Raw genomic sequence first — 115,343 nt, forward strand, 5'->3', positions numbered from 1 at the left:
GCGCATGAGCAAAAATAGTCGAAAGAAGTCTGGAAGGGTAATCAGCGTAGTCGAGCAGGGTCGGGAAAATCGGATTAACTCCTTAAAACGACTTTCCAGATCGTGCTCGACTACGCTGATTACCCTTCCAGACTTTAGTTACGTTGATATTTGGCCGGGATGGTAAACGGAAAACCGGGGTCTTTATCGATCAATTCGACCTTGTTATGTTTAATCCGAATCAGGGTCTGGTAAAACTGCCCATCGGTCTCTGATTTATAATCGAGCGTGACCAGACTGGAATAAGGAAAGAGGAAGTTATTGAGCGCGTTGAAATCTTCGTAGTCGAGGCGAAGCGCGTTCTTCGTTGGTTGTTCGGTCACCATCAACCGTTTAAGCTTCCGGTCGTTTTCGCCGATGTAGTTTTCGACCAGGACTTTGCCGGCACTCTGCCGAAGCAATAGATAATCGCGTTCGTTTTTGATCTTTTGAACGGGTCGTTTTGGCAATGGGAGATTTCCGACGATCAGCGCCTGAAGCAGGTCGAAATTCATGTCAAAGTTGAACTGGCGGCTCAGGGTTGGAAAGTCGTAGATGGCGTATCGACGTTCCAATTTATCCATGATCGCTACTGAATCACGGGTGATCAGGGCTCGAACCGCCTCAATGCCCACTTTAGATATGCTGATCCAGATGGCACTGTCTTTACGGACGCGCAGATTCAGGTTGGCGTTGCTGATGTCCTGTGTTTTGCTTTTGAACGATAGCTTTGACTTGGCTGTGAGGTACTTGAAGTCAATCTCCGATACGTTTGCGCGGGCTTCTTCTATGCCTGGCCGGGTAAAGGCCGTACTGCTCACTGGTGGCGAAGCACTGCTGGTTATGGGGGGCGTTGGTGTTGGTGCACTGGTGGAAGTGGCTGCCTGCGGCTGGCTCATGGCCACCGTATCGGCTTTAATTGAGTCAGCGCGTGGGGTATTTTTAAGACGCTGGCGATGGCAACCGGCCTGGGTATACAGCACGCTTGCCAGAAAGGCATACAACAAAACTCTATTCATATAATTTTCCGCCCGCAATTTTCTGGTCGATCCGATCGCTGGCTCCCCCTTTCTGCTTGGCTAATTTCCATTGTTCAATGGCTTTGGCTTTGTCGCCTGACTGGAATAACGCGTCGCCATAATGTTCCAGAACTGTACCACTTACGTTGGCAGGGTCAGACTGAATGGCCTTTTCTAAGAACTTCTTTGCACCGACGTAATCTTTCATCACATACAACACCCAGGCGTGAGTATCCAGGTACGTTGCATTGGTTGGATGAAGTTCAGCCAGTTTTGTCGACATACTTTTTGCTTTAGGCAGGTTCTCTTTGCGCAAAGACAGAAAATAGCTGTAGTTGTTCAACACCCGGTCATTTGTCGGGTCTAGCTTGAGTGCGGCCTCATACGCCTCGTCGGAATGCGCATAGTCGCGAAGGCCATTGTAGGCGTCGCCTAGCTGACCGTTTATTTCAGGCTGGATCTTTTCGTTTGACGCCAGCAGTTTACGGCTCTCTTCAAGCGCGTCAATAGCCTCCTGATAACGACGTTTGTAGAGGTTAGCCGATCCGTTGGAGTACCAGAGCAGCCCCTGGTTGGGGAATACCTCCAGCGCTTTTTCAGTATGCGTCAAAATGCTGTCGACCTGTGCTAGTTCACCGTCGAGCTGTACAATAGCACCCCATACTTCATATACCGATGGGTCGAGACGGGCGGCACGGACATACGCATCGCGGGCTTCGGCTTTCTGCCCCTGTTGCATCAACAGGTCGGCCATCATCACCTGGGCTTTGGCATCGTTGGGGTTTTGGCGGGTCAATTCCTGCGCCATTTTCAGGGCATCCTGTTTGGCGGTAGGGCTGTCACCGGCAGCACCTACGTAGCTCGACAGAATCCGGGCTTTCAAACCAGCTTCCAGGTTCGGATTGGCGAATACCTTCTGTATGGCCTGATTCGACTTGTCGAGATTACCCTGCCGACGGTAGATGTCGGCCAGCATCATATTGGCCTGTGGGCTGTCGGGGTTGAGTTTAAGCGCACGTTCGAGCCAGTTGATTGCCTGCGGCACGCGGTCGTTGGCCATCAACAGTTCGGCCCCTTCAACCAGGAAATCGGGGTCGGCGGGTTCGGAGGCAATGAGCTTCTCTGCCTCTTCAATGGCTTTGTCGACTTTATTTTGCTTTAAATAAATGCGCTGCTTCTGGCGGGTGATTTCTTCGTTCAGGCCCATTACTTTTTCTACGCGGTCGTAGGTAGCCAGGGCTTTATCCGGCTTATCGTCGAAGAGATAAATAGCGGCCAGTTCAACACCGTATTCAATCGTTTCGGAGCCTTTCGCGATCAAGCTCTCGTACAGTTCTTCGGCTTCGGGGTAGCGCTTCTGCTTGACATATAGTTCGGCTACCTGCAAGAGGTAGTAGGCGTTCGATTTGTCGAGCTGGTAGGCTTTCTGTGCGTGGGGAAGTGCTTCAGTGGGTTTTCCGGCCTTGATCATTGCCGAAGCCAGCGCATACTGTGTAGCGGCGTTGGCCGGATTCTTAGCCACCATTTTCTCGAGCGCATCGATCGCCTTCGTTGGTTCATCGACGAGTAGAAACCGATACGCATCGGTAAACTCGGTTTCTTCGGCAACGGCCTTGTCTGACTTTACGGCCGGTTGAGCAATAGCCCCATTGTCGATGGCTGTCACCGAAACCGGTGGAGAAGTCGTATTGGGTTTGCGTTGGGCCAGCGTAGCAACGGGCAGGCAGAGAGCCAAACCGACCAGCAGGTGGGGCCACAGGTTCCGAACTCCAGGAAAAGCTGGAGTAAACGGGCTACAGGATGTGAAAATCAATGGCATAACGAGTAAATACACTATCAACGCCCCGGTCCAGTCTGGTATTGCTGAAATATAGCTTAGGTAAGCTAAACAAATGTACACCCAAACCAGCAAACTACGTTTTCTCTACTTGCTTCTATGAGCAAACGCCGTACCAGCACGACAAGTAACTGGCGGATGGGCCGGGCCTTTCACATAGAGCCAGTTGGCTCCACTGTCTTCGCCACATTCAATGTCTGTTCCGCGCTTTCTTTTACTGGGTCTGTTTTTGCTGCCCCTGCTGGCTGCAGGTCAGCCGTTTACAGACTCCAACCTGCCCATTATTCTGATCGATACACGCGGGTCTGCGATTGTCGACGACCCAAAGATTGTGGCCGACATGCGTATCATCGACAATGGTGCAGGAAAGCGTAATGTGCTGACAGACAAGGCTTCGTTCAGTAGTGTGATTGGTATCGAACTGCGGGGAGCTACCTCGCAGCAATTCTTTCCGAAAAAGCCGTATGGCATTGAACTCCGCGACTCGACCGGCCTGAATTCGGTGACTAAATCGGTGCTTGGCATGCCGTCGGAGAGCGACTGGATTCTGAACGCGACCTACAACGATAAAACCCTGGTGCGCGAAACGTTGACGTACGACTTCTACCGAAAGATGAGTAAGTACTATGCCTCCCGATTTCGATACTGTGAATTGGTGCTAAACGGCGAGTATCGGGGCATTTATATTCTGATGGAACGCCTGAAACGGGACAAAAACCGGGTAAATATCAGCAGCATCAAAAAAACAGACATCACCGGCGATGCCTTGACGGGGGGCTATATTCTAAAAATCGATAAGACAGAAGGCTCTGCTTCACGTACCTGGACATCGCCCTACACCGCTGGCTTGGCCCGTGTGCCGGTGAAGATTCAGATTGACCGCCCGAAACCCGACGATCTGGCCGAGGAACAGGTTCAGTATATCAAACAGTATGTAACCGACTTTGAAAACGCTCTGAATGATCCTGATTTTATTGATCCAGATAAAGGATTTCGGAAGTTTATCGACGAAGATTCGTTCATCGACTATCTGCTTCTCACGGAGGTTTGCAAGAATGTAGACGGCTACCGGCTGAGTGCCTATTTCTACAAAGACCGCGATTCGAAAAGCCCTAAGCTAGTCATGGGACCTATCTGGGATTATAACCTCACCTACGGAAACGCTGACTATTGCGACGGAAACAGCTACAGAGGCTGGGCCTTCGATTTCAATACCGTATGCCCGAAGGATATGTATCAGATACCATTCTGGTGGAATCGGCTATTGCAGGACCTGACGTTTGGCAGGAAGGTAAAGGAGAAATATAAGTTGTTGCGCCAGAGCGTATTGACACCGCAGCGGTTGAGCACTTTTGTCGATTCAACGACAGCACTGGTAACGGAGGCACGTACCCGAAACTTCGTGAAATGGCCCGTAATCGGTGTCTATGTGTGGCCTAATGGGTATGTCGGGCCAACGTATCAAAAAGAGGTTGATTACCTGAAAGACTGGATCACCCAGCGCCTGAGCTGGATGGACGTCGCCATTGAATCATTTGGTGTAGCTCCACTGGCAACAGAACCCAACGCGTTGCGCCTTGGCCCTAATCCGTCGGTCGGTGATATTGTAATCACACTACCCGTACCCGTTTCCACCGACGTAGTGCTAACTTTAACCGATATGCAGGGCCGCCTGTTGCATCAGGTTCAGTGGCAGACTCAGCCCGCAGGTACGTTTGAGCGCACCCTCTCGGCCGATCAATTCACCCGTGGGCCAGGTATGTACCTGCTGACGATAACCACGCAGAATGGACCTGTATCAAAGGTGATTGTGCGTTACTGATGGCTACTCTCAGCCATCGGCGTAGGCCAGGCGTAGTTCGCGTTGGGTCACCTGGTTGTGCAATGTCTTCACGGCTTCGGTAAGGCTGAGCGGCCGTTCGGTGCCGAACGTGCTGTAGATCAGCGCTAATTTGTCCGCCGGTACGACGATTTCTACGGGGATTTTGCCTTCGCGGATGCAAACTGCCAGGTGGTTTTCAACAGTTTGTGGCGATATGCCTCGTGCCGTAGCAATGTCGGAGATGGATTTGCCACCCAGAAACAGCACGAGCGTTGCCTCATGCGCTGCTGCGCCGGGTACGTTACCGGGCTGACTTTGAGGTGTGCCCGGCCGGTTGGCGGTACTGTAGCTGGCACTGCCGTAGTCGGGGTTATTGCGAATGATGGTGAGCAACTCATCGCCGATGCGCTTGGCTTTGGCTTTACCGAGGCCCTTGATTTTTGCCAGTTGCTCAATGGTTTCGGGACGTACCCGGGCAATCTCGGTCAGCGTTTGCTGGGCCATGATCTGGTAGGCCGTGGCATTGTGTTCCGACGCCATATTGTTGCGCCACTTCATCAGCTCGAAATACAGGGCGCTGGGCTTCGAATCATCGCGATTGCCCCGGCCAGTCGTGCTTCTGGCGCGGAGGCCAGCCGTTGGCGTGCCGACCTGTTTGCGGGCAGGCACAAAGTCGAGTTCGGCGCGGTTGCGGGCTTCGCCGCAGCGCAGGGCATCGAACCCATCGCGGCATTTGGCGAAGGTGGCCAGGTTAACGACCAGGGCTTTCTCGGTTTCGTCGAGGTATTCAAGCAGGGCGGTACGTACCTGTTTATTGTCTGAGTCGGTGGGCAGTTCGCGGAGCTTTGGTAATAGTTCGTTGGTGAGCAGGTCGTGGAAATAGACGCTGGCGTTTCGGATACGTACCTGAAGCGCCTCGTTGGCTTCGGGCATAGGCTCCTGGGCGAAATACTCGGGCAGTTGCTTCTGAAAGCGATGCGCCATCAGTCGGGCTTTGTCGGTCAGCAGCGCAGCCAGTTCGGTGAGTTCGGGCACCAGGGTCATGGGCAGGCTCCGGGCCGAATCACTCACCACTTTCCGGGTACGTCCCAGCCAGTAAGCCGCCTGTTCAAACGAGAACAGATCGTAGAGCCGCTGCTCCTGATTCACCCGTTTGGCGCTCTGGAAGTGTTGCTCCGTGGGGGTACGTTCCTGCACGTCGGCGTGGAAGCGTTCTAGGTTATGTTCGGTCTTGATGCTGCTGGCCGGGATTGGGGTTTGCAGCACCAGCCCCTCCAGCGTTTTGCACCGGCTGAGGGCCACGTATACCTGCCCGTGTGCAAAGGCCTTTCCCGCGTCGATGATGGCCCGCTCGAAGGTCAGGCCCTGACTTTTATGCACGGTGATGGCCCAGGCCAGCCGGAGCGGAAATTGCATGAACGACCCGATGATCTCACTTTTGATAGCCTTTGTGGTGGGGTCGAGCGTGTAGCGGATATTCTGCCATTCAACCGGACTAGTAGCGATGGTCATGTATTCGCCGGGGCATTTTACTTCGATGTAATCGTCGCCAAACGCGATGATCCGGCCAATCTTTCCATTATAAAACAGCTTGTCGCGCGAGACGTCGTTTTTGATGAACATCACCTGCGCCCCCACTTTCAGGTCAAGCTTGAACTCGGTGGGGTACATATGTTCGGGAAAATCGTCGAGGACCGTGGCGGTGTAGAAGCGCAGGGGCGTGGGCAGTTCGGCCAGTTTGCGGCTGTTGATCTGCTGGGCGGTGTTGTTATGGGTCGAAAGGGTGATGTAACCTGCTTCATCGTCGGGCGAAAAGTCAGGTACGTATCGCTGGTTCAGGTCGGCGAGACCTTCAGCCGTGATCGTCTTTTCCCGAATGCCATTCAGCAGGTCGATAAAACGCTGGTCTGACTGGCGATAGATGTGGGTGAGTTCGATGGAAACGTACTCCGTTTGCTGGAGAGCCTGACTGCTGAAAAAATAGCCCGTCTGGTAATGGGGCTGCAACAGCGCCCAGTCTTCGTCGCGAATAACGGGCGGCAACTGTTGCATATCACCGATGAGCAGCAACTGTACGCCACCAAACGGCCGGTCGCCGCCCCGGTAACGCCGCAACACGGCATCGATACCGTCGAGCACGTCGGCCCTGACCATACTTATTTCGTCGATGACAAGCAGATCAAGCGTGCGGAGCAGCTTGATTTTTTCGCTGTTGAATTTTCGGTTCAGTTGGTCCTGATCACCGGGGATGATTGGGCCAAACGGTAGCTGAAACAGCGAGTGGATGGTGACGCCCCCCGCGTTGATTGCCGCCACGCCCGTAGGAGCTACGACAACCAGTCGCTTGGCTGTCAGTTGCTTCACCTGATGCAGGAACGTGGTCTTTCCTGTGCCTGCCTTCCCGGTCAGAAACACGTTCTGGTTGGTGTGGAGCACGTAGTTATGGGCCAGCTCAAGGCGTTCGTTGGGAATGGGGGATAGAGTGGCCAAGTGGTTACGGGAAAAAGCGGGTTTGTACCAGGTCAACAGATCAACTCAGCTAAAGACGCAGATCATGGGCTTAGTACGACAAAGTTAACGGTTAAGCACTCTTCCAGATTCAGGAATATGATTTCAACGGATAGCCGATTTGGTCGGTCTGCTATTCGTAAGCTATTGATAGTGAACTGATTATTTCGATGGAAAAAGCCCGATCTGCGCCCTGCCTGACTATATTTTCCTTTTCCGACTTCTGGAAATCCGGTCCCGGACGTGGAATGTAATTTAGCTAAAAAGAGCTTATACACGCTGTATGAGCCCTTTTTATGCGCTGGTATGGTACTGGCATACCAGCCCGATTTTATGCGTTTTTATTCTGCGGGCAGCCGTCGGGCGCAGGCGTTTGTCTGGTTGGTCCGGTTGCTGTTTCGCCTGAGGCTGGGCAATTGGGTAGCTCAGGGGCGCATTACGTTCTATACCACCGAGATGGGCTATAGCTTGATGCGACGTACCCAGCTTGTTCGTTGGGCTTTGTTCACCGGTACGGCGGGGCCAACCCGTAAAATGACACTTTGGTACAACACAAAAGCCGATAAAAGCTTCTTCCTGAAAATCGACCTGGCTCCGCCAGTCGCCGCCAACTTGCGTCAGGAGACGCTGGCCTTATCCTACTCACAGTCAGGTATTCCGTCGTTCGCTCCTGTACGTGTTCACGCCTGATAATGAACTGGTTGACGTTACAGATTCGCTGTTCGCAGTTCAGTTAGTACCGTCGTAATGACGGCATCGAGTTTAGCTATCAGTTGTTCAAGCTGTTCGAGGGGCAGAGAATTGCCCGCTTCTTTTTCAAGCAGTCTGATGTCATCTTTCAGCGATGCGATACACAGATTGTCGATCGATGGTTTAAAGCGGTGAGCTGTCTTTCTAATTTTGTCGAAGTCCCTGGTGGTGTAGGCATCTTTTATTTCCTGCACCGATGCGGGGCCATAATCCATAAAGAGGCTAACCATTTTAGAAACGAAGGCCTCGTCGCCTTTTGCAATGCCACGTAGCGCAGACAGGTCAAACAAAGGCAAGGCCTGTTCTTCTTCATCAGGAAGAAAAGGCTTTGCTCTGGCCAACCATTTTGCCACAACCGCCAGCAGTTGTGTTTCCTCAAACGGTTTCGACAGATAGTCGCTCATGCCCGTTGCCAAGAGCTTTTCGCAGTCACCTTTCAGGGCGAAAGCGGTAAGGGCAATCACCGGCAGTTCCTCACTAATGCTGGTACGTATGGCCCTGGTTGCTTCTACACCATCCATTACTGGCATCTGCACATCCATGAGCACCAGATCGAATGGCTGTTGCTGCAACTGTTCCAGGGCTTCCAATCCGTTATGAGCTTCCTCAATGATAGCCCCGTAGTTCAACAGAATGGTTGACGCGACCAGCCGGTTCATTTCATTGTCGTCGGTAACCAGGATGCGTTTTCTTGCAATCAGACTAGTATCTACCTGATCGGGTGCTTTCACGGGTAGGTTATCCTGGGTTCCTTTGTAGAAAGGGATAGTAAATGAAACAGACGTACCCAGCCCTTTCTTGCTGTCGACATGCATGGTGCCGCCCATCAGTTCAACCAGGTTTTTGCAGATACTGAGGCCAAGCCCAGTGCCGCCGAAACGGCGGGTAATAGAGGCATCTTCCTGCCTGAATTTCTGGAGGATCGTCCTGGAAAACGAATCGTGCATGCCAACACCTGAGTCACTTACAGTTGCTTTGATGAGTTGGGTTGTTTCGTCTTCATCAAGCACATGGCACTTAATATCAACGGTCCCTTTCTCAGTGAATTTTATGGCATTGGAAATAAGGTTAAGCAGGATCTGATTGAGCCGGTATGGATCGCCGATAAGAACGGGTGATAAATGGCTGTCGCAAAACGAATTGGTAAAGGCCAAACCTTTTTCTTCGGCTTTGTGCATCATCACCTGCATGGCTCTGCCAATAACCAGTTTAGGCTCGAAGCCGATTGTCTCCAGTGTGAGTTTCCCAGCTTCGATTTTCGACAGATCAAGAATATCATTGATGATGACCAATAAATTATCCGTTGCCGATTGGATGGTACTCAAGTAAAATTGCTGATCTGAATTGAGTTGTGTTTTAGATAACTGATTAGCCATGCCCATGATCGCGTTCATCGGCGTGCGTATTTCGTGGCTCATATTTGCCAGGAATAACTCTTTAGCTTTGGTCGATTCTTCTGCTACTTCTTTAGCGTAGGTTAGCTCCAGCTCCAGTTGTTTCTGACGAGTAATGTCAATATGGGTACCTATAATTTTAAGCGGTTTTTCTTGCTCATCTTTTTCTGTAACAACGCCTCTGTCGAGTACCCAATGCACTGTTTCATCATTATGAACCATACGGTATTGGTAATGATGATTGCTGATAAGGCCCGCTTTATACTGCTTATCACTCAACTCGAGAATCTTTTTATCATCAGGGTGCACGCGGCTCCACCACAACTGAGCTACATTCGTCGCCTCGGTAAGCTGGTAACCCAACATGCTACTACTTGGATTGGAAAAATAAGTTTTTCCTGTTCTGAAATCATGTTCCCAATAGTTGTCACCAACATTGGTTAATGCCATTCGTAGCCGTTCTTCATATTCTTTCAACTTGAGTTGTGCTACTTTCTCAGCCGATATATCTTCAATCATCGAGAAATAGTGTAAGACACTCCCCTGTTGACCTATTACTGGCTGGGCGCTGGTTCGCCCCCAGAACCAGGTCCCATCTTTTCTATAGTGAATGCCTTCAATATCAAAAGGTTGGCCTTGTTCAAAGGCAGTAAGCATTATTTTCACACTAGCCCTGTCAGAGAAAGTACCCCGACAAAGTTCAATGGGCGTGCGGCCAATAATTTCGTCATTACTGTATAACGTCAGTTTACCGAACCCCTCATTTGACCAGACTATTTTCCCGGTAAGGTCAACAAAAACAATTCCATTTTTATTGGCGCTAGCCACTAGTGATAGCCTTTCCAGCTCTGCCTCGTTTTTTTTGCGTTCTGAAATGTCTCTAATAAATGAGCAGAAGAATTCGTCATTACCCTGCTTAACAGACATGATGTACAATTCGATAGGAAATACTGCTCCGTCTTTTTTTACGGCGGGCAACTCCATTTGTTTCCCCAGAACAGGCCCGTGACTGGTTTCCAAATAATGCTTCATGCCCCGTTCGTGGTTAGCACGGTGAACATCCGGGATAATGACGTCTGATATCTTTTTTCCTATAACTTCGTCGGCTTTCCACCCGAATATATGTTCTGACTGTGGATTCCAGAAGGTAATTAAACCGCCTTTATCAATGGTTATAATGGCGTCTAAAGCGGCATTCATGATCAGGCGGTTTTTTAGTTCGCTCTGCTCAAGGGCATCCTGATTTTTTTTGCGTTCTGTAATGTTAGTATAACTCCATAAATGACCTTTATACTTGCCGTCTATATAGATAGGTATATAATTACGTTGATAGATATTTCCGTTTGCAAGTTCAAGTATATCACCTTTGACGAGCTTTCTTTTAGCGACTAATTCGTTGACACGATCGATGAATAAATCAGGGTATTTGAATAAGTTTTTCGTCTGGTCAATTGTATCGATGTAGGATGAGTCTTTTAGAAGTTCGGGTGTTTTATTTATATCAAATAGTTGGCAGTAAACATAATTTGTAAATACTATTTTTCGGTTTTCATCTTCCAGCAGTATGCCGCTTTGCATGTTGGCGACAAGTGATGTAAATACCTCTTCTGCATTTTTACGCTTTGTAACCTGTTGGTTTAGTAAACGGGCAATCGTCAATAAATCATCCGAATCATTTTTTACGTCGACGCCTGAGATTGTGCTTACTGCCTCTTTTAACTTCTCAATGGATAGCTTTTTTACGTCAATCTCATATTTAAGTTTATCATGTAGCTGTACATATTCTTCCTCACTAATGACAAACGCTCTCTCGGCTAAACCTCTATCTCTATCGAGTGCTTTGTACGAATCGCTGATTACTTCCAGGAACTTGGTAATGCCTGGGTTTTTAAGAAGCTCATCGGGCAAAAATTTGGTGATCTGCTTCGATAAAAGCTTATGGTAGCTCATAAAAAGAAGTGATAGTCATAGTCTGATTATGCAATTGACAACTGCCTCCGTTAAAAAAAGGAGAAATTTCACCATTAGCGTAAAAGCCTATTGTTGGCACGTCACTTCCTAATATATCATTCACAGCCTCTACCTCTTCGTCGATTCGGGGGCCATATATGAGCTTTCTACCCACACAGCTTATTAGCAAAGCCAGGTCTGGCCTGCGATTATTGACAAACTTAGTCTTTTGGGCTGCTGTGGCGGCGGCGGCAGTGAGCTTATCAAAGTTTGCCTTCATAAAGCGCACTTTAGAACCAACTGGAACGTCACCAGCAAATGTCATACATTTCCGCTCTTCATCAATCGATAAAATGGTGCGGACTATGGGTTTCTCAGCACCGGGAACGGTAACCGACAGCGGAAATAACAGGGCAGAGCCAGGCAAGTCTTCTGCATCCGTACCCAGATACTTCTTGTAAAGTGCCAGGGCATTTTCACGGTCGATTTCGTACAATACGTTACTCTCTGATTTGGTAATCTCCTTTTCCAGCCCGAACACATCCCATCCGCCTTTCGACCCGTGCGTTACCACTAGTTTTTTTCCGTAAAAGCCTATCGCTGTTATTTTGCCTTCGGCTGGTTGCTCGTTCAAACCAACCAGCGTAGATTTGAACTCGGCGGCATCGCCCGCCAGGCCACCCGTTACCGGTACCTGTTTGGCTGCTGCCGTGAAGCCTTTCACCAGTTCACTTCCATTGACCAGACAGCCATCGGATAACACCAGTAAGTAAGCTAGATCGTCGGCTACCAGGGTGTTGGCCAGTTGTTTGGCTGCTTCAAAACTATTTTTGAAATCGGTTATACTCACTGAAGCCGTTTCAATTTGGGTGCCACTAAATCGCATGGCAACCACCACCATCGTATTATCCTGTACCGTATCCTGATAAATTTCTCCGGCAGTACTAGTCATCGCTATATCTGCATTCGGAAACTTGAGCTGGACTGTCTCATAGATAGTACTGGTCTGGAGAATTTCCTTCGCTGCAAAGCAAAGAACCAGTTGCGCCTCATCATCAGTTAGCAGAAGGCCTCCCGGATGTCTCGACCAGGTGTCCTCCGAGAATTGATAGAATGAGGTAGTCATACTAAGTGGGCTGCTGGAAAAATATGGATGAAAAGATTACCTTATAAAAAATCATACCAGTCAGCATGTGTCTGATTTGCCGCAGATAATCAGCGCCTTAGCTATGGAAGCTGGGCACTGGTTTCCAGGATTCGGAATAGAAACTCCATTTTTCGGAAAAACGCCTGCCCGTTTCTTACTTGTCTTTTGAAACGTCTTTTTTGTGCATGCCTTACAGCGGTTCTTTAATCGCCAATTGTCCTGGCTTTAAGCCTGCTTGTTTTCCTGAACAACAGGCGTGATCGACGATCGGCTACCTGTTTAAGCATCACCTCGGTTGCCGGTCCAGGTACGTTGTGGGTTCGCTGCTGAAACACCAGCCTGCACATTCGCAGATTACACTATGATTAGTAGATGTCTATACTCGTTTGTTACTTTTTTCATTAATAGTTTCACTCTTGTTGAGTGTATCTGTTGTATTTTTAGCACAGGTTAGCTGGTCGTTGCCTATACCGCGATAAGGCAATTGAGCCCTGTATTCCCAACAAGTTACCGGCTGGTAAAGACGCTGGTAAATGGGTAAACTCAAAAAGCAATTAAAGCGTGGTAATCTACAGGCAGAGAAATTGAGGCCTTGTTCACCCATGTATAACTAAATCAGCCTCCTGTAATACGTACATTATTTAATATTGCTCGTTGGATGAATGATTTAAGGACCTATCGTATTTTCATTGTTGAAGATGATCCGTGGTATGGCGAAGTGCTAACGTATCAGTTATCGTTGAATCCTGATTATGAGCTTCATCGGTTTACCAGCGGAAAAGACTGCCTGACTTATCTGGGTACGTGTACACCCGACCTGATTACGATCGATTACTCGTTGCCTGATACCAACGGGTCGGATTTGTTTCGACGTATTCAGCAGCGGCTACCCGACGTACCTGTTATTGTCATCAGCGGTCAGAAAGACGTTGAAACGGCCGTTGGCTTGCTACAGGCCGGGGTATACGATTACTTCGTGAAAGATGACCGAACAAAAGATCTTCTCTGGAATGCTATTCTGAAGATTCGGGAAAACCAGTCGCTCAAGCAGGAAATTGAGCATTTACGCGAGGAACTAGGGCAGAAATACGACTTCAGCTCCATTATAAAAGGCAGCAGCCCGGCTATTCGGAAGGTGTTTTCACTGGTCGAAAAGGCGGTTCGCACCAACATCAACGTGTCTGTTACCGGCGAAACGGGTTCTGGAAAGGAACTGGTTGCCAAGGCAATTCACTATCATTCTGACCGGAAGAAAAAACCGTTTGTGGCGGTCAATATGGCGGCAATTCCGCTGGAACTAGCCGAAAGTGAGTTGTTTGGTCACGAAAAAGGATCATTTACCGGTGCTATTAGCCGAAAAATCGGGCGATTTGAAGAAGCCAACAAAGGCACACTTTTTCTGGACGAAATAGCCGAACTCGACTTGTCCTTACAAAGTAAATTACTCCGTGTGTTGCAGGAACGGGAGCTGGTCCGGGTGGGTGGTACGGAAAAAATACCCCTCGATATCCGGCTTGTGATTGCGTCGCACAAAAACCTGCTCGATGAAGTAAGGCAGGGGCGATTTCGGGAAGATCTGTACTATCGGCTTCTGGGTTTACCCATTGCGTTACCGCCCTTACGTGAACGGTCTACTGATATTATGTTGTTAGCCCGCCATTTCCTGGATGAGTTTTGCAAAGAGAACCGCCTGCCTGGCATGGCCATTTCCCCGGCGGCTACCGACAAACTGTTGCGGTATCGCTTTCCGGGCAACGTTCGGGAACTGAAATCGGTGATGCAGTTGGCCGCCGTTATGTGCGATGGAAGTGAGATCAGACAGGAAGATGTCCTGCTCGCCTCTGAGTCGGATGAGGTGTCGATCTATGGGGAAGAGAAGACCCTGCGCGATTACACGGTTCAGGTGATCAAATCGTATTTGAAAAAATATGATAACAACGTGGTGCTGGTTGCTGAGAAGCTGGACGTTGGCAAATCAACTATCTACAAGATGATTCAGAATAACGAGCTTTCGTTGTCCTGAATAGATCGTTATGCCGATGAATCGTGCCTCTGCAACGCCGTTGTCTGACGAATAAGCTCACTGGCTGAAGAAAACCAGCCACTGGAAGCGATCATTCACCAGCCTGTTCAGGCAACGTACCTGGCCAACCAGGCGCGGCCCTGTTTCCCACTCACTCAGTATACCGTAACTCATCTGGATTAGCCAAGTTGATTGGTAGAATACTCTAACAACCCAATCATCATGGCAGAAAAACAGTTTGCGATGGGCGACCTTAAAGGGATGTCGTCTATCCGGCCCTATGCGACCGGCTCCAGTACGGTCAATGTTGGCCATACCGAGCGGATCATCTCAGCAGCAGCAGGGGCATTGCTAACCACCATTGGTGCGCGACGCGGTAGCTGGCTATTGGCAACAGTGGGTGGCTATTTGGCATTTCGTGGTGCCTCCGGCTTTTGTCCGATCAGTCAGGCCGTTGGTCGGAATACGGCCGAAGATAGTACGGTAGAGCCGCTCGAAATCAGCCGCAGCATCACCATCAATAAACCCCGCAACGAGGTCTATCAGTACTGGCGGAAGCTTGAGAACCTACCCAAGTTCATGAAGCATCTGCAATCAGTAACGCAATTAGACGACCGCCGTTCACACTGGGTGGCACCAGTGCCGGGCACCGAAAAAATCGAGAGCATCGGTAATATCGAATGGGATGCCGAGATTGTGGAAGAGGTTGAAAACGAAAAACTGATCTGGCGTTCGGTGGCCGATGCCACGGTCGATAATGCCGGCGAGGTACGTTTCCAGGACGCACCGCCTAATCGGGGCACCGAAGTCCACGTGACCATTCGCTATACGCCGCCCGCCGGCCAACTGGGTACGTCGGTAGCCAAACTGCTGCAACCGGCTTTTCGCCAGATGGTGAAAGAGGATATCCGTCGGTTCAAGCGCATCATGGAAACCGGCATGATCCCATCAAACGAAGGGCCATCCGGTCGCGAGCCAGAGCGGATCAACCCGGCGTTGCGCCAACCGACAGACCAGCCCCAGACACAGTCGATCAGCCCCAAAACCGATAAAGAAAACGCGTTAAACGCAATCATCTAAAAAGTAAACTTTAAACGTTATGAAGGCACTTACTTTTCAGGGTCGTTATGATCTGCGCGCTATGCGTGTTCCCGACCCGTTCATTGTTGATGCGCAGGACGCTATCCTTCGCGTGATAGGCTCCGCTACTTGTGGCTCTGATCTGCATCTGCTCAACGGCTACATCCCTACCATGATGGCGGGCGATATTATTGGCCATGAGTTTATGGGCGAGGTTGTAGAGATTGGGCCGGGCGTGAAGAACCTGAAGCGCGGCGACCGGGTGGTGGTGGCTGCCAGTATTGGCTGCGGCGACTGTGCCTATTGCCAGAATGAGTCGTGGTCGCTCTGCGATAACTCAAACCCCAATGCCTACATGGTTGAGCCGATGTTTGGCGATTCACCAGCGGCACTCTACGGATACTCTCACTCCTTTGGCGGTTATGCGGGCGGTCATGCTGAGTATGTACGGGTTCCTTTTGCCGACAAAGGTTGTTTTGTTGTGCCCGAAGGTATTCGCAACGATCAGGCCATCGCCTGCGCCGATGCGTTTCCGACGGGATATATGGCGGCCGATATGGCCGATATAAAACCAGGCGATGTGGTGGCCGTTTGGGGGGCTGGCGGCGTTGGGCAGATGGCCATGCAAAGTGCCTGGCTTAAGGGCGCGGGTCGCGTCATCTGCATCGACCGTGAACCGGCCCGTCTGGCTTTGGCAGCAGCGCATTGCAAGGCCGAAATTCTCGATTTCTCGAAAGTGGATGTGCTTCAGGCCTTGAAAGAAATGACCGCTGGCCGGGGTGTTGACTGCTGCATCGACGCCGTCGGAACAGAAGCTGTTGACGATAGTTTCCAGTACTATATGGACAAAGCGAAGCAGTTTGTCCGAATCGAAAGTGACCGCCCGCTGGTGTTGCGGCAGATGATCATTGCGGCCAAGAAAGGAGGTAATCTGTCAATAGTTGGCGTATACGGCGGTTTTGTCGATAGCATACCGATGGGCGCGGCGATGAACAAAGGACTGACCTGGAAAATGGGACAGCTACACGCCCAAAAGTATATTCCCCGTTTGTTCGAGCATATCGAGAAGGGCGAAGTAGACCCGTCGTACATGTTCACGCATACCTTCACGCTCGAACAGGGAATGACGGCCTACGATACTTTCAACCGGCGGGCCGATGGTATCCTGAAAGCCGTCTTGTTGCCCAGCGGCACTTTCGCTTAACGCAATTGTGAATGGCCAGCGCGACATAGCCTGCATTGGCCATTCACAATGTTCCGGCTACGCCGGTAAGTATATGGTAAAGATAGACCCTTCGCCAACTTTGCTCTGCGCTTCGATGGTGCCGTGGTGTTGCTCCACCACTTTTTTCACGATAGCCAGACCGATACCTGTTCCGGGGTAGGCACTACTGCGGCTGTGGAGTCGTTGAAAAGCACCAAATATTCGGTCTTTGTAGCGGTCGTCGAACCCTATGCCGTTATCAGCTACGCGGATTGCCCAGTATGTAGTAGCCTGTTGGGAAGCCAGATGAACTGGCAGCGTCTTTCCCTGAACCCGTTCGGCACTGATGCGAATATGAGGGGGCACATTTGGGCGGGAGAACTTGAGGGCATTGCCAATGAGGTTTTGCAATAGTTGCCCAATCGTCAGTGCACGCGCCTGTATGACGGGTAAGGGGGCAACGTCGATAGTGGCGTTTTTTTCGGCCACCCGAGTCTCCAGATCATTCAGTACGTCGGCGACCAATGCATTTAAATCCAGTGGGCCAGCCGGTTCGTTTTGGTTCGTCAAACGGGAGTAAGCGAGCAGGTCACGGATCAGGGCAGCCATGCGGTCGGCCGCGTTTTGCATACGTCTGATCAAATCCTGGCCGGATTCGTCCAGATTAGGGCCATATTGCTGGGAAAGAAGATTACCGAACGACTGCACTTTTCGCAATGGCTCCTGTAAATCATGGCTGGCTACACCGGCAAACTCTTCAAGGCTCTGGTTCGAATCGCGTAGCTGCTGTTGTACCTGATGAGCCGCCGTAACGTCGCTGAATGTGACAACAACCCGTTCGGTACCCTGCCGCACAGCCGATACATCAAACCAGGCTTCAAGGCCCTTCTGATCCTGGTAATATTGTGTAGTCTGTTCTGGTGTACCAGTAGTGAGAACCCGCTGATAGAGGGCGAAAAAACCGGCGTCAACGTTTCCGGGAAAGGTGGTCAGCAGGCGGGTGCCAACAATTTCGGCAGGTGTTCGTCCGGTAATAACGGCCGTGGCGCTGTTGGCAGCTTCCATCAAAAAGTCGATGGGTTTGCCTTCAGTATCCCGAATGGCCTGCATGGCAACAATACCATTCAGCGATGACTCAAAGATGGCCGTCAACTGATCTGTTTGTCGGGCTAAATCGACCTGGGCCTGTTTTCGCTCCGAAATATCGAGCAGGGTCAGCACAAGTCCATCGTCCTGCCTGATAGCGGTAATATCGAACCAGGCGTTGAGGCCATCTTCCCTGAATTCCTGTTCTAGCTGTTGCTTCTCGCCTGTCTCGACAACTGTTATGTAGCGGTCAAAAAGTCCATTGTTCCGTTTAGCTGGAAAGAGGGCCAGCATTCGTTGACCAACCAGCCGATCGGCTGGTTGCTGCATTATCTGACACGCTTGCTGATTGGCCGAGAGTAGCTCAAAATCAATAATTTGCCCTGCGTCGTTACGAACAGATTTATAGGATAGCACCCCGGATTGTACGCCGTCCAGTACGTTCTGAAGCATAGTAGCACTTTGTTGCAACTGTTGTTCAGCCTGTTTTTGCTCTGTTATGTCATTATACGTGACCAACAGGCCATTCACTGTCTTTTGGATCGAGAGATCGATCCACCTTCGGGGAATTGGATAAAAGTGACTGGCCCTGATTGGCTGGCCGGTTTTATAAACAGACAGGTAATTTAAGAGCATACCCTGCTCCTGAGTCTGAGGAAATAAGTCGGTGACTGTTTTCCCCAGCATTTGATCACGCGTATGACCACCACTTAATTGCAGCGCCCCATCATTGATCAATGTTACTCGAAAGTCGACGACCTCGCCCTGTTCATTTGATACGGCCTCAAACGCAGTGATACCACTTAGAAATGTATTGATGACCCCGTCGAGGAGTTGATTTTGCTTAATGAGGGAGGCCTCAGCCGTTTTTCGATCGGTTATATCGCGCAGCAGCAGGAAGAAGCCATCGCCAAGCCGACGGGCCTGAATCTCCAGCCAGCATTGTGCCCGCTTGAAAAACGACTCGTAAATGAACGGCTGATTTTGTTGAATTAACGTGAAGTACTGTTGTTCGTAGATACGTCCCTCCGGGAAACGCTCAAACAAGGTTTTCTGTGTAAAATCAAGCTCAGTATAGCCCAACAGCTTTTGTGCCTGCGCGTTGTAATACACTGTTTTGTAGTCAACAGCAACACCGTTCTCATCGCGGATCGGCTGGTAGGCAACAACGCCATTGGGTGATCCATCCAGGAGGCCAAGCAATAAATCAGGTATGTCAGAAGCAGGGTAGGAAGAAATCATATAAGCGTTGAGTACATCGTTGGAAAAGCCATTGAGTACAATCTGCGAATGTACAGAAAGTCACGCTCTTACGAAATAATAGGCTTGTCAGGCAACATAGTTTTAATATAAATAGCAAAGGGGTAACCACCACTTGGTAGCCTCCCTTTGAGCGCCAGATCGTGAAAATAGTAGCAGCCAGTGGCTGCTTATCTTGTCTTCACAAAAGCGTTAGGCGTTGAACCGTATGAAGGCAAGCGGCAGGCCACCGGTGAATAACTCATTAATAGTCAGCGAATTGTATGTTTGTCCGGTTAACTGGTCCTGCCAGCCTGAATTAGACGATAACCCAATCCGGGTGTCGCGCCAGTCGATGACCGTTGGCTGATTGGCACCTGTTTCGCGGCATAAACGCACCAGGTGCAGCGGCACTACCACAACGTACCTGGTTCCCTGTTCCTGTCGGGCAAAAGCCAGGATGTGATCACGGTAGGCTCCCTCTACAGGTAGGGGCACATACTCGGCGGTTGCCCAGAAGTTGGGCTGGGTACGCCGGGTATTCAGAAGTTTATGGGTAAGCCAGAACTTGGCTTGACCACTGAGCCTGTTTTCCCAGAGCGTTTCTGGCTGGGTACGTTCGGGCAACGCCAGATCAGCCAGCATCTGTTGCCGCTGCTTATAGTCGACGGGGCGGCGATTGTCGGGATCGACCAGGCTAAGGTCATGAAGTTCGCAGCCCTGGTACACGTCTGGAACGCCGGGCGTCGTAAATTTTAGTAATGTCTGAGCCAGTGAGTTAATAACGGCAAAATCGGCGATTGAGCCCAGAAAGGTCTCGAAATCAGGCCAGAACGGGCCGCTCTTGTCTAGCAGATAGTCGATATATGAATGGGTGGCGTCCATATACGCTTTGTTTGGCGCTGTCCAACTGGTATGCCGCTTCGCTTCCTGAAGTGCCTTGGTCAGGTATTCGTGTAGACGCTTGCTAAAGTCATCATCATCCTGACCAGCAAACGGATGCGCACCAACCAGCGTCTGTAATATGAAATAAGCATCGTTGGTATCCGGCATGTTGTCGGGGCGCTGAGCGGCTGTTTCATCCAGCCAGCGCCTGGCGGTATGGGTCCAGTCGTCGCCCAGGGCAGTCAGCACATTCAGGCGGGCGCGCACGTCTTCGCCCCGTTTAGTATCATGCGTAGACGTAGCGTTCATAGCCAGTGGCCACTGGGCCTGCCTTTCCTGCATAGCCCGGTGAAACTCGGCGATATCCATGCCAAACGCCTCGGCCGAATCGCCTACTTCGTTATGACCAATGAACCGGAAATACGTATACAGCAACGTGTCTTCAACGCCTTTCGCCATCAGCGGGCCGGTAAACTGCATACACCGCTGATAAAAACGCAGGGCACGGGCGTTGTAATCGGCGTCGCCCAGCAGCGGTTTTTTCAGCCAGATCATTTCCAGCAAGTTGGCTGGCCCCCGTAGCTCTACCGCCCGGTTGCGTACACTGTCCAGAATCTGGCGTAATGCGTCGGCTTCGTCGACTTCGAGCGGAAACTGATTACCGTAAAAACGATAGACCGGACACTGTACCAATAGTTCGGCAATGGTCAGGAGCAGCATTGTCTCGTTGATGTTGACCAACTCGTTGGGCGTGGCGAGTTGCTGGTGCCGGAACAACTCCATGAGATTGGCCAATTCGCCGCCCATATCGTGATACAGAATGTATGCCTTCCGACTCAGAATCTGCTCGTGAATGGGTGTGTCGTTGCTAACCAGTACTTCGTAAAAGCGTGTAAAGGCTTCTTTCCCCGCCGGGTCGGTCAGCACGTTGTTAACGAGCGCCAGGTAATCGTAGCCGCTACTGCCCTGAATGGGCCAATTGGCAGGCATGGCTTCGCCGGGTTCCAGAATTTTCTCGACCACAACATATGTTTCCTTGCCTACCGTTTGCCGAAGTTGCTCCAGATAGCCGGTCGGGTCGAACAGACCATCGATATGATCGACACGTACCCCCTGAAAAGTACCATCGGCAACCAGTTCGTGGATAAGCCGATGGACATGATCAAATACCTCCGGCCGTTCGATAGCCAGACAGATCAGCCCATTGACGGTAAAAAACCGACGGAAGTTGATCCGTCGGCGGGTTTCATCACCATCGCAGAGGCGGTAATGTTGCTCTTCGCAAAGCGCATGAATGTCGTCGGCCGATTGGTTGAACCACGCCAGCCGCATCTCTACATAATGACGTACCGTATCGTCGTCGTCCATCAGGGCGGCCATTTCCAGGCGGGCTTCATCCCAAAGGCTGGCTGTTTCTTTGGCATTGCCTGGCTGGCGGCTGGCAAGCTTGAATTGCTCATAACCGTCGACAAGTGGATGCGTTGGTTCAGGCGCAAACAGCCCGTCTACCTGCGCGAGCCATTGCGACAGGGCCGCAGGTACGTTGGTTGTGAAGGGGTCGGCCTGCTGTTGTTCTTCCGACATAAGTACCTGCGCATAGGTGTGCGGGGCCAGCGGAAAGTGACTATCGTAGTATTGCAACACCAGCCGCTGATGCAGGTAAGCCACCCGCAATTCACCGTTCTTAATAATGTCGACCAGTTTCTGGCCCAGGAACGGTGCCATCAGCGTTCCGTCGAACAGTTCGTTGGTGCCGGGAATGTCGAAGTAGCTGGCGTATAGCGACTGGTGGCCTTTTTCAAGCACGTCGCTGATCCAGGGGTTGGCCGGGTGGAAGGCCAGGTGATTGGGAACGATATCCTGCAACCAGCCCATATTCCGTTCCCGTAACTGCTGGCTCAGGCTGCGTAACTGATCAACTGTGCCAATTTCGGAGTTGATTCGCTGCGGGTCGATGCCATCGTACCCATGCGTACTGCCGGGCGTAGCGGCTACGGTAGGGGAGGCATAAATAGTGGTAACGCCTAACTGCTGAAGGTAATCGAGTTGCTGTTCAAGGTCGGCGAACGTAAAATTTTCGTGCAACTGCACGCGATAGGTAGAAACCGGATTGTACATAACGTTGAGCGTAGATGACCTGCTTGACAGACCACTACCTAAACGGTAAGACTACCAGTAAATGTTTTCAGTTTGTTCGTCAATGAAACTAAACATTGATGTGGGATAAATTTGCCGTTGGTGAATTATCGGACCTTTTCCGACAAGATTGACAAGACAGACGGCTTCCCTTGCTAAAGTCTTATTTATCTTGTCAATCCCGTCAAAAAAATACCTTATCCTACCCATTTCCAGCTATGTTGGTGGCTAAAGGTATAAACGGATGCGCCTATATTTGACTATAAAGCGGGGTGAAGGGGGTTGCTTTGTTGGAGGCAACGCGCTGCCTGTTTATTTACATCTACTCAACCGTTTTTGGCTGCCTTATGTCATCAACCTCTCCAAAATCACAGTACGCCTTTCTTGAGGGTGGCGGTGGAATGGGCCACCTGACCCGAACACACAACTGGGCCGAAACTGCACTGGGTACCCCCGATAGATGGCCCCAAAGCCTACGCACAACGCTGGGCATTGTGCTGCATTCGGCTTTTCCCATGTTTCTGTTCTGGGGCACCGACCTGCTCTGTTTTTACAACGATGCCTATCGACCCAGCCTCGGCACTAATGGAAAGCACCCGGCTATTCTGGGTAAACCAGGTAAGGAGGCCTGGCCGGAAATATGGGACTTCATCGGCCCGCTGATTGAGCGGGTTATGGCAACGGGCGAACCTGTCTGGTTTGAAGACCAGTTGCTGCCTATCTTCCGCAACGGCCAGTTAGAAGATGTCTACTGGACGTTCAGCTACAGCCCGGCCTACGGCGACGATGGGCAAATAAACGGGGTGCTCGTTACCTGCACGGAAACCACCGAAAAAGTGCTGAACGCCAAACAGCAACAGGAAACAACAACCCTCCTCCAGGCGGTGTTCGACTCGTCGGCGGCGGGCATCAGTGTACTCAAAGCCGTTCGGAACCGTGGCGAAGGACCGAATACTGACGGACCGGAACAGGGCGACATTATCGACTTTCAGTATCAGTTAGCCAACCGTGTAACCGAGCAATTTAATAATCGCACTGATCTGGTCGGTCAACACTACGGAGCCATTCATACGGCTTATAAACAGGCGGGTCTCTTCGATGATTTTGTCCGTGCCGTCGAAACGGGCCAGCCAATCCAGCGCAAACTGCATTACAGCAGCGAGGGGTTAGACAACTGGTACGCCACCACGGCCGTTAAAAACGACGACGGTGTGGTGCTTTCTTTCCATGACATTACCGCCGAACAACTATCCCGGCAGAAGATCGAAGAAAGCGAGCAGCGATTTCAGGCGGCGATACAGGCCGTTGAGGGTATTTTGTGGACCAACAACGCCACCGGCGAAATGGAAGGTGAACAGCCGGGATGGGCCAACCTGACGGGACAAACCTACGCTGATTATCAGGGTTATGGATGGGCCAGTGCCGTGCATCCCGACGATGCCCAGCCCACGGTTGATGCCTGGAATGAGGCTGTACGGGAGCGCAAAACGTTTGTGTTTGAACACCGGGTACGGGTAAAATCGGGCAACTGGGAGTCGTTTTCCATCCGGGCCATTCCCCTTATAAACGCCGACGGCACTATCCGGGAGTGGGTTGGGGTACATACGAATGTAACCGAGCAGCGAAAAGCCGAGGCCGCCCTGCGGGCCAGTGAACAGAATCTGCGGAGCATAGTCGAGAGTGCCCCTTTCCCAATTGGCGTGTTTATGGGGCGTGCGTTGCAGATTGCGTCGGTCAACCAGGCCATTATCGATATTTGGGGTAAAGGACCCAATCTGGTTGGGAAACTGGTATCGGAGGTGCTGCCCGAATTCGAGAATCAGCAGATTATCGACCAGTTGACATCTGTGTATGACACGGGTATTCCGTATCATGCCGAAAACCAACAGGTTGTGCTGGTCAAAGACGGTAAACCCCAGCCGGGTTATTACAATTACAGTTTTACGCCCCTCTTCGATGCCACCGGGCAGGTGTATGGCGTAATGAACACCGGAGCCGATATAACGGCCCTGGCTGTAGCCAAGCGGCAGATCGAAGCCAGCGAGCAGCGGTTTCAAAACCTTATCCGCGATGCCGATGTGGGTATTGTGGTGTTGACCGGGCCAGAGATGACGGTGGAAATTGTGAACGAAGCCTACGGTCGGCTTATCGATCTCACCCCGGCAGAACTACTGGGTAAGTCGTTGTTTTCGATTATTCCTGAAGCTGAAGCGTACTACAGGCCGCTGCTGAACCAGGTACTGAACACCGGACACCCTTTGTATCTGAGCGAATCACCGTATTCGGTGCGGATAAATGGAAAGCAGATCGCCGGGTTTCTGAATGTGACCTACCAGCCTTACCGCGAAAATAATAACACCATTACGGGTGTAACAGCCCTCTGCCAGGATGTAACGGAGCAGGTGCTGGCCCGTCAGAAAATCGAAGATGCTGAAGTCGCCCTGCGCGGTGCTATCGAAATGGCGCAACTCGGCACCTGGAGTATTGATGTAGCCACCAAGGGACTTACCTATTCCGATCGCCTGATTGAGTGGTTCGGATACGACCCTGGGGCGCAGCCCTACAGCGAGGTGATCCCGATTCTGGAGGAAGGTGACCGGGAACGGGTTGAAATGGCCGTGGCCTGGGCCTTGAATCCGGCATCCGACGGTGTCTATAATGAAGTTTACACCATTATTCACCCCAAAACCGGCCAGAAACGAATTTTGCACGCGCAGGGCAAAACGGTATTCGATGCCACAGGACAAGCTGTTCGAATGAACGGCACCGCCCAGGATATCACCCTACAGCGGGAATTGCAATTGGCCCTTGAACAACAGGTGCAGGAACGTACCCAGCAATTGCAACAGTCTGTTCAGGATTTAGAGCGCTCCAACCAGAACCTCCAGCAGTTTGCCTACATTGCCAGCCACGATTTGCAGGAGCCGCTGCGCAAAATCCAGTCTTTCGGGGATATTCTTAAAAGTCAGTTTGCTAGCCAGTTAGGCGAAGGTATTGATTACCTGACGCGGATGCAGACGTCGGCCAGCCGGATGTCTACCCTGATCCGGGATTTACTGGCTTATTCTCGTATTTCCACTCATCAGGACAGTAGTGTAGTCGTTCCGCTCGCCAACGTGCTCGATTCCGTGCTGAGCGATTTAGACCTCGTTATCCAGGAAACCAGCGCGGTAGTTGACGTTGGTTCGCTGCCCAGCCTGCGGGGAGACCCATCGCAGTTGGGCCAGCTTTTCCAGAACCTGCTCAACAATGCGCTCAAATTCCGTAAACCGGGTCAACCACCTCGCATTTCAGTAAACTGCCGGGTAGTCGCTGCCCGCGAGCTTCCCCCTTCGGTGCGGCCAGGCCGGGCGGCCCCTGCCTATTACTGTATCAACGTAGCGGATAACGGGATTGGGTTTAACCAACAATACGCCGGGCGGATTTTTCAGGTTTTTCAGCGGTTGCATGGTAAAAGCGAGTATGCTGGAACGGGCATTGGTCTGGCCATTTGCGAGAAAGTAGGGACCAATCATGGCGGAGTGATTACTGCCACCAGCAAACCCGGTGAGGGGGCTACTTTCAGCGTTTACCTGCCCGTTTAAATACATGACAATGTAGTTAACCAACAACTCACCGGTAGCCCCCGCCAAAGCCGCCATTGTCGAAAAACGAACGGCGACGGCTGAGCTTCAATTCCTGAAGGATAGACGATTTGGCCCGCAGGTCGAACGAGTAGTTACCCGCGCGGCTGGCACTACCGGCGTAGGGTGTCCAGTTGAAGGCCATTTCCCAGCAATGCAGGTCGCGGTTTACGCCGATGGTTGTCAGCGATGGCGCATGGAACTGGAAATCATAGCCGGTCTGGTAGGTGAATTTCCACTTTGGCGTCAGGCTGAAATCACCGGTCAGATTCAAGGTCTGAATAATAGCGCTTTGCGTTGGCGTCAGGCGTGTGTAGCCAAAAGAGTAACTTACGTTGATTGTCCAGGGAATGTTAAAATCGACGTACAAGTCTGGATTCTGGTTGATCGCTTTCAGGGTGGCATCCGACGCGTTTGGCGACTTCTTGGGGGCGTCGGCTTTTTTAGGCGCAAAGCGTGTGCTCACAAACGCCTGTAGGCTGGTCAGCCGACCAAGTCCCTGCCCGGCAAATACCGAGTACCGGTTGACTCTTGGGTACGTTACCGACGATTCCTGCCCGATGATAGCCCCCACCCCTGGATAGTACCCCGTAAACTGATCGGCGTATGGAGTTAGGTAAGGGTTATAGTAGCTATTGTAGTATTTCCGATACGCATACGGGTCCATTGTACCCGACAGGTTGAAGTTTACGTTCTTAAAAATTTGCGTGTTAGCGCTGATGTTGATGGGTGAAAGTTTGTATTCGGGGGCCAGCAGGTTATAGCTCCCGTTGATGCTGATGTTATCGAAGAGCGGAATTTTCTTAAATTCTGACCCCGATGTATCATCCCGTGAGCGGACTTTCATCTCTAGCTGATTCACAATCCCGAACGAAATAACCGCATTTTGCCCCGGCGCGCTGCTGCCGTAGGTTCCGCCCAAACCCCGGTAGCGCGACAAGGTTCGGCGGTATTCGGGTAAGCCAGCCAACGTACCTGTATTGGGTAAGGTGGTAAAGAAGCCAAACGATGAGCCCGAAAAGTCAGGCGTGTAGCTGATCGAAACCGAAGGAGCTACCGTATGGCGAATGGCTTCCAGGCGTTTCCCCCGGAAGAAATACGTTCCATACACCCGTGTGTTCAGGCTGGCGTTGGTGGCAAACGAATACGTGGGGAAAAAGCCCCGCGCCGTGTCGATCCGCACGCCGTCTTTAACAGGATCGTATGTGTATGTCAACTGTCGGCTGTAGATGTCGCCCTGAAGCGAGAAGCCGGGCGTAAAGTTAATGTACCGGGCAATTTTGAAGTTAGGTAACGATACGGGAATACTGTACCGCATTGTTACGTTACGGTTGTCCAGAATCCGGCTCAGGTTAGCGAAGTTGAACGCAATCAGGTTTGGGTCGGCTACACTTTGACCCAGCCGTATCAATGTGGCACGGGCAATGCTATCGCGTACAATTTCATCGCGGCTTTTAAGGATAACCCCAGCAGGCGGTAGCACAGTAAAACCCAATCCGCTGGTATCGAGTTGGCTGCGTATGGTATTGCTGATTTGTGCCTGCGCATCGAACTGAAAACCGACACGGAAACTTTCGTACCATTTACCCGTACCGCCTTTTAAAGCAAACGGAGCAATCTGATTCACCGACAGGTTAAAGTCAGCCCCTACATCCGTTTTGCCGTTTTCGCGAACGCCCGTCTGCCGGTTTACCTGCCCAAACTGCTGATTCACCCGTACGTTGGCCCCCGACCGGACGTACTTGCCGAATGTACGGCTGTACTGAATCGATGACCCTGCCACGTTGGACGTAACGGCCGAGGTCTGGAATGAGTTGAACTGATTGTAACTGTTGCTCGTCACGTTGACGTTGGCCGAAAACGAACCCCGCCGACCAATGTTCTGCGGTGCATGCGACCAGCTAATGGCAAAGTCGGTCCGGGCCTGATTCAGGGTATCGATCAACTCGCCCGAGATATTCCGGTTATAGCGAAGCTGGAAATTACCCGCGTACCGGTACCGTTTGTTATACGCCCCCGACGTACCCAGCCCCCAGCTACCCCGCGAGTAAATCTGCCCGGTAAACTGCAGACCAATGTTTTCGTTTACGGCCCAGTAGTAGCCCCCATCTCGTAGGTAGAAACCTCTGCCGTTGGGTTCTTCGCCGTACTGCGGCATCAGAATGCCGGAAACACCAATATCTTTTTTCTTTGGAAAGGGGAAAAAACCGAATGGCAGGCCAAGCGGCAACGGAATCTGGTTGATAACCAGATTGAACGGCCCCGACACGACTTGCTTATTATGTACGACTTTCAGCTTGGGCGCGTTAATATGAAAGTGAGGAACGGCCAGGTTACAGGTCGTATAAATGGAGCCACGGATATACAAATTATCTTCAGCATCTTTCTTAACGATTTTTCCCCTAATGTTTCCTTCCCCTTGTTGAGTAACAATTCCCTGAACAAGTGCCTTTTTGGTCTTAAAATTGTAGCGGATCTCTTTGGTATTATACTCCTCGCTGCGATCCTTGAAGATAGGTGTTCCTACCTCTTTTTTCGACGTTGAGTCGTACCGGCCGCGGGCAAATACTTCGTTGGTAGCCTGATTTAGCTTGATATAATCGGCTTTCAGCGAAATGTCACCGTACACTACTTCCGCATTACCCCATAGCTCAACGATTTGCCCGTTCACCTGACTCGAATCTTTCGATGAATAGCGAACGGTGGTCGCAAACTGGTCTTCGGGCGTCTTGGTGGTATCTTTTGAAAGTCGTAAACGGGTTGTGTCGCTGCCAGTAATACCGGTTATTCTAGTACCTGGCGTGCGTGACGTACCCGTTGCCGACGTACCTGATGGGCTGGTGGTAACCGGCTTGGACGGGGGTACGGGCAATGGACTTAACGGATTAGTGGGGCGATCCTGCGCGTGCAGAATGCCCGAAACTGCTGTTAAGAGCCACAGTAGCAGTGTATAATACGTTACCCGTAAAATAATATACGTGATTTTCGGTTCTATCAAAAATTACATTTGCCTCTGTTAACTGTCTTAACAGTGCACACAAAGTTACCTACGAACAATCACCCGATACTGCCTTGAATCGCAATTCGCTGTTAATTTTTATTAAACCCCTTACCCACATCCAGTCTGTTATGCTTGTTAAGATTATCCTACTTTGTGCCGTGCTGGTTCCGTTGCTGGCTGGGACGATGTTGCCCAAACCAGCCTGGCAGGATACCACAGGCCAGCAGCCACGCCCGGCAGGCAAAGCCAATCAGATTCGCACCGTTGTGCTCGATGCGGGTCACGGCGGAAAAGACCCCGGCACACACGGGCGATATGCTAAAGAGAAGACCACGAACCTGAAACTGGTTCTGGCCCTTGGCGCAAAAATCAAGGAGGAAATGCCCGGTGTTCGGGTAATCTACACCCGCACTACAGATCGTTTCATTGAATTAGCCGAACGGTCGGCCATCGCTAACCGGAACCGCGCTGATCTGTTTATATCGATCCATTGCAACGCCAACCCAACCTCGAAGGCTGTGCATGGTACCGAGACGTATACGATGGGTTTACATAAAACAGAAGGAAACCTCGACGTAGCGAAGCGCGAGAACGCCGTTATCCTCAACGAGACCAACTATCAGGAAACCTATAAAGGCTTTAACCCAAACTCGCCGCTGGCCTACATTATGCTGGCAAACTACCAGCATGCTTTTTTGGGTAGCAGCATCAGTTTTGCCGAAAAGGTGGAGCGTAATTTTCGTAGAGAGGCCGAACGGAGTAGCCGGGGCGTGAAACAGGCTGGTTTTCTGGTGTTGTGGCGCACTACCATGCCAAGCGTATTAATTGAAGCCGGTTACCTCACTAATGCAGATGAAGAAGATTTTCTGGCTTCGGAAGAAGGACAGGACCGCATTGCCGACGCTATCTACAAAGCCTTTGAACAATACAAACATGACATGGAAGGGGTGAATTAAGCCTTATCCCCTGAACCCTGAACCCCCTTTTGCCGGTTATACGTCGAAACGCATGTAGACGTGCGACGATTCTATTACACTATACATGAAACTCTCACAGGAAGCGAAGGTAGGTCTGCTGGCCCTGATCACGCTCACCATGTTCTTCTTTGGATTCAACTACCTGAAAGGAAGCAACATCTTCAAAAAGAATAAGCAGTTCACCGTTGTTTACACCAATGTTGATGGACTGACCACCTCAAACCCGGTTTTGCTTAATGGTCTGACTGTTGGTCGGGTTGCCAGAATTGATCTGCTACCTGAGCGAGGGAACCAACTCCTTGTTACCCTCGATATGAACAAGGACGTCGTTGTGCGTCAGGGGTCAAAAGCGATGCTGGCAGATGGAGGCTTGCTGGGCGGAAAAGTTATTCGTCTGGAACTGAACAAAGCTGGCAACGTCATGGACGAGGGCGAGTTAGTGGCGGCTAGTGAGCAGGGTATTTCATCGCTTATAAAAGAGAAGACGTTACCCGTACTAAGCAACGTTGACTCACTTACGCGGCGATTAAATGTTGTGGTTGCTTCGTTTGATCAGACGGCGGCGGTACTGAACCAGACCTTGCGCGGAGCGGGTACGGTTACAGGTACGTTGAATGAAGCACTGAACGAAAACCGGACTGGTCTGAAGCTGGCGTTGGCCAATGTAAATCAACTGTCGCGCTCACTGGATAAGACAACTCAGGAGTTAAGCCCGATCCTGACCAAAGCCTCAACATTCACTGATTCGTTGAATGCGCTGCAACTGCGGCAAACGCTCGGCAACGCCAACAAGTCGATTGATAATTTGCAGAAGTTGCTCGGAAATATCGAGAAGGGGCAGGGGTCACTTGGCAAGCTTACCACCGACGATTCGTTGTATGTGAACGTAAGCCGCACGGCGGGAGGTCTGGAAAAGCTGCTGACTGATTTCCGTCAGAACCCGAAGAAATACATCAACGTATCGTTCTCTGTGTTTGGCAAAAAGGACAAGCCGGTGGCGGGTAAACCGGGCTCAACGACCATTACTACGGTAACGACAACGATGGTTGATACGACGCGAAAGTAAATTTAGGGTATCACTTTGATTCCTATTAAGTTTCTGCTACTTTTGCACTCCCAATCGCGACAGTTTAGTAATAGACATAGAAGCGGGTGAAGGTCCGAAAGGAAACCACATCTGATTTAGTTAGCGGCAGCGGCGTTCCTTCGGGTACGTTGTGTTGCCCTGAAGAAGTCAGGTGTTCTAACGCCTGACTTCTTTTTTTGTGCTGAAAAACAAGCGGTTGCAATCACAGTCTATTTCCCGTACTTTTGCGGTCCGTTTCGGCGGCGGCACGGCGCTCCGTGATAGTTTAATCATTCTTTCACCTGCTTTTTAACAAACAGAAAATGTCTGGATTAATTGGTAAAAAGATCGGGATGACCAGTGTGTACAATGCGGACGGGCAGGCTCTGGCATGTACAGTAATTGAAACTGGTCCCTGTGTTGTAACCCAGGTCCGCACCAAGGACAAGGATGGCTACGAAGCTGTTCAGTTGGGCTACGGCGAAAAAAGAGAAAAAAACACCAACAAACCGATGTTGGGCCACTTCAAAGCGGCTAACACGACGCCTAAGCGGAAACTGGTTGAATTCAAAGAATTCGAGCAGTCATTCAACTTAGGTGATACGCTGCTTATTGGCGACGTATTCGGTGAGGGGGATTTCGTTGACATAGTCGGTACGGCTAAAGGTCGCGGTTTCCAGGGTGTAGTAAAACGCCACGGCTTCGGCGGTGTTGGCGGACAAACACACGGACAGCACAACCGGGGTCGTCACCCAGGTTCGATTGGTGCCTGTTCATTCCCTTCACGGGTGTTTAAAGGTCTGCGCATGGCGGGCCGGATGGGTGGTAACCGGGTTACGGTTCAAAACCTGAAAGTGTTACGTGTGTTGCCTGAGCAAAATCTGCTGGTTGTCAGCGGTTCGGTTCCAGGTGCCAAGAACTCATTCGTCATAATCGAGAAGTAAGCCGTCATGGAAGTTATCGTATATAACAGCAAAGGCGAAGACACCGGCAAGAAAGCTGAATTGTCTGACGCCATCTTCGGCATCGAACCGAACACGCACGCGATCTACTTGGACGTTAAGCAGCACCTGGCCAACAAACGGCAGGGTACGCACAAAACGAAAGAGCGTGCCGAGAGTGCCCACTCAACCCGTAAGATCAAGAAGCAAAAAGGAACGGGCGGTGCTCGTGCCGGTAGCCTTAAGTCACCCGTATTTGTGGGTGGTGGTACCATCTTCGGTCCTCGTCAGCGCGATTATTCGTTCAAATTGAACAAGAAGGTAAAAGCACTGGCCCGTCGGTCTGCTCTGGCTGCCAAAGCCCAGGCCAGCAACGTATCAGTACTGGAAAGCTTTACGTTCGAAGCACCCCGCACGAAAGATTACGTAGCGTTCCTGAACGCGCTGCAACTGACTGGCAAGAAGACCCTGTTAATTCTACCCGACGTAGATGTCAACTTGGTTAAATCAAGCCGGAACATTCAGAAAACCCGTGTGACAACTGCATCGCAGGTGAACACGTACGATCTGATGAATGCTGACCAACTGCTGATCAGCACGGAGGCTCTGGAGAAACTGCAAACCATCTTAGCGAACTAAATCATGGACGTGCTGAAAAGACCGATCGTAACCGAGAAGATGGCTGTGCTGAACAAGCTAGGTCAATATGCCTTCGCGGTAGATCCAAAAGCCAATAAAATTGAGATTGCAAGAGCTGTAGAACAACTGTACGGAGTGAACGTGACAAGCGTAAACACCATGCGGAAACTTGGCAAAAAGCGCTCGAAAAACATTAACGGACGGGTTGTTACAGGTCGTACGCCCCTCGTTAAGAAAGCCATCGTGACCGTCGCTGAAGGCGAAGTGATCGACATTTACGGAGATTTATAGCCTGACCCCATAGGCTGACAAACCGAACCATTATCATGGGCGTAAGAAAACTAAGACCAATCACCCCCAGCATGCGTGGTCGCGTGGCTCCTGATTTTAAGGAGTTAACTACCAGCAAGCCCGAAAAGAGCCTGTTAGAGCCCCTGAAAAAATCAGGTGGTCGTAACGACACAGGCCGTCGGACGATGCGCTACATTGGCGGAGGCCACAAGCGTATGTACCGGATTATCGACTTCAAACGCGATAAATTTGATATGCCTGCTACCGTTCTTTCGGTAGAGTATGATCCCAACCGCTCAGCGCGCATCTCTCTGGTGCAGTACGAAGACGGCGAAAAGCGCTACATCATTTCTCCGCAGGGGATTCAGGTAGGCCAGATCATTCAGTCAGGCGAAGGTGCATCACCCGACGTGGGCAATGCATTACCTCTGTTGAAGATGCCAATTGGTACCATCGTTCACAACATCGAATTGCAGCCAGGTCGCGGCGGTTCAATGGCTCGTTCGGCAGGTACGTATGCACAGCTGGTTGCTCGTGAAGAGCGGTATGCTGTCCTGCGGTTGCCATCTGGTGAAACCCGCCGCGTGCTGAACGTATGTTTAGCTACGGTTGGTACGGTGTCGAACGCTGATCACATGAACGTAACGATGGGCAAAGCCGGTCGGGTGCGTTGGTTAGGTCGCCGTCCACGGGTACGTGGTGTTGCCATGAACCCAGTCGATCACCCGATGGGTGGTGGTGAGGGTCGTGCATCAGGTGGTCACCCCCGCTCTCGGAACGGTCAGTTTGCCAAAGGTCAGAAGACCCGTAGCAAGAAGAACCCGTCTAATAAATTGATTATCAGCCGTCGTAAAAAGTAAGCAGTAAATGGCACGTTCCCTAAAGAAAGGCCCCTACATCGACTACCGCCTCGACAAGAAGGTGGAAGCGCTGAACGATACGGGCAAAAAATCGGTGGTTAAGACCTGGTCTCGCCGGTCTATGATTTCTCCTGATTTTGTAGGTCACACCTTTGCTGTTCACAACGGCAACAAGTTCATTCCGGTCTACGTGACGGAGAACATGGTGGGTCACAAACTGGGTGAATTCTCTCCTACCCGCAATTTCCGTGGTCACACGGCGAAGAAAGACAAAGGCAAACGGTAAAATCAGTTTACAGTTTTCAGTTTGTAGCGGTCCGCCGCCCGGTTTAGTTCGCTGGTAAACAAAACTGAAGACAGTAAACGGTAAACTGAAAACTTCTCAAAAATGGAAGCAATAGCTAAGCTTAAAAACGTACCTACTTCACCTCGCAAAATGCGGTTGATCGTCGATTTGATTCGTGGTCAGCGTGTGAGCCGGGCGTTGGGTATTCTGCGGTTTCAACCGCAAGCCGCTGCCGTTACACTGCAAAAAGTCCTTCTTTCAGCAGTAGCCAACTGGCAAGTGAAATACGAAGGTGAGCGCATCGAAGATGCCGACCTGTACATCAAAACGATTTTCGTTGATGGTGGTACGATGTTGAAGCGTCTGCGCCCGGCTCCGCAAGGTCGTGGTCACCGGATTCGCAAGCGGTCAAACCACATCACGCTGGTGATCGATAGTGCGGTTCCCGCTCTACCGACGATTGAAACCGCACCCGAAACATCTGAAAACGCGTAACTCGAATGGGACAGAAAATTAATCCAGTAGGTTTCCGGCTCGGCATCGTCAAAGGATGGGATTCGAGTTGGTACGGCGGCAAGGAGTTTTCAGACAAACTTGTTGAAGACCAGAAAATCCGTAAATACATCTCGGCTCGTATTCCGAAAGGAGCGATTGCCCGGGTTGTTATCGAGCGGACACTCAAGCGTATCACCCTGACGATTCACACGGCACGTCCGGGTATCGTGATCGGTAAAGGCGGCGGTGAAGTTGATAAGATCAAAGAAGAGCTGAAAAAGATCACGGGCAAAGATGTTCAGATCAATATCTTCGAGATCAAGCGCCCTGAAATTGATGCCAAACTGATTGGTGAAGCAATTGCCCAGCAACTGGAAGCGCGGATTTCATTCCGTCGTGCCATGAAGCAGGCCATCAACTCGGCTATCCGGGTAGGTGCTCAAGGCATCAAAGTAAAAGTATCAGGCCGCTTAGGTGGTGCTGAAATTGCCCGTTCAGAGCAATATAAAGAAGGTCGTGTTCCTCTACACACCATGCGTGCTGACATCGATTATGCCCTGTCTGAAGCTCAGACGGTATATGGCAAGATTGGTATCAAAGTATGGGTCTTCAAAGGTGAGCTGTACGGTAAGCGTGATTTGTCTCCTGCTGCACTGATGTCACAGGCTTCAGCCGGTGATCGTGCGGGTGGAAGCAATGACCGCGGCGACCGTCGTGGTCGTGACCGTGGCGATGAGCGCGGCGGTGACCGTGGTGGACGTGGTCGTAATGACCGTGGCGGTAACGCTGGCGGTGGTAATGATCGCGGAGGCAATAACCGTGGCGGAGCAGCCGGCGGCAACAATCGTGGTGGTGGCGGCGCAGGTCGTCCCGGCGGTGGTGGCGGCGGCGGTCGTCGATAGACATCAGCGAAACGTGGGGGCCTCAGCGACAACGTACCTGAATTAACCCACGATTCCTTAACTCACTCTAACAGCAATGTTACAGCCAAGAAGAACCAAGTTTCGCAAAATGCACAAAGGTCGCATCAAAGGACTCGCAACTCGCGGGTTTGAGATCGCCTTCGGAACATTTGGCATCAAATCACTCGAGCCAGGTCGTATCACGGCCCGGCAAATCGAAGCAGCTCGTATCTCAGTGACACGGGCGATGAAACGGGAAGGTCAAGTCTGGATTCGTATTTTCCCTGACAAGCCTATCACGAAGAAGCCCGCCGAAGTACGGATGGGTAAAGGTAAAGGTGCCCCTGAATATTGGGTAGCCGTTGTGAAGCCAGGAACGATCATGTTCGAAACTACTGGCGTACCCCTCGCTACAGCTCAGGAAGCACTGCGGTTAGCCGCTCAGAAACTTCCAGTACGCACGAAATTCGTCGTTCGTCGGGATTATATCGAAGAAGAGGCATAAACCACAGGAAGCCATGAAAAAAGGAGAAATCAAAGCCCTGTCGGTCGACCAGCTCGTTGAGCAGATCAGTGCCGAAAAATCGCAATTGCAGAAGCTAACCTTCGCCCATGCGGTATCTCCCATCGAGAACCCCATGCGTATTCGGGAAAGCCGCAAGCTAATTGCCCGGTTATACACGGAGTTGACCCAGAAGGAAAATCAGGCATAACCCGTTAGCTACGTATCGCAATGGAATCACAACAAGAGCAAACTCAGCCTGTAGCAGCAACACCAGCCGCCGCAGCACCAGTTGAGCGGAGTGCCCGGAAAGAACGGATTGGGAAGGTGACGAGCAATAAAATGCAAAAAACCATTACCGTTGCCGTTGACCGGAAAGAGAAGCACACCAAGTATGGCAAATTTATGACCAGCACCACTAAGTTCACGGCACATGACGAGAACAATGAGTGCGGTATCGGCGACACGGTTCGGATCATGGAGACCCGCCCGTTGAGCAAGAACAAGCGTTGGCGTTTAGTTGAAATCATCGAGAAAGCGAAGTAAGCAGCCATGGTACAGCAGGAATCAAGATTAGGTGTTGCAGATAACAGTGGTGCGAAAGAAGTACTGGTTATCCGCGTACTGGGCGGTACAGGCAAGCGCTACGCTTCATTGGGTGATAAGATCGTAGTTACGGTCAAAGCCGCCATCCCGTCGAGCAATATGAAGAAAGGCACGGTTTCTAAAGCCGTTGTCGTTCGGACTAAAAAAGAGGTACGTCGTAAAGACGGTTCATATATTCGCTTCGAAGACAATGCAGCGGTGTTACTGAACAACAACGATGAGCCGCGTGGTACGCGCATCTTCGGGCCTGTTGCCCGTGAACTGCGCGAGAAGCAATTCATGAAAATCGTTTCGCTAGCCCCCGAGGTTATCTAAACTAAGGCATCAGGATGGAAAAGAAGAAAACAGTCGTTCCGCACAAGTTCCATATCAAAACCGGCGATACCGTATTGGTTATCTCTGGTAATAGCAAAGGGCAACGGGGCGTCATCAAAGAAGTGATCCGGGAAAAAGATCGGGCGAAGGTGGAAGGCGTGGCAATGATCACGAAACACATCAAGCCAACGGCTCAAAATCCTCAGGGTGAACTGCGTAAAGAAGAAGGTACGATCCACATCAGTAACCTGATGGTCGTTGATCCTGCCACAGGTGAGCCGACCCGGACGGGCCGCCGCCTGAACGAGAAAGGGAAGTTGCAGCGTTTTTCTAAGAAGACGAACAACCTGCTTTAATCGGCTAATGTGTTCCAAAACACACTAAACGGACAAAGAAATGGCAAGCACGCCACGATTGAAAGATAAGTATGTAAACGAAGTGGCTGAACAACTCAAGCAGAAGTTTGAGTACAAGTCGGCCATGCAGGTGCCACGCCTGACCAAGATTGTTATCAACAAAGGCATTGGTGCCGCTGTTGCCGATAAGAAACTGGTCGACGTAGGTGTTGACGAATTGACAACGATCACCGGTCAGAAAGCCGTACCAACGTTGTCTAAGAAGGCCGTATCTAACTTCAAACTGCGGGAGAACATGCCCATTGGTGCGAAAGTTACGTTGCGCGGCGACAAAATGTACGAGTTCCTGGATCGTCTGACTACGGTGGCGCTGCCCCGCGTTCGTGACTTCAAAGGAATCAGCGACAAAGGGTTCGATGGTCGTGGTAATTATACCTTCGGCGTAAAAGAACAGATCATCTTCCCGGAAATCAGCATCGACAAGGTGGCCCGGATTTCAGGCATGGATATCACTTTTGTGACAACGGCAGAAACCGATGCGGAAAGCATCGAATTGCTGCGGGCTTTGGGTATGCCTTTTGCCAGCAACAAAAAATAAGTAAAACCAACCATGGCTAAAGAATCACTCAAAGCAAGAGAGCGCAAGCGGCAGGGTTTAGTCGCTAAATATGCGACAAAACGGGCTGCGCTGAAAGCGGCTGGCGACTATGTTGGCTTAGACAAACTGCCACGGAATGCCTCACCGGTTCGTCTTCACAACCGTTGCAAATTGACTGGACGCCCTCGTGGCTACATGCGCAAATTTGGCATTTCGCGTGTAACCTTCCGCGAGATGGCCAGCGCCGGTAAGATTCCGGGTGTAACGAAGGCAAGCTGGTAAGGTTTTATTTCTCAAACAGTTTCCGTACTTTTGCAAGCCTTTTTTAGAAACAGGCAAGCAAGTAACTCCTTGCAGAAATGAATACAGATCCGATAGCAGATTTTTTGACCCGTGTCAGAAACGCCATCCGTGCCAAGCACCGGGTGGTAGAGATTCCTGCATCAAATATTAAAAAAGAAATCACGAAAGTGCTTTTCGAAAAAGGCTTCATCCAGAACTACAAGTTCGATGAAACTGGTCCTCAGGGCACAATCAAGATTGCCTTGAAATATAACCCGACTACAAAACAGTCAGCTATTGTTGACTTGCAGCGGGTTAGCCGTCCGGGTCTCCGCCAGTATACAGGTGCTGCTACGCTGCCCCGTATTCTGAATGGACTTGGTGTCGCCATTGTGTCGACGTCGAAAGGCGTCATGACGGACAAAGAAGCCCGGACGCTTAACATAGGCGGCGAGGTGTTGTGTTACGTTTATTAATACCAAAGAAACACTATGTCACGCGTAGGGAATAAACAAATTGAACTGCCTGCAGCTGTTACCGTCTCAGTGGATGCTGAGAATGTAGTAACAGTGAAAGGCCCTAAAGGCAGCCTGACTCAGGCTATCGACCGTGATATTTCGGTATCATTGGAAGATGGTCTTGTCAAGGTTACGCGCCCAACTGAGCAGAAACGGCATAAGGCCCTTCACGGCCTGTATCGTGCGCTGGTGAACAACATGGTTGTAGGCGTAAGCACTGGTTTCAAAATTGATCTGGAAATTATTGGTGTAGGTTACAAAGCCTCCGTTGTCAATAATATTCTTGAATTGAACCTGGGCTATTCGCACAACATCTTCCTCGCGATTCCTGCTGAGATTAAGGCAACGGCAATCACCGAGAAAGGTCAGAACCCGAAGGTTATCCTGGAAGGAACTGACAAGCAGTTGATCGGTGACGTGGCTGCCAAAATTCGCTCACTCCGTAAGGTTGAGCCATACAAAGGAAAAGGTATCCGCTTCGTTGGTGAAGTGGTTCGCCGGAAAGCTGGTAAATCAGCAAGTAAGAAGTAATAAGCGCCCATTTGGTCGGTATCAAATAAAATGGCAGCAACTAAGCAAGCAAGACGTCAACGGATCAAGTTCGGTATCCGGTCGAAAGTATCCGGTTCGCCCTCGCGTCCCCGTCTATCTGTATTTCGCTCGAACAAAGCGATTTACGCCCAAATCATTGATGATGAAGCCGGAAAGACCCTAGTGTCTGCTTCGTCAATGGAATTGAAGACCGAAGTGAGCGGTTTCACAGTCGAAACGGCGAAGAAGGTCGGTCAGCGGTTAGCCGAGAAGGCCGCCGCCCAGAATGTACAGTCGGTGGTTTTTGACCGGAACGGCTATTTGTATCACGGCAAGGTGAAAGCCCTGGCTGACGGTGCCCGTGAGGGTGGCCTCAATTTCTAAGAGAATGGTATCGAACGTAAAACCGTCAAAAGTAAACGAGGCTGACCTGAAGGAGCGCGTAGTAGCGATCAACCGGGTAGCCAAAGTAGTAAAAGGTGGTCGTCGCTTCAGTTTTGCGGCCATCGTAGTTGTTGGTGATGGCAACGGCGTAGTAGGGTATGGATTGGGTAAGGCGAACGAAGTAACAGACGCAATTACCAAAGGTGTTGAAGATGCAAAGAAAAACCTGTTCCAGGTTCCTTTGCTGAAGCGCACTGTTCCACACGAAATGGAAGGTCGTTTCGGCGGCGGTTTCGTGTTGGTTAAGCCAGCCGCTCCTGGTACAGGTGTTATCGCTGGCGGTGCCATGCGTGCCGTATTGGAAAGCGCAGGTATCCACGATGTACTGGCAAAATCAAAAGGTTCATCGAATCCGCACAACGTAGTGAAAGCTACGATTGACGCGCTGATCAAGATGCGCTTGCCTCACCAGGTTGCCTTCCAGCGTCAGGTGTCACTGAAGAAAGTATTCAACGGTTAATCGCGACGAAACATGGCACAGGTACGTATTACTCAGGTGCGCAGCACCATCAAACGCCCAAAAACTCAGAAGCTGGCTATCCAGTCACTGGGTTTAGGCAAGATCAACCGGAGCATTGTGCTGGACTACAATCCATCTATTGCTGGCGTCATCCGTAAGGTTGAGCACCTGGTTACAATTGAACATCTGGCCTAAGCCAGTTACTTTTTTAACTAAAACTGACAATGAATCTCAGTCACATTAAGCCGGCAAAAGGGTCAGTTAAGCAGCGCAAGCGAGTCGGTCGCGGTCAAGGTTCCGGAATGGGCGGAACATCGACCCGTGGCCACAAAGGTGCTCAATCACGCTCTGGCTACAGCCGTAAGTTAAGTTTTGAAGGTGGTCAGATGCCCCTTCAGCGCCGCTTACCTAAATTCGGATTTACTAACCCAACTCGGGTCGAGTATAAGCCTATTAACCTGGATACGCTGCAGGAACTAGCTACATCAGCTAACCTGACAACCATCGACTTTGCCGCTCTGCGCGAGCATGGTTTAGCTGGCAAAAGCGATCTCATCAAGGTGTTGAGCCGTGGTGAAGTAACATCAGCTTTAGACGTATCGGCCCACGGTTTCTCTTCAGCCGCTAAAGAGGCTATCGAAAAAGCAGGTGGTAAAGTAACCGTCATTGAGCGGATTGCTAAAAAAGAGTCTGCGATTTAACCATTGGTAGCCGCGAACGACTTGTATGAACCGTTTCATAGAGACTATTAAGAATATCTTTTCAATCGAGGAGTTGAGGACACGTATCCTCAACACTCTTTTGTTTATAACGGTCTTCCGGCTGGGTACGCACATTGTGCTTCCCGGTGTCGATCCGGCCCGTTTAAACCTGCGCCCTCAGGGGTTGCTCGGTCTGCTGGATACGTTCTTAGGTGGTGCTTTTAGTAAAGCATCCATCTTTGCGTTGGGTATTATGCCCTATATCTCGGCCTCAATTGCCATTCAACTGCTGACTCTGGCGTTACCTTACTTCCAGAAAATGCAGAAGGAAGGAGAGTCAGGTCGTAAGAAACTGAACCAAATCACCCGGGTCTTGACAATTTTCGTCACCGCGGTTCAGGCGATTACATACATCCGTACAACGATTCCTGCTGATGCGCTATTCATTGACCGGACGCTGTTCACCATTGCTGCCGTATTCATCCTCACGGCTGGTACTATCTTCTGCATGTGGCTGGGTGAGCGGATTACCGACAAAGGAATCGGCAACGGTATCTCGATGATCATTATGATCGGGATCGTGTCACGGCTTCCAGGTGCTATCTATGGTGAAGCCCTTTCGCGGGGTACGTCGCAGATCTTTATCTTCTTCATCGAAATGGTTGGTCTGTACTTCGTAATCATGGGTGCTGTGTTGCTTACGCAGGCAGTACGTCGTATTCCGATTCAATATGCCAAACAGGTTGTTGGAAATAAGGTCGTAGGTGGTCAACGCCAGTATCTGCCGTTGAAACTAAATGCCGCTGGTGTAATGCCAATCATCTTTGCCCAGGCACTGATGTTCATTCCCGGCTTCGCTTTTGGGCTAGGTGCTGAGAAGAGTGAGACAATGGCTTCCTTGTATAACACCTTCCAGGACTATACTTCTTGGCAGTACAACTTGTTGTTCGCCTTTCTGATTATCGTCTTTACGTTCTTCTATACAGCAATCTCGGTTAACCCGGTACAGATTTCTGACGATATGAAGCGTAGCGGCGGTTTCATTCCTGGCGTTAAACCTGGCTTGTCTACTTCGGAATATATTGGAACGGTACTCGACCATATTACCCTACCTGGCGCTGTAATGTTAGCGATTGTGGCTATCCTTCCTTCATTAGCCAGCCAGTTGGGTATGACATCTAGTTTTGCTTCTTTCTTTGGCGGAACATCCTTGCTGATCATGGTTGGCGTTGTATTGGATACGCTACAACAGATTGAGAGCTATCTGCTGATGCGTCGTTACGAAGGGTTGATGAAATCAGGTCGTGTAAAAGGCCGCACAGAAGGCGTACCCGCTTAAGACGAAGTATGATTACGTTACGCAGCGACGAAGAAATTGAGATCATCCGGGCGAACGGGCAGGTGCTTGGCAAAACACATGCTGAAGTAGCCAAGCTGATTCGCCCGGGGATTACAACCAAGGAACTTGACACTGTTGCTCAGACGTTCATTAAGGATAATGGGGGCATTCCCTCGTTTCTCGGTTTCAATAATGGCACAGCCACCCGTTTTCCAGGCGCACTGTGTATTTCCGTTAACGAAGTGGTTGTGCACGGATTTCCGACCAGCTACGAGTTGAAAGAAGGAGACATAATTTCGGTCGATTGTGGCGTTTTTCGGAATGGGTATCATGCCGATAGTGCCTATACGTACCCAGTTGGTGAAGTTGCCCTGGGCGTTCGAAAATTATTGATGCGTACAAAGGAGTCACTGTATGTTGGCACTGCGAAAGCTATTGATGGCAACCGGATAGGTGATATAGGCTACGCTATTCAGTCGTATACAGAGCATTTCGGTTATACAGTGGTGCGTGAATTGGTTGGTCACGGTGTTGGACAGTCATTGCATGAAGAACCCCAGGTACCTAACTACGGTAAACGTGGGCAGGGTGTAAAATTGAAAGAAGGCATGGTGCTGGCAATTGAGCCCATGATCAATTTTGGTAAGAAGGGCGTCATACAGGAGCGTGATGGCTGGACAATACGAACCAGTGATCGCAAGCCATCGGCGCATTTTGAGCATACCGTAGCAGTTCGTAAGGGAAAGGTTGATACACTGACAACGTTCGAGTACATCGAAGCAGTAACGGCTGGAACCAGTATGGAAATCGAGTTGAGTGCCGCAGCAGCGGCTTAACGTCTATATGGCAAAACAGAATTCGATTGAACAAGATGGCGTGATTCTCGAAGCATTATCAAATGCGATGTTTCGGGTTGAGTTAGCCAACAAGCATGAAGTGATTGCACACATCTCGGGTAAGATGCGGATGAACTACATCAAAATCTTACCTGGTGACCGTGTTAAGTTGGAGATGTCGCCTTATGATTTGAGTAAGGCGCGAATTGTGTACCGTTACAAGTAAACAGGCAAGCAACCATGAAGGTTAAAGCGTCAATTAAAAAGCGCAGCGTAGACTGCATCGTGATCCGGCGGAAAGGGAAGCTGTACGTGATCAACAAGAAGAATCCCCGTTACAAACAAAGACAAGGTTAAGCATGGCACGTATTGCAGGTGTTGACATCCCCGATAAGAAGCGCGGCGCTATTTCGCTGACGTACATCTATGGTATCGGTCGGAGCGCAGCAAAAACGATCCTGGCAAAAGCTGGTATCGACGAAAACAAAAAGGTTGCTGAGTGGAATGACGAAGAGTCTACGGCTGTTCGTAACGCTATCAGCGAAGAGTTTAAAGTTGAAGGTGCGCTGAAGTCAGAAGTGCAACTTAGCATCAAACGGTTGATGGACATCGGTTGCTACCGTGGATTGCGTCACCGGAAAGGTCTGCCAGTTCGTGGTCAGAAAACCAAGAACAACTCACGGACCCGGAAAGGAAAGCGTAAGACGGTTGCCAACAAGAAGAAAGCAACGAAATAAGTAAATGGTCATTAATTGAGATGTCATTTATGGTCAATAGCTAATCATTTATCGTTTTAAGCAATGCTTTCGACAAATGGACAACTCATGACAACAAATGATCACTTCACTAAAATGACGATTATCTAAGCAAATGGCACAAGCAAAACGTAAAGACAAAGCTAAAAAGCGGGTCGTCGTAGTTGAGTCAGTGGGTCAGGTACACATCCGGGCTACGTTCAACAACATCATCATTTCGATCACGAACATGAACGGTCAGGTTATCTCATGGGCATCTGCCGGTAAGATGGGCTTCCGTGGCTCGAAGAAAAATACCCCCTATGCAGCCCAAACAGCTGCACAGAACTGCGCACAGGTTGCCCATGAACTGGGTATGCGGAAAGCAGAAGTGTTTGTAAAAGGCCCGGGTGCCGGACGTGAGTCGGCCATTCGGACTGTACAAAACACGGGTATCGAAGTGACTACAATCCGTGATATTACCCCGCTGCCCCATAACGGTTGCCGCCCTCCAAAACGTCGGCGCGTGTAGTATTGGTTAAAGTTGATTGCAATCATTTGGCATCGTAGTAGCTATTACAGTCAGGTTATTGCCGCAGCAATGAATACGGTTGGGCGACATTCAGTTGTGTCTGATCTCTTTTTCACATTATTCATTTCTTATAATGGCACGTTATATTGGCCCAAAAGGCAAAATTGCCCGTAAGTTTGGGGAGGCTATCATTGGCCCTGTCAAAGCCTTACAAAAGAAAAATTACGCGCCCGGTATGCACGGACGTGGCCGGAAGCGGAAGACCTCAGAATACGCTGAGCAGCTTCAGGCAAAACAGAAAGTGAAGTACATCTACGGAATCCTGGAGCGTCAGTTCCGTGGGCTATTCCACCGTGCTGCCGTCAAAGAGGGTATCACTGGTGAGAACCTCCTGAAACTTTGCGAAGCCCGTCTCGATAACACTGTCTATCGTATGGGTATTGCTACCACCCGTCGGGCTGCCCGTCAGTTGGTGGCTCATAAACACATCACTGTTGATGGAGAAGTTGTGAACATCGCCTCATACTCTCTGAAACCTGGTCAGGTTATCGCCGTTCGCGAAAAATCTAAGTCGCTCGAAGCCATTACAACCAGCTTGTCTGCTCGTAATGCAAAGCGGTTTAACTGGCTGGAGTGGGATCAGCAGCAATTAGCTGGTACGTTTATCAGCTTTCCTGAACGCGATCAAATTCCTGAGAACGTCAACGAGCAATTGATCGTTGAATTGTACTCTAAGTAATAAATGAGTACAGTTGGTTGAAGCTGTTGGCAGTTTATCTGCGAACTACTTTGGCCAACTGTAGTCTTAATTTTAGGCTGTTAACCACGAAAAGGTATGTCTATATTAGCTTTCCAAATGCCCGATAAAGTCGTAATGGAAAAAGCCGACGACTTTCACGGTGTATTTGAGTTTAAGCCTCTCGAAAAGGGATATGGCGTTACGATTGGAAATGCTTTACGCCGCATACTGTTGTCGTCACTGGAAGGTTACGCCATCACGAGCGTCAAGTTTCCGGGCGTACTCCATGAATTCTCTTCGATTGAGGGAGTTGTTGAAGATGTAACCGAAATTATCCTGAACCTGAAAATGGTTCGGTTTAAGAAGGTTAACGATATGGTCGACAACAAGATTACGGTAAACATCAAAGGGCAGTCGGTACTTAAAGCTGGTGATATCAGTAAAGCAACGGCTTCATTTGAAGTGTTGAACCCTGATCTGGTCATCTGTAACATCGACAATACACGCGACCTGGAGATGGAAATCTTCGTTGAAAAAGGTCGTGGGTACGTACCTGCAGATGAGCCTCGTGCCAACGAATTGCCATTTGGTCATATTCCAATCGATGCGGTTTACACACCGGTGAAGAATGTGAAATTTGGCGTTGAGAACACGCGGGTTGAGCAAAAGACGGATTACGAGAAGTTGGTTCTCGATATCGAGACCGACGGGTCAATCCATCCGGAAGAAGCACTGAAAGGTGCTGCTCATATCCTGATTCAACACTTTATGCTGTTCTCGGATCAAACGATGACGTTTGACACCGTGAAGCCTGAGGAAGACAATGTCGTTGACGAAGAGATGCTGCACATGCGTAAGCTGCTCAAAACGTCACTGGCTGATCTGGATTTGTCTGTACGTGCCTACAACTGCCTGAAGTCTGCTGAAGTGCGGACACTGGGCGATCTGGTACGTCTGGAGATTTCAGATATGATGAAGTTCCGCAACTTTGGTAAGAAGTCGCTGACTGAATTAGAGCAATTGGTTGCTGACAAAGGTCTGACCTTCGGTATGGACGTTGTGAAATATCGGTTAGACGAAGAATAAGCTCAGTTTGCCGTTTACCGTTTGAAGTTTGTCACTTCGAACGTCGAACGACAAACGACAAACTACTACAATGAGACACGGTAAAAAAGATAATCACCTCAGCCGGACCCATTCGCACCGCGACGCAATGCTGTCGAACATGGCCGTTTCGCTGATTATGCACAAGCGGATTGAAACAACGGTTGCGAAGGCGAAAGAGCTTCGTAAATACGTTGAGCCGATCCTGACGCGTGCCAAAGAAGATAACAACCAGAATCGTAAGGTTGTCTTCCAGTCACTGAACCACAAAGAAGGCATGAAGGAGTTGTTCGGCGTTGTGTCGGACAAGATCGCTTCTCGTCCCGGCGGATACACCCGCATCATCAAACTGGGCAACCGGAAAGGTGACGCGGCTGAAACCTGCCTGATCGAACTGGTTGACTTTAACGAAACACTGCTGGCCGCTGCTGCTGAGCAAACTGCAACCAAAACTCGTCGTAGCCGTCGGGGTGGTGCAGGTCGTGGTGCTGCTGGTGCAACTGATGCGGCTCCTGTAGCTGTAGTCGCTGACGAAACTCCTTCGGCCGAAGTGGTTGAGGAAACGCCAGCCGCAGTTGTAGAAGAGGCTCCTGTAGCCGAAGAGGCACCAGTAGTTGAAGCCACATCAACTGATGAGGCTCCTGCTGCTGACGAAGCAAAGGATGACGAAACAAAGCCCGCTGCTGAATAGTGAGAAGTCACTCGTCATAAAGAAATGGGGTTAGCCGGTTATCGGTTAACCCTTTTTTTTAACCAAAAACACCAATTATACCCTCATGACACGCCCTCAACAACCCGAAGCGTTACTGGTTTTGCAGGATGGTACTGTTTTTAAAGGTTTTGCATTAGGCAGAACTGGCACGGCTGGTGGTGAAATTTGCTTCAACACAGGCATGACCGGATACCAGGAAATCTATACCGATCCGTCCTACTTTGGCCAGGTGATCGTCAACACGACGTCGCACATTGGCAATTATGGTATCCAGTTGGGTAGCGAAGAAGAGTCGGCTGGCGTAAAAATTCGAGGGATGATCTGTAATTTCTTCTCGCCGACCTATTCACGTCATCTTGCCGATGGGTCATTGCAACAGTATTTCGAGAAGGCCAACATTGTTGGTATTCACGGAATCGATACGCGCCAGCTTGTACGCCACATTCGCGATAAGGGGGTGATGAACTGCATTATTTCCTCGGTCATTTTAGACGCTGATGTACTCCGCGCTGAGCTAGCCAACGTACCTGACATGGAAGGGCTGGAACTGTCGTCGGAGGTTTGTACACAGGCAACCTATGAATTGGGTCAGCAGGACTCGCGTTTTCGGGTGGCTGTACTCGATCTGGGCGTTAAAAAGAGTATCGTGCAAAACTTGGCCGATCGGGGGGCGTATTGCAAAGTATTTCCGGCAAAAACATCGTTTGCCGATCTACAGGCGTTCAATCCAGACGGTTACTTTATCTCAAACGGTCCCGGCGATCCGGCGGCTATGCCTTATGCAGTAGAGACCGTAAAGCAGGCGCTGGATACGGAAAAGCCACTATTCGGTATTTGCCTGGGTCACCAGATCCTGTCGCTTGCCAGTGGCATTGGCACCTACAAGATGCACAATGGGCATCGTGGCCTGAATCATCCGGTGAAAAACCTGATTACGGGCTTGTGCGAGGTGACGTCGCAGAACCACGGTTTCGCCGTCGTCGCTGATGAGGTGATGGATCACGCCAACGTGGAGGTCACGCACATTAACCTGAATGATAAGACCATCGAAGGAATTCGTCGGAAAGATAAACCAGCGTTCTCGGTACAGTATCACCCCGAAGCATCGCCTGGACCACACGATTCGCGCTACCTGTTTGATGATTTTGTGAAACTGATGCAGTAGCGTAATATCTATTGATTCCTCTTTTTCGTAAAGCCGACGCCTCAACGGCGTCGGCTTTTTCGTTAGTAAGTCCTATGTCATCCACTACCAAACGCTTTCTCTTTTTTGGGCTGGGCCTACTGCTGATCAACGCGCTCTCCGCTTTTGTGTACACCCGCGTTGACCTCACCGAAGACAAGCGGTACACGCTGTCGGGCGGTACGCGTCAACTGTTGGGTACGTTGCCTGCCCGTGTGCATGTCGATGTGTTTCTGACGGGAAAGCTACCGCCGGGATTCAAGCGGTTGGAAACGGCTGTTCGCGAAACCTTGAGCGAGTTTGAGGCCGAAGCGGGCAGTAAGATCACTTATCGCTTTATCGATCCTATCACAGGTACGTCGGAAGAGCAGATGCAGCGGCTCGACCGGCTGGCGAAGCTGGGTTTGCAGCCAACCAACCTATTCGCCAGTCAGGGGGGTACCCGCACCGAACAGTTGATTGTTCCGAGTGCAGTCATCAGCTACGAAGGCAAAGAAGCAGGCGTATTGCTATTGAAAGGGAATAAGGACGCTACGCCCGCCGAGCAGTTGAATCAGTCGTACGAAGGGGTAGAATATCAACTGGCAGCGGCTATTCGTCGGTTAACCCAGCCGGAGGGAAGCCGACGGCGCGTTGGCCTTGTGTTTGGTCATACGCAGGTACCGCCCGAACGCTTTTCAGACCTGCTGGCTACTATTCAGGAGCAGTACGATCTATTCTTTGTTGACCTGAAAAAGCCGGGGCCTGTTGAAGGTGTTGATGCGTTACTGATTTTAAAGCCAGATCAGCCGTTTGCCGAAAGCGACGTGTTCAAGATGGATCAGTATGTGGTGAAGGGGGGCAAAGCGCTTTTCTTCGTGGATGGCCAGCGCGTCGACAGCGTAAGTGCGCAAGGCTCGTATGCGCAGCCGATGCCGTTGGGGCTGGATGATCTGTTCTTCAACTGGGGGGCGCGCATTAATCGTAATGTGATCAAAGACCTGACATGTGGTGTAATTCCGCTGAATGTGGGTACGTTGGGTGATAAACCGAATGTGCAACTGGTGCCCTGGCGATTTTATCCGGTGTTGAACTCCTTTGGCGATAGCCCTATAACCCGGAACATGGATGCCGTTTCCAGCCGCTTTCTGAGCACGATGGATACCGTACGAACAAAAGGGATTAAGAAGACGGTACTTCTGAAAACATCACCTTATACCACGGCGCTAAACTTGCCAGCCCTTATTTCGTATAATGAAGCCCGGCAGCAGCCTGACCCGGCTACGTATACAGGCGGCGTTAAAATTGCAGGCGTATTGCTGGAAGGTCCATTCAACTCCCTGTTTGCTAACTTACTGCTGCCTGATTCACTGGCTCAGGGTTTTAAAGCAAAGGCCGCGGCAGGTAAGGTACTCATCTGTGCCGACGGTGATTTGGTGGTAAACGATGTCGATTACAAACGTAAAGCGCCATTGCCGCTCGGGTACGACCGGTTTTCCCAAAAACAGTTCGCCAATAAGGAGTTCGTACTGAACGCTATCGACTACATGGTTGACCCCGAAGGCTTGATCATGGCCCGTACCCGTGAGGTGCCGTTACGGCCCCTCGACGCCGTGAAAGTGGGGCAGGAACGTACCTGGTGGCAGACAATTAACGTACTCGGCCCACTGGGATTACTAACTATTGGTGGCCTGATTTGGCACCTAATTCGTCGCCGTCGATACGCTGCTTAATCAAGCTGACGTTAGGCAGAAAACATGAATTGCGGCTTAGAAAAAGCCTCTTTTTTTGTTACTTTTGTTCAAATACACAAGAACTTACTGACGCCTCCCGCGTATGAAATTCATCGTCTCCTCGTCCGTTCTGCTCAAGAACCTGATGAACATCAATGGGGTGGTTGCGACCAACCCGATCGTACCGATTCTCGAAAATTTTCTGTTTCGTATAGAAGACGGTACATTGACCGTAACAGCGTCGGACCTGCAAACCACCATGACGACGCAAATCCCCGTGGATGCGTCAGAAACCGGTGCTATTGCTATTCCGGCTAAGCTGCTGCTCGATACGCTGCGGAGCTTGCCTGAGCAACCAATTACGGTTAATATCAACACAGATACATTTGGTACTGAAATTCTGACAGATAACGGCCGGTTCAAACTGTCGGGCGAGAATCCAATCGATTTTCCGAAGATCCCCGCCGTTAACAAAAATCAATCGGTCGAATTATCGTCGGATGCGTTGCTGAGTGCGGTAAATAACACGGCATTTGCTACCAGCACGGATGATCTTCGTCCGGCTATGACGGGTGTATACCTGCAACTGAACAGCGACAATGCAACGTTCGTAGCCACCGACGGACATCGGCTGATTCGCTACCGTCGCACCGACATTCAGACATCGGCCAGTACGTCGCTGATCATTCCCCGGAAGGCGCTCTCGTTGCTGAAGACATCGTTGCCAGAAGGCGTTGATGTGAAGGTCGAACTAAGCCAGGCAAATGCTTCTTTCGTATTCGGGTCAACGCAACTAATCTGCCGCCTGATCGACGAGCGGTTCCCTGATTATGAAAACGCGATTCCGACCAACAATACAAACGTAATGACCATTGGCCGGGCCGATCTGCTGAATTCACTGAAGCGGATCATGATCTACGCCAACCGCACAACCCACCAGATCCGGTTGTCGATGAAGGCCAATAGCCTAACCATTTCTGCCGAAGACCTCGATTATTCGAACGAAGCCAACGAAAAGCTGCTGTGCGAATATGAAGGCGACGATATGGAAATCGGTTTCAACGCCAAATTGATGGCGGAGATGCTGAGCAACCTGAGCGCCAAAATGATTTCACTCGAAATGTCGGCCCCAAACCGCGCGGGCTTGATCATTCCGGCCGATAAGGAGGAGAACGAAGAGATTTTGATGCTGGTGATGCCTGTTATGCTCAATACATATGCGTAAGCCGTCAACGATTTTCCGACTATAAAAAATGCCCTGGCTTATAAACCAGGGCATTTTTTATAGTCGGAAAATGAGAAAAGTCTTCAGGAACGTACCTGGACAGTTAAAAAAAAGGCGTTCAGGTAAAGAAAGGAAAGGATCTAGGAATAGGAAACTGTACGTATGCAAATGTACGAAGTAGGATAATAGAAAGATATAATTGCGCTAAAATGTTAGTGTGCTAATTTATTTAACGTATAGCAAATCTGTTTATTTACTAGAGCTTTACTTGTTCCATCCGTTAAGTTGCCCATAGTCAACTCATAGACAAACCCTTCCTGCAAATCGCTCAGGGATAAAGAAACGGTTCGCCGATCAACCGACAGGCGGGCCGACTGAACGGGTACGTTGGCTGTGTTCATCTCTGGAGACCCATAATCAGCGTGGTATGTATATTGGTAGCGGCGGCAGGCATAATTCGCCACATTTGTCGCGTCAGTCTCAGCAAGCGGCATTGTAAACGTCAGATCAAAACCGGTAGGCGTGAGGTGCATGGCGGTGATATCCAAGAACTGACCGCCTTTGTAGCGAATTCGCTGAATACCACGGGCGCCTACCCAGCCATGATCAGTCTGACCCAGATAAAGGCTTCCGTCGGGACTAAAAGCCAGTCGGTGATTACCAATTCGCATACCTGCTTTAGCGAAAAACGGGATGCAGGCGCCCTGTGTTTGGCCACCAACATCTTCCAGTAACACGCGCAACAGGTGTGGGTAATCCATGTCGCCTACAAATGTCTGGTTTGCGAACGGGCCAAACAGGCCATTCGTGTTGTCAACTACGGGTTGCGTGGGCGAATGAGCCATTCGATTATGCGGGAATGCCACCGATTCGCGGGTGCGCATGCTGTCGAGTGTACTCACGGGTAATTTGGTTGGATCGACGTCCGGGAAGCCGTCTTTCCAGACCAGACTTGATACGTGCCCGTAGAAGTTACCCGGCTTGACCACGTAGAGCTTGCTGGTACCCAGCCAATCGCCCTGGTTATCGGTAACGAGCAGTCGGCCCCTGGCGTCGAAACAAATACCGTCTGGCGAACGAAAACCCAGTGCGTAGGGAATTGTCTTGCCAGATGGCGTGATCTGCATAACCCAACCGCGATAGGGCACGCAGGAGTACATCCGCCCCTGACGCCCCAGTGAATCATACTGGCCCCGGAGCTTCTGGCGAATACCGGCCCCGTTGGAAGCGGCATTCAGACTGATGTACAGATTGCCTTTGATATCGCGAATAGGTCCAAAAGCAAATTCGTGGTAATTGCCGGTCATGCCGAATTGATCGGATACTGTTTCGTATTTATCAGCTACGCCATCGCCGTTCGTATCGGTGATTCTGGTTAGTTCGGGGCGTTGCATGACCAGTAATTCGCGATTGCTAATGGCAAGTACGCCTAGCGGATCGTGAAGGCCTTCGGCAAAAACGCGCCACTGCTTTGTCTTGGGCGAATACAGCATCACCTCGCCCCGATGGAAACAGGCTGCCAGTCGCCCATCGGGCAAGAAAGCAAGGGCACCTGTTTCTGCGACAAGCCCAGCCGGGGTTGGAATGGTTTCGACTTCGTAGTAATCGGTGATTGTGTCGCCGGGTGTTGTCAGCAGGGTAGCCGCAACTAACAGAGTTGAGAGCATAGGTACGTTAGTTGACAGTAAGTGTTATGAGGCGGGTGCCGGGGGCGAGTACCAGCCAGCCGTTTTCGATGCGCCCAACCGACGCTCGATACCTATTAGCCACATCGCCCAGTCGGAAGCGAAGCGGTTTAGTAGACGGGCCAATCATAAAACGCCGCGTTAAGCCTCGCTTTCCCGGAGTTGGTTTTGTCAATTCGCGAACCGTTATTCCATCAATAGAATAACTAAACTCGGGGTAACGATTCACCAGTTCGTAGCCTTTAAAGCGAATGGCTGCCGGTTTTTGCCCTGCTATCTGCCAGGGCGAATTGAATGTAGAGTCACGGAAGTACAGGTTACCGATGATCTTGGTGAGGCGTTGACCTTTGCCTTCCCATTGCTCGCTATTATCGACAAAGCCACCTTCCCAAGCGTAGCGAAGCTGGCAGGTTGTGGCGTCCCAGCAGTAGGATTGATTTGGTCCACCGTTCAAACTGGGCAATCCAACCGCAATAGCTGCCGGGCTGGCATCGGGCATAAACGTGCGGTAAACGGCCGGTAGCTGAAGCATATATGGATGAACGGCGGGCGCGTGGTGGGTGTGCTCGTTGCCAGTGAGGGCCGCCTGCGGCAGGTTCGGATCGTTCTCGATAGGCGGCAGTTTCGCTGGCCTGCCTGTTACATACAACATACCGTACATGATCGACCCGTGGCCTGGGTACGTGCATACGTACGAAAAATCGCCTTCTTCGGCGAGTCGTAGCCGGAGTGTATCCCGTTCGTCAGGGTTTAGCAGGTGCGTATGGGCCACCACGTCGGGCAAGTTGGGAACAAAGTTTTTCGTCGGGCCCGACTGACCCATCGCCAGAGCAAACTCAACCACGCGAGCGCGAGTGTTGGGCTGCGTAACGACCAAATTATGTGCCATGTCATCGTCATTCTGCACAATCAGCATGAGCCGGGTACGTGGTTTTAGCACCAGTCGCTTTTCGCTGAATTGTAATCCCTCTACCGCTTTAATGGTGATGATGGTGTCGGGTGCGGAACTGAATGTCGACTGCGAGCGGGCGGATTGGCTCGCAAGAAATAGCAGCAAGAAAAAGCCAGGTAGTAAGAGGCGCATCGTATATAAACGTGTGCAAGTAGAAGCATAGACTCGCTTCGATTTACTACAACCTATCAGTTAGACAAGCTTGTACCAAAAACCCCCGAACGAAGCCGTTCGGGGGTTTGAAAATCGAATCACTACCGAATCAAGCGGCTGTTTCAACCAGTGTCGGATAGTCTGTGTACCCCTTTTCGCCGGGCGTATAAAAGGTGCTGAAGTCGGGCTGAGCCAGATCGGCACCGTTTTGCATGCGCGCTACCAGATCAGGGTTGGCAATAAAGGGCCGACCAAAAGCGATAAGCTCAGCTTTATCATCGGCCACTGTGGCCTCGGCACGGGCAGCATCGTACCCGCCAGAGAGAATCAACGTACCTGTGAACGCCTTGCGTATGGCTTCCACAATCTGTTTATCTACCGCCGGAGCGCCCATCGACTCGTGATCGACAAGGTGTACATAGGTAACAACGCCATTCAGCTTTTCGGCTACGTGCAGCGCAATCGCGTCGTACTCGGGCGAATAAGGCATATCGTTGAAGACGCCATAGGGAGACAACCGAATCCCCGTTTTCTCGGCACCAATGGCGTTCGATACGGCCGTGGCCAACTCGATGGCAAACCGGGCGTAGTTTTCGGTAGAACCGCCATATTCGTCGGTGCGCTGGTTGGTTGTTGGGCGCAGGAACTGTTCGACCAGATACCCATTCGCACCGTGAATTTCAACACCGTCGAAACCGGCAGCGATCGCATTCCGGGCAGCGGCGACAAATTCCTGAATCGTTTTTTCGATGTCGGCTTTTGTCATCTCGCGTGGTGTCGGGTGGTTCTGCATGCCAAGCTCGTCCGTGTAGATTTGGTCAGCAGCCGCAACGGCTGATGGTGCCAGAATCTCGGTTCCTGCTTCCATGTTAGCGGCATGACCGACCCGCCCTGTATGCATCAATTGGGCGAAGATTTTGCCACCTTTTTCGTGAACAGCCGTTGTTACAGCCTGCCAGCCTTCTACCTGCGTAGGAGTGTAGATGCCGGGTACACGAGCGTAGCCGTTCCCGTTGGCCGATGGCGCAATGCCTTCCGTGATAATCAATCCGGCTGAAGCCCGTTGCGCATAATAAGTGGCCATAATTGGCGTGACATCGTGACCAGTAGTGGCCCGGTTACGAGTCATGGGGGCCATAACAACCCGATTTTTCAGCGTAAGGCCGCCTAAAGTAGCCGGTGAAAAAAGTTTAGTGGACATGTGCGATATGTTGTATGTACAAATACGAGAGTACAACAAGGTCATCGCCGCTAATAGTTTATGTGTAGTAACATTAAAATTGAACTGACAGGAATACTCCCTGATGCTCAATGCGTTATTGCAACGTAGTCATCCAGGTTTATTGGCGGGCGTTATTGGTAAGACTGGTACCTAAGTCATTGGTAACTGGGTTATCTTCTCCACCGCTTGAGTGGGCAACAACGTACCTGAACGTACCTGTTGTTCAAGCTGTTGCAATTGCTCCTGAAGGCCCGGCTGGCTGAAAAAACGGTGTTCTATCTGCTGGCGAAGCAACGTTCGGAACCAGTCGAGTGCCTGCGTTTGCCGGTGACGGACACGCTCACCGGTTTGCGTGAACAGAGCCTGATGCTGGTCGATCATCGTCCAGATAGCGGCTATGCCTGAACCGGTAGTTGCCGAACAGGTTACTACGGGCGGTTGCCAGCCGGTACCGGTAGGCGGAAACAAATGGAGCGCGTTCTGGTACTCGACCCGCGCTCGATTGGCGGCATTGGCGTTATCGCCGTCGGCTTTGGTAATGGCCAGTGCATCGGCCAGTTCCATAATCCCCCGCTTCATTCCCTGTAGCTCATCGCCCGCACCTGCCAGCATTAGCAGCAGGAAGAAATCGACCATGCCATGCACCAGCGTCTCTGACTGCCCCACGCCCACGGTTTCAATCAGAATGACATCAAACCCGGCGGCTTCACAGAAGAGCATGGTCTCGCGGGTTCGATGCGCTACACCGCCCAGCGAATCGCCGGCGGGCGATGGACGAATATACGCGCGTGGGTCCATCGACAGACTTTCCATCCGGGTTTTATCACCCAGGATACTTCCGCCCGACCGCTGGCTGGTGGGGTCGATGGCCAGTACGGCCAACTGGTTGCCGAGGCTGGTCAGGTACGTGCCGAAAGCTTCGATAAAGGTGCTTTTCCCTACGCCCGGAACGCCCGTAATGCCCACTCGCACCGACGTCTGCGGACTATATGGCAACACACCTTCCATTACCTGCCGCGCCAGTAGCTGATCGGCCGGGAGCTGGCTTTCCACCAGCGTAATGGCGCGGCTTAACACCAGCCGGTCGCCCGCCCGCAGGCCGTCGATGTAGTACGATGGAAGTTGTCTGGGGCGCATTTTTAAGGGGTTAGTTTGACGTTTGTGGTTACCCTGCTAAGTCACAACCAGGTAGGTGAACATCGTAACCACAAGCCATAAACATCAACCTAATTCTTTAAATCGTCTGGTGTCGTGATCTTGATATTCTCGTAGTCGCCTTCGATGAGCGAGATAGGATAACCGGCGAATTCCAGCACGCTGGCGCAGTCGGTGAAATGAGACTGCTCCGGACCGGCGAAGGCCCGCCGAAACCAGTCGAGGCGGAAAGTCTGCGGGGTTTGAACGAGACGTACCTGAGCGCGGTCGATGGCCTTGCTGGTACCATCGCTATTGACCAGACGAACCGAGTCTTTGGCGGGCACGCAGGTAACGGCGCTGCCTTTGTGGGAAGCCGTAGCAAAGCTTTCGGCAATGGTCGCCGGTGTTACATACGGCCGAACGCCATCATGCACGGCTACTAATCCCGTTTTGTCAACCTCCGTTGGAATGCTGGTCAGGCCATTCCGCACGGACTGAAAACGCGTGGCCCCGCCAATGATTGTGGTGACGTTGGCTGGGTAAAACTGGTGGGTGTCGCAGAGTGATTCCCAGATAACAAGGTCGCGTTCGGGCAAAACAAGCCGAATCGGCATATCGGCGGAATAAGCCAGAAACTGTTCGATCGTATGCTGTAGAATAGGCTTACCGTTGAGCAACAAAAACTGCTTGGCAACGTCGGCTTTCATGCGGCTTCCACTGCCGCCAGCCACAATAATGGCAAAAAAATGAGTTGTACGTGTCAAGGTTTAGTCTTGAAAGTCGCAGAAATAAGAGTACAAAGTCTGGAAAGTCGGATATGAAGAAGTCCAGAGTCTGAAAATCACCTGCTAAAATACAATTTCAGCAAATGGACTTTCCAGACTCTGGACTCTTATGAATGATTTTCCGGACTACTGCTTACAGAATCAGCATCGCGTCGCCGTAGGTAAAGAAGCGGTACTTCTCTTTGATGGCAACTTTGTAGGCCTCTTTGATCAGCTCATGCCCGCCGAACGCTGAGGTCATCATCAGCAACACCGATTCGGGTAAGTGCATGTTGGTCAGCAGCGCATTGGCAATTTTGAAATCGTAGGGCGGGAAAATAAACCGGTCTGTCCAGCCTTCAACCGGCTTCAGCCGACTATTGGCCGATACCGACGATTCAATAGCTTTCAGGGCAGTGGTACCAATGGCACACACACGCTTTCCTTCGTCGAGCCCTTTATTGACAATCTCTGTGGCTTCGGGTTCAATCCGAAAATTCTCCGAATCGGTTTTGTGCTTAGTAAGGTCTTCCACATCCACCTGCCGGAACGTACCCAGCCCAATGTGTAGCGTAACGGGTGCAAAGTGAATGCCTTTAATCTCCATCCGCTTCATCATGGCGCGGGTGAAGTGCAGGCCGGCCGTTGGAGCGGCCACTGCACCTACATGTTGGGCAAACACGGTCTGGTAATGTTCCCGGTCAGCTTCAACCGACTCGCGCATGATTTCGCGGGGAATCGGCATCTCGCCCAACTGATCTACGGCCTTCATGAATTCGTCATGGTTACCGTCAAACAGGAAGCGGATGGTGCGGCCGCGCGATGTGGTGTTATCAATAACTTCGGCAACCAGATCGCTATCGCCAAAATACAATTTATTACCTACCCGAATCTTTCGTGCCGGATCAACCAGCACGTCCCAGAGTTTCATTTCGCGATTCAGTTCGCGCAGCAGAAACACTTCGATTTTCGCCCCCGTTTTTTCTTTGTTGCCGTACAGTCGAGCTGGAAATACTTTCGTGTTATTGATCACCATTACGTCGCCATCTGAGAAATAGCTCAGGATGTCGCCGAACTTCTTATGTTCAATGGTTTTGGTTTTACGGTCAACAACCATCAACCGGGCTTCGCCTCGTTCAACCGGATATTTGGCAATCAGACTTTCGGGGAGGTCAAATCTAAATTCAGCTAGTTTCATACACGATTTCCCCTTGATAATTAAGCCTATAAGATGGGGAAAGTTCGCAAATATACGACACAAAACCCCGGATTCGACGGGGGAGGGGTAGGAAAAGTTAGTGAAGCTCGCCCAGGCTACTGCTCTGCCAACCTAAGCAAGCAGATCAATAGCCCGAGGAGGAATTCAACGATCAGGAAATCACGACTCGGTCTGCGGCGACGTAATCGGCTGTACAGAGCCTTCCGTGTTCACGTTACCGCGTTCGGATACATTGAATTTAGCCATCAGTTCAGACGACGCTTCATTGGAGTAGGTGCCCTGAGCGGATACAAAAAGGCCTTTCATGCCATTGGTACACGATATGGCGTAGAGCGTCATTTCGTCGCCGGGGTCAGATGTGCCTTCGAACCGATGGAATTCATCGACCATAAACTCGTCGCTTCTGTACCGCACGTCTTCCTTGCTGGTCACCTTCAGGTGGTCGTTCTCAGGCGCAAATTCTTCGGTGTAGCCGCGCTCGTGCAAATCTTGCATGGCTTCGGTAAGGGTGGTGAAATGTGTCATAACGAGCTTCTGTTTTAGCAATAAAACCACTTTAAGGGGCGGTTGTTCGCTGGTTGATTGACCGGTTACCGTTTTATATCTATAGTTGTTCAATAGGTTTTAAAGAACAAACCGGCGCGTAAGTGATTTAGATGTTGAAACACATATTTATTCAACTATGAAAAATTCAATCATGCTAATGGGAATCGTAGGCGTATTAGGCCTGAATTCCTGCAAAAACAACGGCACCGATGTGAACGCGCCAGCTTTTGCCGAGCGTACGTCGTTTACTGCCAGCCGCCAGTACCCGGAAGGCATCGCGTACGCGCCTACGCTCAACAAGTTTGTGGTTACATCGCTGACGCAGGGAAAAGTAGGCACTGTTGATGTAAACGGCACCTACGCAGACCTGTTTAGCGACCCGCAATTGATCTCGACGCAGGGCATAAAGGTGTTCAACGGAAAGGTCTATGTATGTAATGCGGCGCAGGGTATTGCCGACAAAACCACGGCGGCAGCAACCATGAAAACGGCCGGCCTTTTCGTGTATGACCTGAGCACGAACCAGATCACCCGGCGAACCGATCTGGCCGCCCTGTTGCCCAATGCGCAACACCTGGCCAACGACGTAGCCATTGATGCACAAGGCGTTGCCTACGTAACCGACTCGTTTTCGCCAGTCATATACCGGGTAGCCGCCGATGGCACGCCCACGATCCTCGTCAATAACCCGACGTTGGGTGTTGCATCGGGCCAGTTTGGGCTAAATGGAATTGTGGCTCACCCGAACAATTACCTGATTGTGGTGATCGCTTCGACTGGAAAGCTGTACAAGATTGATTTGGCCAACAGCAATGCGATCACGGAAGTTACTGGATTTGCTCCGGTTACCGGCGGCGACGGAATGGTGTTGATCAACGATGATTTGTACGTAGTAAACAACCGGAATCAGGTAACGCAACTGCGCGGAGCCAACAACTGGGCGACGGCGTCAGTCATTAAAACCGATGCCGTTGGTTACGATCAGGCCACAACCAATACGGTGGTGAACGGACAGGTATATACGGTCAACGCGCGCATTGGCGAAATAGGCGCTGCGGCTGGCAATCCCGCCAGCCTGACATCCTCGGCCTATAGCATACAGCGATTCAAATAAGTTTGCTGTCTTCTGTTGCGCTGCTTAGGAATATTTCTGCTTTCGGCAGCGCAACAGAAGACAGTAAACTCACTTCCAACTTCCTTTCATCCCCCAATTACAACCGGTAACATAGAAAAGGCATCAGGTACGTGGTGAATTTGTAGATTACAGCACAAATACCTACTCGTCACCCCTTTACGCCTGATTTTTCTATGCAGCTAGTTATTGAAAACCTATCTAAAACGTATAGTAACGGGGTGCGAGCCCTCGACAATGTTTCACTGACCATTCCGACGGGCATGTACGGGCTGCTGGGCCAGAACGGGGCTGGTAAAAGTACGCTCATGCGCACACTGGCTACCCTACAGGATGCCGACAGCGGCACGGCCATGCTGGGCGATCTGGATGTATTGACGCAGAAAGAAGTCGTTCGTCGTACGCTTGGCTACCTGCCACAGGAATTCGGCGTGTATCCCCGCGTATCAGCCTCCGAGTTACTCGACCATTTTGCCCTGCTGAAAGGCGTGATCAACAGCCGCGAACGGGCGCAGTTGGTGGAGGCGCTACTGAATCGGGTAAACTTATATGAGCATCGAAAAAAGGCGGTGAGCAGCTACTCGGGTGGTATGAAGCAACGCTTTGGCATTGCGCAGGCGCTGATTGGCGACCCTCAACTTATCATCGTTGACGAACCCACGGCGGGTCTCGACCCCGGCGAGCGCAATCGTTTTTATAATCTATTATCCGAAATTGGCGAAAACGTCGTCGTCATTCTCTCCACCCATATTGTGCAGGATGTGATGGAACTATGCAACGACATGGCGATCATCCATCAGGGCCGCGTTCTCTACAGCGGTACACCCACAGCCGCCGTAGCGGGTCTGTCGGGCCAGGTCTGGGCCAGATCGATCAGCAAGGCCGATTTGCCGACCTATCAGCAAACCCACACGCTGATCTCCAGCAAACTCGTGGCTGGCAAACCCCTTATTCATATCCTAAGCGATGTTGACCCCGGCGATGGCTTTGTTGCTGCCCAACCCGATCTGGAAGATGTATTCTTCTCGGCTATCTCGTCGCCAACAGCGCGCGGATAACGCTTACGGTACTGATCAAAACAGATTTTTGTTTCTATCATCTTAAAGCCACGTTGCCAGCCCTGACCAGCAACGTGTGTGCATCGATCTGGTAAAAATCCGTATAGACCCGCTAAATCCGCCCAATCTGCGTTCCCATCTATGTTTTTCCACCTCTTCACCTTCGAAATCCGGTATTGGCTCAGACAGCCGATGGTCTGGATATTTATGCTCGTTAATATCGTCATGTTTGCCTGGGCTACGGCATCAGACGACCTGACGATTGGCGGATCGTTTGGCAACATTTTCAAGAATGCGCCTTATGTCATCCAGAATAACTACGCCGTCTGGACCATCTTTGCGTTGCTGATGACTACGGCCTTTGTGCAGAATGCCGCTCTTCGCGACTTTACATATAACAGCCATCAACTTGTGTTTTCGTCGCCCATTCGGAAGATCGATTACCTGGCAGGGCGGTTCCTGGGCGCGTTTTGTGTAGCACTCATTCCGTTCCTGGGAATTTCAATCGGGATTCTGCTGGGTACGTTGATCGGGCAGGCCACTGGGTCTGTTGAGGCCGAACGGTATGGACCGGTAGTATGGTCGGCGCACGTGAACAGCTTTCTGACGTTTGCCGTAGGTAACACCTTCATTTCGGGGGTATTTGTCTTCATGCTCGCCGCCCTGAGCCGGTCAACGGTGATCGCTTTTGTGGGAGCGGTGCTGTTACTAGTGGCTCAGATCACCGCTTCGAATTTGACTGGCGACCTCGACAATGAGCAGATGGTGGCCTATTTCGATGCGCTTGGTTTTGGTCCGTTCGGGCTCGTTACGAAATACTGGACTGTTGCCGAGAAAAATACGCAGTCGGTTAGCCTGCTCGATAGCTACATGGCTATCAACCGCCTGATCTGGTTTGGTATTGGACTGGTTTTACTGGGCATTACTTATGTGCGGTTTTCATTCAGCGAACGAGTGAGTGGGCCGGGTTGGTTTGGCCGTAAAAAGAAGACCGATAGTTTACCAACCGATGCGGCAGGTATCGCTGTATTTGGCGCAGCGCAGCCGCTACCTCGTGTAATGACTCAGACGGGAACATCGGCACAGGTTGCCCAGATGTGGCGAGTGGCGAAGACAGATTTTAGAGGTACCATTCGTGGTACAGCTTTTCTGGTTATCATGCTGCTGGGACTGATCAACATGGGCTTTTCGCTGAAGTTCGCCGATAATTTCTACGGCCTGTATTCGTTTCCCGTCACTTACAATGTGGTGCAGACGATTCAGGGAACGATGGGCATTTTTCTGTTTGCCATCATCATCTTCTACTCCGGCGACTTGATCTGGAAGGAGCGCGATGCGGAGCTGGATCAGATTTATGATGCCACACCGCACCGGAACTGGAGCGTATTTGTGGGTAAACTGCTGGCGATGATCGGCGTGGTGCTGGTTATTCAGATTTTGTGCGTACTGGCGGGCGTGGTGGCACAAATGCTGATGGGTTACACGAATTATGACCTGAAACAGTACGCCATCGACTTCTTTGTGCTGAGCATGTCGCGGCTCATTCCGATCATCGTGCTCTCGATGCTACTGCATACGCTGATCAATAATAAATACGTCGCGTTTTTTGCTGTAGTTATCGTGCTCATTACCAACGGCTATATCTGGAGTCCGCTGGATGTGCAAAGTAACCTGGCGCAGTTCAACGCAACGCCAGACTACACCTATTCAGATATGAACGGCTGGGGGCCATACGTGGCTGCGCTGGCTTGGTTTAGAACGTATTGGCTGCTGTTTACTGCCTTGCTAAGCGTGGTAGCCGTACTGTTCTGGGTACGTGGTAAAGACACAGGCTGGCAGTCACGCTGGCAGAGCGCCAAACAGAATTTCGTGGGGTTGAATCGGCGCGTTACGGTTGGTTTGCTAGCCGTCTGGTTAGCGGTGGGTGGCTACCTGTTCTACAATACGTATGTCGTTAATCCGTTCGGAACGTCGAAAGTACAGCAGAAACGGCAGGTGAGTTACGAGAAAGCTTACAAGAAGTACGAACATCGTCCACAGCCGCGCATCATCGATGTAGCTTACACGATCGATCTGTACCCCGATGAGCGTGAGCTCTCGGTGTCAGGTACGTATCAGCTTAAAAACCGCACGAACGTACCCATCGACTCGCTCCATATCGTGCTGCCCAATCGGATGAACTACCACCTGACCATTGCCGGGGCAAACCGTGTGCTGAACGATTCGCTGCTTCAATACAATATTTACCGGCTGGCCCGTCCAATGGCTCCCGGCGATTCATTGAGGTTGACCTGGACGGCCCACCGGCAGGCGAGGGGCATTGAAAACGAGGTTGAGTTTGTGCAGCAGATAAACCAGAACGGTTCGTTTTTTAACAACATGGATATTTCGCCGCAGATTGGTTACCAGAAAGACGGGGAGATTGGGAGCAAAAACGACCGAAAAGAATACGACCTGCCCGAACGAGCCCGGATGCCCAAACTCGAGCGCAATTGCACCACTGATTGCATGAACACGTACATCGGCGGTAGTGCCGACTGGGTGAATGTGCGCACGACAATCAGCACCAGCCCCGACCAGATTGCTGTTGCTCCCGGCTCGCTGCAAAAAGAGTGGACGGCCAATGATGCAAAAGGACGTACCCGGCGCTACTTCAGCTACGCGCTTGACCATCCGTCGCTCAATTTTTACTCGTTTATTTCGGCCCGCTTCGAGGTAAACCGGAGCAAGTGGAATGGTATCGATGTGGAAGTATACTACGACAAGCAGCACCCGTACAACGTGCGGAACATGAGCGAGTCGATCAAGCAATCGCTGGCGTATTACACCGAGAACTTCGGCCCCTACCAGCATAAGCAGGCGCGCATCATCGAGTTTCCGAGGTATGCCAGTTTTGCTCAGGCTTTTCCGGGTACAATGCCTTATTCGGAAAGCATTGGCTTCATCTCAAAAATTGACCCTGAGACCGACGTCGATATGGTGAAATATGTGGTGGCGCATGAAATGGGGCATCAGTGGTGGGCACATCAGGTGGTGGGTGCCGAAATGCAGGGGGCTACGCTGCTTTCTGAAACGATGGCGCAGTATTCGGCCCTTATGGTGATGCAGAAAGCCTATGGCCGCGACCGGATGAAACGCTTCTTGGGGTATGAGAGCGATCGATACCTGGGCGCACGAGGCAGCGAGTCGGAGAAGGAGGTATCGCTTGAGAAGGTGGAAAATCAGGGGTACGTGCACTACAACAAGGGCAGTTTGGTCATGTTTAACATGAAAGAATTCATTGGCGAAAAAGCGGTGAACAATGCCCTGCACGACCTGACGTCAGCTTTTGCTTATCGTCAGCCGCCTTATCCAACGTCCTACGAACTCGTTGATCGTCTGCGTGCCAACACACCCGACTCCCTGAAATCAACCATCAGGGACCTGTTCGAGCAAATTACGATCTACGACAACCGGGCCACGGCTGTGAGTGCAAAGAAGCGCAAAGACGGACAGTACGATGTGTCGGTAACGGTGCAGACAGCCAAGCTTCTTGCCGATTCGCTTGGTCGGGAAACGCCGCTGCCACTAAATGACCTCATCGACGTGGGCGTGTATGGTAAACCGGCCGACGGTAAGAAAATCGGCAAATTGCTGGCCATTCAACGTACCCGAATGAAAGCCAGGTCAGGTACGTATTCATTCGTGGTAAAAGAAGCACCGTATGAAGCAGGCGTTGATCCCCTCAGCTACCTCGCCGACCGTATTCCGGCGGATAATCTGAAAAAGGTGACGGGGTTATAATGAAAGACTGGTGATTGAGTTGCTAATCAATAGCAGCTCAATCACCAGTACTAGCTTACGCTTGCGTTACCTGGTTGTTGCGGTAGGTTTCACGGATTGCGCTACTTCGATAAAAGGGGCGATCCATACTTCGCTTTCGTGCTGTTTCAGAAACTTGAGCAGCTTACGATGCTCAGGTAAAGCTACGTTCAAATTATGCTCACCACCGACGCCGTGAAACAGGAAAACCAGCACTGAATTGGTCGCCATAGCCTGCTTCACCAACGCAATCATTTCCTCGCCCGACTGGCCATTGATGCCATATGCGCCCACGTTGGCCAGGTCTACCGCCGTAGGCTGGCGCATTTCGCTGGCAGTGCCACGAGCCGCCACGAAATCGCCCTTCACCTGATTGAAATAGTAGGTGCCGCCGATGGTCCGGTCGCCGCAGGGGTAGGCGAAAGTGCGCTGCTTTTTGCCGTCGAGCGCTTCCAGGAACGTGTTCGTCATCCGAATCTCGTCGACGATGCGCGGCACAGTGTAGGTGCTCAGGTCCCGATCCGGTTTAACCCATTCCCGGCCAGGGCCACCCGTACATGGATGAAACAGGGTGTGGTTGGCCAGTTCGTGCCCGTGCGTGGCCGCCTTTTTCCAGTCTGCAACGCGCGCCGTTACGCCTGGGAAACTGCCCGACAGGTAGAACGTGCCTTTAAACCCCAGCGAATCCAGCGCGGGAACCACATTGTCGAGATGAACCTGTAAGCCATCATCGTAGGTTAGGGCTACCGCACATTTTTTGCCTTTCCAGGCGGGATTCTGCGCAAAGAGGAAACTGCTGGCTAGCAAGAAAATACTGATGAACAAAGCGTTTTTCATACCGTGGAATAGAGACAGAGCTTAGCTTGCAACAGCCAAAGAGTTTGTATGCTGAAACTGTTGCCTAAGTTGTTGAGATGATGGACAATGGCAAAGATATTGATTTTCTGAAGGCGTTTTTTGTTAATATGCCGCACTAACCCACCTGCGCTGGTACAGATTACCTTCCCGATAATACGTATTTATGAAACAAGCTCTCCTCTATCTCACTCTGCTCGGCTCCGGTGCCTTTGCGCAAACGCTATCCACTCCAGAGAAAACTATTCTGGCCACCGTACGCAAGCAGCAACCAGAAACGGAAGCGTTTCTGGAGAAGGTCGTGAACATTAACAGCGGCACGCTGAATAAAGAAGGTGTCAGAACAGTGGGGAAGCTGATGGCCGACGAATTCGATAAGCTCGGCTTCAAAACGGAGTGGGTCACGCTCCCCGATTCGCTCAACCGTGCCGGGCATCTGGTGGCTACGCGGCAGGGGAAGCGCGGCAGAAAACTTTTCCTGATCGGTCACCTCGATACGGTTTTTGAGAAGAGCGTGCCGATGGAGCCTTTCAAACGCGAGAACGATTCAACAGCATCCGGGCAGGGTGTCAACGACATTAAAGGCGGCGACGTACTGGTCATTGCCGCGTTGAAAGCCCTGCACACCCAGGGCCTGCTCGATGACACGTCGATCACGATTTATTTCACCGGCGACGAAGAGAGTTCGGGCGGCTCCGAAAGCCGACGGGATTTCATTGAACGCGCTAAACGCTGTGATATGGCGCTGGCGTTTGAAACGGCGCAGGGACTGCATACTGTAACAACTGGTCGGCGGGGTTCGAGTAGCTGGACACTAAACGTAACAGCCCGTACCGGCCATTCGTCGCGCATCTTCAGCGATTTGGGTTACGGCGCCATCTACGAAGCATCACGCATTTTGACTGAATGCCGGCGTACAATGGGGCAGGAACCAAATCTCACGTTCAACCCCGGGCTGATGGTTGGCGGTTCGGAGGTACGTTACGACGACAAAACGGCGAAGGCCGAAACCGTCGGGAAAACCAACATTGTGGCTGGCTCGGCGCTGGTAAAAGGCGATTTGCGTTTCCTGGGTGAAGCCCAGAAGGAAAGTGCCCGTACGCGTATGCGCGAGATCGTAGACAAGAGCCTGCCGCTTACCAAAGCCACCATTACTTTCTCGGACGGTATTCCGTCTATGGAACCCACCGCCGCCAACGATGCCCTCCGCAAGCAGGTAGACCAACTCAGCCGCGACATGGGTCTGGGTCCGGTTATGGCGGGTGACCCCGGTTCGCGCGGCGCGGGCGACGTTTCGTTTGTGGCGCAGTACCTGCCTTGCCTGGATGGGCTGGGTGCTTCCGGCAAAGGCGCACACAGCATCGAAGAAACCATCAACCTTAAAGAGTATCCGTTGCTCATTCAGCGCACCGCGTTGCTATTATACCGAATGACGCGGTAGTCGCACAATTCAGAAAGAACAACGTACCCAATTGACGGCGAACCCGCCCCAATCGATTGCTGGTCACGGCTTGAGTTGCTGACTGTATAAGGTGATGTTGATAAGTGAAATATGCGTCTTGTAATGACTGTTTATTGCCTTGATCACTTCATTCGCCAGCACTGCCTGCCCCACCGCCGACGGAAGTAAGCCATCCATTGAAAAGAAGTTACCGGTCGGAAAAGCAGGATCAACGTTGTAGCCGTCGTCTGTGACATACTGACCACTCATAATTTTTGCATATACCGTTTCCAGGTCTACAACCGCGAACCCTCGTTCGACTGCTAAAGGCTTGATGAGGTGGTTGTTATAACTTGCGATAGATAGTCTAAGAGCGGTGGATTCCTTGTCTGTAATCACCTGCTCGTCGGGCACGGCGTCTTGCTTATTCTGCCCAATTCCAGCGAATTTATTGCGGAATGTGGCGTCTATTCGGTCCGTAGGAATCAGAATGGTTTCTGAGCTGGCATAAAAAGCTTCGCTCGTGTTGTTGCCATCCCGAACGTAGATACCAGCCTTTTTCTTTGGATCGTATAGATGAAAATAAGGCCAGTCGAGTAGTTGCGGAACTGTAAACACGACTGCCCTAGCACCTTTGTTTTTGAGGTAGTTCAGCAGGTTCGTTATCTGTTCTGTCGCTAAACCATCGGCCAGGCTGATGCTGAGGTTGCCAGGCTGTTTTGCAGACCCAAGAAACAAGTCGAGGCCTACTTCGACCGTGCAAAAGTCAGCCTCCTGCGCAATCAGCAAATCCCAGACACTTGCAGTACCCGCTTGCCCTACAGGTTGTATCCGTTGCAGATAGCCCGGGTATTTTAGAAGGACATCGGCATATGGCTTCATGTTCTCCGTGGGAATCGCTTTCTGTTCATACACATTAAACGTGTTGCGATACAACTCGCCGGGGCTCAGATAAGGCAGACTCAGATTGCGAACCGGATTGCCCGTATAAGGACGTAGTGTGAATGGGTCAGTGCGAACCACACCCTTATTATTCGTCACTTCCTGCCATTGTGGGTACGGGGCATTTGACTTCAATACATAATAGCCCGTTCCATTTCCCTGATCAAGATCGAAGAGCGGCGTTGTGAAATTCGCTAACCCTAATTGACGAGCCAGCAGATTAGGAAAAGCGCCTAATTGGCCTTCCCGATATAGCCCTCCGTTGCGTAACCCCGCTGAAAGAGAACCGCCTATGGCAACGTAGTTGAGTTCATGCGTCCTGTTGATTGGTTCAAGTCCGGTAAGATCTGGCTTGATCGCGGGCAAATCAGGTAGCGTAACGTTGACTGGTACGGGCCGATTGACCGACCCTACGACCAGTCCTTCGCTTGGTACTGCATCTTTATTGATAGAACTGGTGAGGTCAACGGAGGTAAGGTTATCGTGGCATCCGCTGGCCAGAATCGTTAGAGCAATCAATGCTGGCAAAGCCAACGTACCTGTAGCGTAGCGGTTGTTCATTGTGATAAATGAGATATAATAGTAAGCCGTTACATACGCAAGCCTTTGAAAACGATTTCACTACTTGCGGACATACGTAATCTCGTAGTCGGAAGGCTGCTTCGGAATAACCACCAAATTGCCCTGACCATCATGCGGAGAGCCCGACTGGCAATAATGCTCCGTTACCGTGTACGTGATTCGTTTATTAGTATCGTCGCGCTGTACATCGCGTGTATAGCTGGTGTGGATTCCCCTGCTTATGGTAGACAAGCCCAGTATCTCAACTTTTGTAAAGTCCATGCTGTCGAGACGGGTTGCACAGCAACTGGAGAATACCTTTTTGTACTGCTCCTGGCTAGAAATGCGAACGCCATAACGACCCAAATCTCCGTCTGCATCATTCGCAGCATAAGGCCTATCCAGAACGCGAACGACGAGTCCGGCCATCCGGTCAGACTGCTCGGAACAGAACGGGTCCACGCAGGAGAAAAAGAGAAGAACCAGTAACAGGACCATGTATCTCATATGGCGTATAATGAAAAAAGATAAGCTCACCCACTTATTGTCAATTTAGTATAATAAGGATACATAAATTATTAAACTTATTCACTGAGCATCCGCCTGGCAGTACACGCAGTTGTCGCTCACTACGATTTGAACTGGCGGAGGTTATACGTAAACGTCATCATGAAATAGCGGTTCAATACCAGCGAGCGGCTGTCTTCCAGGTACGTCTCCGAGAACGTCCGGCTGACGCTGTTGTTCTGGTTCAACAAATCGAAGACCGATAGTTTCAGTTCGCCGTTCTGATTCTTGAACAGGCGTTGCGCGAAGCTGGCATTCCAGAGTGTAAACTTCTGGTTGAACCCGCCCGACAAGCCTGCATATTGCTGGTAGTTGATATCCGAACGAAGCACCATGCCTTTCCAGATATTCCAGACCACATTACCCCCGGCCGTCTGCGTGTTGAACGAGTTATTCAGCCTGGGTTGCAGCGTGTTGACGGCCCGGTTGTAGGCGTAATTATACGACAGCGTGAAGTCGATCTTTTCGCTGATGTTGCTGCTCAGCACGATTCCCTGGCTGATGGCGTAGGTGTTGGCGCGGTTCACCTGGAAATTGATCAGGCTTGGTGCGCTGTTGTAGTTCAGGCTGGTGTTCAGGTTCAGGTTGCTTTTCATGAACGTCAGCGGTGTGCCGTACGACATGAACAGACGCAGATTCACGGCATCGTCGGTGTTGACGGGGCGGGTCAGTTGGGTGCCTTTTTGCAGGAAAATACCTTCGCCGGTTGAGGAGGTAACGCCGGGAACGCGCATGGCGCTATCAGCGATGAAGAGCGACGAACCGATGGGGTCCTGCGTGTAATTGGCGCTGATGAGGGCAACCAGACTGCTGGCTTTCTGCACCGCCGTTTTAGTGAATCGGGCCGATACGTTGTGGCTATAGCTCTGTTGAAGATCGGGGTTACCGATGGTCTGTAACAACGGATTGGTGTTGTTCAACACGTTTTGCAACTGGTTGATACTCGGGGCCTGCGTGTTGGTGCGGTACGTGAACCGAAGCCGTAAATCCTCCGTAAAGCGGTAATCGGCCGTGACGGTGGGCAGCAGATTCGTAAACGCCCGATTCACCATGCCGATGCGGGGAAACAACTGATCGCTTTGTAGATCAGCCCGTTGCAGATCGACGGAAGCCGATAGCCGTACTTTTTTTGAGTTTATGTTGTAGCCCACGCCCGCCCGCTGCGTCAGGTAATCGTTGTCGAAGCGATTGCTGAGCAGCGAATCCAGCAGATCGTAGCGGTCTGAGGCGGGGTTGAGCTTGTAGGTGAGCCGGTCGGAGTTGCTATGGTTGATGCCCGCGCTGTAGGATAACTGGAGCATACCCTTGCCCAATGGTTCGGTATAATTCAGGTTGGCTGATAGCTGATAACTGTTCGATAGTGTGTTGGTGCGCTGATTGATCGCCTGCCGGGTGGTGGTATCGACGCCCACAAAATCGTTGATCGACGCCAGCGTGCTCATGCCATTTCGGTCGTTGACCGACGTACCCACGTTGAGCGACATCGTTCGTCCCCGCTTCTCGAACCGGTGCCGAAACAGAATCGAGTTACTGAACGAAAGTCCCTGATTCGTTGATGAAAAGGAATTGTCTGACCGGTTGAGCAGGCTGTTGCCAAGCCGCGTTTCGCTAGTCGTCAATGAACTGGACTGGTTGGTTTGAAAGCTCAATCTAGGCGTAATCAACAGCGAATTATTTCGGTTGATGGTGTAATCGAGCCGGAAATTCAGCCGGTGGTTGAGGTTGGTGCTATAATTCGAGGTCTGTTCGCGGTACGTCTGGGTCGAATCGCCGGTTTTCTGGTAGTATTCGCGCAGCAGCGATTGCTCATTGCGGTTGCTGCTTTGGTTCAGGAAATAGCTGCCGCGAATGGTCATTTTCTTGCCCCAGGAGTCACTGTAATTGATACCCAACGAGTTGGTGGTGTTGATGCCGCTCTGCTGACCAACCAGAAAATTATCGGTGCCACCGCCGCCGTTGCCGCCGCCCGGTGCGCCACCACCACCGCCCCGGCCCCCGCGACCCCCGCCTCCGCCACCCTGACGCTGATTACCGCCACCGCCCAACACGCCCAACAGATCCTGACTCGCAAAATTTTGCTGGTTGATGTTATTGCTTTGCCCGATGATCGAAATGCGGCGGTCTCCTTTGAACAGGTTCACACTTCCGCCCGCTGCAAACGTCGCGTCGGTACCGGCAACGGCGGTGCCCACGCCACCGTATACTTTCCCAAACTGGCCGTTTCGTTTGTCCGCGCGCGTAGTAATGTTGATCGTTTTTATGGTGTTCCCATCGTTCACGCCCGTGAACTGCGATTGGTCGCTTTGTCGGTCAAACACTTCAATTTTGTCGATCACTTCGGCGGGTAAATTCCGTAGGGCAATGGTTGGGTCATCGCCGAAGAAGGGCTTGCCATCCACCAAAATTTCCTGCACCGTTTCACCCTGCACTTTTATCCCGCCGCCACTCATATCCACGCCCGGCATTTTTTTAATCAGGTCTTCGGCCTGCGCATCGCGGTTTACTTTAAAGGCGTTGGCGTTGAACTGAAGCGTATCGCCTTTCTGCTCGGCGGTGGGCGTTTTGCCTTTGATCACCACTTCGTTCAGTTGCCGGGCCGTTTCCAGCAGAATGATCGTAGGTACGTTCACCTGCCCCGAATCGAGCTGAACCGTTTGCTCCGTATTGTTGTAGCCAACAAACGAGGCAATCAACGTGTAGCCACCGGCGGGTAGGTTGTCGAACATAAATCGACCGTCGAGACTCGTTACCATACCACGTCGGATGGTGCTGTCGGTCAGGCTGTTGAGACGAACGGTCACGCCGATAAGCGTATCGCCTTTGGCACCGGTCACATTGCCACTGACCGACCCCGTTTGCTGGCTGAAACTGGCGGTGACAGTGACCAGAACGAGCAGTAATCCGACGGCAACTCGGCTGATAGTGTGGGGAAGGAATAGTTTCATAACGTTGAGTAAAATGGCGCAGAACGCCTGATAAATAGGGCAGTTGGATAAAGCGTAAATGCCAAAGAGAAGCTTTTGTTTGGCGTCTTTCATAGGCTTAGGCCCTATACCCGGTCAGAACTTGCGGTGGGGAGCAAAAAAAAGAAGAACGCCTGTATGGGCGTTCCTCTTTTTGGGCGCAGGTACGTTACTGTGGCGTAACTCCCTTACCGTGTCGAATCGGCGGCCATACCGTTTCGCTTTGTGCGGGGCATCCGGAAGGCGCGGCTGGGTAATTCACTCAATAATTTGTTAAGCAGGGTTCGCTGGGCAGGCGTACAGATTTCGGCTACCCGGTCGAAGTGCGCCAGCGTTAGCAGGTCGATTTCTGCGGCTTGCTGGTGGAAAGCCAGCGCCTGCCGACGGCGTTGCGCATCGGTAAACGACGAATCGGCGAGGCGGAAATAGGCTTTTCTGGCTTGTCGAAGGGGTTTTTGTCGTGGTTCAACTTGCCGGAAATACGCCTTTTGTAAAGCTGCCAGTTGCTGCCGTTGCTGCGGGGTGAAACGAAGCGTATCGGCCAGGAACGTACCCACGTGCGACGACCGATTCCGGCGATGCTCCGTGGTCGTGGGACGTACCCAGATCCAGGTGAGCAAGCCAATGTTAAGGGCTACCAGAGCCAGAATGAGCCCTAGTAAAGAGCGGGTGCGCCGTTGTTCATTCATAAGCCAGAATAACCGGGTCTACATCGTACTCGTCTAGTAAGGAATTGGTAGCAGCAACGCTTGATATCCGGTCTGGCATTGCCTGGCTCTGTGTTGTCCACCAGGCCGCACCGATGTTCAGCAGTACAAGCAACAACAAAGCCGCATAGGCATAGGCAGGTTGGCGAAGCCACCACGGCAGCCACTCCGCCGATTCGACCGATTGGCTTAATCGGGTTTGCAGCCGAGTGTAAAAAAATGGGCGCAGTTGAGGTTGGGCGCGCTTTCCCCAGCGGCGGAACTCATCGTCCCACTGCTCAGATTCATTCAGATTCTGCGTTGATTCGTTCATGGTATTCTGTACGGTGCCAATCGTTTGCGTAGTGTTTGTCGGGCTCGAAATAGAAGTGATTCAACCGCCGAAACGGAGGTTTGCATAATCGTGGCAATTTCCTGATACGACAGTTCCTCCTGATAATGAAGCGTAAACGCGACTTTCTGGGAGGCTGCCAGCGTCTGTACGGCTCTGCTAATCAGTTGGGTACGTTCGTTGCCTTCCAGCGTTGACTCGGGCGTTTGCCAATCGGGCGGATCAAATCGCTCAGTGGCATCGTCGCCGAAGAGGCTGGTTAGAAAAGCAAATCGTTTTTTACGTTTGCGATCCCGCTCTTTTTTCAACGCCCGTGAGGTAGTCAGCCGGTAGAGCCAGGTAGCCAGACTGGCCTCACCGCGAAAATTTCCCACGGTTTTATATACATCCACAAACACCTCCTGCGCCACATCTTCCGCTTCTTCGGGCGTTGGCACAATGGCCAGGGCCGTGCGAAACACCCGCGTCTGGTACGTCTCAACCAACCACCGAAAAGCAGCTTCGTCGCCTTGTCGAAGGCGGTCCAGCCGGGCTAGTTCGTCAGGTTGTTCGTTCTGCACATCAGCATTCTTTTAGCATTAGGCCCCGTTGGTGAGTGAAACTTGCGGTGGAGGTGTAAAAAAATGTCATTACGCTACGCTGTCATTAAGTAGTCATTGATGGTCATTCGTTGGTTTAACAGAAAATGACCATCAATGACTACTTAATGACAGCGTAGCGTAATGACATGTCTACAACTCCTGCCCGCAGTGGGGGCATCGGCGTGGGGCTTTTTGGTACCGGATGTGTTCGGTAAAGCCCGACACCAAAATACCCGTTGGCAAGGCAAACAGCGCAATACCCAATATGGCCGAAATGCCACCCAGTACCTTACCTAAGGGAGTAATGGGATGAATATCGCCGTACCCAACCGTAGCCATAGCGTTGATGCCCCACCACATGGTAGCCGGAATACTCGAAAAAGCCTGGGACTGAGCGGGGTGTTCAACGTAGTACATCACGCTGGAGATGATGATCAGCATGAAAATGACCATAATCAGACTGAGTACAAGCTCTTCCTTTTTATCCTGAACTACCGCTAAAATCATTCGGTACGCGTGCGAATATTTCGAGATGCGAAAGAGGCGGAAGATTCGGAACAGGCGAAGTATCCTGACGATAGCCAGGTCTGTGGCGAAGAGGCTGACGTAAAAAGGAAGGATTGCCAGCAAGTCAATGATTGCCGAGGCCGACAGAACGTACCTGAGCCTGCCATAGAACCAGTGGTTATACCGTTCGTTCTCCACGCAGATCCACACGCGCAGGGCATATTCAATTGTGAAGAACACCACCGAAAATAACTCGAAATCGTAGAATAACCGGTTGTAAGTGCGGTTGTAGGCGGGCACTGTATGCAGCACAATGGCAATGGCATTCAGGGTAATAATGGTGATCAGCGTGATGTTGAACACCAGGCTGATGCCCCGGCGCTGACCTGCCGAGGTTTCCATAATGCGGTAAAGTGTACGGCGGATGTACGGAATGCTGATTGTCATAGTGAGTGGAATCGGTAGGGATAAAAATCCATCAAAATCCCGAGAACTCAGCAAATGGCAAGTGTATCTGGCGAAATAGCCCTGTAGCGCCAGTTTCGGTGCTACTTCGCCGAATACGGAAACGCCAGTGGGTCAGGATACGCAAAGCCATACCCAGTAGCAGTTACCAGTTTATCACCGTTGATGACTTTGAATGGGATTGGTTCGTTAGGGGTGACAAACATTGGCAGAGCGTACCCAAAATCGGCGCAGCTTTTCCGGTAGATGGCTTCGCGGGTAGGATGTTGGGGCGCAACAGCGTTATAAGTGCCCGTCAGCCCCTGTTCAATAATTGCCGCCAGCAGGCCAACGGCATCTGTCTGGTGCAGGTAATTAACAGGTACGTTGCCACTGTCTACGGTTCGACCAGCCACGTATTTTCCCGGAATACGCTGTTCGCCCATCAAACCGGCGCAGCGTATGATGGTGACCTTCCGTTCGGGCGCGAGCGATAACCATGTTTGCTCAGCTTGTACCAAAGCCGAAGCCCCCGACCTATCGGGTGTGATGACATCGGCTTCTACAACCTCGCGGTTCAGTTCGGGATAGACCGACGTTGAACTGACGTAAAGCACGTGTTTGATCCGGGAGGAACGTACCTGATCGGCCAGCAGACGCATCTGTTCCGGGTGGAACGCATCGCCCTGTTTTCCGGCTTTCGGCGGAATGTTTATGACCAGGTAATCAGCGTCGAGCAACGGCGACAGGTTGCCTTCGGGAGCGGGATCAAGCCGGAGTAGGTACGTGTCGATGCCTTTTTGGCGAAGCAAAGGTGCCTTCTCTGCCGTAGTTGTGCTTCCTTTGACCGCTATGCCTGCCTGCTGCAATCGCCCGGCCAGCGGTGTGCCCAGCCAGCCCAGGCCGATGATACTAAGCTGTAACGGTTTCATCGGCATTCACCCAGACTTCCATCGTATTCATGGTCATTGGGCCAAATTGAGTCAGAAAGGCTACATCAGCGGCATCGCGTCCGTAGGCTACGGTAATCCGATTCCCTTTAGGTTCAGTCTGTGTAGCGTCGAAGGTATACCAGATGCCATTGATGTAGGCTTCAAACCACGCATGCAAATCCATCGGTTTTAATTCGTGCAGATAACCGACCACCATGCGGGCCGGAATGCTCAGGCTGCGACACAGCGAGATGCCCAGGTGCGTGAAATCGCGACAGACACCAACCTTGTTATACAGCGTATCAGCCCCTGATGTGGTGGAGTCGCTGGTGCCGTATTCGTACCGGATATTGGCATTGATCCAGGCGCGGATAGCCTCCGCCTGATCATAACCTGGTTCTGCGTTAGCAACGATCTTTGCCGCTTCGTTGATGATAACCAGGTAATCCGATGGGCAGTAGCGGCTGGGCAGCATGAAATGAAGCACATCGTCGGGCAGATCCTGCACCATCGTCAGGGGCGCACCAGGTTCGGTGGCAATTGTATCGTCGGTCTGCACCACCGCCTGGGTACGTATGCGAAACTTACCGGAAGGAGCAATGAGCCGCTGACAGAGGTTACCATACAAATCGGTAAATTCCGTGACGGGCACTTCCGGCTCCATCTCGTAGGTTTCGCTGATGATCCATTGACCAGCGCCCGAGCGGGGGCGGAGCATCAGCATCAGCGGTGTGTCGTCGTGAACATCAAATTGCAGTTCGCAACCGGCAGTAAGTTTCATGTGTGTGTAGTGTATAGTTCAACGTCAAAGGTTCAACGTCCAACGTTGCGTTGCTGCATCACAGTTGATTACTTGCAGCAGCGCAACGTTGGACGTTGAACCTTTAACTTTGAACAACGTATGTTGTTTTACCAGACTCTTATTCGCTGATCCGGCGCTTTGTACAGCTTGTCGCCAGCTTTCACGTTGAAGGCATTGTACCAGGCGTCGATGTTGCTCAGCGGGCCGTTGCATCGGTATTGGCCGGGTGCGTGGGGGTCTGTCAAAATCAATTGCGCCTGCTGCTCGGGCAGTACGTTGATGCGCCAAACCTGTGCCCACGACAGGAAGAAACGTTGATCGGGCGTGAATCCGTCGATCGCGGTGTTGCCTTTGCCCTGCTTCGTTTTCTTGAAGGCATCGTAGGCAATGGCCAGGCCACCCAGATCGGCCAGGTTTTCGCCCAGTGTCAGTTTGCCGTTTACGGCCAGGGTATCCAGTACTTTGTAGCCAAAGAACTGCGCTTCTACTTTACCGGCCCGCTCTTTAAACTTGTCGGCATCGGCCTTTGTCCACCAGTCGCGGAGCGTACCGTCGGCGTCGTACTGGCGTCCCTGATCGTCGAATCCGTGAGTCATTTCGTGACCGATTACAGCACCAATGCCACCGTAGTTGATCGCATCATCGGCGTCGGCATCGAAGAATGGGAATTGCAGAATAGCTGCCGGAAACGCGATTTCGTTGTTTACAGGGTTGTAATAAGCGTTTACCGTCGGTGGTGTCATGCCCCACTCGGTCTTGTCAACGGGCTTACCCAGGCGACTGATCATGTAGTTGTATGACCACTGACCCGCCGCGTCTACGTTTCCGAAGAAGTCATTGCGTTTAATGGTAACACCGTCGTAGTTTTTCCACTTGTCGGGGTAGCCGATCTTCCGTTTGAACGACACCAGTTTATTGGTCGCTTTCTTTTTGGTTTCCGGGGTCATCCACTCCAGGCCATTGATATGCTCTTTGAACGATGCCTCCAGGTTATCCACCAGGGTCATCATCCGTTGCTTGGCCTCCGGCTTGAAGTAGTTCTGCACATACAACTGACCCAGCAAGTCGCCCAGTGTACCGTCGATGAGGCTACTCACGCGCTGCCAGCGGGGCGTTTGCTCTTTCTGACCCGTCAACACTTTTGAGAAGGCGAAATTCTGGTTTACGAAGGGTGAACTCAGGTACGGTGCAGCACCGCGCAGGAGATTCCAGCGCATATACGTCTTCACGTCAGCTACGGGCGTTGCTACCAGCAGGCTGTCCATCGCCTTGAAGAAGTTCAGGTTACTCACCAGTACGGTGTCCTGCCCTTCAACGCCAAACCGCTTCATCTGGTCAACCCAGTTGATATGCGGTGTTAGCTGGTCGAAGTCTTTGACTGTCAGTTTATTATACGTTTTATACGGATCGCGCATGTCTACACGGGCCATCTGAGCGCGAGCTAGTGCCGTTTCCAGCTTAATTACCTTATCGGCACTTTGGGCCGCCTGTGCGTCGCCGATCAGGCCAAACATCTTTGTCAGGTGATCGCGGTACGCATCGCGGATTTTGGTACTTCTCGGGTCGTTTTTCAGGTAATAATCACGGTCGGGGAGGGTAGTGCCGCCCTGACCAAATTGCGGCAAATATTTGCTGACGTTCTTACGGTCCTGCGATACCGAGAAACCATGTAGCATGCCGTTACTCTGCCGACGCTGGTATCCTAGTTCGTTCAGCACGTCGGTCAGGTTCTGTAGCTTGTCAACGCGGGCAAAGTCAGGTTTGAGCGGATCCCAACCCCGTTTTTCGATGGTAAGGCTATCCATACCGCTAGCATAGAAATCACCCACCATTTGCTGTAAATGGCCTTTCTTTGGATTCTTGGCCGCTTCTTCGAGTAAACTCCGCATAGCTTCCACGCTTTTCTCGCGGAGTTCGTTGAAGCTTCCCCACGACGTTTTAGACGCGGGAACGGCGTTCGTTTTAAGCCAGGTTCCGTTGGCATAGCGGTAAAAATCATCGCCCGGCTTCACGCTGGCGTCCATGTTTTTTGGATCGATGAATTTGCGCTGATCTGGCGGAGATGCCTTTTTAGGAGGATTATTGGCAAGCGTGGTACTACCTGCAACCAGCAGCGCAGCAGCCACAACGAGGCACTGTTTTTTCATGAACAGATGAAGTTGAAACGTATTTAAACACCAAATTTAATCAGGAATTTGCTGTCTTCAGCTACTAAAGTTTAGGGTCATTCGGCGTTATTACCGGCTATTTGCTGGTCATTTGCCGTAAACAGTTTATCCATTTATTTTACAATCGAACGATCATAAAACACAGGGCCAGCGTAGCGGGTTGATGCTCCTACAGACGCACTAATCACTTAACAACTACCCTTGATGCGCTATCTACCTATTGCTGTGCTAGTCTGCCTGACCGGGGGCGTCTTTGGTCAGGCATTGCCCCGTTTTCCACGGAGCCATTTTGGTACCTGGGAAGGTACGCTTCAGATCACCAATCCAGGTAATCGGCTTCCGCAAACCCTGTCTATGCGCCTTACCATCGATTCGCTGCGAGGACAGCCGGGCCGGTATGCGTTTCAGATTCAGTATGGGCAACAGGCCGTTCGCGCTTACGAACTGGTTGCCGTAAATGCAGCTAATGGCGTTTATCAGATCGACGAGAAAGACGGAATCGTACTTGATGCTGCTAAAATCGGCGATCAGCTAACGAGTCAGTTTTCAGTTGGGAACAGTCTGATCACCACAACCTACACGTTTCTTACCGATCCAGACCGTGTTGGTTTCGCGTTATTTTTCGCCGAAGCCCAACCGCGCACGACCGGCCCGGCGGCATCGCCCGTATTAACGTACCCAATACGTAGCCGACAGTTAGCCACATTGACTCGGGTTTCCAAGCGATAAGGTTGCTTGTTGCTCTTTTTTTCTTACCTTTGCACTCCCATTTTTTTGGGATAGCCATAGCAAAAAAACCAATTAGTTAATGCCTACCATACAACAGTTAGTCCGCAAAGGCCGCGAGAAGCTGAACTTCAAGTCGAAGTCACCAGCTCTTGATGCGTGTCCTCAGCGTCGGGGTGTATGTACGCGTGTGTACACGACCACTCCCAAGAAGCCCAACTCGGCGCTTCGCAAAGTAGCCCGTGTTCGTTTGTCGAACGGGAAAGAAGTTAACGCCTACATTCCAGGAGAAGGCCACAACCTGCAGGAGCACTCAATCGTGCTTATTCGCGGTGGTCGGGTTAAAGACCTGCCGGGTGTACGTTATCACATCGTGCGCGGAGCGCTCGATACGGCTGGCGTAAGCGGCCGTCTGCAAAGCCGGTCGAAGTACGGCGCCAAGCGTCCGAAGCCAGGTCAGGTTGTTGCCGCAAAAGGCAAAGGTGCCCCAGCTAAGAAAAAGAAATAAGGTGAAGTGATTTCGGAATTGGGATCGTGGATTTCGGATTTGTTCCGCCACACCCAAGTGTGTCTATTAGCGACGCCGATCCGAAATCCACGATCCCCATTCCGAAATCAATCAGACTGCCCGTTGAAAGACTACGGCAGAGTAAGAGAAATCTGAAGACACAATGAGAAAGTCGAAACCACCCAAGCGGTACGTGTTGCCTGATCCTAAGTACAAAGAGGTCCTGGTAACCAAGTTTGTAAACAATTTGATGTACGAAGGCAAGAAGTCGCTGTCGTACGCAATCTTCTATGATGCCATTGACCTGGTTGCCAAGCGCACCAACGAAAGCGGTATCGATACCTGGAAGAAAGCGTTGAACAACGTAATGCCTTCGGTTGAGGTTAAAAGCCGCCGCGTCGGTGGAGCCACCTTCCAGGTGCCCACCGAAGTACGCGCAGATCGGAAAGTCTCGGTAGGCATGAAATGGCTTATCCGCTTTGCCCGTTCACGCGGTGAAAAAACAATGGTAGACCGTTTGGCCGGTGAAATCATTGCTGCTGCTAAAGGTGAAGGTGCCGCCGTTAAAAAGAAGGATGACACCCACCGCATGGCCGAAGCCAACAAAGCGTTCTCACACTTCCGGTTCTAGACCGGGTTCGCTCTATAAACCTTGCCGTTTTTTGGAACGCGATAGGTTCGGCAATTCTGAAAAGCCCCTTCTATATGGAGGGGCTTTTTTAATGGCCGATAAATCGCATCTGACCGAAACACCGTACCTTTGAAGGGTACAAAAATGGGTCTACTGTTTAAGGTTCAATGTCTAACGTTGCCTTGCTGGCTCATTAACTGTTTTTGTTAGCAGCGCAACGTTAGATATTGAACCTTAACCATTGAACTTCCTTAAAAAATGACCACAACTACGACCACCCGTACCCGCGACACGCAGATTTTTGATCTGATTGCCAAAGAGCAACACCGGCAGGAGTCGGGCATCGAACTGATTGCTTCCGAGAACTTCGTATCGCCTCAGGTGATGGAAGCCGCCGGTAGTGTACTGACCAATAAATACGCCGAAGGCTTGCCTGGCAAACGCTATTACGGTGGGTGTGAGGTTGTTGATGAGGTGGAGCAGGTTGCCATTGATCGGGTAAAGGAATTGTTTGGTGCTACCTGGGCCAATGTACAACCCCACTCAGGTGCCAATGCCAACACAGCCGTTTTTCTGGCAACGTTAAAGCCGGGCGACACTATTCTCGGTTTCGACCTCAGCCACGGCGGTCACCTGACGCACGGTTCATCGGTGAATATTTCGGGTAAGTATTTCCGGCCAACTTTTTACGGTGTTGAACAGGAAACGGGCGTGATCAACTACGATGTGGTTGAAGAAACAGCGCAGCGCGAAAAGCCTAAAATGCTGATCTGTGGTGCATCGGCCTACAGCCGTGACTGGGACTATGAACGCCTTCGCGCCATTGCTGACTCGGTGGGGGCGTTGATGCTGGCCGACGTGTCGCACCCGGCTGGTTTAATTGCTAAAGGGCTGTTGAATGACCCGCTTGCCCACGCCCATATCGTGACCACGACCACGCACAAAACCCTACGGGGCACGCGCGGCGGTTTGATCATGCTGCGTAACGATTTCCAAAACCCGTTCGGCCTGAAAACGCCGAAAGGGGAACTGCGGATGATGTCGTCGCTGCTCGATTCGGGTGTATTTCCCGGTACGCAGGGCGGTCCGCTTGAGCACATTATCGCAGCGAAAGCAATTGCCTTCGGTGAAGCCTTGACCGATGAATTCTACGACTACGCCGTACAGGTAAAAGCCAACGCGCAGGCAATGGCGAAAGCATTCACCGAAAGAGGCTATCGGATTATTTCAGGCGGAACAGATAACCACCTGATGCTAATTGACTTACGTACGAAAGGCGGACAGGCCACGAGCCTGACGGGCAAGTTGGCCGAGAACACTTTGATCAAGGCTGATATTACAATTAATAAAAACATGGTTCCGTTTGATGACAAGTCGCCGATGGTAACGTCGGGGATGCGCGTTGGAACGGCGGCCATGACTACCCGCGGTATGCAGGAAGCTGATATGGAGGTAATTGTGGGGTATATCGACGAGGTGTTGATGAACCACGACAACGATCAGAAAATTAGCACCGTTCGGGAGAAAATTAACGCCTGGATGAAGGCATTTCCGTTATACGCATAACCAATTGCGAAAGAGCGAATGAGTGAAAGAGTGAATGGTTGCCACTCCATCAGCAACGACTCAGGCGTCAGCAATCATTCACTCTTTCACTCATTCACTCTTTCACTCATTAAAAATGGCATTAGATCAGGCATTCGATCAACGCGGGTACGACGACGGCGACGACACCGACCAAATAGAACCGGGCGATGGTACCGAGATGAGCTTTCTGGAACATCTGGAAGCTCTTCGCTGGCACTTGTTGCGCGCTTTTGCGTCCATTTTCGTCTTCGCGATTATCGCGTTCGTGTACATCCACGAAATTTTTGATTTGATTATTCTGGCTCCGTCCCGCCCCGATTTCTGGGCGTATCGTCAGTTGTGCCGATTAGCAGACATAACGGGTTACGCCGATCTGTGCGTGAAAAAACTTGATTTCCAGTTACAGGCGCTCGGCATGTCCGACAACTTCACGATGGGAATCACGATCTCGTTCATCATTGGGTTAGCGTTTGCTTTCCCATACGCGTTTTGGGAGGTGTGGCGGTTTATCAAGCCCGGTTTGAAGATTACGGAGAAGAATGCCGCTCGTGGTGCTGTATTCTTCGTGTCGATGCTTTTCCTGATGGGCTTGCTATTCGGTTACTACGTGGCATCTCCGCTGGCTATCAACTTCCTGGCTAACTGGCAGTTGTCTCCCCAAATCAAAAACCAGTACGATATCACATCATACATTGGCATTCTGGCTACGCTGTCGCTTGGTTGCGCATTGATGTTTCAGATGCCGATGATCGCGTTCGTACTCTCGAAAGTGGGCGTGCTGACGCCTTCGTTCATGCGTACGTTCCGCAAGCACGCCTGGATCGTAATTCTAGTGGTAGCTGGTGTCATTACGCCGTCGCCGGATATCTACAGCCAGTTGCTGGTCGCCTTCCCGCTGGTTATTCTTTATGAGGTCAGCATTTTGGTGTCGCGCTCTGTGCAACGCGCCCGCCTGGCTGAACTAAAATAAAACAACGTACCTGAAAAGCAAAAACTCCCGATTACGTTGTCTGTAATCGGGAGTTTTTGCTTTTCAGGTACGTTGTTTTCAGATAGATAACTGGTGGCCTCAGTTCGAGCCTCGATTGAGCACCCGTTCCAGTTCAGATTCGTCCGTATTGGCTGGTTTTGTTGATGGCTTCGGCTTTGGCGCTGCCGGAGTAGGCTGGGTACGTTGCTGAACCGCCGTTGGGTTAGCAATCGTCGTCTTTTTTCGAGCTGGTACTTCCGCCGCTTTTTCTGTTTTTATTTCCCGGTTTCGCACAGGTACGTTATCCGTTTGTTTTGAGCGGTTTGCCGTTTCCGCAGGTGCGTCTGCTGTCAATGGCTTCCTTTTTATAACGGGATCAACCGGGCGGTCGTTGGCCTCTGTCGTTTCTGAAGGTCTTGCTTTGGCAACCCTGTCTACGGATTTCGGCTTTGGTTCAGACGCTGGATCTTCCCGCGCATCCTTTGTTTCAGCCGCCGCTGCCCCATCAGGAACACTGGTTTCCTGTTGAACGGCCGGTGTTGTAGCCGAGCTGAATGGGCTACAGTTGGCAGGCCATAGCTGGCAACGGTAGGTGTAACCGGCAAAGCCAATGCCAATGAGTAAACCACCAACCAGGAGGCTTCTGGTTAACGCATTGGTAGAACGTGGCGTTGATGCGACAGGCAAGGCCAGGCTGCCGCCTGGTAACGCTACACCCGTGGTACGGCCGGTCAGCAAGACGCTCACTGTTTCGGCGGTAGCCGGTACCTCAATCGTCATGGTTGACTGGTGGCGTCCTGACCGCTCGGGCGTGTAGCGCAGGTGTATGTAGGAGCCTGTTGGCTCGGGCTTGAAAGTCAATGCCTCTTTAAAGGCCAGCCGTTCGATACCAGCCGCTACCTGAAACAGACTGGCATCGTCAATAGTAACGACGATGAGCGTGTTGGGATGCGGTGGCGTAATCCGTAATGTCAGAAAGCTTTCGTCGCCAGGATCAGTGCGATCGAAAGTTAAGGCCGAACGACTCACCTGTAATCTCGACCCGGAGTTGGGTAAACCGGCATTGCTTGAGTGGCCAGCTTTATCTGTAGGTAAAGAACGGGTATTGTTCATCGCTTATGTACGTATGTTTATAGACTAGGGCCTGACTTACCAGATAAAAGTGAGGTAATGGTACGATTCACCTTTTTTGGGCCAAATCCTCATTTTGAACGCAAAAAGATAGTCAAACTGGTCGGTTATGCGTAGCTTAAATAACCACCAACCCGTTTCGAATGCCAACGTTGACCGTCATTTCCAAACGAGTAAAGGATCGCCTGAAAAGCTTTTCGCCCACCTTATTACGCCTGGTGGGACTTAGGTTGCTGACCAAAGCGCAGACTGACGAGTTGATGCGTCCTTATCAGGTCAGCTATGCAGTAAAGTCCTCTCTGGTATTGGACGCTGTGTACGACATCACTGATGCCCAAAAAGAACTATTTCATTCAAAAGAGATACAAACCGATCCTGATTTTGTCTGGAATTATCCCAATACAACCGCTAAAGCAACACTTCTGCGCAGCGGTAACCTAAATATAGCGAATGGTATTCTGGATACGGATTTTGGTAACCAGGCATTATTGCCTGATTTGATCAAACCGGATCGCCGCCCGGTAAGCAATCAGTCCATCGTCGTTGCGCCCTGGAGTCATTACTGGGGTGGCTACTACGATTTCCTGCTGTTTGTTGCCGGTAAGCTTGCCCGTATCAAAACAGTTCTGTCGCCAGCTATGTTCGCCGAGGCGGTGATTTCGTACCCATTACTTCATAGTTCTTTTGAACCTGAATTGATGGCTCTGCTAGGCATTCCACCTGAACGTCTACTCGATAGCCGTCAGCAAGCCGTCCGTTTTGATCATTGTGTACTGGCCAACAACAGTAGCTGGTTTTACCCCGCCGCCGCCGATGTACTGGCGTTGAAAGCGATCGTTGAAGGCCAATTGCAGCCTCCCCAATCGGCACCGAACAGGCGGCTCTACATCAGTCGCAAGGGCAGGCGCAAGGTGGTGAACGAAAACGCACTGACGGCTATGCTTAGCCAGTATGGTTTTGAGATAATCGAAGATAAACCTCGTTCTGTTCTGGAGCAGATTGAGCTGTATCGAACCGCATCCATCATCGTTGGGCCGCATGGTGCTTCGTTTGCCAACCTGATCTGGTGCAGACCTGGTACACAGTTGCTTGAATTTTTTGCCCCAAATTATCGCCCCGAATATTTCCGCTACCTGGCGCAGATTCTCAGCATCAAATACGCAGCTTACTGCCTGGGACCCGTAGCTGACAGCCACTACACATTCGTTGATGCCGATGTAGAGGTATCCGTTGATGAAGTAGAGCGCGGTCTGATCAACTTACTGGCCGAGGTTAGCTAGAAAGAACAGTCTAGAATGCGATGGCCTGCTACACCGGTTGGGATGATCTGGTGTACTTTAACCTGCCCGCGGGCAACAAACGCTTCGATCTGATACCGGCTAGCCTCGTCTACTACGTAAAAATGATGGTTGAACTGCCTTGCATTGAACTGATTGGACCGGATAATCCCTTTCAGGCGGTAGTTTTCGGCCACCCCTTCTAAAATCTTGTAGTCGGTGGTCGACTCCAGCACATTCCGCTTATCCAGCGCCGTTTGCCAGTCCAAAATGTAATAAATCGGATGTTGCGACTGGTAATACCGGATGGGTAAAAAGTAGTACGCTGACTCAAACAAGACGGGTTGACCCGGCTTTAGCTTGTCGACATCATGGCGGATCTCGCCGGAAAATAGCGGTATCTTTTTGTTCTGGTAAACGATAAATACACCAATCAGTAACAGGAAAACCAGCACACCAAGCGATTGCAAAACAGGCGAAACCGATGGAATTCGTTGGCGCAGGTTAGACCACACAGGCAACGACGCCCTGTCATTAATCCACCAGCCCGCGTACAGTAGTTGATAAATCAGCAAGAGCGTTGATGGCCAGAAATAGCGGTTCAGGAACACCGACGTGTGGACGAGAGAGACAACCAGGCCCAGTAGCAGCGTAAACACAACGATAAATCCTGACAGCAGGTAGAGCGCAAAGGCCGGATCGCTGAAAGCGGCGAGCCGTTGCTTCTGAAGCCGGGGAACGGCAATCAGGCTAAAAAGGCCCGCGACCAGCAGTACTCGCAGGATACCCATAATTGGGTACGTATCCTCTAAACGGGCGGATGCATTAGGCAACAACTCGCCAATCGTTTTAAAGAATAACCAGAATGTAGGGACGGGAATCCAGGAGTGTGGAATGCCTGACTGTGCCTGAATGGCAAATGAAGGATACCAGAACACCAGCCAGAGCAGCGCAATTACCAGGTGCGTGCCCACCACAGGCAGGTAGCTGTGATCGTTGGCACGGAGCCATCTGTACAGCCAAAGAAGCCCGAAAAAGACGCCCGACGCAGCAATGTAGAACAGGGCTACGTTGTGGGTGAGCATGAATACTGCACCTACCAGCGCATGTGCCACTAGCCAGGGCCGCTTCTGAACCCGGAAAAGTAGCTGATGCAGCACAACTACGTAAGCCCAGCCGAACAGCAGATACAAGCTGTAGGTACGTACCTGAGTCGACAGAGTGTAGTTTAGGTACGTTAAGCTGATTGCCAGCAGGATAATTACAAAATTGACCAGTGCCGTGTGCCGTTGCGTGGCCGCATTAACCCGATATAGCGCAGGTTCATGGTCGAGCAGCCTGGTAATGTACCGGAAAAACCAGGTCACGGTACCAGCAAACAGAGCAATGGATACGCCTTTTAAAAAGAAAGGATTCAGGCTAATGCTATGCCCAAGCAACCAGTAGACATTAATAAACAACGGCGGATTAGCATCCATGCCACTCACAATGGCGTGGTTGGTGTGGGCTAACGACGGATCGGAAAGGAGAAGATAGCTAAGTACCTCATCCATCCATAAATACCGATCTTTTACGAATAAAGATAGTATCAGACTGCCGGTTAGGGTTAGCAGCAGTGCTACACTCAGCCGGTTGGTAGTCAGCATGTTTACTGGATTGGTTTACCGGATTCATCGATGTTGGCCGTAACAGAATAACTTGCTCCTGATACGGCGTCGAAGTAGACACCGCCAGTTCCTTTACTGAACCGATTGTTGGCTACAATGACCCCGGTCGCTTTCTCTCCGTAGGCTCTAAATGTAGCTACATTTTCCGTCGATGGTTTGTTCGAGATTGTATTATCCCGAAAAGTATTGTTAGGCGCGTTGTCGCAAATGATTGCGTGAGTGGCTCCACTGACGATGATGTTGCTTTCGTACACCCCGCCCGCGCTCGACGTGGTCAGCAGTTCCAGGCGACCGCTCATGTTGAGGGTATTGTGGTTGAACTGAGCCGCCCCCGCGTTGAATAACTGGATGCCGCCCGTAACGGAGCCCACCGTTTGGTTGCCCACAATAACAAGTCCGCCTACTACCAGCCCGTTACCAAAACCATCGTTCGAGCCTTCGATGAATTTGTCGAACGTCCCCTCAAACTTGTTGTTGAGGATGTTTACATTTTTAGACGCCCCCGCTATTTCGACACCATACAGGCTACAGTTCTTGATGTAGTTTTCCGATATCATCAAGCCATCCAGCGGCCCTGACAGGGAGATTCCAAACGTGCATTCATGGATCGTGTTGCCCGTCACGGTAATGTTCTGACCGGCATACACATTGTAATTGTCGTGATTGAACAGCTCAAACGCCATGCGCTTTGCCTGAATATCGTTCTGCCGGATAGTCACGTTTTTGGCCATCTTGCCCGCCTGGATTTTCAGTGTCAGGAAATTCGCGCTTGCCTGGGCGGCGGCGTCCGAACTGCGGCAGTTCTGGATGGTCAGGTTGTTTACCGTTGGTCCGTCAATCGAGATGACACCATACGTAGCTTCTCCGGTAGCCGTCACCACCCAGTTGATGCCATCAATCGACACGTTGTCGAACGACGGACCTGAGTCGATTGGGCTGAAGAGTGACACGTAGCTTTTGGGCAGTGTGATGGTTACTTTACCGGGTGTGCCACGCAAACCCAGGTTGGTTCGCATGCGTACGGGCGTTTGCTGCACATACTGTCCGTCAGGAATAAACAAGTCGCCTGTAGTGGCGTTGATAGCCGTCTGAAGCTCAGGTCCAATGTCGTCGTCGGCGGGTAGGATATTGAACCAGCCAGCGTTGGCTGCGCCGGTGAACTGCCGTTTGTAGCGGCGGCCGTTGGCTGTCACAAGCACAATGCCGGTATTGTCTTCGGTTGTCTTATCAGCGCGATCGAGTACAAACAAGCCTTGTTTGCCCGCGTCGGTGAGGTAGAAATTGGCAGGTACGTCAACCCGGCTGAAGGCACGTACCTGTGCCAGCGTTATTGTATCGGTGGCTGTTTGCCGTATAAGCGTATCCGGATCTATATCAACTGGTTTACAGTTGGTTAGTATCACTGCCAGCAGTATAACACTGGCAATTGTTATGTGTATCGTTTTCATAAGTAAGTTGAGAGAGTCAATGAACAATGATCAACTGGTAGCTCATCGCGTAGCCTCACTCTATTGACAGGCTAAGGCTATGGTCAGGCCAGGCTGATCACTGTTAATTGATCATTGTAAATTGATTTTACCGAATACCTGCATACGTTTTCAACCGGTTATAAATCCGGGTAATGGGGCTGTAGCGCTGAATTGTCTTGCGATGGTAATACTCTGTCGCCTGCACCACATCGGGGAATTTGAATGTCCGCTGTTGACCGGCATCTAGCTCGGTTTTGTAGCGGTTAAAAATATCGGTGTGGGTCGCGCCCGGTCCGAAACCGATATTCTGTACTTTAGAAACGGTTGGGTAAACGGTTAACCCACCCGCTTTGAACCGGCTGTAACAATACCGGATATCCCAGGCGTCGATGGCTCCTTCCATTTGGTGCCGCAACATCCGGCTCAGGTCCGAGCCGCCACTGTTAAACGCTTTCTGCCGGGCAGCGTCATTTTTGAACTGGTCATAATCAGCCACTGTCCAGTCGATGGATTCCCAGCGGTCAGCCCAGGTAGCCCAGCCCCAGGGGCTATGGCGTGGCACAAAATAGGCGTCGTCGGTATAGCCGGGTGGTTTTGGAAAGGGGAACGTGTAGCCCGCTATCGAATACACCCGCTTGTTTTTGGCGTAATGTTGCAGGCACTGGTTCATGTAATCCAGAAAATTGGGTGCCGTAATCAGGTCGTCTTCCACGATAATGGCCGACGGGTGTTTTTTCAATACCGTCGTGATTCCCTGAATGATCGAATCGGCACAGCCAATGTTTGCTTCGGCATAGTGACGATAAATGTTTTTGAAGCCACTTATCTGCGCAATAACCGCTTTCACCTCGGCTACGCCCGGCTCGTCGGCCGGTTTCTGCGGCGCATCGACAAAGACGTATAAATCACTTTCCGAAGCAAGGTAATTGGCCTGTAGCGCGTCGATGGTTTGCCGCAGTTCATTGGGCCGTTTGTAAGCGAAAAGAATAACTGGTGCGTTCATGATGTTGAGGAGTTGACTGTTAATGGCTGCCGATCATCTGTTTGCTTAAGTGCCAGACGTACAGTGCGTTCGTTGTAGCGTAGCGGCGGAAGAGCCGGCGTGGCTCAAGGGCCAATCGGAAAACCCATTCCAGACCCATGCTCCGAATCCAGGCTGGGGCGCGTTTGTGTTCGCCCGTCAGAATAGGAAGCGCGCCGCCGATACCAAGCATAACAGCGGGAATCCGCCCCCGCATGCGACCCATCCACAATTCCTGTTTAGGGCAACCCAGGGCTACAAATACCAGTTTCGCGCCCGACCGGGTAATCTCTTCTACCTCGGCTTCTTCTTCGGCCGATGTCAACGGCCGGAAGGGCGGAGAGATCAGGCCGGCAATTTTCAGGCCTGGAAAGCGCTGGTAACATACGGCGGCAGCTTCTTTCAGGCGGTCGGTCGTTGAGCCATAAAATAGCACGGGAATCTGTTCGACAGCCGCTTGTTCAAGCAGGGCAGGCATCATATCCATCCCGGCTACGCGCTCCTGCTGGTGGCCGTACAAGCGCTTGATGGCCCACAAAAGGGGTACGCCATCGGCCAGCACCCAATCTGAGTTATTGACAGCTTTAGCCAACTCGGGCTTCTGCTGAGCTTCCACTACCATATGGGCGTTGGGAAAGCAAACCGTGCGTGATTCGCCTAATTTCGCCGCTTCGATAATCGCTTCCTTCACCGACGCAAACGTGGCAGAGGTTATGCCTAAACTAACCACCCTTGCACGGGGTAAGTCGGTAGTCTGTGATGAATATGGTTTCATATCGTTGATGTGTATTGTCATTACGCTTTGCTGTCATTAGGTAGTCATTGATGGTCATTTTTGGTTTCCACAATGAATGACTACCTAATGACAGTATGCTTATTACACTACGCCAACCAACTTTGTCTGATTCACCAGGCTTGGATAGAGCCGTTCGGTAAAGAGGTTAATCTTCTCGTCCCAGACTTGCCGTTTGGCAAACTCATACGCTTTTCGACCCATTTCGAGTCGTTCGGCCGGGTTATGGTACAACCGTTCGATAGCCGCCGCCAGATCGTTCAATACCTGCTCGCTCGATTCGATCGGCACTTTGATTCCATTGGTGCCATTCACCATTTCAGCCTGCCCGTGAAGTGCCAGCGTAATCACGGGCATGGTATTGGCCATTGCTTCCGTGACCTGCGTAGGGCCGGAGTCGCGCAGGCTGGTGAACAGAAATACGTCTGACTCCTTGTAGTATTTCAGCACTTCGTCATACGAAACATGACCCACCCAATCCACACGGTCAGCCACGTTGTATTTGGTCAGGTACGTTGGTACGTGCTCGGCCATTTCACCTTGTCCACCCACAATCGTCAGACGGATGGGCAAGTCTGGATTTACCCGGCTGAAGGCGTGAATGGTCAACTCCAGCGCTTTGCGGGGCAGCAGGCGACCCACCCACAGTAAGTTCAACACGGGCGGATTAGGTACACGCTCCTGTGGCTTTGGAGCCAGAAAGTCGGCCCCGATACCCGAGTCGAGCATCAGTTCCATTGGCTTGTTTCCCCGATACGTCCGGGCCAGTTGAAGCGAGTCACTATTGGAGATCAACACATAATCGGCCTGACGCATACTGCGGTAAAAACCAGGATTTACCCGTTGTAGCAGCCAGCTCACGGCATCGCGCATGACCTCCCGCGAGTAGTACTTGCCCAGGTAGTGTTTCATAACGGGTGGTACCCGCTGCCCACCACCTGCCGGGCCGAAGATGAATGGTTTTTTAAGCCGGTACATGAAGCTGCCCAACTGCAGGCTGCTGTAGGTGACGTGATGAACGAGATCGAAATTCTGCGTCTGATCCAGCTTTTTCGCTACCCGCGCTGCTTTCCACTGCCAGTATATGTAATGCACGTACAGGCCTATCAGGTTTCCGTACGCCCGATCAAGCCAGGCCGGTACACCCACATAATGTACTGTCAGGTTGGGATACAGCCCGGTTGCCAGTTCCGGTTCAATGGCTTCGCGGAACTCTTCGCGGGTGATGCAATGCGTACGCACGCCACGCTGGCTGAGCAGCGTAGAGTAGTGCCAGCCATTTCCCTCTTCCGACCCCCGGTTTGGCAAACAGGCATATGCCGATAGTAGAATAGTCAGCATAGATCAGACGGGTTGAAGCTTACGGCGGAGGAATCCACCACAGATACGCGCCACATCGAAGAAGAAGTAGAGCAGCTTTGTTTTGGAATGGGCCATCGCAAAGTGGTAGCGTACCGTCAGGTTTGTCGGCGATCGAATGGAGGTAAAACTCTGAATAAAGTCAGACCAGCCGGGACGTTGTTTCAGGAAAATGCCTGTGGCGCTGACGTGTTCACCCACTACGCTTTTGGTACTGATAAGCAGCGGATAACCTGCTTTCTGCGCACGCACCGAAAAGTCGACATCGGCCATGTAGTGGGCAAAGTGAGCCGTATTGTACAGGCCAACTTTCTGGAACACTTCCATGGGAATTAACGTACCCCGGCCGGGCAGTGAATCAGTCTCGATAAAGTCGGCCTGACTAACCAGTTTTGAGTAGCTACGGCCATAATCGTCGGCAATCTGGTGGCCGCCCGCCAGCACGAGGTTCATTTTCGTACCGGCATATTCCAGTTGGTCGGGCCGGTCAATGTCTACGCTTGGCGAGCCGACCACGCAGGGGTAATGTTGCCGCTCGGTGTCGAGCAGTGTTTGCAGGTAGTTTGGCTGTACTTCGGTATCGTCGTTGAGCGTAAGCAGGAAATCATCGGTGCCTGGTGTTGCGCCAACCAGTTCCTGCGCTTTACGAAGGCCCACGTTGGTAGCTTCGGTCCACCAGAGGTTGCCGTCGCCCTTCAGCACAATGGCCTCGGGGAACTGCTGCTGAATCATCTCACTGGTGCCATCCGTAGAGCCATCGTCGACAACGATCTCCTGATGGTCTGGGTACGTCTGCGCGGCCAGACACGCCAGGCAGCGGCGCGTCAGCTCACGACGGTTATGAACGGGAATAACGATGTAGATCATAGGTAGTTTGTTGTGTCTGATTGCCGGGGTAATTCGGTATTCGGTACTGTAACGGGCCATTGATGCGCGTAGACATGCGTTGGCTGACTAGCCATGTGAGGATCAATGTGTATAGTTTTAAGATCGCTTTCGGCCTGCTCTTTTTCCGTTGGTTTCGTTGCGTAATACAGGCCCAGGCCAACGAAACCCCAGTAGTAAATAGGCAATTGGTACGAAACGCCGAAGAGTAACCCGCTGGCAATGAACGCAAACAGCACAGTTTGTTCAAGCGTAAATCGCTTGTTGCGGAAGTACATCATCCAGAGCGTACTTAGAATGACAAACATGTTGAGGGCTAGTCCGGCGATGCCGTAATTATACAGCATGTCGATGTATTGCGAGTGAATGATGGTGCCTTTTGTCGGGAAATCTTCGTTTTCCATGATCTCGCCCCGGTCGTAGCCTTCATAACGCCAGCCCAGCCAAAGCCGGTCCGGTATCTGGCTCCAGTAATAGAGCGTCTGTTCGTAGCGCCAGTTACCGGTATTGTCTTCTGTTGGTTTTGCAATACCGCCGATGTTTTCCAGGAAAGCGTCTACTTTTTTTGGTGAAAGTGCCCCTACAAACGGAACAATCAGCAAGGCCAGCACGAATAGGGTAGAAGCAGTGCGACCAATAGGTAATCGGCTGTCACTAAGCTTACCTACGATGGACAAGCCCGCCACGATAGCGACGCCAAACACCGCCGATGAAATAACGGAACGGTGAAGCAGGAAAACGATCAGGCCAAACGACGCCAGAAAGCCCATGAAGTCGGCAATGCGGTGATCTTTCAGGTACCGCATCAGGAAAAACAGCAGCGGCAGCATGACATAAAACGCTTCGTAGGCCGATGTAGAACGGCTTTCGGAGGTCATGTTATACTCCATGATTTTCCCCAGAATGATCTGACCATAAAAATATAACGCCCCGATAACCATGATGGCCCAACTCAGCTTGAGCGGCCCCGACCGGCGGGCGATGACAAACGCCAGCAACGCCAACCCGCAATAGGCCAGTCGCTTGATGACGAAAAATGAATACACGTACTGGTTGTAAACATGCAGCGACTCGAGCACCAGCCCGAATATGGCCAGGCTCAGTACCCAGGCAACCAGTTTATACGGGCTGGGATAGTCGAAGTAGCCAATAAACAGACAGGTAGCTCCCACCAGACCGGCCAGGTTAGACACCGCCGACAGGATTGGACTGGTCTGATCGGAGCCATAAGTGAGCGAGCCTACGCCAAACAGGAGCAGAAACAGCGCAGCCCGGTATGCCCACGTAATGGCCTTTACCCCCGGCTTTTTGGCGGGCTGGGGCGTTTCGGGCAGGAAGGTGTATGTCGGTTCTTCGATGTTCATGGATTTGCCAGTACGGCTTCGTAAATCGACTTGGTATGATGGGTGATGTGCTGCGCATCGAAGCGTTCCAGCGAAACCGCCCGTGCCTGCTGGGCCAGTAACTGGCGCAGTGAGGTACTTTCCCACAACTGACCAACCGCCGCCGCAATATTGGCGGGATCGAGTGACGTTAGCAGGCCCGTCTGCCCGTTCTCGACCAGCGACGATACGCCACCCACGTCTGAAGCAACCACTGGTAAACCAGCTAATTGTGCCTCACATACGCTGTTGGGGCTATTGTCGATGTAGGATGGGTGCAACAGACAGAACGCATCTGCGTACGCGGCCCAGAGCTGTTCGCCGGTCAGCATGCCCCGGTGTTCAACGGCATCTTCTGGAATATTGGTCAATCCCAGCGTTGAAATGAGGTCCAGCAGGGCCGGTTTACTGCCAAATCCGGTAACGATAAGCCGGAGCGGCCACCGTTCCCGAAGCAGACTCAACGCCCGCAACGCTTCACGGATGCCTTTAATGTCGTGCAGGCCGCCAACAAACAGCATGGCGTTTGGCGACTGGTCGCTGGGGGGCGCAATGGGTTGGTAAAACACGGGGCGCATCAATTCCCAGTTATGGTGAATGACCGCCTTCGGGTTCAGCTTATGAATGATGGCCTTGTCCCAGTGGGTACGTCCGATGTAGTGCCGCACAGAAGGGGCGTACTTTTTTTCGTAATAGCTGGCCACCGCCCACGACGCGTGGCGATAGTCGGGCCGGTTGGGCAGGTATCGGTAGTATTCTGTTACGAAGCCCTGCGCCGACACCACTTTCGGTAGGTTCAGGCCGGCAGCCATCACGGGATACTGTTCTTCCGTACCGTGAATATGAAGCAGGTCGAACGTACCCAGCGTCTGGTTACCTACTTTATCGCGCAGGTAATCGCTCACTAGTTTAATACGCCGCGTATAGCCCGTCAAAAGATCCCACTTGTCGTCGGGCACTTTCAGAAAGATGTACCGAACGCCGTCGCGCGTTACTTCGTCGTCATGGTCGATGTATGGATTGTAGCTGACAACGGTAATAGAGATTCCCTCCTGCGCGACCAGATTAGCGGCCAATGCCGTCATCCAGGGCACCGGATGTCCTGATTTCGCTGGATGTGGGGCTCGTGCAAGCCAGAGAACGTTCATAGAAAGTGTACTAAATAAGTGTATGGTATGGGTTACAGACTGCCAACGCTGGTTGAGCTGGTTGCCTGTTGAGTGGGCACTAGCTGTTGAGCGGTATCTTCTGTATGCCCATACTTGTTTGTTGTTATGTCATCGTAAAAAGCCAGCAGCTTCCGCATACCGGCTTCGTGGCTCAGGTACGTCTCGGCGTGTCGGCTCTGCACCTTGATGAGTTGATTTCGTTTTACGTCATCGCGGTAGCTCAAAATCAGCCGGGCGAGTTGGGCCGGGTCGCGCTCGCTGACCAGTCCCGCGCCATGCGGCATCAACTCAGGAATACCGCCAACGGGTAGCGCCAGCACAGGTACGTTCACGGCAAAGGCTTCGAGCAACGCGTACGGACAGTTATCGTTCAGCGCCGTATGCACGTAAATGTCTGACTGCGCCACCAGCCGCCACGGAGCCGACTGCCGACCGAAGAAACGAACGTACCCAGCCAGGTCCAGTTCGGCTACCAGCCGTTCATACTCCGCGCGTTTGGGACCATCGCCGATGAGCCAGATCTGAAAATCGGTGACGCCCCGTTCCTTTATCTTAGCCCCAATACGAATGAGCAACTCCTGGTTCTTGCGCTCATCGACGTACCCAACGTTGCTGATAATGAATTTGCCCTTGTCTTCCGCCGCACGCGGGGCTTTTTTATCCGCTGGGTCAATCGTAACGGTATTGGGCAGAATGGCCCGGCGTACGCCGTCGTGCAGCAGGTGCTTCGACTGGGTGTAGGCGTAATTCGACACAAAAATGTAGTTGTCGACATGGGCAAACAGCCAGCGATACCAGCGGGTGAGGCCCCGAATGAGCCAGGCTGGCAACGGGTTGTTGGCCAGTTCTGCCGCCGTAATCAATTCGGTGACAGGGTCGTCGTTGAAATGGGCCGTTAGCACAACCGGCACCCGTTTACCCAACGCGAAGTAAGCCGCTACCCCCGACCGTACATCCTGCGCATGGATAAGATCGAAGGTCTGGTTGCGGTGCTGCCGGGAGCCCAGGTAAAGGCGCAGGAAGAAGCTGCTTTCATCCCAAAGAATCCGGCTGGTTTGCCCCAGGCGTTTGAAGACGTGGCCCAGAATATTGAGGCTTTTGTTCCAGACAAATGGCGTGTCGGTGGTCTCCACTACCTGCACCGATACATCCCGACCGCGCAGTTCACGGGCCAGTGTCTGGTAATAAGTAACCACGCCAGAGGGCGACGTACCTGTCAGGAAAGTGGGGATCAGAATGTTCATTTGTGCATTCGCTTGTAAAGCCGCAGGGTCAGGATCGTGTCAGGCCGTTTGCGGAAATTATTGATCACACTATCAATGGCTGCTTCACCAAAGAGCAGTACGTTGTAGAGTCGGTTGGTGCGCTTCTGCGCGGCCTGCTGCCCAATTTCGCGGGCCGCCCACCGCATGAATATGGCCATACCAACGGCGGGACCATGCACATTCTGGAACACACGCCGCTGATTCCGAACGGCGTAATACTGTTTCCACGCGCCCGGCCAGGGAATACCGTTGCGGTCGAACGAAGGTGGATGGCGGAACACAGACTTCGGTACGGTAACGACCGGGAAACCCATCCGTTGGGCGCGGGTCATGTACTCTACTTCATCACCCCAGATAAACAGTTTGCGATCTGGAATGCCAATTTTCTCAACGACTTCACTGTGAATCAGGGTGCCGTTGAAAAAAGACGCCACGCCGTAAATCAGGTCCAGGCTGGTCATGTCGCTCACTTTGCGGTACTTCCGGTTGGGGCGGTCTACGTAGAAAGCCAGTTCCTCGTCGTCGCGAATACTAACCGACATGGAGTTCTTGATACAAGGCCCCAGATTGGGCGATTGCAGCAATTGCTCCAGCGCATCGGGGGCGGCAATGCAATCATCATCCATGCACCACAGCCAGGTAGCCCCCGACTTGAAGGCACCGTCGATACCAGCGGCGAATCCGCCTGCGCCGCCCAGATTAGCCTGGTTGATAACCGTCAGGTCGGTTTGGGTTGGCAACCATTCAGTAGTGCCATCGGTGCTGCCGTTATTGACGACAAGCATCGCATCGGGCCGTCGAGTCTGTTTGCGTAGACTATCTAAGCAGATTTTCAAATCCGCCAGGCGGTTGTAGGTGACGATTACCGCCGTAACTGTTTCCATGTTTTTTGACTGCTGGTGTTAATACAGTAGTTAGTATTGACGCCTGTTGTTTACGAAAATTACTTAAGAGTACTTATTCTGCCCTTCACAGTTCCGATTTGGATGTATCGGGCCGCCGCTTGACTTTCTCGTCGGGCAGCTCATCCGTTGGACCGTAATAAGCTCTGATAAACCGCCTGATCTTTAGCTCCCAGGTTTGCTGGCTGGCAAACTCGTAGGCGTTGGCGCCCATTGCCAGGCGTTCGTCCGGGTGGTGATACATCCACTCAATGGCTTTGGCCAGTTCTGAGCTAACCGTTTCCTGATCCGTAACCGGCACCCGAATCCCCGTCGATTCATTGACCAGCTCGGCCTGACCGTGAATGTTCAAGGTGACAACGGGCAACGAGTACGCCATTGCTTCCAGCAATTGAGCCGGGCCGGTGTCGCGCAGGCTGGTGAAAAAGAATACATCAGCCTGCTGATAAAACGCTTTCACCTGTTCGTAACCGACGTACCCAGTCCAGTTTACCCGGTCTGTCAGGTTGTACCGCGACAGGTATTCAGGCATATACTGGCCCATTTCGCCATCGCCAACGACCGTTAGCTGAACGGGTAACCGGCGGTCTACTTTGCTTAGGCCATGCAGTGTAAGCTCAAGTGCCTTGCGAGGCATTAATCGACCCACCCAAACCAGTTGCAATACCGGACCGGGGGTATGAATGAGCGGGGTTGGCGGAATAAACGCCTCCGAAATACCGCTAAACTCTTTAGTCACTCCCCTGGTTCGGCCCAGCCACTCGATCTTCCGGCGTGTATCTTCATTCCAGACCAGCACATGATCGGCCTTTTGAATAGCCTCGAAACAGCCGGGGTTGAACCGAAGCAATAATTGACTGACCAGCGTGCGCATTTTCTCCTTTTTCCAATGCCCTTTGAAATAATGGCGCATCGAATCCGGTGCTTCCTGCCCGCCACCAATCGGTCCGAATATGAACGGCCGGTTTAGTTTGTAGAGCAGACTACCCAACTGCAGGCTTCCATAACTGACATGATGAACGATGTCGAAATTATGCTGTCTGTTTAGCGGACGGGCCGTTTTGAGGGCAGCCCATTGCCAGTACAGGTAGTGGAAATACATGCCAATCAATCCCCAGTAATACACCTTCTCAACCCAGTCCGGCGTTTCAACGTACACGTACGTCAGATTGGGATGGGGCACCTGAGCGAGCTTTTCGTCCAGCGCCTTTTTATTCATCGACCGAGTCAGACACCAGACACGATGATTACTCTGGCTGACAATCGACGAATAGTACCACCCATTTCCTTCTTCAGATCCGCGTTCAGGTATACAGGCATACGCAGAGATCAATACATTTTTCATAAGCCTGACATTGAGTTACTAAACTCGCCGATGTGTCGCTCGTGGGTACGTACCTGGCAGGCTCTGCAACGACGAGCGAGTACCGACGTTACCGCTGACTTTCCAGTTCGGCAACCGGTGTGGTGGCCCATTCCCTGCTTCTGTAAAGCAGGTAGCCCCCCATAGCCAGTAGTACATACACCTCCGTACCAACCCAGGCCCAGGCAGCACCAAGATGACCGTAATGACGAATCAGAAAGATATTAAGCCCCAGGCCAATCACTGAGCCTATGGCAGTTATGACAAAGAACGGCCGGTCCATGCGCAGGTTTAGCATGGTGTGAATACCCAACAGATTGCTCATGCCGATGACGAGGGGCAACAAAGCCACTACCCGCAACACGGCCACGGCACCAACGAATTTGGGACCGAAGAAGAACGGAACGAACCAGGGTGCAATGAGCCACAACCCCGCCGCCACCAGGCCAAGCCCGCCAAGTAATGGCCAGAAAACAGTCCGCACCATGTTTAATCCTGATTCCCGACTTTTGCCGAAAGCATTGGCGATGATCGGAAACAACGCCTGATTCAGGGCCATCGTCACGAACGACAGCGCAACTCCTTCCAGCCGCGTACCCGCCGAATACAGACCCACAGCGTAGGCCGTGCTCAGAATACCCAGGAAGAAAACCGTCGACGAAGCATAGAGGGTAATCATCACGTTGGAAAAGAACAGCGTTGCATCGGCTTTGAAGCGCGCAACTAGCTGAACAACAGATGGCCAGAAGAACCGGATGTTGAACCGTTTTGCAGCCACGCCCAGGGCGATAGCGTTGATGAGAACCTGAGAGATACTAAGCACCAGATTCTGCCATACGTAGTCTTCGGGCTGATGAATGACCAGAAAAACAGCCCCCGTAAACAGGAGTTTCACCAGCAAATTGAACATAGCCACCCGGCCAAGGTCTTCCATTGCCTGATACACCCAGAAAGGCGACAACACCGTGCTGATGCAGGTAACGTAGGTGCACACATGCAAGAGCCAGTGTTCCCGGAAGCTCGGCATGCCAAAGGTCACAACCGCAAAAATCACAGTCGACACTACCCAGAGCAGCACTTTGCCCGCCATGACCTCGCTGAAAACGCGACTTGTGGCTGCCTTATCATAGCGATTAGCTGCGATGGCACGCACCGCAGCTAAGTCAAATCCATAATTTATGATCAGGCTGAAGTAAGTAACATAGGCCAGCGAGAAATTAAGCAGACCCAGCCGCTCCGGCCCGATGATCCGTACCACATAGGGTACGGTCAGTAAGGGCAGCAGGAAATTGGCAACCTGGACACTGAAAAGTGACGCTACATTGACGGCCAATCGCTTTAGAACACTTTTGGAAAAGCCAGGTTCAGGTGCCGAAACTACTTCATCGTCAATAAGTGCTACTGTTTCTTTACCAAGCATTAGGATTTCCGTTTAAGGCCGCTTTTATAGTCCACCAACAAATGCGCATATCTAAAGCTATCGATTGTTGCTGAATGTAAAGGTGGTCATAACGTACCCGGTGCTTCATTTGATAGGGCTTGCCCGTTTCGCCCCGTGCACCACGTACCTGAGCCAGACCCGTAATACCAGGTTTTACTATATACCGCTCGCGGTAGCCCGGCATCGTGTTCCAGTACTGGGCATCGAGTGGCAGCGGGTGTGGGCGTGGGCCAACAATGCTCATGTGGCCCAGCAGAACGTTCAGGAACTGAGGCATCTCATCGAGATTCGTCTTGCGCAGGATCCGGCCAATAGAGGTAACCCGATAATCGTTCTTACTGGCTTGCTGAAACTGGGCGTTTGGATTATGGGCCATCGTTCTGAACTTGAAGCAGGGGAACTGCTCGCCATTACGGCCCGAGCGAATCTGAACAAAAATGGCAGGCCCTTTCGAAGTTAATTTAATCAATAGGGCAACTAGAGGAATAAGCCAAACCAAAATAGTAATGGCCACTAAACCAGCTATAAGCAGATCGGCGAGCCGTTTGGCATATAGCCCCCAGGTAGGGTTTTGAATGGTTGTGTTCCGGCCGCGTTCAAGGCCGACCGTTTCCATGTTTTGTACGGTAAATGATGTCATAGTCGTTGAGTCAATTAGGTGTGTGATCAAAGCCAATTACTTGTTACTTGAAATTGCAGCACCTCAGGTTAGTTACTTAGTTTCCAGTTGTTTACTCCCAAATGAAATTACCGTAAGTTGAAAAGAAAGCGTTTATTTTGAAAAAAATACGACCTAGCCTCTCAGCCATTTGCGGGGCTGAGCTTCATAATACCGGTTCTTGTGACTGTGACTAAGGTAGGAGCCGTCGTTGCCAACAACACCATTCAGAATCAGACTGAGATTTTTAAAGCGCTGTTCACGACGGACCAATTCAATCGCTTTCAAGCTGGTTTGGGGCGTTACGCCATGGCGTACCACAAACAGGGTCGAGTCGGCAAAAGGAGCTACCAGTTGTGCGTCAGATACCAGGCCGAGTGGCGGAGTATCGAGCATAATGTAAGAGAAACGTTCACGTAAATCGGCTAATAACTGACCCATGCGGGGCGAGCTAAGCAATTCGGCCGGGTTCTGCTCATCGCTGAGGATGCCACTGCTAATCATGAAAAAATTCTTGTAACCCGGTACAGGTTGAAGCACTTCGTTCAGTGAAGCGTCGCCCATCAGGTATTCGCTGATACCTACGTTAGTATCGAGGTGGAAGGTTTCCTGATACGTTGGTCTTCTTAAATCAAGTTCGAGAACGACCGTGGGCCGGTCGACCAGCGAAAGACTGGCCCCCAGATTCAGCGAGACAAACGTTTTGCCCTCGCCACTGATGCTGGACGTAACCAGCAATACATGGCTACCCGAATCGGCCGATTGCATCAGTGGGAGATTAGCCCGTAACGTACGAATCTGCTCGGTGATCAATGACCGGCTGCGGGGCGTAATGACCAGCCGCTTTTTGCTCGATGTTGGATTAGTTGACAACTCGCCAAGAATAGGCGTAAGGGTTGATTTCTCCACTTCGCGACGGCTGCGAATCCGCTGATTCAGCGTATCCAGGCCCGCAATGGCACCTAATGGCAACAGTAAACCAACCATCCCGAAAAGCAGGTAGATCATTGGTTTCACCGGCTTCACTGGCGTCAGGCTGCTAATGGCGGCGTCGACTGTGCGGCTATCCGATACGGCGGCGGCAAAAGCAACGGCCGTTTCTTCCCGTTTCTGAAGCAGGTACGTATACAAATCGTTTTTGATAGCCTGCTGGCGCGAAATGTCCATCAGCGCCCGTTCCTGACGGGGAACCTGCCGAATCTGGCCAGACAATTCCTGGTTCTTCGATTCGTAGCTGCGCTTATTGCTTTCCAGCATGTTCTGCATGGTCTGCACATTCTCAGAGATCCGGCGTTTCGTAGCCCGAATCTGATCGTCAACAGCCTGCAACTTTGGCTCGGCATCCGTTGTGGTTTTGGCCAACTGGGTACGTTGCATATCCAGGCTTGATGCGGTGTTGATCAGGCCAAGCAAAATGGGGTCATCCAGGCCAATAGTAGCTGGCGTTCCACTCTGATCGTCGGGTTGGCTACGCACGTATTTCTGTAGATCGCGAAGGGCCGACAATTTCACGTTCACTTCGTTTAGCTTGGCGTCGTTCTCTTTGGCCGATAGCAGGAAGGTTTGGGCCTGCGTGCTCAGATCGGTGATGCCCTCGGTCGATTTAAAGCTTTCAACCCGTCTCTCCACACCCGACAACTCTCCCGATAGTCCGTTGAGGCGCTCCTGAATAAACTGAAGCGTATTGGCTGCTACCTTGTTTTTACTCTGGATCGACGCCAGATTGTATTCAGCAATGAGTGTATTCAGAACGGCTTCACCTTTTGCGGGCACGGCATCATCAACGGTCAATACAACAACTGAAGACGTTTTGCTGGTTGGTTCGGCTTTAAGCCGGCTAACGTAATCGCCGGCTACTGCCTGCTTAGTCGAAGCCTGAACGATGATCGGCGGCGTGGTGGCTGACACGGGCTTCCGGGTGGCAACCCGGATACGCCCATAGGCCGTGTTGATCGATTGATTAAGTGGAATTGGAGTCCCGTTGAGATTAACTACTGCGTTAGTGCTAAAAGTCAGCGTCAGCGGCTCTTCATACAGGGTGGGATTTCCTTTTTCTACAATAAGTTCAACTGGGCTTTCCTGGTAAATCTCACGTTTCCCAAATTTGGTTTGGCGGAAATACCGGTGTTCAAGGTGTAACCTTTCAACGACCTTACCCATGAGCGTAGCTGATCGAAGCATTTCAATTTCGTTCTCGACCGACTTCTTTGGTGTGGCTGCCTGGAACTCGCGCAGCACGCCACCACGATCATCCGTCTTGTTGCCATCCAGGAGAAGTAGACTAGCCTGAACCCGATACGTGGGTTGCTTGTAGAGCAGATAGAGGTAGGCACCACCAAGAGCTAAACCTAGCGAAAGTACAAACCAGGGCCAGTGGCGGAAGTAGCGAAGAAGGATGGCCCTGACATTAGGGCCGTTGCTATCCATGAGTGAGTACGGGGTGTAGACCGCGGTAGAATCTGTCATAACGTTCGTTGTAAGCCAACCAGAAGGTTGAAATTTTTGTAAATCAATGGCCTGAAATGGTATACTATATAAGTAACTCTTTGTTGAATTTATTAAACCAAGATTTACTCTGTATACTGCTTCAAAAACTCCGGCCTAAGATTGACTGGTGAATTAACGTATAATGGTATTGGCAACTACGATCGTATAGCCTGAAAATGAGGTTCCGGTTCAAAAAAAGAGCACCCGGTAAAGTACAATCTGACTGACAATTGGAAACTCATTTTTTAACGTGAAATAGTACTATTTCTAGGATATAGGCTTTATGGACCAATTCGCTGTTAGCTTGTTATATCCCTCAAGTTTACTCGTTGAACGGATGTAGTTTAGTATTGTGACCTAAATAGTGGTAGGCGGATTATTGGTTTAGTACAATATTTCCCTGTATTGTTTTTATCGGTAAAAGATGCCTCACCCAGCCACATTTTAGCCCGGAAAACTGATTAGTCAATCTTTGCTAGTTTGTCTATCGTATATGTGTACTAAGTGGCGCTAGCCTTATAGTTTTAAACGCTGCGCAACACATGTACGCTATGAAAAATGACATTCGTTCTTCTACCGTCCGAACACAGAATTTTCGACAGGCCAGAATACTCATTATTGAGAATGATCCTGCTCAGTTGGCTATGATTGAGCATTGCCTGCGTGTGTGTTTACCCGAAGTTGAACCCATCAAAGCTATCGACGAGCAACAGGCCATAACGTACCTGAGTGCCGGCAAACTTGATGAATCGAAGCTCCCTAAACTAATTTTGCTGGATATGCTCATGCCTCATCGTGACGACAGTTGGCGTATACTGCGTCGTATCAAGGAATTACCTGCACCAGCTAATCAAATTCCGGTCCTCATGCTTAGTTACTCAGCAGATGTTGACGATGTGAGTGAATCATATGATCAGGGCAGTTCTTCTTACTTGGTCAAGCCCGCGAATGACGACGAGTGGCTGGCATACTTTCAGATGTTATGCAAGTACTGGTGGGAAACGGTGTCTCTTCCACTGGCCGATTATCGCTACTAAATGGTTGGTAGCGATGCCATTGTTAGCCAGTACCGACAGACTTGTTCTATCACGTCAACAAACTCATTGTTGTCTTCTGGTATCACTACAACAGAGTTCGCATGTAAACTATACCCTGATTTTGTGACTCCTGTGCCAGGGGCGATTAATAATACGACTGGAAGGCGGCGTAACCGAGGTGTTGCTTTCAATTCGCGTAATAAGGCCAGTCGGCCTGGCGTAGCCTGCCGCAAATCGATCAGTACTAAGGCTGGCCTGTCAGCCTCGGCGAGGACTAATAATTGGGATAGAAACGCACCATTTTCGGCTACATGGAGTAACGTCAATGGCCAATTGTCGTTAATCACTTGCCGTAGAAGGAGGCCTTTTGTTAAATCGGCTGTAATAAAAGCAACAGAGCGATCGGGAGCCAGGCTATGCATCTGGTTATATTCAGTCTCTACTGTCTCGACAAGAATTGGCCATTGGCGTCGACTAACGGATAGTACAGTATCATCTTCAAGAATTACTGCCCCACTTGTTTTCGAATGAGGTTGATTTTGTAGCTTCTTAACGCATACCGGATTAATCAACAGAGTTTTATGAATTCGTATAAAGTCGGGTAATTGCTTTTCCAGAAAACGGAGCGACTTGGAAACCAGCAACTGCTCACCTGTTCTGAAGTGAACAAATGAGTAGTTATTAGCACCGGATAAGTACGAGATTAAGACTGGGTGCCGTAATGCGTTGATAATGAGTCCCATACTTGAAGTCTATTCACTCAGTTTAAGCGCTCAAAGCGTACTACTAAACATTGAACGACTACTGGTTTGTTTATAGGTCTTAGTATATGGACATGATAGCCTAGGGTTGGTCAACTGTTATGCAGGTATATGCTTAACCGCGAAAGAAACGCCAAAGGGCAACGTATTTGTAATAGCGAGTTCACCGTCCTGATGTGTGAATTGTCGACACAACTCTTAGCTCATCGTTGGCTTTTGTACACGCGGTGTGACTCCTAAGCAACAAAAGCTAGCCGTTTGGTATAAAAAAGTGCTATATGGAATCTTTGTAGGATATTTTATAGTATGTAGTGTACAACGTCCTGCTTCTTAATACAACATTAAGAAAAGAGGTTACATAATTTCTTTTTACTCAACATGTCTATTATTTCCACAACGAAAAAAAAGAAGTATATCTATCGAATTAGAGTAAGTTTTACAGGTAGTATGCTCCCTTTTCTTCTGATGGTTCAACTGGCCGTTTCAGCACAGACTACCTACTACGTGGCCAATTCAGGAAACGACGCTAACAATGGAACGTCGGTCAGTACGCCTTTTCAAAGCCTGGCAAAGGTGAGTGGTCTAAGCTTAAATCCTGGTGATCAGGTCTTATTTCGCCGGGGCGACACATTCCGGGGCACGTTAACGATTCGGCGTTCAGGCTCGGCAAGCCGCCCTGTAATTTTCGACGCTTATGGGAGCGGCGCAAAACCTATCTTGTCTGGCTCAACACCAGTGACGAACTGGACAAGTGCAGGAAATAACATCTGGCAAGCTCCCTGCCCATCATGTGGGAATGCTGTTACGGGTGTGTACCGTAACGGAACTGCATTACCCCTTGGTCGTTATCCGAATGCTGATGGCCCGAATCAAGGTAACCTCACGATCAGAGCGCACACAGAAAAGTACCAGATATTTAGCCAGGAGCCTTTACCTTATAATATTGACTGGAAAGGAGCAGAAGTAGTAATGCGGCCAACCGCCTGGATTATTGACCGGGCAGTGGTAGATGCACAGTATGGAGACGCACTTAATTTATTTAATTACTCCACTTATTACCCAGCAGATAACTCAGTATACTTTTTTCAAAATCACCCGGCTACATTGGACCAAAATGGTGAGTGGTGTTATGATCAGGCTACTAAAAAAATACTGATTTATAATGAATATGGTAATCCATCTGCTGACAAGTATACTGCTACTATATACGGACGAGGCGTAGATATTGCTAACGTGTCTAATGTTACCTTGCGCAATCTGCAAATTTCAGAAACACTAAATACCAGCATTAATGGGCAGAATGTATCTAATCTGATCTTGACAAACCTAGATGTTATAAATTCTGGCGAAGACGGTATTATAATTTTAGGCTCTGGAACTAATTTACTACTTGAAAATAACAAAGTATTAACCGCTAATAATAATGGAGTCTGGATAGATCCTTACCAGACGGTCACACTGAGAGGAAATAGCTTACGCAGGATTGGTATTTTCCCAGGGCGGGGAAAAAGCGGTGATGGGCAATATAATGGAGTCTCGTCCTTTGCCAATCAGAACGTACTGATTGAAAACAATGTGATCGATAGTGTTGGCTATAACGGAATTACATTTAGAAATAACACTACAATTAAGCAAAATGTCATTGCTAATTACTGCTTCATTAAAATTGATGGTGGCGGTATTTATGCCCATAATGGAAATAAGGAGCCAATGTCGAACATACATTTGCTTTCCAATATATTATACACTAAACCTGCAGGTAATACTCCCTGGCGAGATTACTCTATTGGCATATTTTTAGATGATTGTGTTGAAAATGTTGATGTAATAGGGAATACAGTTTTTGGTAATACGCAGTGGGGTATTTTTTTACACGGGTCCAATAAGATAACTCTTACTGATAACACATTATTTGATAATTCTACGTGCCAGTTAGCTATATATCATAACGCTGGTTATTGTCCAATACGAGAGGATATCATAAAGCGCAACGTTATAGTGTCTAAAACCGCCATACAATTAGTTGCGCAATTTGAATCGAATGCTGACGATTTGGTTCAATATGGTTCGATTGATTCAAATTATTATGCGCGCCCTTTTGATGAAAACGGGCTGATTAGGGGAGTTATTAATTATGGCGAAGGAGGAAATTTTAACCTTAGTGAGTGGAAAAATTTTTCGAAAGGCCTTGACATTCATTCTTTAGGTAGCCCAATTACATATAATCAATATAAAGCAGAAGGTTCCGGTGGCGTAGCTCGTGTAAATACAACGTTTGACGGAAATAATGACAATTGGCAACTGGTTTATAGTCCCTATGGTAATGCCGAGGTTGTTAACGATAATACCAATAAACTTGATGGAGGCAGTTTACGGGTTTCTTTTCCTGTACTTTCCGGGCAGCCTAATTCATATGCACAGGTTGTAAAGCCATTTGGACCAATTTCAAGGGGGCAGACATACGTGTTGCGATTTGATGCTGTTTCGACAACAGACGTCTCCATATCAGTCTATCTGCGACAATATGGCCCACCCTACCGTGAATTTGATCGTCGATATACTGTAGCTCTCAGTGCCAATCGAACAAGCTATGAGCTGTTATTTACCTCAACGGATTATGATGGAAATGCTGTGATTATGGTTCAGACAGCGACGGAAGGGCCGGTTTTTTGGCTTGATAATGTTCGACTTCAGGAAGGTATACCTATTCAAAGTAATGCAGATGATTTCATCAAGCTGTATTACAATCCCACGTTGAAGGACAGTACAGTTATTTTGCCAGCGGGTACGTTCCGGGATGTCAAGAATCAGGCTTATGCTAATTCGTTGATAGTCAAACCGTTTTCGTCAGTCATCCTGCTACGGGACACGATTCCGGTCTCACCTGCCGACCTTAGCCTCGAACTTCATAGTGATAAACGTATAGTACAGGTAAATGAACCAGCTACAATTCGCCTGCGGATTCGGAATCAGGGGAATACAGATGCTGAATTAGCCCGGTGGACGTATCGGTTACCAGCTAATTGTGAGTTTCTTAACGCCAATGGGCAACTTTATAGTGATAATGTATTGACAGGCACTGTCTCGCAACTCGCTGCCCAGGCAGACACTACATTCGTTATCGTGGTGAGACCAACAGTGCCTGGTCTGTTTCAAATGTCAGCCCACATAACCACGGCTACTTCGTATGACCCCGATAGTAAGCCCAATACAGGTACGTTGGACGGGGAAGATGATGCGGCTACAACCGAAATTCGGGTTGATGAGTCTGCCACTGTTTACAAGTCGCCTAATCCGAATCAGCGGTTACTGCCTGCTGTGGCGTCAAATCAGCCTGTCGCTACTCCTAATCGGGTTGATTTGAGCTTACAAATGTCGGTGAGCAAGCGGGTTTTGAGCGTGGGTGACGTAGTAAGCTACAGCCTGATTGTCTCTAATGCAGGGGGGCTTGTAGCTGATGGCGTGCAGGTAGAAAACGTGTTGCCCAATGGCGTTGAACTTGTAGAGGCAACTGGTTGGACTGTGAGCGGGCGTACACTCCGCAAAACGTTGGCGTCTATACCGGTTGGTGGCTCCACAAGTGCCGTTTTCCAGGTGCGGGTTACGGCTTCCGGCCTATGGATCAATCAGGCTCAGATTAGCGTTTCGACTACCGAAGACGCCGACTCTACACCGGGAAATGGCTTCACTACAGGAGAGGATGATCAGGCTCAGGTTGACATTCGGGTTCGCTGAAACAACGTAACCCTGCGGTCTCTTTGCCTCCTTCTCAGGCAATCATTTGCCGTTTATCCCTTTCTTCCGCCTCATATTCGAGCGATATTCTGCCTGGAATATCGCTCGAATTGCTATGTTCCGGCGGCTAATCTGATTGGCTGAAAAAAATCCGTGATTATTTAATTGATTCATGTCGAATCGCTCATAATTGCGAGTGTATGATCATGTGTAGATGATTTTAAATTAATCGTTTAAGTAATAGCAATTATACTTAGTATTTTATTGTAATAATTATATTAAAATCTTACTATTTGGTACAAAGTTTGATTAATAAGCCAGTGAGTAACTTCTGTTTGGAATTTATCAGATAGAGTATATAGCTCAACTTATTCGTATGTTTGTTCAACTTTTACCTGATTTTACCGTCCGTAACTTGAAAAACATAGTCACTACGCGAGCTGCCAGTTTGGCTCGTTACGCCTCCATGTGCCTGCTGCTCAGCGGCGGGCTATCAACGGCCTTTGGGCAAACAACATACTACGTAGCGAACTCGGGAAGTGACGGCAATACGGGCCGCTCAGCCGATTCGCCTTTTCAAACCATAGGGAAAATTAACAGCCTGGCCTTACAACCAGGCGACCAGGTATTGTTCCAGCGGAATAATACCTTCCGGGGTACGTTGCAGATTCGGCAGTCAGGTACGTCAGCGCAACCTATTGTAATCGATGCGTATGGATCTGGTAACAAACCTGTTCTGTCGGGGGCTACACCTGTCAATAACTGGACAAATTTAGGCAACAACGTCTGGCAGGCTAGCTGCCCATCCTGCGGTGACCGGGTAACGGGCCTATATCGGGATAATTCGGCCTTGCCCTTAGGCCGGTATCCAAACCTGGATGCAGCGAACAAAGGGTATTTGACTGTACAATCTCACTCTGGTAAAATACAACTCGCCGGGCAGCAGTTTTTTTCAACGAACTGGGTCGGTGGCGAAGTCGTGTTTCGCCCTGTCCAGTGGATACTGAACCGGTCGACCATCACTGGTCAGAATGGGAATACATTGAACCTGGCGAGTGCAGGTACGTACGACATAACGGATGGTTGGGGTTACTTCATCCAGAATCATCCGGCTACACTCGATCAAAACGGCGAGTGGTACTATAACCCGTCCAACAAGTCGATTCTGCTGTTTGACAACCAGAGTAACCCTAACAATCAATCGATTGCGGCTACTGCCTACAACGAAGCCGTTAATTTAACCAGTGTGTCGTTTGTCACTGTTCGCAACCTGCAGCTATCACAAGCGCTGGTCACGAACCTGTCGATTGTGAACGGCGCTAATGTGTCGATTACCGGCAACGACATTACGAAGGCTGGTGAAGATGGCATTGTCATCCGGGGCGATGGCCATCATGTGTCGATGGAGAATAACCTGATCGAAGATGTCAACAACAACGGGGTTGATATTGCGGCGTATCAGGCAATCACGTTTCGGGGTAACATGCTCCGGCGCATCGGGCTCATTGCTGGTCGGGGTAGAAGTGGTGATGGTACTTACGTAGGTTTCATGTCGGCCAGTAAGGGAAATACGCTGATTGAAAATAACGTGCTTGACAACATTGGGTATAATGCACTCAACTTTGCCAGTAGCACAACCATCCAGCGTAACCAGATCAGTAATTTCTGCCTCACTAAAAGCGACGGAAGCGGCCTCTACATCTGGAACGGCAATCAACAACCGATGAGCGACATTCACATTGTGTCGAATGTGGTTTACAATGGTATTGGAGCACCAGAAGGAACGCCGGGCGGTGCCTATTCGGGAGCAAACGGAATCTACCTTGACGATTGTACTACGAATATTGAAGTAGCCAACAACTCCGTGTATAACTGCCGGGGGCTGGGTATCTTCCTGCACGGGTCGTCGAATATTACGTTGACAGGAAATACGTCGTTCAACAACGGCGAAGGACAACTGGCGGTAACAACTGCCGGCGGCTGTCAGCCACGTAGTAATCTGATTCAGAACAACATATTTGTTAGCAAGCAATCGAACCAGTTTAACGTCAAATACGAATCAGCGCAAAACGACCTGGGCAGTTTTGGCCAGATAGACAACAATGTGTACGCCCGCCCATTCGAAGACACGTATACGATCAGGGCGGTCTATAATAGCACGACTGGCGCTGATTTGTCATTGGCCGACTGGCGAAGCCGGTATGGTAAAGACCTGAATACGCTGAAAAGCCCTATCGCCTATTCGACCGGCAACCCCGATGATGTGATCCTGTTTGCGGGTAACCCAACGGCCAATGCCATTCAGGTTTCCTTATCAGGTACGTATCGGGATGCCCGCAATAATGCTTATTCAGGGCAGGTGTCGGTAGCGGCGTTCTCATCGATTGTTCTATTTAAAGACATTACAGCGTCGTTACCGTTACGGAACCCGGAGAATCCGGCTAACACGGTAGCGGGGCTGGATTATGGCTACTACGAAGGAAGCTGGAATACTCTCCCCGATTTCGGGTCGCTTACTGCCATAAAAACGGGAAACAGCAGTTTACCGGACCGGACTATACGTTCGCGCGATGAAAATTATGGCATACGGTACACCGGTTTCATAACGGTGCCTACAGATGGAGCGTATACCTTTTATACCAATTCGGATGATGGCAGCAAATTACTTATCGGTACAACGGAGGTCGTTAATAACGATGGTAGTCATGGTGAGCAAGAGCGGTCGGGTGTAATCGGTCTGAAAGCCGGTACACACGCCATCAGCATTCTTTATTATCAAGGCGGAGGTGGACAGGCGCTAACTGTAAGCTACAGTGGCCCCGGCATTGCCAAGCAAAACATCCCGGCTTCGGTGCTGGTGCGAGTTTCTTCTTCTAATCCACCTGTAGTCGTAAACCTGCGCGATCCGGAGAACCCGGCGAATACCGTAGACGGCCTGGATTATAGCTATTATGAAGGAAGTTGGGGTTCGTTGCCTAATTTTAGCTCACTCACCCCAATAAAAACGGGTACCTCAGGACTGCCCGATCTGGCGGGGCGTTTGCGCGACAGTAATTATGGCCTGTTCTATTCTGGCTACATCACGGTACCCACCGATGGGGTGTATACCTTCTACACCAACTCAGATGATGGCAGTAAACTGCTGATCGGCAGCACCGAAGTAGTCAATAACGATGGGGGGCATGCCGAGCAGGAGCGGTCGGGCACCATTGGTCTGAAAGCCGGCACGCATGCCATCAGCATTCCTTACTTCCAGGGGGGCGGGGGGCAGGCCATGACCGTCAGCTACAGCGGACCGGGCCTGGGCAAGCAAACTATTCCGGCAGCGGCCTATCGGCGGGTAGGAACAGTCACTCCGCCTGTAACAGGAGGGGTAACACTGCGTAATCCAGAGAATCCGGCCAATGTGGTATCGGGTCTTGATTATGGCTATTATGAAGGAAGCTGGGGTACGTTACCCAACTTCAGTTCATTGACACCAGCAAAAGTTGGCGTCAACCCGTTGCCTGATCTGACGGTGCGTTCTCGCGATAATGACTATGGCCTGTTCTATTCTGGCTACATCACGGTACCCACCGATGGGGTGTATACCTTCTACACCAACTCAGATGATGGCAGTAAACTGCTGATCGGCAGCACCGAAGTAGTCAATAACGATGGGGGGCATGCCGAGCAGGAGCGGTCGGGCACCATTGGTCTGAAAGCCGGCACGCATGCCATCAGCATTCCTTACTTCCAGGGGGGCGGGGGGCAGGCCATGACCGTCAGCTACAGCGGACCGGGCCTGGGCAAGCAAACTATTCCGGCTGCGGCCTATCGGCGGGTGAGTACGGCGGTTGCCAGTAATGGTACTGGGCTGCGGGCCGACTACTTCAACAACCAGAATGTGGCGGCTCCCATTGTTTTTACCCGTACTGACGCTACCGTCGATTTCGATTGGGGCAATGGCTCTCCTTCATCGACTATCAATACCGATTATTTCTCGGTACGGTGGACGGGTCAGGTAAAAGCCCCTGTCACAGGCAACTACACGTTCAGTACATCGACGGATGATGGCGTGCGCCTATGGATAAATGGTAGACTGGTTATCGACGATTGGAACGGACACGCTACTACCACCAATAACAGCCCAACAATCGCGCTGATTGCCGGGCAACGGTACGACATACGGATGGAGTATTTCGATAATATCATCGGTGCTGTAGCCAGGCTTTTATGGACATACCCAAATCAGGGGCAGCAAATTATTCCGCAATCGTATTTATATCCGGCGGCTGGCTCTGCGCGGATCGCCGACAGCAGTGCTGAGTCGATGAATACAGTTGCCAGCGATTTCAACCCGGATATGGCTGTACAGGTCTATCCAATTCCGGCCCGCGATGAAGTGCAGGTACGTTACTATGCAGAGCAGGCTGGCGAATTGACACTCCAGCTAACAAGCGTTGGAGCCTACCCGGTCATGCAAAAAAGCACTACGGTTGTTCAGGGCGCGAACATAATCCGTATTCCCGTCCGTGAATACAACCGGGGAATGTATATTCTGAGTTTGGTTCAGGGCACACAACGGGTTACTAAAAAGGTGCTCCTGGCTGATTGACCAGACTAGTAGACACGATTGATTAAGATTCGGTTTGACCTGCGCAATGCATATAGGTCAAACCGAATTTTGGTTTATAGACGTACCTGAATGGTGCGCTGACATGTAGGCAGGGGACGTCTGTATAATTAAATGTTACCAGGTGTGAGCAGGTAATAATGTTGGGCTGGCGTTTATCGTTTTAGTCATTGACGTTTACCCATACGCTCACTGATGAACAACGCTATTTCACTCACCACTGCGCTGGCAGGCGCTTTACTAACGGGCACGCTGTTTGCCCAATCTCCCCGCTCTACTACCCCGTCTTTTATCTGTAACTATACAGGCGGCCGACCCCTCACCCCCCCATGCACGTATAACGGGCAGGCTACCAGCACACACGCCACGCGTGTTATCGACCGAATCTTGAAGCCAATCGGGTTGATGCAGAACTTCAAGGTAATGGAATGCCCCGAAACTCATAACTGCTTTGCGGCGGTCATGAACGGACAACGGTTCATTATCTACGATGGCGCCTTCATGCAACAGCTCGAAGACGCCACAGAAACCGACTGGTCGGCCACCAGTATTATGGCTCACGAAATTGGCCATCATCTACAGGGGCACACACTGGCGTCGGGAGGGAGTTCGCATCAGAAAGAGCTGGAGGCCGACCGCTTCTCCGGTTTTGTCCTGCATCAGCTTGGGGCTACACTCGATGAGTCGATGGTCGCCATACGGACTATTGGCAGCGTTTCTGCCTCAACGTCGCACCCCGGCCGGGCGGCCCGTCTCGATGCTATTCGGAAAGGGTGGACAGAAGCGGATGGCATCTACCCACGCACAAAGTCGGTAACGCCCAGTCGGCCAGTTCCTACAATTGCTGCCGCGCCAAAACCGGCTCCTGCTACGCCAAAGGTCGATAAACAAGTGACGGGTCCCGACGGCGTGATGCCGACCATGACGACCCAGTATTACACCAATGGCCGGTTAAAGTATCAGGGAGGCGTTCTGATGGGCCTGCGAACAGGCAACGGTACGTATTATTACCCGAATGGCGACCGGTACGTTGGGCAATTTGCCTATGACCAGCCGCACGGGAAAGGCACCTACCACTTCGCCGACGGAGACACGTTTGTGGGTACGTTCCGAAACGGAAAACGAAGCGGTCCAGGTACGTTGTTCGACGCCCAGGGCGAGGTAGAAGAAGAAGGTAACTACGTAAATGATGTGCTGAGACAATGACCAATTATCAATGAACAATTGTCAATGACCCTCGCTGTCTGCTATTGCAGTTTACCGGTAATTGATAATTGTTCATTGAAAACTTTTCACCGTTTTCTCGATGATATCGCAGGCTTCGTTCATCTGGGCTTCGGTGATGACGAGGGGAGGGGCAAAGCGAATCTTGTCGCCGTGGGTTTGTTTGCAGAGCAGGCCGTTGTCGCGCAGGCGAAGGCATAACTCCCAGGCGGTTTCTTCACCAAAAGCAGGCCGCTCCTGAATGACAATGGCGTTGAGCAGTCCTTTGCCCCGAACCAGTTGAACCAGCTCCGTTTCGGCACACAGGGCGTTCATACGGCGTCGGAACAACTGACCCATTGCTTCGGCATTCTCGGCCAGTTGTTCATCCTGAACTACATCCAGCGCGGCCACCGCTACGGCGCAGCCCAGCGGATTGCCGCCAAATGTGCTGCCATGCTCACCCGGCCGGATCGTGAGCATAATTTCGTCGGAGGCCAGCACCGCCGACACCGGCATGACGCCACCCGACAGCGCTTTGCCAAGCACCAGGATATCTGGTTTTACGTTCTCATGGTCACAGGCAATCCGGCGACCAGTGCGGCCAATGCCCGTTTGAACTTCGTCGGCAATGAAGAGAACATTATACTGCGTGCAAAGCGAACGTACCCCGCGCAGGTAGCCTTCGTCGGGTACAAGCACGCCTGCCTCACCCTGAATAGGTTCAACCATGAAGCCTGCAATATTGGGATCGGCCGCAAAGGCGGCTTCCAGCGCGGCCAGATCGTTGTAGGGCACCAGCACGTAACCCGGTAGCAGCGGCCCGTAATCGTTGGTGCTGCTGGGGTCGGTCGAGGAAGAGATGGCGGCCAGCGTACGACCCCAGAAGTTCCCTTCGGCAAATACCGTTTTGGCCTGATTCTGTGGGATACCTTTGACTTTATAGGCCCATTTACGGGTTAGTTTCAGTGCTGTTTCACCGGCTTCAACGCCCGAGTTCATCATCAGCACTTTGTCGTAGCCGAAGTAATCGCAGAGGTATTTTTCGCAACGACCAAGCTGGTCATTGTGGAACGCCCGGGATGTAAGCGTCAGGCGCTGAGCCTGCTGGGTAAGCGCGTTGATAATACGCGGATGGCAATGCCCCTGACTAACAGCGCTGTAGGCCGATAAAAAATCGTAATAGCGGCGGTTATCTACATCCCAGACGAACACCCCTTCTC

98 protein-coding genes (2 of these 98 running past the window's edge) are annotated in these 115,343 nt (G+C 51.1%); 54 read left to right on the top strand and 44 right to left on the bottom strand.

Annotated elements, in window-relative coordinates; translation table 11 throughout:
* The 3 genes from ACFE8Q_RS22505 to ACFE8Q_RS22515 form a co-directional block, all read right to left on the bottom strand.
* A protein-coding gene (locus ACFE8Q_RS22505; protein ID WP_375447701.1) for a murein hydrolase activator EnvC family protein crosses the window boundary here: on the bottom strand, positions 1-6 show its 5' end (the start). Its footprint begins 1,377 nt before the window's first position; 6 of the gene's 1,383 nt are visible here — the first part of the coding sequence; its start codon is at positions 4-6; its stop codon lies off the left edge, out of view.
* Positions 7-134: 128 nt separating this feature from the next.
* Positions 135-1,037 (bottom strand): DUF4292 domain-containing protein, encoded by a 903-nt coding sequence (locus ACFE8Q_RS22510; RefSeq protein WP_375447702.1) that lies wholly within the window; start codon positions 1,035-1,037, stop codon positions 135-137.
* Positions 1,030-2,856 carry a tetratricopeptide repeat protein gene (locus tag ACFE8Q_RS22515; RefSeq protein ID WP_375447703.1) on the bottom strand — a complete coding sequence of 609 codons (1,827 nt, stop codon included), beginning with the start codon at positions 2,854-2,856 and terminating at the stop codon, positions 1,030-1,032. Before ACFE8Q_RS22515 ends, ACFE8Q_RS22510 begins: the two co-directional genes overlap by 8 nt.
* Positions 2,857-3,067: 211 nt before the next feature.
* Between ACFE8Q_RS22515 and ACFE8Q_RS22520 the strand changes: the two genes are divergently transcribed.
* Positions 3,068-4,696 (top strand): CotH kinase family protein, encoded by a 1,629-nt coding sequence (locus ACFE8Q_RS22520; protein ID WP_375447704.1) that lies wholly within the window; start codon positions 3,068-3,070, stop codon positions 4,694-4,696.
* Positions 4,697-4,705: 9 nt separating this feature from the next.
* Here ACFE8Q_RS22520 and ACFE8Q_RS22525 read toward each other — a convergent pair whose 3' ends face one another.
* Positions 4,706-7,186: an HRDC domain-containing protein gene (locus ACFE8Q_RS22525; RefSeq protein ID WP_375447705.1), complete on the bottom strand. Its 2,481-nt coding sequence runs from the start codon at positions 7,184-7,186 to the stop codon at positions 4,706-4,708.
* Between the two features lie 351 nt (positions 7,187-7,537).
* On the opposite strand from ACFE8Q_RS22525, the gene ACFE8Q_RS22530 reads away from it, so the two are divergent.
* Entirely contained in the window at positions 7,538-7,894 is a 357-nt protein-coding gene (locus tag ACFE8Q_RS22530) for a hypothetical protein (protein WP_375447706.1), read from the top strand.
* Between the two features lie 17 nt (positions 7,895-7,911).
* Here ACFE8Q_RS22530 and ACFE8Q_RS22535 read toward each other — a convergent pair whose 3' ends face one another.
* Positions 7,912-11,298 (bottom strand): PAS domain S-box protein, encoded by a 3,387-nt coding sequence (locus ACFE8Q_RS22535; protein ID WP_375447707.1) that lies wholly within the window; start codon positions 11,296-11,298, stop codon positions 7,912-7,914.
* On the bottom strand, positions 11,285-12,424 hold the full coding sequence (locus tag ACFE8Q_RS22540) for an FIST signal transduction protein (protein WP_375447708.1): 1,140 nt from the start codon (positions 12,422-12,424) through the stop codon (positions 11,285-11,287). The genes ACFE8Q_RS22535 and ACFE8Q_RS22540 overlap by 14 nt, the downstream gene beginning before the upstream one ends.
* Positions 12,425-13,103: 679 nt before the next feature.
* On the opposite strand from ACFE8Q_RS22540, the gene ACFE8Q_RS22545 reads away from it, so the two are divergent.
* The 3 genes from ACFE8Q_RS22545 (at position 13,104) to ACFE8Q_RS22555 (ending at position 16,752) form a co-directional block, all read left to right on the top strand.
* Entirely contained in the window at positions 13,104-14,468 is a 1,365-nt protein-coding gene (locus ACFE8Q_RS22545) for a sigma-54-dependent transcriptional regulator (protein WP_375447709.1), read from the top strand.
* Positions 14,469-14,690: 222 nt separating this feature from the next.
* Complete coding sequence (locus tag ACFE8Q_RS22550) at positions 14,691-15,548, top strand: SRPBCC family protein (RefSeq protein ID WP_375447710.1); 858 nt, start codon at positions 14,691-14,693, stop codon at positions 15,546-15,548.
* Positions 15,549-15,567: 19 nt separating this feature from the next.
* Entirely contained in the window at positions 15,568-16,752 is a 1,185-nt protein-coding gene (locus tag ACFE8Q_RS22555) for a zinc-dependent alcohol dehydrogenase (RefSeq protein ID WP_375447711.1), read from the top strand.
* A 57-nt stretch (positions 16,753-16,809) separates the two neighbouring features.
* Here the strand turns inward: ACFE8Q_RS22555 and ACFE8Q_RS22560 are convergent, their stop codons facing one another.
* Together ACFE8Q_RS22560 and treY are read right to left on the bottom strand one after the other, a co-directional pair.
* Complete coding sequence (locus ACFE8Q_RS22560; RefSeq protein WP_375447712.1) at positions 16,810-19,080, bottom strand: PAS domain-containing protein; 2,271 nt, start codon at positions 19,078-19,080, stop codon at positions 16,810-16,812.
* 210 nt (positions 19,081-19,290) lie between these two features.
* Positions 19,291-22,080 carry a malto-oligosyltrehalose synthase gene (treY, locus tag ACFE8Q_RS22565; RefSeq protein WP_375447713.1) on the bottom strand — a complete coding sequence of 930 codons (2,790 nt, stop codon included), beginning with the start codon at positions 22,078-22,080 and terminating at the stop codon, positions 19,291-19,293.
* A gap of 365 nt (positions 22,081-22,445) precedes the next feature.
* Here treY and ACFE8Q_RS22570 point away from each other — a divergent pair, with 365 nt between their 5' ends.
* Complete coding sequence (locus tag ACFE8Q_RS22570) at positions 22,446-25,682, top strand: PAS domain-containing protein (RefSeq protein WP_375447714.1); 3,237 nt, start codon at positions 22,446-22,448, stop codon at positions 25,680-25,682.
* Between the two features lie 28 nt (positions 25,683-25,710).
* Here the strand turns inward: ACFE8Q_RS22570 and ACFE8Q_RS22575 are convergent, their stop codons facing one another.
* A complete protein-coding gene (locus ACFE8Q_RS22575; protein WP_375447715.1) occupies positions 25,711-28,719 on the bottom strand; it encodes a putative LPS assembly protein LptD in 3,009 nt (1,002 codons plus the stop codon).
* A gap of 131 nt (positions 28,720-28,850) precedes the next feature.
* On the opposite strand from ACFE8Q_RS22575, the gene ACFE8Q_RS22580 reads away from it, so the two are divergent.
* From ACFE8Q_RS22580 to dnaN, 34 genes are all read left to right on the top strand, one after another.
* Positions 28,851-29,678, top strand: coding sequence for an N-acetylmuramoyl-L-alanine amidase (locus ACFE8Q_RS22580; protein WP_375447716.1), 828 nt, complete (start codon positions 28,851-28,853; stop codon positions 29,676-29,678).
* Between the two features lie 85 nt (positions 29,679-29,763).
* On the top strand, positions 29,764-30,765 hold the full coding sequence (locus tag ACFE8Q_RS22585; protein ID WP_375447717.1) for an MlaD family protein: 1,002 nt from the start codon (positions 29,764-29,766) through the stop codon (positions 30,763-30,765).
* A gap of 323 nt (positions 30,766-31,088) precedes the next feature.
* Positions 31,089-31,709: a 50S ribosomal protein L3 gene (gene rplC, locus ACFE8Q_RS22590; RefSeq protein ID WP_375447718.1), complete on the top strand. Its 621-nt coding sequence runs from the start codon at positions 31,089-31,091 to the stop codon at positions 31,707-31,709.
* A gap of 6 nt (positions 31,710-31,715) precedes the next feature.
* Positions 31,716-32,345, top strand: a complete 630-nt coding sequence (rplD, locus tag ACFE8Q_RS22595; protein WP_375447719.1) for a 50S ribosomal protein L4 — start codon at positions 31,716-31,718, stop codon at positions 32,343-32,345.
* Between the two features lie 3 nt (positions 32,346-32,348).
* Positions 32,349-32,636, top strand: coding sequence for a 50S ribosomal protein L23 (rplW, locus tag ACFE8Q_RS22600; RefSeq protein ID WP_370725246.1), 288 nt, complete (start codon positions 32,349-32,351; stop codon positions 32,634-32,636).
* A 35-nt stretch (positions 32,637-32,671) separates the two neighbouring features.
* Positions 32,672-33,496 carry a 50S ribosomal protein L2 gene (gene rplB / locus ACFE8Q_RS22605; protein WP_375447720.1) on the top strand — a complete coding sequence of 275 codons (825 nt, stop codon included), beginning with the start codon at positions 32,672-32,674 and terminating at the stop codon, positions 33,494-33,496.
* 7 nt (positions 33,497-33,503) lie between these two features.
* Entirely contained in the window at positions 33,504-33,782 is a 279-nt protein-coding gene (gene rpsS, locus ACFE8Q_RS22610; RefSeq protein WP_085412247.1) for a 30S ribosomal protein S19, read from the top strand.
* Positions 33,783-33,884: 102 nt separating this feature from the next.
* Positions 33,885-34,277: a 50S ribosomal protein L22 gene (gene rplV / locus ACFE8Q_RS22615; protein ID WP_375447721.1), complete on the top strand. Its 393-nt coding sequence runs from the start codon at positions 33,885-33,887 to the stop codon at positions 34,275-34,277.
* A gap of 5 nt (positions 34,278-34,282) precedes the next feature.
* Positions 34,283-35,179 (top strand): 30S ribosomal protein S3, encoded by an 897-nt coding sequence (gene rpsC / locus ACFE8Q_RS22620; RefSeq protein WP_375447722.1) that lies wholly within the window; start codon positions 34,283-34,285, stop codon positions 35,177-35,179.
* A gap of 76 nt (positions 35,180-35,255) precedes the next feature.
* Positions 35,256-35,684, top strand: coding sequence for a 50S ribosomal protein L16 (rplP, locus tag ACFE8Q_RS22625; protein WP_375447723.1), 429 nt, complete (start codon positions 35,256-35,258; stop codon positions 35,682-35,684).
* A 13-nt stretch (positions 35,685-35,697) separates the two neighbouring features.
* Complete coding sequence (gene rpmC, locus ACFE8Q_RS22630) at positions 35,698-35,892, top strand: 50S ribosomal protein L29 (RefSeq protein ID WP_375447724.1); 195 nt, start codon at positions 35,698-35,700, stop codon at positions 35,890-35,892.
* A gap of 20 nt (positions 35,893-35,912) precedes the next feature.
* Positions 35,913-36,227, top strand: coding sequence for a 30S ribosomal protein S17 (gene rpsQ / locus ACFE8Q_RS22635; RefSeq protein WP_375447725.1), 315 nt, complete (start codon positions 35,913-35,915; stop codon positions 36,225-36,227).
* 6 nt (positions 36,228-36,233) lie between these two features.
* Positions 36,234-36,602 (top strand): 50S ribosomal protein L14, encoded by a 369-nt coding sequence (rplN, locus tag ACFE8Q_RS22640; RefSeq protein ID WP_015334425.1) that lies wholly within the window; start codon positions 36,234-36,236, stop codon positions 36,600-36,602.
* Between the two features lie 14 nt (positions 36,603-36,616).
* The gene (rplX, locus tag ACFE8Q_RS22645) at positions 36,617-36,958 is read left to right on the top strand and encodes a 50S ribosomal protein L24 (RefSeq protein WP_375447726.1); all 342 of its coding nucleotides are present in this window, start codon (positions 36,617-36,619) and stop codon (positions 36,956-36,958) included.
* Positions 36,959-36,998: 40 nt separating this feature from the next.
* Positions 36,999-37,556 carry a 50S ribosomal protein L5 gene (rplE, locus tag ACFE8Q_RS22650; RefSeq protein ID WP_375447727.1) on the top strand — a complete coding sequence of 186 codons (558 nt, stop codon included), beginning with the start codon at positions 36,999-37,001 and terminating at the stop codon, positions 37,554-37,556.
* Positions 37,557-37,568: 12 nt separating this feature from the next.
* On the top strand, positions 37,569-37,838 hold the full coding sequence (gene rpsN, locus ACFE8Q_RS22655; protein WP_375447728.1) for a 30S ribosomal protein S14: 270 nt from the start codon (positions 37,569-37,571) through the stop codon (positions 37,836-37,838).
* A 77-nt stretch (positions 37,839-37,915) separates the two neighbouring features.
* Complete coding sequence (gene rpsH / locus ACFE8Q_RS22660) at positions 37,916-38,314, top strand: 30S ribosomal protein S8 (RefSeq protein ID WP_085412256.1); 399 nt, start codon at positions 37,916-37,918, stop codon at positions 38,312-38,314.
* Between the two features lie 15 nt (positions 38,315-38,329).
* The gene (gene rplF / locus ACFE8Q_RS22665; protein WP_375447729.1) at positions 38,330-38,887 is read left to right on the top strand and encodes a 50S ribosomal protein L6; all 558 of its coding nucleotides are present in this window, start codon (positions 38,330-38,332) and stop codon (positions 38,885-38,887) included.
* 30 nt (positions 38,888-38,917) lie between these two features.
* Complete coding sequence (rplR, locus tag ACFE8Q_RS22670) at positions 38,918-39,271, top strand: 50S ribosomal protein L18 (protein WP_375447730.1); 354 nt, start codon at positions 38,918-38,920, stop codon at positions 39,269-39,271.
* Positions 39,272-39,275: 4 nt separating this feature from the next.
* Entirely contained in the window at positions 39,276-39,791 is a 516-nt protein-coding gene (gene rpsE / locus ACFE8Q_RS22675; protein WP_085412259.1) for a 30S ribosomal protein S5, read from the top strand.
* Positions 39,792-39,803: 12 nt separating this feature from the next.
* A complete protein-coding gene (rpmD, locus tag ACFE8Q_RS22680) occupies positions 39,804-39,986 on the top strand; it encodes a 50S ribosomal protein L30 (protein WP_375447731.1) in 183 nt (60 codons plus the stop codon).
* Positions 39,987-40,015: 29 nt separating this feature from the next.
* The gene (gene rplO, locus ACFE8Q_RS22685) at positions 40,016-40,492 is read left to right on the top strand and encodes a 50S ribosomal protein L15 (RefSeq protein WP_375447732.1); all 477 of its coding nucleotides are present in this window, start codon (positions 40,016-40,018) and stop codon (positions 40,490-40,492) included.
* Between the two features lie 25 nt (positions 40,493-40,517).
* Positions 40,518-41,831 (top strand): preprotein translocase subunit SecY, encoded by a 1,314-nt coding sequence (secY, locus tag ACFE8Q_RS22690; RefSeq protein WP_370730232.1) that lies wholly within the window; start codon positions 40,518-40,520, stop codon positions 41,829-41,831.
* Between the two features lie 8 nt (positions 41,832-41,839).
* Positions 41,840-42,667 carry a type I methionyl aminopeptidase gene (gene map / locus ACFE8Q_RS22695; RefSeq protein ID WP_375447733.1) on the top strand — a complete coding sequence of 276 codons (828 nt, stop codon included), beginning with the start codon at positions 41,840-41,842 and terminating at the stop codon, positions 42,665-42,667.
* 7 nt (positions 42,668-42,674) lie between these two features.
* Positions 42,675-42,893: a translation initiation factor IF-1 gene (gene infA, locus ACFE8Q_RS22700; protein WP_009284801.1), complete on the top strand. Its 219-nt coding sequence runs from the start codon at positions 42,675-42,677 to the stop codon at positions 42,891-42,893.
* A gap of 14 nt (positions 42,894-42,907) precedes the next feature.
* Positions 42,908-43,024 carry a 50S ribosomal protein L36 gene (gene rpmJ / locus ACFE8Q_RS22705; protein WP_207329619.1) on the top strand — a complete coding sequence of 39 codons (117 nt, stop codon included), beginning with the start codon at positions 42,908-42,910 and terminating at the stop codon, positions 43,022-43,024.
* A gap of 2 nt (positions 43,025-43,026) precedes the next feature.
* Positions 43,027-43,404, top strand: a complete 378-nt coding sequence (gene rpsM, locus ACFE8Q_RS22710) for a 30S ribosomal protein S13 (protein ID WP_375447734.1) — start codon at positions 43,027-43,029, stop codon at positions 43,402-43,404.
* Positions 43,405-43,537: 133 nt separating this feature from the next.
* Positions 43,538-43,933, top strand: coding sequence for a 30S ribosomal protein S11 (rpsK, locus tag ACFE8Q_RS22715; RefSeq protein WP_085412266.1), 396 nt, complete (start codon positions 43,538-43,540; stop codon positions 43,931-43,933).
* Positions 43,934-44,066: 133 nt separating this feature from the next.
* The gene (gene rpsD, locus ACFE8Q_RS22720) at positions 44,067-44,672 is read left to right on the top strand and encodes a 30S ribosomal protein S4 (protein ID WP_375447735.1); all 606 of its coding nucleotides are present in this window, start codon (positions 44,067-44,069) and stop codon (positions 44,670-44,672) included.
* Between the two features lie 96 nt (positions 44,673-44,768).
* Positions 44,769-45,758 (top strand): DNA-directed RNA polymerase subunit alpha, encoded by a 990-nt coding sequence (locus ACFE8Q_RS22725; RefSeq protein WP_370730229.1) that lies wholly within the window; start codon positions 44,769-44,771, stop codon positions 45,756-45,758.
* 70 nt (positions 45,759-45,828) lie between these two features.
* A complete protein-coding gene (gene rplQ, locus ACFE8Q_RS22730; protein ID WP_375447736.1) occupies positions 45,829-46,467 on the top strand; it encodes a 50S ribosomal protein L17 in 639 nt (212 codons plus the stop codon).
* Between the two features lie 85 nt (positions 46,468-46,552).
* Positions 46,553-47,653, top strand: coding sequence for a glutamine-hydrolyzing carbamoyl-phosphate synthase small subunit (carA, locus tag ACFE8Q_RS22735; protein WP_375447737.1), 1,101 nt, complete (start codon positions 46,553-46,555; stop codon positions 47,651-47,653).
* Positions 47,654-47,727: 74 nt separating this feature from the next.
* Positions 47,728-49,383: a gliding motility-associated ABC transporter substrate-binding protein GldG gene (gldG, locus tag ACFE8Q_RS22740; protein WP_375447738.1), complete on the top strand. Its 1,656-nt coding sequence runs from the start codon at positions 47,728-47,730 to the stop codon at positions 49,381-49,383.
* A 103-nt stretch (positions 49,384-49,486) separates the two neighbouring features.
* Positions 49,487-50,608 (top strand): DNA polymerase III subunit beta, encoded by a 1,122-nt coding sequence (gene dnaN / locus ACFE8Q_RS22745; RefSeq protein ID WP_375447739.1) that lies wholly within the window; start codon positions 49,487-49,489, stop codon positions 50,606-50,608.
* Positions 50,609-50,820: 212 nt separating this feature from the next.
* On the opposite strand, the gene ACFE8Q_RS22750 is transcribed toward dnaN, so the two are convergent.
* The 7 genes from ACFE8Q_RS22750 to ACFE8Q_RS22780 form a co-directional block, all read right to left on the bottom strand.
* Positions 50,821-52,275 (bottom strand): PQQ-dependent sugar dehydrogenase, encoded by a 1,455-nt coding sequence (locus tag ACFE8Q_RS22750; RefSeq protein WP_375447740.1) that lies wholly within the window; start codon positions 52,273-52,275, stop codon positions 50,821-50,823.
* Positions 52,276-52,282: 7 nt separating this feature from the next.
* Positions 52,283-53,377, bottom strand: coding sequence for a plastocyanin/azurin family copper-binding protein (locus ACFE8Q_RS22755; RefSeq protein WP_375447741.1), 1,095 nt, complete (start codon positions 53,375-53,377; stop codon positions 52,283-52,285).
* A gap of 130 nt (positions 53,378-53,507) precedes the next feature.
* Positions 53,508-54,599 (bottom strand): alkene reductase, encoded by a 1,092-nt coding sequence (locus tag ACFE8Q_RS22760; RefSeq protein ID WP_375447742.1) that lies wholly within the window; start codon positions 54,597-54,599, stop codon positions 53,508-53,510.
* A 171-nt stretch (positions 54,600-54,770) separates the two neighbouring features.
* The gene (meaB, locus tag ACFE8Q_RS22765; protein WP_375447743.1) at positions 54,771-55,757 is read right to left on the bottom strand and encodes a methylmalonyl Co-A mutase-associated GTPase MeaB; all 987 of its coding nucleotides are present in this window, start codon (positions 55,755-55,757) and stop codon (positions 54,771-54,773) included.
* A gap of 89 nt (positions 55,758-55,846) precedes the next feature.
* Positions 55,847-56,521, bottom strand: coding sequence for a 2-C-methyl-D-erythritol 4-phosphate cytidylyltransferase (locus tag ACFE8Q_RS22770; RefSeq protein WP_375447744.1), 675 nt, complete (start codon positions 56,519-56,521; stop codon positions 55,847-55,849).
* Between the two features lie 154 nt (positions 56,522-56,675).
* A complete protein-coding gene (gene queA, locus ACFE8Q_RS22775; protein ID WP_375447745.1) occupies positions 56,676-57,719 on the bottom strand; it encodes a tRNA preQ1(34) S-adenosylmethionine ribosyltransferase-isomerase QueA in 1,044 nt (347 codons plus the stop codon).
* Positions 57,720-57,899: 180 nt separating this feature from the next.
* Positions 57,900-58,265, bottom strand: coding sequence for a hypothetical protein (locus ACFE8Q_RS22780; RefSeq protein WP_375447746.1), 366 nt, complete (start codon positions 58,263-58,265; stop codon positions 57,900-57,902).
* A 157-nt stretch (positions 58,266-58,422) separates the two neighbouring features.
* On the opposite strand from ACFE8Q_RS22780, the gene ACFE8Q_RS22785 reads away from it, so the two are divergent.
* The 3 genes from ACFE8Q_RS22785 (at position 58,423) to ACFE8Q_RS22795 (ending at position 64,259) form a co-directional block, all read left to right on the top strand.
* Positions 58,423-59,400, top strand: coding sequence for a gluconolaconase (locus ACFE8Q_RS22785; protein WP_375447747.1), 978 nt, complete (start codon positions 58,423-58,425; stop codon positions 59,398-59,400).
* Positions 59,401-59,594: 194 nt separating this feature from the next.
* Positions 59,595-60,476, top strand: a complete 882-nt coding sequence (locus ACFE8Q_RS22790) for an ABC transporter ATP-binding protein (protein ID WP_375447748.1) — start codon at positions 59,595-59,597, stop codon at positions 60,474-60,476.
* A 141-nt stretch (positions 60,477-60,617) separates the two neighbouring features.
* Positions 60,618-64,259 (top strand): M1 family aminopeptidase, encoded by a 3,642-nt coding sequence (locus tag ACFE8Q_RS22795; RefSeq protein ID WP_375447749.1) that lies wholly within the window; start codon positions 60,618-60,620, stop codon positions 64,257-64,259.
* Between the two features lie 66 nt (positions 64,260-64,325).
* On the opposite strand, the gene ACFE8Q_RS22800 is transcribed toward ACFE8Q_RS22795, so the two are convergent.
* Complete coding sequence (locus ACFE8Q_RS22800) at positions 64,326-65,114, bottom strand: polysaccharide deacetylase family protein (RefSeq protein ID WP_375447750.1); 789 nt, start codon at positions 65,112-65,114, stop codon at positions 64,326-64,328.
* A gap of 184 nt (positions 65,115-65,298) precedes the next feature.
* Between ACFE8Q_RS22800 and ACFE8Q_RS22805 the strand changes: the two genes are divergently transcribed.
* Positions 65,299-66,573: a M20/M25/M40 family metallo-hydrolase gene (locus tag ACFE8Q_RS22805; RefSeq protein WP_375447751.1), complete on the top strand. Its 1,275-nt coding sequence runs from the start codon at positions 65,299-65,301 to the stop codon at positions 66,571-66,573.
* Between the two features lie 63 nt (positions 66,574-66,636).
* On the opposite strand, the gene ACFE8Q_RS22810 is transcribed toward ACFE8Q_RS22805, so the two are convergent.
* From ACFE8Q_RS22810 to ACFE8Q_RS22855, 10 genes are all read right to left on the bottom strand, one after another.
* On the bottom strand, positions 66,637-68,076 hold the full coding sequence (locus ACFE8Q_RS22810; RefSeq protein ID WP_375447752.1) for a hypothetical protein: 1,440 nt from the start codon (positions 68,074-68,076) through the stop codon (positions 66,637-66,639).
* A 60-nt stretch (positions 68,077-68,136) separates the two neighbouring features.
* Positions 68,137-68,583 carry a hypothetical protein gene (locus tag ACFE8Q_RS22815; protein ID WP_375447753.1) on the bottom strand — a complete coding sequence of 149 codons (447 nt, stop codon included), beginning with the start codon at positions 68,581-68,583 and terminating at the stop codon, positions 68,137-68,139.
* Positions 68,584-68,705: 122 nt separating this feature from the next.
* Positions 68,706-71,588, bottom strand: coding sequence for a TonB-dependent receptor domain-containing protein (locus ACFE8Q_RS22820; protein WP_375447754.1), 2,883 nt, complete (start codon positions 71,586-71,588; stop codon positions 68,706-68,708).
* A 206-nt stretch (positions 71,589-71,794) separates the two neighbouring features.
* On the bottom strand, positions 71,795-72,295 hold the full coding sequence (locus ACFE8Q_RS22825; protein WP_375447755.1) for a periplasmic heavy metal sensor: 501 nt from the start codon (positions 72,293-72,295) through the stop codon (positions 71,795-71,797).
* Positions 72,288-72,626, bottom strand: coding sequence for a hypothetical protein (locus tag ACFE8Q_RS22830; RefSeq protein WP_375447756.1), 339 nt, complete (start codon positions 72,624-72,626; stop codon positions 72,288-72,290). Before ACFE8Q_RS22830 ends, ACFE8Q_RS22825 begins: the two co-directional genes overlap by 8 nt.
* Positions 72,623-73,204, bottom strand: a complete 582-nt coding sequence (locus ACFE8Q_RS22835; protein WP_375447757.1) for an RNA polymerase sigma factor — start codon at positions 73,202-73,204, stop codon at positions 72,623-72,625. The genes ACFE8Q_RS22830 and ACFE8Q_RS22835 overlap by 4 nt, the downstream gene beginning before the upstream one ends.
* 171 nt (positions 73,205-73,375) lie before the next feature.
* A complete protein-coding gene (locus ACFE8Q_RS22840) occupies positions 73,376-74,179 on the bottom strand; it encodes an ion transporter (protein ID WP_375447758.1) in 804 nt (267 codons plus the stop codon).
* 101 nt (positions 74,180-74,280) lie between these two features.
* On the bottom strand, positions 74,281-75,108 hold the full coding sequence (locus ACFE8Q_RS22845) for an SDR family NAD(P)-dependent oxidoreductase (protein ID WP_375447759.1): 828 nt from the start codon (positions 75,106-75,108) through the stop codon (positions 74,281-74,283).
* Complete coding sequence (locus tag ACFE8Q_RS22850) at positions 75,089-75,889, bottom strand: transglutaminase family protein (protein ID WP_375447760.1); 801 nt, start codon at positions 75,887-75,889, stop codon at positions 75,089-75,091. The genes ACFE8Q_RS22845 and ACFE8Q_RS22850 overlap by 20 nt, the downstream gene beginning before the upstream one ends.
* A 128-nt stretch (positions 75,890-76,017) precedes the next feature.
* Entirely contained in the window at positions 76,018-78,057 is a 2,040-nt protein-coding gene (locus tag ACFE8Q_RS22855) for a M13 family metallopeptidase (RefSeq protein ID WP_375447761.1), read from the bottom strand.
* Between the two features lie 225 nt (positions 78,058-78,282).
* On the opposite strand from ACFE8Q_RS22855, the gene ACFE8Q_RS22860 reads away from it, so the two are divergent.
* The 5 genes from ACFE8Q_RS22860 (at position 78,283) to tatC (ending at position 82,500) form a co-directional block, all read left to right on the top strand.
* Positions 78,283-78,807, top strand: coding sequence for a hypothetical protein (locus ACFE8Q_RS22860; protein WP_375447762.1), 525 nt, complete (start codon positions 78,283-78,285; stop codon positions 78,805-78,807).
* A gap of 79 nt (positions 78,808-78,886) precedes the next feature.
* A complete protein-coding gene (gene rpsL, locus ACFE8Q_RS22865; protein WP_085410943.1) occupies positions 78,887-79,312 on the top strand; it encodes a 30S ribosomal protein S12 in 426 nt (141 codons plus the stop codon).
* Positions 79,313-79,475: 163 nt separating this feature from the next.
* Positions 79,476-79,943 carry a 30S ribosomal protein S7 gene (gene rpsG, locus ACFE8Q_RS22870; protein WP_085410942.1) on the top strand — a complete coding sequence of 156 codons (468 nt, stop codon included), beginning with the start codon at positions 79,476-79,478 and terminating at the stop codon, positions 79,941-79,943.
* Between the two features lie 258 nt (positions 79,944-80,201).
* The gene (gene glyA / locus ACFE8Q_RS22875) at positions 80,202-81,509 is read left to right on the top strand and encodes a serine hydroxymethyltransferase (protein ID WP_375447763.1); all 1,308 of its coding nucleotides are present in this window, start codon (positions 80,202-80,204) and stop codon (positions 81,507-81,509) included.
* 115 nt (positions 81,510-81,624) lie between these two features.
* On the top strand, positions 81,625-82,500 hold the full coding sequence (tatC, locus tag ACFE8Q_RS22880) for a twin-arginine translocase subunit TatC (protein WP_375447764.1): 876 nt from the start codon (positions 81,625-81,627) through the stop codon (positions 82,498-82,500).
* Positions 82,501-82,599: 99 nt separating this feature from the next.
* On the opposite strand, the gene ACFE8Q_RS22885 is transcribed toward tatC, so the two are convergent.
* On the bottom strand, positions 82,600-83,613 hold the full coding sequence (locus tag ACFE8Q_RS22885) for a hypothetical protein (protein WP_375447765.1): 1,014 nt from the start codon (positions 83,611-83,613) through the stop codon (positions 82,600-82,602).
* Between the two features lie 161 nt (positions 83,614-83,774).
* Between ACFE8Q_RS22885 and ACFE8Q_RS22890 the strand changes: the two genes are divergently transcribed.
* Entirely contained in the window at positions 83,775-84,911 is a 1,137-nt protein-coding gene (locus ACFE8Q_RS22890) for a DUF563 domain-containing protein (RefSeq protein WP_375447766.1), read from the top strand.
* Here ACFE8Q_RS22890 and ACFE8Q_RS22895 read toward each other — a convergent pair.
* The 14 genes from ACFE8Q_RS22895 to ACFE8Q_RS22960 all read right to left on the bottom strand — a co-directional run bounded on the left by ACFE8Q_RS22895 (position 84,908) and on the right by ACFE8Q_RS22960 (position 102,748).
* The gene (locus tag ACFE8Q_RS22895; RefSeq protein ID WP_375447767.1) at positions 84,908-86,554 is read right to left on the bottom strand and encodes a hypothetical protein; all 1,647 of its coding nucleotides are present in this window, start codon (positions 86,552-86,554) and stop codon (positions 84,908-84,910) included. The two genes, ACFE8Q_RS22890 and ACFE8Q_RS22895, sit on opposite strands and share 4 nt — an antisense overlap.
* 2 nt (positions 86,555-86,556) lie before the next feature.
* On the bottom strand, positions 86,557-88,023 hold the full coding sequence (locus ACFE8Q_RS22900; RefSeq protein WP_375447768.1) for a right-handed parallel beta-helix repeat-containing protein: 1,467 nt from the start codon (positions 88,021-88,023) through the stop codon (positions 86,557-86,559).
* 127 nt (positions 88,024-88,150) lie between these two features.
* Complete coding sequence (locus ACFE8Q_RS22905) at positions 88,151-89,047, bottom strand: glycosyltransferase (RefSeq protein ID WP_375447769.1); 897 nt, start codon at positions 89,045-89,047, stop codon at positions 88,151-88,153.
* Between the two features lie 19 nt (positions 89,048-89,066).
* On the bottom strand, positions 89,067-89,840 hold the full coding sequence (locus ACFE8Q_RS22910) for a WecB/TagA/CpsF family glycosyltransferase (protein WP_375447770.1): 774 nt from the start codon (positions 89,838-89,840) through the stop codon (positions 89,067-89,069).
* Between the two features lie 102 nt (positions 89,841-89,942).
* On the bottom strand, positions 89,943-91,199 hold the full coding sequence (locus ACFE8Q_RS22915; protein WP_375447771.1) for a glycosyltransferase family 4 protein: 1,257 nt from the start codon (positions 91,197-91,199) through the stop codon (positions 89,943-89,945).
* A gap of 3 nt (positions 91,200-91,202) precedes the next feature.
* On the bottom strand, positions 91,203-92,084 hold the full coding sequence (locus tag ACFE8Q_RS22920) for a glycosyltransferase family 2 protein (protein WP_375447772.1): 882 nt from the start codon (positions 92,082-92,084) through the stop codon (positions 91,203-91,205).
* On the bottom strand, positions 92,081-93,466 hold the full coding sequence (locus tag ACFE8Q_RS22925) for an O-antigen ligase family protein (protein WP_375447773.1): 1,386 nt from the start codon (positions 93,464-93,466) through the stop codon (positions 92,081-92,083). Before ACFE8Q_RS22925 ends, ACFE8Q_RS22920 begins: the two co-directional genes overlap by 4 nt.
* Positions 93,463-94,632, bottom strand: a complete 1,170-nt coding sequence (locus ACFE8Q_RS22930) for a glycosyltransferase family 4 protein (protein ID WP_375447774.1) — start codon at positions 94,630-94,632, stop codon at positions 93,463-93,465. Before ACFE8Q_RS22930 ends, ACFE8Q_RS22925 begins: the two co-directional genes overlap by 4 nt.
* A 32-nt stretch (positions 94,633-94,664) precedes the next feature.
* Positions 94,665-95,897: a glycosyltransferase family 4 protein gene (locus ACFE8Q_RS22935; RefSeq protein ID WP_375447775.1), complete on the bottom strand. Its 1,233-nt coding sequence runs from the start codon at positions 95,895-95,897 to the stop codon at positions 94,665-94,667.
* Positions 95,894-96,802, bottom strand: coding sequence for a glycosyltransferase (locus ACFE8Q_RS22940; RefSeq protein WP_375447776.1), 909 nt, complete (start codon positions 96,800-96,802; stop codon positions 95,894-95,896). The genes ACFE8Q_RS22935 and ACFE8Q_RS22940 overlap by 4 nt, the downstream gene beginning before the upstream one ends.
* An 85-nt stretch (positions 96,803-96,887) precedes the next feature.
* Positions 96,888-98,165 (bottom strand): glycosyltransferase family 4 protein, encoded by a 1,278-nt coding sequence (locus ACFE8Q_RS22945; RefSeq protein ID WP_375447777.1) that lies wholly within the window; start codon positions 98,163-98,165, stop codon positions 96,888-96,890.
* An 88-nt stretch (positions 98,166-98,253) separates the two neighbouring features.
* A complete protein-coding gene (locus ACFE8Q_RS22950; protein ID WP_375447778.1) occupies positions 98,254-99,603 on the bottom strand; it encodes a flippase in 1,350 nt (449 codons plus the stop codon).
* On the bottom strand, positions 99,593-100,264 hold the full coding sequence (locus ACFE8Q_RS22955) for a sugar transferase (RefSeq protein ID WP_375447779.1): 672 nt from the start codon (positions 100,262-100,264) through the stop codon (positions 99,593-99,595). Before ACFE8Q_RS22955 ends, ACFE8Q_RS22950 begins: the two co-directional genes overlap by 11 nt.
* A gap of 153 nt (positions 100,265-100,417) precedes the next feature.
* Positions 100,418-102,748 (bottom strand): GumC family protein, encoded by a 2,331-nt coding sequence (locus ACFE8Q_RS22960; protein ID WP_375447780.1) that lies wholly within the window; start codon positions 102,746-102,748, stop codon positions 100,418-100,420.
* A gap of 572 nt (positions 102,749-103,320) precedes the next feature.
* On the opposite strand from ACFE8Q_RS22960, the gene ACFE8Q_RS22965 reads away from it, so the two are divergent.
* Positions 103,321-103,806, top strand: a complete 486-nt coding sequence (locus ACFE8Q_RS22965) for a response regulator (RefSeq protein ID WP_375447781.1) — start codon at positions 103,321-103,323, stop codon at positions 103,804-103,806.
* Here ACFE8Q_RS22965 and ACFE8Q_RS22970 read toward each other — a convergent pair.
* On the bottom strand, positions 103,803-104,549 hold the full coding sequence (locus ACFE8Q_RS22970; RefSeq protein WP_375447782.1) for a LytTR family transcriptional regulator DNA-binding domain-containing protein: 747 nt from the start codon (positions 104,547-104,549) through the stop codon (positions 103,803-103,805). The two genes, ACFE8Q_RS22965 and ACFE8Q_RS22970, sit on opposite strands and share 4 nt — an antisense overlap.
* 396 nt (positions 104,550-104,945) lie before the next feature.
* Between ACFE8Q_RS22970 and ACFE8Q_RS22975 the strand changes: the two genes are divergently transcribed.
* The 3 genes from ACFE8Q_RS22975 (at position 104,946) to ACFE8Q_RS22985 (ending at position 114,123) form a co-directional block, all read left to right on the top strand.
* Positions 104,946-108,302 (top strand): right-handed parallel beta-helix repeat-containing protein, encoded by a 3,357-nt coding sequence (locus tag ACFE8Q_RS22975; RefSeq protein WP_375447783.1) that lies wholly within the window; start codon positions 104,946-104,948, stop codon positions 108,300-108,302.
* A 466-nt stretch (positions 108,303-108,768) separates the two neighbouring features.
* Complete coding sequence (locus tag ACFE8Q_RS22980) at positions 108,769-112,899, top strand: PA14 domain-containing protein (protein ID WP_375447784.1); 4,131 nt, start codon at positions 108,769-108,771, stop codon at positions 112,897-112,899.
* Positions 112,900-113,112: 213 nt separating this feature from the next.
* Complete coding sequence (locus ACFE8Q_RS22985) at positions 113,113-114,123, top strand: M48 family metalloprotease (RefSeq protein ID WP_375447785.1); 1,011 nt, start codon at positions 113,113-113,115, stop codon at positions 114,121-114,123.
* A 72-nt stretch (positions 114,124-114,195) separates the two neighbouring features.
* Here the strand turns inward: ACFE8Q_RS22985 and rocD are convergent, their stop codons facing one another.
* Positions 114,196-115,343, bottom strand: the 3' portion of a protein-coding gene (gene rocD / locus ACFE8Q_RS22990) for an ornithine--oxo-acid transaminase (RefSeq protein ID WP_375447786.1). It continues 103 nt past the right edge of the window; only the last 1,148 of its 1,251 coding nucleotides appear in the window; the start codon falls outside the window, past its right edge; its stop codon occupies positions 114,196-114,198.

It is taken from the genome of uncultured Fibrella sp. (assembly GCF_964250085.1).
GTDB lineage: Bacteria > Bacteroidota > Bacteroidia > Cytophagales > Spirosomataceae > Fibrella.

What these genes read in the sequence shown, in the direction of transcription:
- rpsE (WP_085412259.1), top strand. Translation starts at nt 39,276, where the DNA reads ATGGTATCGAACGTAAAACCGTCAAAAGTAAACGAGGCTGACCTGAAG.
- map (WP_375447733.1), top strand. Translation starts at nt 41,840, where the DNA reads ATGATTACGTTACGCAGCGACGAAGAAATTGAGATCATCCGGGCGAAC.
- ACFE8Q_RS22910 (WP_375447770.1), bottom strand. Translation starts at nt 89,840, where the DNA reads ATGAAACCATATTCATCACAGACTACCGACTTACCCCGTGCAAGGGTG.
- ACFE8Q_RS22905 (WP_375447769.1), bottom strand. Translation starts at nt 89,047, where the DNA reads ATGAACGCACCAGTTATTCTTTTCGCTTACAAACGGCCCAATGAACTG.
- ACFE8Q_RS22810 (WP_375447752.1), bottom strand. Translation starts at nt 68,076, where the DNA reads ATGAACAACCGCTACGCTACAGGTACGTTGGCTTTGCCAGCATTGATT.
- ACFE8Q_RS22945 (WP_375447777.1), bottom strand. Translation starts at nt 98,165, where the DNA reads ATGAAAAATGTATTGATCTCTGCGTATGCCTGTATACCTGAACGCGGA.
- rpmD (WP_375447731.1), top strand. Translation starts at nt 39,804, where the DNA reads ATGGCACAGGTACGTATTACTCAGGTGCGCAGCACCATCAAACGCCCA.
- ACFE8Q_RS22985 (WP_375447785.1), top strand. Translation starts at nt 113,113, where the DNA reads ATGAACAACGCTATTTCACTCACCACTGCGCTGGCAGGCGCTTTACTA.
- rplB (WP_375447720.1), top strand. Translation starts at nt 32,672, where the DNA reads ATGGGCGTAAGAAAACTAAGACCAATCACCCCCAGCATGCGTGGTCGC.
- ACFE8Q_RS22725 (WP_370730229.1), top strand. Translation starts at nt 44,769, where the DNA reads ATGTCTATATTAGCTTTCCAAATGCCCGATAAAGTCGTAATGGAAAAA.
- rpsL (WP_085410943.1), top strand. Translation starts at nt 78,887, where the DNA reads ATGCCTACCATACAACAGTTAGTCCGCAAAGGCCGCGAGAAGCTGAAC.
- ACFE8Q_RS22885 (WP_375447765.1), bottom strand. Translation starts at nt 83,613, where the DNA reads ATGAACAATACCCGTTCTTTACCTACAGATAAAGCTGGCCACTCAAGC.
- rplC (WP_375447718.1), top strand. Translation starts at nt 31,089, where the DNA reads ATGTCTGGATTAATTGGTAAAAAGATCGGGATGACCAGTGTGTACAAT.
- ACFE8Q_RS22540 (WP_375447708.1), bottom strand. Translation starts at nt 12,424, where the DNA reads ATGACTACCTCATTCTATCAATTCTCGGAGGACACCTGGTCGAGACAT.
- rpmC (WP_375447724.1), top strand. Translation starts at nt 35,698, where the DNA reads ATGAAAAAAGGAGAAATCAAAGCCCTGTCGGTCGACCAGCTCGTTGAG.
- ACFE8Q_RS22795 (WP_375447749.1), top strand. Translation starts at nt 60,618, where the DNA reads ATGTTTTTCCACCTCTTCACCTTCGAAATCCGGTATTGGCTCAGACAG.
- rplD (WP_375447719.1), top strand. Translation starts at nt 31,716, where the DNA reads ATGGAAGTTATCGTATATAACAGCAAAGGCGAAGACACCGGCAAGAAA.
- ACFE8Q_RS22760 (WP_375447742.1), bottom strand. Translation starts at nt 54,599, where the DNA reads ATGTCCACTAAACTTTTTTCACCGGCTACTTTAGGCGGCCTTACGCTG.
- ACFE8Q_RS22755 (WP_375447741.1), bottom strand. Translation starts at nt 53,377, where the DNA reads ATGCGCCTCTTACTACCTGGCTTTTTCTTGCTGCTATTTCTTGCGAGC.
- ACFE8Q_RS22855 (WP_375447761.1), bottom strand. Translation starts at nt 78,057, where the DNA reads ATGAAAAAACAGTGCCTCGTTGTGGCTGCTGCGCTGCTGGTTGCAGGT.
- ACFE8Q_RS22930 (WP_375447774.1), bottom strand. Translation starts at nt 94,632, where the DNA reads ATGAACGTTCTCTGGCTTGCACGAGCCCCACATCCAGCGAAATCAGGA.
- meaB (WP_375447743.1), bottom strand. Translation starts at nt 55,757, where the DNA reads ATGCGCCCCAGACAACTTCCATCGTACTACATCGACGGCCTGCGGGCG.
- ACFE8Q_RS22900 (WP_375447768.1), bottom strand. Translation starts at nt 88,023, where the DNA reads ATGAAAACGATACACATAACAATTGCCAGTGTTATACTGCTGGCAGTG.
- rplQ (WP_375447736.1), top strand. Translation starts at nt 45,829, where the DNA reads ATGAGACACGGTAAAAAAGATAATCACCTCAGCCGGACCCATTCGCAC.
- ACFE8Q_RS22790 (WP_375447748.1), top strand. Translation starts at nt 59,595, where the DNA reads ATGCAGCTAGTTATTGAAAACCTATCTAAAACGTATAGTAACGGGGTG.
- ACFE8Q_RS22960 (WP_375447780.1), bottom strand. Translation starts at nt 102,748, where the DNA reads ATGACAGATTCTACCGCGGTCTACACCCCGTACTCACTCATGGATAGC.
- ACFE8Q_RS22805 (WP_375447751.1), top strand. Translation starts at nt 65,299, where the DNA reads ATGAAACAAGCTCTCCTCTATCTCACTCTGCTCGGCTCCGGTGCCTTT.
- rplF (WP_375447729.1), top strand. Translation starts at nt 38,330, where the DNA reads ATGTCACGCGTAGGGAATAAACAAATTGAACTGCCTGCAGCTGTTACC.
- ACFE8Q_RS22955 (WP_375447779.1), bottom strand. Translation starts at nt 100,264, where the DNA reads ATGACATCATTTACCGTACAAAACATGGAAACGGTCGGCCTTGAACGC.
- ACFE8Q_RS22580 (WP_375447716.1), top strand. Translation starts at nt 28,851, where the DNA reads ATGCTTGTTAAGATTATCCTACTTTGTGCCGTGCTGGTTCCGTTGCTG.
- ACFE8Q_RS22935 (WP_375447775.1), bottom strand. Translation starts at nt 95,897, where the DNA reads ATGAACATTCTGATCCCCACTTTCCTGACAGGTACGTCGCCCTCTGGC.
- ACFE8Q_RS22545 (WP_375447709.1), top strand. Translation starts at nt 13,104, where the DNA reads ATGAATGATTTAAGGACCTATCGTATTTTCATTGTTGAAGATGATCCG.
- ACFE8Q_RS22915 (WP_375447771.1), bottom strand. Translation starts at nt 91,199, where the DNA reads ATGCTGACTATTCTACTATCGGCATATGCCTGTTTGCCAAACCGGGGG.
- ACFE8Q_RS22965 (WP_375447781.1), top strand. Translation starts at nt 103,321, where the DNA reads ATGAAAAATGACATTCGTTCTTCTACCGTCCGAACACAGAATTTTCGA.
- rpsG (WP_085410942.1), top strand. Translation starts at nt 79,476, where the DNA reads ATGAGAAAGTCGAAACCACCCAAGCGGTACGTGTTGCCTGATCCTAAG.
- ACFE8Q_RS22950 (WP_375447778.1), bottom strand. Translation starts at nt 99,603, where the DNA reads ATGCTTGGTAAAGAAACAGTAGCACTTATTGACGATGAAGTAGTTTCG.
- ACFE8Q_RS22940 (WP_375447776.1), bottom strand. Translation starts at nt 96,802, where the DNA reads ATGGAAACAGTTACGGCGGTAATCGTCACCTACAACCGCCTGGCGGAT.
- ACFE8Q_RS22850 (WP_375447760.1), bottom strand. Translation starts at nt 75,889, where the DNA reads ATGAAACTTACTGCCGGTTGCGAACTGCAATTTGATGTTCACGACGAC.
- rpsC (WP_375447722.1), top strand. Translation starts at nt 34,283, where the DNA reads ATGGGACAGAAAATTAATCCAGTAGGTTTCCGGCTCGGCATCGTCAAA.
- ACFE8Q_RS22535 (WP_375447707.1), bottom strand. Translation starts at nt 11,298, where the DNA reads ATGAGCTACCATAAGCTTTTATCGAAGCAGATCACCAAATTTTTGCCC.
- rplV (WP_375447721.1), top strand. Translation starts at nt 33,885, where the DNA reads ATGGAAGCAATAGCTAAGCTTAAAAACGTACCTACTTCACCTCGCAAA.
- rplW (WP_370725246.1), top strand. Translation starts at nt 32,349, where the DNA reads ATGGACGTGCTGAAAAGACCGATCGTAACCGAGAAGATGGCTGTGCTG.
- rpsD (WP_375447735.1), top strand. Translation starts at nt 44,067, where the DNA reads ATGGCACGTTATATTGGCCCAAAAGGCAAAATTGCCCGTAAGTTTGGG.
- ACFE8Q_RS22550 (WP_375447710.1), top strand. Translation starts at nt 14,691, where the DNA reads ATGGCAGAAAAACAGTTTGCGATGGGCGACCTTAAAGGGATGTCGTCT.
- rpsM (WP_375447734.1), top strand. Translation starts at nt 43,027, where the DNA reads ATGGCACGTATTGCAGGTGTTGACATCCCCGATAAGAAGCGCGGCGCT.
- rplN (WP_015334425.1), top strand. Translation starts at nt 36,234, where the DNA reads ATGGTACAGCAGGAATCAAGATTAGGTGTTGCAGATAACAGTGGTGCG.
- ACFE8Q_RS22800 (WP_375447750.1), bottom strand. Translation starts at nt 65,114, where the DNA reads ATGAAAAACGCTTTGTTCATCAGTATTTTCTTGCTAGCCAGCAGTTTC.
- ACFE8Q_RS22920 (WP_375447772.1), bottom strand. Translation starts at nt 92,084, where the DNA reads ATGATCTACATCGTTATTCCCGTTCATAACCGTCGTGAGCTGACGCGC.
- ACFE8Q_RS22785 (WP_375447747.1), top strand. Translation starts at nt 58,423, where the DNA reads ATGAAAAATTCAATCATGCTAATGGGAATCGTAGGCGTATTAGGCCTG.
- ACFE8Q_RS22925 (WP_375447773.1), bottom strand. Translation starts at nt 93,466, where the DNA reads ATGAACATCGAAGAACCGACATACACCTTCCTGCCCGAAACGCCCCAG.
- ACFE8Q_RS22555 (WP_375447711.1), top strand. Translation starts at nt 15,568, where the DNA reads ATGAAGGCACTTACTTTTCAGGGTCGTTATGATCTGCGCGCTATGCGT.
- rplE (WP_375447727.1), top strand. Translation starts at nt 36,999, where the DNA reads ATGGCAAGCACGCCACGATTGAAAGATAAGTATGTAAACGAAGTGGCT.
- ACFE8Q_RS22750 (WP_375447740.1), bottom strand. Translation starts at nt 52,275, where the DNA reads ATGCTCTCAACTCTGTTAGTTGCGGCTACCCTGCTGACAACACCCGGC.
- ACFE8Q_RS22975 (WP_375447783.1), top strand. Translation starts at nt 104,946, where the DNA reads ATGTCTATTATTTCCACAACGAAAAAAAAGAAGTATATCTATCGAATT.
- gldG (WP_375447738.1), top strand. Translation starts at nt 47,728, where the DNA reads ATGTCATCCACTACCAAACGCTTTCTCTTTTTTGGGCTGGGCCTACTG.
- rpmJ (WP_207329619.1), top strand. Translation starts at nt 42,908, where the DNA reads ATGAAGGTTAAAGCGTCAATTAAAAAGCGCAGCGTAGACTGCATCGTG.
- tatC (WP_375447764.1), top strand. Translation starts at nt 81,625, where the DNA reads ATGGCATTAGATCAGGCATTCGATCAACGCGGGTACGACGACGGCGAC.
- carA (WP_375447737.1), top strand. Translation starts at nt 46,553, where the DNA reads ATGACACGCCCTCAACAACCCGAAGCGTTACTGGTTTTGCAGGATGGT.
- ACFE8Q_RS22890 (WP_375447766.1), top strand. Translation starts at nt 83,775, where the DNA reads ATGCCAACGTTGACCGTCATTTCCAAACGAGTAAAGGATCGCCTGAAA.
- ACFE8Q_RS22825 (WP_375447755.1), bottom strand. Translation starts at nt 72,295, where the DNA reads ATGAATGAACAACGGCGCACCCGCTCTTTACTAGGGCTCATTCTGGCT.
- ACFE8Q_RS22515 (WP_375447703.1), bottom strand. Translation starts at nt 2,856, where the DNA reads ATGCCATTGATTTTCACATCCTGTAGCCCGTTTACTCCAGCTTTTCCT.
- rplR (WP_375447730.1), top strand. Translation starts at nt 38,918, where the DNA reads ATGGCAGCAACTAAGCAAGCAAGACGTCAACGGATCAAGTTCGGTATC.
- ACFE8Q_RS22860 (WP_375447762.1), top strand. Translation starts at nt 78,283, where the DNA reads ATGCGCTATCTACCTATTGCTGTGCTAGTCTGCCTGACCGGGGGCGTC.
- ACFE8Q_RS22895 (WP_375447767.1), bottom strand. Translation starts at nt 86,554, where the DNA reads ATGCTGACTACCAACCGGCTGAGTGTAGCACTGCTGCTAACCCTAACC.
- treY (WP_375447713.1), bottom strand. Translation starts at nt 22,080, where the DNA reads ATGTACAATCCGGTTTCTACCTATCGCGTGCAGTTGCACGAAAATTTT.
- ACFE8Q_RS22815 (WP_375447753.1), bottom strand. Translation starts at nt 68,583, where the DNA reads ATGAGATACATGGTCCTGTTACTGGTTCTTCTCTTTTTCTCCTGCGTG.
- ACFE8Q_RS22780 (WP_375447746.1), bottom strand. Translation starts at nt 58,265, where the DNA reads ATGACACATTTCACCACCCTTACCGAAGCCATGCAAGATTTGCACGAG.
- rplX (WP_375447726.1), top strand. Translation starts at nt 36,617, where the DNA reads ATGGAAAAGAAGAAAACAGTCGTTCCGCACAAGTTCCATATCAAAACC.
- infA (WP_009284801.1), top strand. Translation starts at nt 42,675, where the DNA reads ATGGCAAAACAGAATTCGATTGAACAAGATGGCGTGATTCTCGAAGCA.
- ACFE8Q_RS22530 (WP_375447706.1), top strand. Translation starts at nt 7,538, where the DNA reads ATGCGTTTTTATTCTGCGGGCAGCCGTCGGGCGCAGGCGTTTGTCTGG.
- ACFE8Q_RS22830 (WP_375447756.1), bottom strand. Translation starts at nt 72,626, where the DNA reads ATGAACGAATCAACGCAGAATCTGAATGAATCTGAGCAGTGGGACGAT.
- ACFE8Q_RS22845 (WP_375447759.1), bottom strand. Translation starts at nt 75,108, where the DNA reads ATGAAACCGTTACAGCTTAGTATCATCGGCCTGGGCTGGCTGGGCACA.
- glyA (WP_375447763.1), top strand. Translation starts at nt 80,202, where the DNA reads ATGACCACAACTACGACCACCCGTACCCGCGACACGCAGATTTTTGAT.
- rplP (WP_375447723.1), top strand. Translation starts at nt 35,256, where the DNA reads ATGTTACAGCCAAGAAGAACCAAGTTTCGCAAAATGCACAAAGGTCGC.
- rpsH (WP_085412256.1), top strand. Translation starts at nt 37,916, where the DNA reads ATGAATACAGATCCGATAGCAGATTTTTTGACCCGTGTCAGAAACGCC.
- ACFE8Q_RS22970 (WP_375447782.1), bottom strand. Translation starts at nt 104,549, where the DNA reads ATGGGACTCATTATCAACGCATTACGGCACCCAGTCTTAATCTCGTAC.
- ACFE8Q_RS22585 (WP_375447717.1), top strand. Translation starts at nt 29,764, where the DNA reads ATGAAACTCTCACAGGAAGCGAAGGTAGGTCTGCTGGCCCTGATCACG.
- dnaN (WP_375447739.1), top strand. Translation starts at nt 49,487, where the DNA reads ATGAAATTCATCGTCTCCTCGTCCGTTCTGCTCAAGAACCTGATGAAC.
- ACFE8Q_RS22980 (WP_375447784.1), top strand. Translation starts at nt 108,769, where the DNA reads ATGTGCCTGCTGCTCAGCGGCGGGCTATCAACGGCCTTTGGGCAAACA.
- rpsN (WP_375447728.1), top strand. Translation starts at nt 37,569, where the DNA reads ATGGCTAAAGAATCACTCAAAGCAAGAGAGCGCAAGCGGCAGGGTTTA.
- ACFE8Q_RS22560 (WP_375447712.1), bottom strand. Translation starts at nt 19,080, where the DNA reads ATGATTTCTTCCTACCCTGCTTCTGACATACCTGATTTATTGCTTGGC.
- ACFE8Q_RS22570 (WP_375447714.1), top strand. Translation starts at nt 22,446, where the DNA reads ATGTCATCAACCTCTCCAAAATCACAGTACGCCTTTCTTGAGGGTGGC.
- rpsK (WP_085412266.1), top strand. Translation starts at nt 43,538, where the DNA reads ATGGCACAAGCAAAACGTAAAGACAAAGCTAAAAAGCGGGTCGTCGTA.
- rpsQ (WP_375447725.1), top strand. Translation starts at nt 35,913, where the DNA reads ATGGAATCACAACAAGAGCAAACTCAGCCTGTAGCAGCAACACCAGCC.
- ACFE8Q_RS22510 (WP_375447702.1), bottom strand. Translation starts at nt 1,037, where the DNA reads ATGAATAGAGTTTTGTTGTATGCCTTTCTGGCAAGCGTGCTGTATACC.
- rplO (WP_375447732.1), top strand. Translation starts at nt 40,016, where the DNA reads ATGAATCTCAGTCACATTAAGCCGGCAAAAGGGTCAGTTAAGCAGCGC.
- ACFE8Q_RS22820 (WP_375447754.1), bottom strand. Translation starts at nt 71,588, where the DNA reads ATGAAACTATTCCTTCCCCACACTATCAGCCGAGTTGCCGTCGGATTA.
- secY (WP_370730232.1), top strand. Translation starts at nt 40,518, where the DNA reads ATGAACCGTTTCATAGAGACTATTAAGAATATCTTTTCAATCGAGGAG.
- ACFE8Q_RS22840 (WP_375447758.1), bottom strand. Translation starts at nt 74,179, where the DNA reads ATGACAATCAGCATTCCGTACATCCGCCGTACACTTTACCGCATTATG.
- rpsS (WP_085412247.1), top strand. Translation starts at nt 33,504, where the DNA reads ATGGCACGTTCCCTAAAGAAAGGCCCCTACATCGACTACCGCCTCGAC.
- ACFE8Q_RS22520 (WP_375447704.1), top strand. Translation starts at nt 3,068, where the DNA reads ATGTCTGTTCCGCGCTTTCTTTTACTGGGTCTGTTTTTGCTGCCCCTG.
- queA (WP_375447745.1), bottom strand. Translation starts at nt 57,719, where the DNA reads ATGAAACTAGCTGAATTTAGATTTGACCTCCCCGAAAGTCTGATTGCC.